At 71.2% G+C, this 113466-nt stretch carries 101 protein-coding genes, 1 rRNA gene and 1 riboswitch; of the genes, 51 read left to right on the top strand and 51 right to left on the bottom strand.

Features of this window, described 5'->3' with window-relative positions:
* Window positions 1–45: 45 nt before the first annotated feature.
* From dnaG to thiS, 5 genes are all read left to right on the top strand, one after another.
* Complete coding sequence (gene dnaG, locus ACS5PV_RS20530; RefSeq protein WP_455397196.1) at window positions 46–1956, top strand: DNA primase; 1911 nt, start codon at window positions 46–48, stop codon at window positions 1954–1956.
* A 245-nt stretch (window positions 1957–2201) separates the two neighbouring features.
* The gene (gene rpoD / locus ACS5PV_RS20525; RefSeq protein WP_455397195.1) at window positions 2202–4199 is read left to right on the top strand and encodes an RNA polymerase sigma factor RpoD; all 1998 of its coding nucleotides are present in this window, start codon (window positions 2202–2204) and stop codon (window positions 4197–4199) included.
* Between the two features lie 202 nt (window positions 4200–4401).
* Window positions 4402–5649 (top strand): adenylate/guanylate cyclase domain-containing protein, encoded by a 1248-nt coding sequence (locus tag ACS5PV_RS20520; protein ID WP_455397194.1) that lies wholly within the window; start codon window positions 4402–4404, stop codon window positions 5647–5649.
* Between the two features lie 49 nt (window positions 5650–5698).
* Window positions 5699–5828: riboswitch (TPP riboswitch) on the top strand.
* Between the two features lie 66 nt (window positions 5829–5894).
* A complete protein-coding gene (thiO, locus tag ACS5PV_RS20515; protein WP_455397193.1) occupies window positions 5895–7097 on the top strand; it encodes a glycine oxidase ThiO in 1203 nt (400 codons plus the stop codon).
* Window positions 7094–7306 (top strand): sulfur carrier protein ThiS, encoded by a 213-nt coding sequence (gene thiS / locus ACS5PV_RS20510; RefSeq protein WP_455397192.1) that lies wholly within the window; start codon window positions 7094–7096, stop codon window positions 7304–7306. The genes thiO and thiS overlap by 4 nt, the downstream gene beginning before the upstream one ends.
* Before the next feature lie 137 nt (window positions 7307–7443).
* On the opposite strand, the gene ACS5PV_RS20505 is transcribed toward thiS, so the two are convergent.
* From ACS5PV_RS20505 to ACS5PV_RS20490, 4 genes are all read right to left on the bottom strand, one after another.
* The gene (locus ACS5PV_RS20505) at window positions 7444–7656 is read right to left on the bottom strand and encodes a hypothetical protein (RefSeq protein ID WP_455397191.1); all 213 of its coding nucleotides are present in this window, start codon (window positions 7654–7656) and stop codon (window positions 7444–7446) included.
* Window positions 7657–7730: 74 nt separating this feature from the next.
* On the bottom strand, window positions 7731–7970 hold the full coding sequence (locus ACS5PV_RS20500) for a hypothetical protein (protein WP_455397190.1): 240 nt from the start codon (window positions 7968–7970) through the stop codon (window positions 7731–7733).
* Window positions 7971–8062: 92 nt separating this feature from the next.
* Complete coding sequence (gene ybaL / locus ACS5PV_RS20495; RefSeq protein WP_455397189.1) at window positions 8063–9886, bottom strand: YbaL family putative K(+) efflux transporter; 1824 nt, start codon at window positions 9884–9886, stop codon at window positions 8063–8065.
* A 164-nt stretch (window positions 9887–10050) separates the two neighbouring features.
* Complete coding sequence (locus ACS5PV_RS20490; RefSeq protein ID WP_162596083.1) at window positions 10051–10188, bottom strand: hypothetical protein; 138 nt, start codon at window positions 10186–10188, stop codon at window positions 10051–10053.
* A 271-nt stretch (window positions 10189–10459) separates the two neighbouring features.
* Between ACS5PV_RS20490 and ACS5PV_RS20485 the strand changes: the two genes are divergently transcribed.
* Both ACS5PV_RS20485 and ACS5PV_RS20480 read left to right on the top strand, forming a co-directional pair.
* A complete protein-coding gene (locus ACS5PV_RS20485) occupies window positions 10460–11002 on the top strand; it encodes a DUF2147 domain-containing protein (protein WP_455397188.1) in 543 nt (180 codons plus the stop codon).
* A 509-nt stretch (window positions 11003–11511) separates the two neighbouring features.
* The gene (locus ACS5PV_RS20480) at window positions 11512–12015 is read left to right on the top strand and encodes a MucR family transcriptional regulator (protein ID WP_455397187.1); all 504 of its coding nucleotides are present in this window, start codon (window positions 11512–11514) and stop codon (window positions 12013–12015) included.
* Window positions 12016–12214: 199 nt separating this feature from the next.
* Here the strand turns inward: ACS5PV_RS20480 and ACS5PV_RS20475 are convergent, their stop codons facing one another.
* Entirely contained in the window at window positions 12215–12562 is a 348-nt protein-coding gene (locus ACS5PV_RS20475; protein WP_455397186.1) for a DUF6481 family protein, read from the bottom strand.
* A 283-nt stretch (window positions 12563–12845) separates the two neighbouring features.
* Here ACS5PV_RS20475 and ACS5PV_RS20470 point away from each other — a divergent pair, with 283 nt between their 5' ends.
* The 4 genes from ACS5PV_RS20470 to ACS5PV_RS20455 all read left to right on the top strand — a co-directional run bounded on the left by ACS5PV_RS20470 (window position 12846) and on the right by ACS5PV_RS20455 (window position 18850).
* Window positions 12846–13892 carry an HD-GYP domain-containing protein gene (locus ACS5PV_RS20470; protein WP_455397185.1) on the top strand — a complete coding sequence of 349 codons (1047 nt, stop codon included), beginning with the start codon at window positions 12846–12848 and terminating at the stop codon, window positions 13890–13892.
* A gap of 56 nt (window positions 13893–13948) precedes the next feature.
* Window positions 13949–16942, top strand: coding sequence for an ATP-binding protein (locus ACS5PV_RS20465; protein WP_455397184.1), 2994 nt, complete (start codon window positions 13949–13951; stop codon window positions 16940–16942).
* 106 nt (window positions 16943–17048) lie between these two features.
* Window positions 17049–18017: a cation diffusion facilitator family transporter gene (locus tag ACS5PV_RS20460; protein WP_455397183.1), complete on the top strand. Its 969-nt coding sequence runs from the start codon at window positions 17049–17051 to the stop codon at window positions 18015–18017.
* Window positions 18018–18424: 407 nt separating this feature from the next.
* A complete protein-coding gene (locus tag ACS5PV_RS20455; RefSeq protein ID WP_455397182.1) occupies window positions 18425–18850 on the top strand; it encodes a MucR family transcriptional regulator in 426 nt (141 codons plus the stop codon).
* Between the two features lie 233 nt (window positions 18851–19083).
* Here the strand turns inward: ACS5PV_RS20455 and rimM are convergent, their stop codons facing one another.
* The 4 genes from rimM to ACS5PV_RS20435 all read right to left on the bottom strand — a co-directional run bounded on the left by rimM (window position 19084) and on the right by ACS5PV_RS20435 (window position 22099).
* Complete coding sequence (rimM, locus tag ACS5PV_RS20450) at window positions 19084–19779, bottom strand: ribosome maturation factor RimM (RefSeq protein ID WP_455397181.1); 696 nt, start codon at window positions 19777–19779, stop codon at window positions 19084–19086.
* An 8-nt stretch (window positions 19780–19787) separates the two neighbouring features.
* The gene (gene rpsP, locus ACS5PV_RS20445) at window positions 19788–20147 is read right to left on the bottom strand and encodes a 30S ribosomal protein S16 (RefSeq protein ID WP_139034811.1); all 360 of its coding nucleotides are present in this window, start codon (window positions 20145–20147) and stop codon (window positions 19788–19790) included.
* 76 nt (window positions 20148–20223) lie between these two features.
* Complete coding sequence (ffh, locus tag ACS5PV_RS20440) at window positions 20224–21858, bottom strand: signal recognition particle protein (RefSeq protein ID WP_455397180.1); 1635 nt, start codon at window positions 21856–21858, stop codon at window positions 20224–20226.
* 19 nt (window positions 21859–21877) lie between these two features.
* Window positions 21878–22099 (bottom strand): glutathione S-transferase, encoded by a 222-nt coding sequence (locus tag ACS5PV_RS20435; RefSeq protein WP_455397179.1) that lies wholly within the window; start codon window positions 22097–22099, stop codon window positions 21878–21880.
* A gap of 279 nt (window positions 22100–22378) precedes the next feature.
* Between ACS5PV_RS20435 and ACS5PV_RS20430 the strand changes: the two genes are divergently transcribed.
* The 3 genes from ACS5PV_RS20430 to ribB all read left to right on the top strand — a co-directional run bounded on the left by ACS5PV_RS20430 (window position 22379) and on the right by ribB (window position 25815).
* Window positions 22379–22825 carry a hypothetical protein gene (locus ACS5PV_RS20430; protein WP_455397178.1) on the top strand — a complete coding sequence of 149 codons (447 nt, stop codon included), beginning with the start codon at window positions 22379–22381 and terminating at the stop codon, window positions 22823–22825.
* 501 nt (window positions 22826–23326) lie between these two features.
* Window positions 23327–24460, top strand: coding sequence for a chorismate synthase (aroC, locus tag ACS5PV_RS20425; RefSeq protein WP_455397177.1), 1134 nt, complete (start codon window positions 23327–23329; stop codon window positions 24458–24460).
* A 53-nt stretch (window positions 24461–24513) separates the two neighbouring features.
* A complete protein-coding gene (gene ribB, locus ACS5PV_RS20420; RefSeq protein WP_455397176.1) occupies window positions 24514–25815 on the top strand; it encodes a 3,4-dihydroxy-2-butanone-4-phosphate synthase in 1302 nt (433 codons plus the stop codon).
* 111 nt (window positions 25816–25926) lie between these two features.
* Here ribB and ACS5PV_RS20415 read toward each other — a convergent pair whose 3' ends face one another.
* Entirely contained in the window at window positions 25927–26859 is a 933-nt protein-coding gene (locus ACS5PV_RS20415; protein WP_455397175.1) for a histone deacetylase family protein, read from the bottom strand.
* Window positions 26860–27063: 204 nt separating this feature from the next.
* Here ACS5PV_RS20415 and ACS5PV_RS20410 point away from each other — a divergent pair, with 204 nt between their 5' ends.
* Together ACS5PV_RS20410 and ACS5PV_RS20405 are read left to right on the top strand one after the other, a co-directional pair.
* Entirely contained in the window at window positions 27064–27663 is a 600-nt protein-coding gene (locus ACS5PV_RS20410; protein WP_455397174.1) for a L,D-transpeptidase, read from the top strand.
* 26 nt (window positions 27664–27689) lie between these two features.
* Window positions 27690–28250: a DUF1993 domain-containing protein gene (locus ACS5PV_RS20405; protein WP_455397173.1), complete on the top strand. Its 561-nt coding sequence runs from the start codon at window positions 27690–27692 to the stop codon at window positions 28248–28250.
* Here the strand turns inward: ACS5PV_RS20405 and ACS5PV_RS20400 are convergent.
* On the bottom strand, window positions 28217–28429 hold the full coding sequence (locus tag ACS5PV_RS20400) for a hypothetical protein (RefSeq protein ID WP_455397172.1): 213 nt from the start codon (window positions 28427–28429) through the stop codon (window positions 28217–28219). The two genes, ACS5PV_RS20405 and ACS5PV_RS20400, sit on opposite strands and share 34 nt — an antisense overlap.
* Window positions 28430–28630: 201 nt before the next feature.
* Between ACS5PV_RS20400 and ACS5PV_RS20395 the strand changes: the two genes are divergently transcribed.
* The 3 genes from ACS5PV_RS20395 to ACS5PV_RS20385 all read left to right on the top strand — a co-directional run bounded on the left by ACS5PV_RS20395 (window position 28631) and on the right by ACS5PV_RS20385 (window position 31705).
* On the top strand, window positions 28631–29080 hold the full coding sequence (locus ACS5PV_RS20395; RefSeq protein ID WP_455397171.1) for a hypothetical protein: 450 nt from the start codon (window positions 28631–28633) through the stop codon (window positions 29078–29080).
* A 188-nt stretch (window positions 29081–29268) separates the two neighbouring features.
* On the top strand, window positions 29269–31272 hold the full coding sequence (locus ACS5PV_RS20390) for an acetyl-CoA carboxylase biotin carboxylase subunit (protein WP_455397170.1): 2004 nt from the start codon (window positions 29269–29271) through the stop codon (window positions 31270–31272).
* A gap of 16 nt (window positions 31273–31288) precedes the next feature.
* Window positions 31289–31705, top strand: a complete 417-nt coding sequence (locus ACS5PV_RS20385) for a gamma-glutamylcyclotransferase family protein (RefSeq protein WP_455397169.1) — start codon at window positions 31289–31291, stop codon at window positions 31703–31705.
* A gap of 219 nt (window positions 31706–31924) precedes the next feature.
* Here the strand turns inward: ACS5PV_RS20385 and secA are convergent, their stop codons facing one another.
* The gene (gene secA / locus ACS5PV_RS20380; RefSeq protein WP_455397168.1) at window positions 31925–34795 is read right to left on the bottom strand and encodes a preprotein translocase subunit SecA; all 2871 of its coding nucleotides are present in this window, start codon (window positions 34793–34795) and stop codon (window positions 31925–31927) included.
* Between the two features lie 237 nt (window positions 34796–35032).
* On the opposite strand from secA, the gene ACS5PV_RS20375 reads away from it, so the two are divergent.
* On the top strand, window positions 35033–36268 hold the full coding sequence (locus tag ACS5PV_RS20375) for an ABC transporter substrate-binding protein (RefSeq protein ID WP_455397167.1): 1236 nt from the start codon (window positions 35033–35035) through the stop codon (window positions 36266–36268).
* Between the two features lie 59 nt (window positions 36269–36327).
* Here the strand turns inward: ACS5PV_RS20375 and ACS5PV_RS20370 are convergent, their stop codons facing one another.
* The 3 genes from ACS5PV_RS20370 to ACS5PV_RS20360 form a co-directional block, all read right to left on the bottom strand.
* Window positions 36328–38016, bottom strand: coding sequence for a methyl-accepting chemotaxis protein (locus ACS5PV_RS20370; RefSeq protein ID WP_455397166.1), 1689 nt, complete (start codon window positions 38014–38016; stop codon window positions 36328–36330).
* Between the two features lie 536 nt (window positions 38017–38552).
* The gene (phbB, locus tag ACS5PV_RS20365) at window positions 38553–39281 is read right to left on the bottom strand and encodes an acetoacetyl-CoA reductase (protein ID WP_455397165.1); all 729 of its coding nucleotides are present in this window, start codon (window positions 39279–39281) and stop codon (window positions 38553–38555) included.
* A 181-nt stretch (window positions 39282–39462) separates the two neighbouring features.
* Window positions 39463–40644 carry an acetyl-CoA C-acetyltransferase gene (locus ACS5PV_RS20360; RefSeq protein ID WP_109960903.1) on the bottom strand — a complete coding sequence of 394 codons (1182 nt, stop codon included), beginning with the start codon at window positions 40642–40644 and terminating at the stop codon, window positions 39463–39465.
* A 303-nt stretch (window positions 40645–40947) separates the two neighbouring features.
* On the opposite strand from ACS5PV_RS20360, the gene phaR reads away from it, so the two are divergent.
* Together phaR and ACS5PV_RS20350 are read left to right on the top strand one after the other, a co-directional pair.
* Window positions 40948–41550, top strand: a complete 603-nt coding sequence (phaR, locus tag ACS5PV_RS20355) for a polyhydroxyalkanoate synthesis repressor PhaR (RefSeq protein WP_455397164.1) — start codon at window positions 40948–40950, stop codon at window positions 41548–41550.
* Window positions 41551–41628: 78 nt separating this feature from the next.
* Window positions 41629–41844: a hypothetical protein gene (locus ACS5PV_RS20350; protein ID WP_455397163.1), complete on the top strand. Its 216-nt coding sequence runs from the start codon at window positions 41629–41631 to the stop codon at window positions 41842–41844.
* 245 nt (window positions 41845–42089) lie between these two features.
* Here ACS5PV_RS20350 and ACS5PV_RS20345 read toward each other — a convergent pair whose 3' ends face one another.
* Entirely contained in the window at window positions 42090–42953 is an 864-nt protein-coding gene (locus ACS5PV_RS20345) for a LysR substrate-binding domain-containing protein (protein WP_455397162.1), read from the bottom strand.
* Window positions 42954–43027: 74 nt separating this feature from the next.
* Here ACS5PV_RS20345 and ACS5PV_RS20340 point away from each other — a divergent pair, with 74 nt between their 5' ends.
* Entirely contained in the window at window positions 43028–44242 is a 1215-nt protein-coding gene (locus ACS5PV_RS20340) for a YbfB/YjiJ family MFS transporter (RefSeq protein ID WP_455397161.1), read from the top strand.
* 93 nt (window positions 44243–44335) lie between these two features.
* Here ACS5PV_RS20340 and rpmF read toward each other — a convergent pair whose 3' ends face one another.
* Window positions 44336–44521: a 50S ribosomal protein L32 gene (gene rpmF, locus ACS5PV_RS20335; protein WP_048425702.1), complete on the bottom strand. Its 186-nt coding sequence runs from the start codon at window positions 44519–44521 to the stop codon at window positions 44336–44338.
* Window positions 44522–44785: 264 nt separating this feature from the next.
* On the opposite strand from rpmF, the gene ACS5PV_RS20330 reads away from it, so the two are divergent.
* From ACS5PV_RS20330 to ACS5PV_RS20315, 4 genes are all read left to right on the top strand, one after another.
* Complete coding sequence (locus tag ACS5PV_RS20330; protein WP_455397160.1) at window positions 44786–45169, top strand: ComEA family DNA-binding protein; 384 nt, start codon at window positions 44786–44788, stop codon at window positions 45167–45169.
* An 80-nt stretch (window positions 45170–45249) separates the two neighbouring features.
* Window positions 45250–45864, top strand: coding sequence for a ribonuclease D (locus tag ACS5PV_RS20325; protein ID WP_455397159.1), 615 nt, complete (start codon window positions 45250–45252; stop codon window positions 45862–45864).
* Between the two features lie 130 nt (window positions 45865–45994).
* Complete coding sequence (gene lptC / locus ACS5PV_RS20320) at window positions 45995–46750, top strand: LPS export ABC transporter periplasmic protein LptC (protein ID WP_455397158.1); 756 nt, start codon at window positions 45995–45997, stop codon at window positions 46748–46750.
* Between the two features lie 4 nt (window positions 46751–46754).
* Window positions 46755–47552, top strand: a complete 798-nt coding sequence (locus tag ACS5PV_RS20315) for an LptA/OstA family protein (protein ID WP_455397157.1) — start codon at window positions 46755–46757, stop codon at window positions 47550–47552.
* 572 nt (window positions 47553–48124) lie between these two features.
* On the opposite strand, the gene ACS5PV_RS20310 is transcribed toward ACS5PV_RS20315, so the two are convergent.
* Both ACS5PV_RS20310 and ACS5PV_RS20305 read right to left on the bottom strand, forming a co-directional pair.
* Entirely contained in the window at window positions 48125–50587 is a 2463-nt protein-coding gene (locus ACS5PV_RS20310; protein WP_455397156.1) for a PAS domain-containing protein, read from the bottom strand.
* A 558-nt stretch (window positions 50588–51145) separates the two neighbouring features.
* Window positions 51146–53485, bottom strand: a complete 2340-nt coding sequence (locus tag ACS5PV_RS20305; protein ID WP_455397155.1) for an NADP-dependent malic enzyme — start codon at window positions 53483–53485, stop codon at window positions 51146–51148.
* A gap of 84 nt (window positions 53486–53569) precedes the next feature.
* On the opposite strand from ACS5PV_RS20305, the gene ACS5PV_RS20300 reads away from it, so the two are divergent.
* On the top strand, window positions 53570–54181 hold the full coding sequence (locus tag ACS5PV_RS20300; protein ID WP_455397278.1) for a CatB-related O-acetyltransferase: 612 nt from the start codon (window positions 53570–53572) through the stop codon (window positions 54179–54181).
* On the opposite strand, the gene ACS5PV_RS20295 is transcribed toward ACS5PV_RS20300, so the two are convergent.
* The gene (locus ACS5PV_RS20295; RefSeq protein ID WP_455397154.1) at window positions 54171–55508 is read right to left on the bottom strand and encodes an NRAMP family divalent metal transporter; all 1338 of its coding nucleotides are present in this window, start codon (window positions 55506–55508) and stop codon (window positions 54171–54173) included. The genes ACS5PV_RS20300 and ACS5PV_RS20295 overlap by 11 nt on opposite strands.
* A 229-nt stretch (window positions 55509–55737) precedes the next feature.
* On the opposite strand from ACS5PV_RS20295, the gene ACS5PV_RS20290 reads away from it, so the two are divergent.
* The 3 genes from ACS5PV_RS20290 (at window position 55738) to nhaA (ending at window position 59735) form a co-directional block, all read left to right on the top strand.
* Window positions 55738–56097 carry a DUF2293 domain-containing protein gene (locus ACS5PV_RS20290; protein WP_455397153.1) on the top strand — a complete coding sequence of 120 codons (360 nt, stop codon included), beginning with the start codon at window positions 55738–55740 and terminating at the stop codon, window positions 56095–56097.
* A gap of 44 nt (window positions 56098–56141) precedes the next feature.
* Window positions 56142–58328 carry a primosomal protein N' gene (locus ACS5PV_RS20285; protein WP_455397152.1) on the top strand — a complete coding sequence of 729 codons (2187 nt, stop codon included), beginning with the start codon at window positions 56142–56144 and terminating at the stop codon, window positions 58326–58328.
* A gap of 207 nt (window positions 58329–58535) precedes the next feature.
* On the top strand, window positions 58536–59735 hold the full coding sequence (gene nhaA / locus ACS5PV_RS20280) for a Na+/H+ antiporter NhaA (protein ID WP_455397151.1): 1200 nt from the start codon (window positions 58536–58538) through the stop codon (window positions 59733–59735).
* Between the two features lie 249 nt (window positions 59736–59984).
* Here nhaA and ACS5PV_RS20275 read toward each other — a convergent pair whose 3' ends face one another.
* Window positions 59985–61412, bottom strand: coding sequence for an amidase (locus ACS5PV_RS20275; RefSeq protein WP_455397150.1), 1428 nt, complete (start codon window positions 61410–61412; stop codon window positions 59985–59987).
* 108 nt (window positions 61413–61520) lie between these two features.
* On the opposite strand from ACS5PV_RS20275, the gene ACS5PV_RS20270 reads away from it, so the two are divergent.
* The 6 genes from ACS5PV_RS20270 (at window position 61521) to ACS5PV_RS20245 (ending at window position 67738) form a co-directional block, all read left to right on the top strand.
* Window positions 61521–62084: a TetR/AcrR family transcriptional regulator gene (locus ACS5PV_RS20270; protein ID WP_455397149.1), complete on the top strand. Its 564-nt coding sequence runs from the start codon at window positions 61521–61523 to the stop codon at window positions 62082–62084.
* 351 nt (window positions 62085–62435) lie between these two features.
* Window positions 62436–63938, top strand: coding sequence for an ABC transporter substrate-binding protein (locus ACS5PV_RS20265; RefSeq protein WP_455397148.1), 1503 nt, complete (start codon window positions 62436–62438; stop codon window positions 63936–63938).
* A complete protein-coding gene (locus ACS5PV_RS20260; RefSeq protein ID WP_455397147.1) occupies window positions 63938–64882 on the top strand; it encodes an ABC transporter permease in 945 nt (314 codons plus the stop codon). Before ACS5PV_RS20265 ends, ACS5PV_RS20260 begins: the two co-directional genes overlap by 1 nt.
* Window positions 64879–65784 carry an ABC transporter permease gene (locus tag ACS5PV_RS20255; protein ID WP_455397146.1) on the top strand — a complete coding sequence of 302 codons (906 nt, stop codon included), beginning with the start codon at window positions 64879–64881 and terminating at the stop codon, window positions 65782–65784. The genes ACS5PV_RS20260 and ACS5PV_RS20255 overlap by 4 nt, the downstream gene beginning before the upstream one ends.
* A complete protein-coding gene (locus tag ACS5PV_RS20250; protein ID WP_455397145.1) occupies window positions 65781–66818 on the top strand; it encodes an ABC transporter ATP-binding protein in 1038 nt (345 codons plus the stop codon). Before ACS5PV_RS20255 ends, ACS5PV_RS20250 begins: the two co-directional genes overlap by 4 nt.
* Window positions 66815–67738: an ABC transporter ATP-binding protein gene (locus tag ACS5PV_RS20245; protein WP_455397144.1), complete on the top strand. Its 924-nt coding sequence runs from the start codon at window positions 66815–66817 to the stop codon at window positions 67736–67738. The genes ACS5PV_RS20250 and ACS5PV_RS20245 overlap by 4 nt, the downstream gene beginning before the upstream one ends.
* Window positions 67739–67914: 176 nt before the next feature.
* Here ACS5PV_RS20245 and ACS5PV_RS20240 read toward each other — a convergent pair whose 3' ends face one another.
* Entirely contained in the window at window positions 67915–68769 is an 855-nt protein-coding gene (locus ACS5PV_RS20240; RefSeq protein ID WP_455397143.1) for a prephenate dehydratase, read from the bottom strand.
* 20 nt (window positions 68770–68789) lie between these two features.
* A complete protein-coding gene (locus ACS5PV_RS20235; protein ID WP_455397142.1) occupies window positions 68790–69533 on the bottom strand; it encodes a 3-deoxy-manno-octulosonate cytidylyltransferase in 744 nt (247 codons plus the stop codon).
* 277 nt (window positions 69534–69810) lie between these two features.
* On the opposite strand from ACS5PV_RS20235, the gene ACS5PV_RS20230 reads away from it, so the two are divergent.
* The 4 genes from ACS5PV_RS20230 (at window position 69811) to ACS5PV_RS20215 (ending at window position 75398) form a co-directional block, all read left to right on the top strand.
* Entirely contained in the window at window positions 69811–70350 is a 540-nt protein-coding gene (locus tag ACS5PV_RS20230) for a c-type cytochrome (RefSeq protein WP_455397141.1), read from the top strand.
* Window positions 70351–70538: 188 nt separating this feature from the next.
* Window positions 70539–72440 (top strand): extracellular solute-binding protein, encoded by a 1902-nt coding sequence (locus tag ACS5PV_RS20225; protein WP_455397140.1) that lies wholly within the window; start codon window positions 70539–70541, stop codon window positions 72438–72440.
* Complete coding sequence (locus ACS5PV_RS20220) at window positions 72440–74290, top strand: extracellular solute-binding protein (protein WP_455397139.1); 1851 nt, start codon at window positions 72440–72442, stop codon at window positions 74288–74290. Before ACS5PV_RS20225 ends, ACS5PV_RS20220 begins: the two co-directional genes overlap by 1 nt.
* A gap of 4 nt (window positions 74291–74294) precedes the next feature.
* On the top strand, window positions 74295–75398 hold the full coding sequence (locus tag ACS5PV_RS20215; RefSeq protein ID WP_455397138.1) for a microcin C ABC transporter permease YejB: 1104 nt from the start codon (window positions 74295–74297) through the stop codon (window positions 75396–75398).
* A 299-nt stretch (window positions 75399–75697) separates the two neighbouring features.
* On the opposite strand, the gene fliP is transcribed toward ACS5PV_RS20215, so the two are convergent.
* The 10 genes from fliP to ACS5PV_RS20165 form a co-directional block, all read right to left on the bottom strand.
* Entirely contained in the window at window positions 75698–76468 is a 771-nt protein-coding gene (fliP, locus tag ACS5PV_RS20210; RefSeq protein WP_455397137.1) for a flagellar type III secretion system pore protein FliP, read from the bottom strand.
* A complete protein-coding gene (locus ACS5PV_RS20205) occupies window positions 76465–76956 on the bottom strand; it encodes a flagellar basal body-associated FliL family protein (RefSeq protein WP_455397136.1) in 492 nt (163 codons plus the stop codon). Before ACS5PV_RS20205 ends, fliP begins: the two co-directional genes overlap by 4 nt.
* A 22-nt stretch (window positions 76957–76978) precedes the next feature.
* Window positions 76979–77701 carry a flagellar basal body L-ring protein FlgH gene (flgH, locus tag ACS5PV_RS20200; protein ID WP_455397135.1) on the bottom strand — a complete coding sequence of 241 codons (723 nt, stop codon included), beginning with the start codon at window positions 77699–77701 and terminating at the stop codon, window positions 76979–76981.
* Window positions 77701–78282: a MotE family protein gene (locus tag ACS5PV_RS20195; RefSeq protein ID WP_455397134.1), complete on the bottom strand. Its 582-nt coding sequence runs from the start codon at window positions 78280–78282 to the stop codon at window positions 77701–77703. Before ACS5PV_RS20195 ends, flgH begins: the two co-directional genes overlap by 1 nt.
* Window positions 78279–79415 (bottom strand): flagellar basal body P-ring protein FlgI, encoded by a 1137-nt coding sequence (flgI, locus tag ACS5PV_RS20190; protein WP_455397133.1) that lies wholly within the window; start codon window positions 79413–79415, stop codon window positions 78279–78281. The genes ACS5PV_RS20195 and flgI overlap by 4 nt, the downstream gene beginning before the upstream one ends.
* Window positions 79415–79933 (bottom strand): flagellar basal body P-ring formation chaperone FlgA, encoded by a 519-nt coding sequence (gene flgA, locus ACS5PV_RS20185; protein WP_455397132.1) that lies wholly within the window; start codon window positions 79931–79933, stop codon window positions 79415–79417. Before flgA ends, flgI begins: the two co-directional genes overlap by 1 nt.
* Before the next feature lie 98 nt (window positions 79934–80031).
* A complete protein-coding gene (gene flgG / locus ACS5PV_RS20180; protein WP_455397131.1) occupies window positions 80032–80820 on the bottom strand; it encodes a flagellar basal-body rod protein FlgG in 789 nt (262 codons plus the stop codon).
* Between the two features lie 13 nt (window positions 80821–80833).
* On the bottom strand, window positions 80834–81187 hold the full coding sequence (locus tag ACS5PV_RS20175) for a flagellar hook-basal body complex protein FliE (RefSeq protein ID WP_455397130.1): 354 nt from the start codon (window positions 81185–81187) through the stop codon (window positions 80834–80836).
* Window positions 81188–81194: 7 nt separating this feature from the next.
* On the bottom strand, window positions 81195–81611 hold the full coding sequence (gene flgC, locus ACS5PV_RS20170) for a flagellar basal body rod protein FlgC (RefSeq protein ID WP_455397129.1): 417 nt from the start codon (window positions 81609–81611) through the stop codon (window positions 81195–81197).
* Window positions 81608–81988 carry a flagellar basal body protein gene (locus ACS5PV_RS20165; protein ID WP_455397128.1) on the bottom strand — a complete coding sequence of 127 codons (381 nt, stop codon included), beginning with the start codon at window positions 81986–81988 and terminating at the stop codon, window positions 81608–81610. The genes flgC and ACS5PV_RS20165 overlap by 4 nt, the downstream gene beginning before the upstream one ends.
* A 247-nt stretch (window positions 81989–82235) precedes the next feature.
* Here ACS5PV_RS20165 and ACS5PV_RS20160 point away from each other — a divergent pair, with 247 nt between their 5' ends.
* The 3 genes from ACS5PV_RS20160 (at window position 82236) to ACS5PV_RS20150 (ending at window position 88257) form a co-directional block, all read left to right on the top strand.
* Entirely contained in the window at window positions 82236–84953 is a 2718-nt protein-coding gene (locus ACS5PV_RS20160) for a heparinase II/III domain-containing protein (RefSeq protein WP_455397127.1), read from the top strand.
* A gap of 315 nt (window positions 84954–85268) precedes the next feature.
* Window positions 85269–87116, top strand: a complete 1848-nt coding sequence (locus ACS5PV_RS20155; protein WP_455397126.1) for a glycoside hydrolase family 15 protein — start codon at window positions 85269–85271, stop codon at window positions 87114–87116.
* Between the two features lie 286 nt (window positions 87117–87402).
* Complete coding sequence (locus ACS5PV_RS20150) at window positions 87403–88257, top strand: hypothetical protein (protein WP_455397125.1); 855 nt, start codon at window positions 87403–87405, stop codon at window positions 88255–88257.
* Between the two features lie 7 nt (window positions 88258–88264).
* Here ACS5PV_RS20150 and ACS5PV_RS20145 read toward each other — a convergent pair whose 3' ends face one another.
* The gene (locus ACS5PV_RS20145; RefSeq protein WP_455397124.1) at window positions 88265–88516 is read right to left on the bottom strand and encodes a DUF6894 family protein; all 252 of its coding nucleotides are present in this window, start codon (window positions 88514–88516) and stop codon (window positions 88265–88267) included.
* A gap of 234 nt (window positions 88517–88750) precedes the next feature.
* Between ACS5PV_RS20145 and ACS5PV_RS20140 the strand changes: the two genes are divergently transcribed.
* A complete protein-coding gene (locus ACS5PV_RS20140; protein WP_455397123.1) occupies window positions 88751–89479 on the top strand; it encodes a hypothetical protein in 729 nt (242 codons plus the stop codon).
* 168 nt (window positions 89480–89647) lie between these two features.
* Here the strand turns inward: ACS5PV_RS20140 and ACS5PV_RS20135 are convergent, their stop codons facing one another.
* Window positions 89648–91015 (bottom strand): SGNH/GDSL hydrolase family protein, encoded by a 1368-nt coding sequence (locus ACS5PV_RS20135; RefSeq protein ID WP_455397122.1) that lies wholly within the window; start codon window positions 91013–91015, stop codon window positions 89648–89650.
* Window positions 91016–91286: 271 nt separating this feature from the next.
* Here ACS5PV_RS20135 and ACS5PV_RS20130 point away from each other — a divergent pair, with 271 nt between their 5' ends.
* A complete protein-coding gene (locus tag ACS5PV_RS20130; RefSeq protein ID WP_455397121.1) occupies window positions 91287–91568 on the top strand; it encodes a hypothetical protein in 282 nt (93 codons plus the stop codon).
* Here the strand turns inward: ACS5PV_RS20130 and ACS5PV_RS20125 are convergent.
* Together ACS5PV_RS20125 and ACS5PV_RS20120 are read right to left on the bottom strand one after the other, a co-directional pair.
* The gene (locus ACS5PV_RS20125; protein ID WP_455397120.1) at window positions 91552–92196 is read right to left on the bottom strand and encodes a transglutaminase-like cysteine peptidase; all 645 of its coding nucleotides are present in this window, start codon (window positions 92194–92196) and stop codon (window positions 91552–91554) included. The genes ACS5PV_RS20130 and ACS5PV_RS20125 overlap by 17 nt on opposite strands.
* A 117-nt stretch (window positions 92197–92313) precedes the next feature.
* Entirely contained in the window at window positions 92314–93540 is a 1227-nt protein-coding gene (locus ACS5PV_RS20120) for a multidrug effflux MFS transporter (RefSeq protein ID WP_455397119.1), read from the bottom strand.
* Window positions 93541–93807: 267 nt separating this feature from the next.
* Here ACS5PV_RS20120 and ACS5PV_RS20115 point away from each other — a divergent pair, with 267 nt between their 5' ends.
* The gene (locus tag ACS5PV_RS20115) at window positions 93808–94092 is read left to right on the top strand and encodes a hypothetical protein (protein WP_455397118.1); all 285 of its coding nucleotides are present in this window, start codon (window positions 93808–93810) and stop codon (window positions 94090–94092) included.
* 98 nt (window positions 94093–94190) lie between these two features.
* Here the strand turns inward: ACS5PV_RS20115 and ACS5PV_RS20110 are convergent, their stop codons facing one another.
* Both ACS5PV_RS20110 and ACS5PV_RS20105 read right to left on the bottom strand, forming a co-directional pair.
* On the bottom strand, window positions 94191–95213 hold the full coding sequence (locus ACS5PV_RS20110; protein WP_455397117.1) for a helix-turn-helix domain-containing protein: 1023 nt from the start codon (window positions 95211–95213) through the stop codon (window positions 94191–94193).
* 154 nt (window positions 95214–95367) lie between these two features.
* Window positions 95368–95790, bottom strand: coding sequence for a translation initiation factor 2 (locus ACS5PV_RS20105; protein ID WP_455397116.1), 423 nt, complete (start codon window positions 95788–95790; stop codon window positions 95368–95370).
* 495 nt (window positions 95791–96285) lie between these two features.
* On the opposite strand from ACS5PV_RS20105, the gene ACS5PV_RS20100 reads away from it, so the two are divergent.
* Window positions 96286–96429 (top strand): hypothetical protein, encoded by a 144-nt coding sequence (locus ACS5PV_RS20100; protein WP_455397115.1) that lies wholly within the window; start codon window positions 96286–96288, stop codon window positions 96427–96429.
* A 12-nt stretch (window positions 96430–96441) separates the two neighbouring features.
* Here the strand turns inward: ACS5PV_RS20100 and ACS5PV_RS20095 are convergent, their stop codons facing one another.
* From ACS5PV_RS20095 to ACS5PV_RS20070, 6 genes are all read right to left on the bottom strand, one after another.
* A complete protein-coding gene (locus ACS5PV_RS20095; protein WP_455397114.1) occupies window positions 96442–98781 on the bottom strand; it encodes a DUF3772 domain-containing protein in 2340 nt (779 codons plus the stop codon).
* A 123-nt stretch (window positions 98782–98904) separates the two neighbouring features.
* Window positions 98905–99588, bottom strand: coding sequence for a spermidine synthase (locus ACS5PV_RS20090; RefSeq protein ID WP_455397277.1), 684 nt, complete (start codon window positions 99586–99588; stop codon window positions 98905–98907).
* 244 nt (window positions 99589–99832) lie between these two features.
* Window positions 99833–101071, bottom strand: a complete 1239-nt coding sequence (locus ACS5PV_RS20085) for a DUF2252 family protein (protein ID WP_455397113.1) — start codon at window positions 101069–101071, stop codon at window positions 99833–99835.
* Window positions 101072–101327: 256 nt separating this feature from the next.
* Window positions 101328–101729 carry a type II toxin-antitoxin system VapC family toxin gene (locus ACS5PV_RS20080; RefSeq protein ID WP_455397112.1) on the bottom strand — a complete coding sequence of 134 codons (402 nt, stop codon included), beginning with the start codon at window positions 101727–101729 and terminating at the stop codon, window positions 101328–101330.
* Window positions 101729–101974 carry a type II toxin-antitoxin system VapB family antitoxin gene (locus tag ACS5PV_RS20075; protein ID WP_455397111.1) on the bottom strand — a complete coding sequence of 82 codons (246 nt, stop codon included), beginning with the start codon at window positions 101972–101974 and terminating at the stop codon, window positions 101729–101731. Before ACS5PV_RS20075 ends, ACS5PV_RS20080 begins: the two co-directional genes overlap by 1 nt.
* A 107-nt stretch (window positions 101975–102081) precedes the next feature.
* On the bottom strand, window positions 102082–103677 hold the full coding sequence (locus ACS5PV_RS20070; RefSeq protein ID WP_455397110.1) for an acyl-CoA synthetase: 1596 nt from the start codon (window positions 103675–103677) through the stop codon (window positions 102082–102084).
* 483 nt (window positions 103678–104160) lie between these two features.
* On the opposite strand from ACS5PV_RS20070, the gene ACS5PV_RS20065 reads away from it, so the two are divergent.
* Complete coding sequence (locus tag ACS5PV_RS20065; protein ID WP_455397109.1) at window positions 104161–106092, top strand: LodA/GoxA family CTQ-dependent oxidase; 1932 nt, start codon at window positions 104161–104163, stop codon at window positions 106090–106092.
* 16 nt (window positions 106093–106108) lie between these two features.
* Entirely contained in the window at window positions 106109–107209 is a 1101-nt protein-coding gene (locus ACS5PV_RS20060; RefSeq protein WP_455397108.1) for an NAD(P)/FAD-dependent oxidoreductase, read from the top strand.
* 15 nt (window positions 107210–107224) lie between these two features.
* On the opposite strand, the gene ACS5PV_RS20055 is transcribed toward ACS5PV_RS20060, so the two are convergent.
* The 5 genes from ACS5PV_RS20055 to ACS5PV_RS20035 all read right to left on the bottom strand — a co-directional run bounded on the left by ACS5PV_RS20055 (window position 107225) and on the right by ACS5PV_RS20035 (window position 112654).
* Window positions 107225–108250 carry a TRAP transporter substrate-binding protein gene (locus ACS5PV_RS20055; protein ID WP_455397107.1) on the bottom strand — a complete coding sequence of 342 codons (1026 nt, stop codon included), beginning with the start codon at window positions 108248–108250 and terminating at the stop codon, window positions 107225–107227.
* 187 nt (window positions 108251–108437) lie between these two features.
* Window positions 108438–109547, bottom strand: coding sequence for a zinc-binding dehydrogenase (locus ACS5PV_RS20050; protein WP_455397106.1), 1110 nt, complete (start codon window positions 109545–109547; stop codon window positions 108438–108440).
* Complete coding sequence (locus ACS5PV_RS20045) at window positions 109544–110416, bottom strand: HpcH/HpaI aldolase/citrate lyase family protein (RefSeq protein WP_455397105.1); 873 nt, start codon at window positions 110414–110416, stop codon at window positions 109544–109546. The genes ACS5PV_RS20050 and ACS5PV_RS20045 overlap by 4 nt, the downstream gene beginning before the upstream one ends.
* Entirely contained in the window at window positions 110413–111582 is a 1170-nt protein-coding gene (locus tag ACS5PV_RS20040; RefSeq protein WP_455397104.1) for a CaiB/BaiF CoA transferase family protein, read from the bottom strand. The genes ACS5PV_RS20045 and ACS5PV_RS20040 overlap by 4 nt, the downstream gene beginning before the upstream one ends.
* Window positions 111583–111721: 139 nt before the next feature.
* Window positions 111722–112654, bottom strand: coding sequence for a LysR substrate-binding domain-containing protein (locus ACS5PV_RS20035; RefSeq protein ID WP_455397103.1), 933 nt, complete (start codon window positions 112652–112654; stop codon window positions 111722–111724).
* A gap of 113 nt (window positions 112655–112767) precedes the next feature.
* Here ACS5PV_RS20035 and ACS5PV_RS20030 point away from each other — a divergent pair, with 113 nt between their 5' ends.
* Window positions 112768–113229: a RidA family protein gene (locus ACS5PV_RS20030; RefSeq protein ID WP_455397102.1), complete on the top strand. Its 462-nt coding sequence runs from the start codon at window positions 112768–112770 to the stop codon at window positions 113227–113229.
* A 140-nt stretch (window positions 113230–113369) separates the two neighbouring features.
* Here the strand turns inward: ACS5PV_RS20030 and rrf are convergent.
* Window positions 113370–113466 (bottom strand): 5S ribosomal RNA (rrf, locus tag ACS5PV_RS20025); the annotation flags it as partial.

Genomic DNA, 113466 nt, shown 5'->3' with positions numbered 1-113466 from the left:
TGACCAAGACGCGCTACAAGGCAGATCCCTCGAACGGACCCGACCGTGCGCTTTCCCCCCCACCTGCTCGAAGAGATCCGCTCCCGCCTGCCGGCCTCCGAGGTCGTCGGCCGGCGCGTGCGCCTCAAGAAGGCGGGGCGGGAATGGCGCGGCCTGTCGCCCTTCAACGCCGAGAAGTCGCCGTCGTTCTACGTCAACGACCAGAAGCAGTTCTATCACTGCTTCTCCTCGGGCAAGCACGGCGACATCTTCACCTTCGTGATGGAGACCGAAGGGGTCTCGTTCCCGGAAGCCGTGGAGCGGCTGGCCAACGAGGCCGGGGTGGCGCTGCCGGCGCCGAGCGAGGCCTCGCGCGAGAGCGAGACGCGCCGGCGCGGCGCGCTCGAGGTGATGGAACTGGCTTGCGTCTTCTTCGAGGAGCAGCTCGCCGGCCGCGCCGGGGCGCGCGCCCGCGACTACCTCGCCGGCCGCGGGCTCGACGGCGAGATCCGCCGCACCTTCCGCCTCGGCTACGCCCCGCCCGAGCGCTACGCATTGCGCGACCACCTCGCCGCCCGCGACGTGCCGGCCGAGCTAATGGTGGAGCTGAACCTTCTCACCACCGGCGACGACATCAAGGTGCCGTTCGACCGGTTTCGCGATCGGGTGATCTTCCCGATCCGCGACGTGCGCGGCCGGGTGGTCGCCTTCGGCGGCCGCGGCATGAGCCCGGACGCCAAGCCGAAGTACCTCAATTCCTCCGAGACGCCGCTCTTCCACAAGGGGCGGATGCTCTACAACCATCACGCCGCGCGAAAGAGCGCGCACGACACCGGCCGGGTGATCGCGGTCGAGGGCTACGTCGACGCCATCGCGATGACGCTCGCCGGGCACCCGGAGGTGGTGGCCTCGCTCGGCACGGCGCTGACGGAGGACCAGCTCGCCCTGCTCTGGCGCATGGCCGACGAGCCGATCCTGTGCTTCGACGGCGACGGCGCCGGCCGGCGCGCCGCCTACCGCGCCCTCGACGTGGCGCTGCCGGCGCTCCAGCCCGGGAAGTCGCTGCGCTTCGCCCTGATGCCGGAGGGCCAGGACCCGGACGACCTCTTGCGCACCGGCGGGGCCGGCGCCATCGACCGGGTGCTCGACGGCGCGAGGCCGCTGGTCGACGTGCTGTGGTCGCGCGAGACCGAGATGAGCCCGGTCGACACGCCGGAGCGCCGGGCCGGCCTCGCCCAGCGCCTGCGCGAGATCGTCAACGGCATCCGCGACGAGACCCTGAAGCGCTACTACCGCGACGAGATCGAGGCGCGGCTGCGGAGCTTGAGCCCGAGCGGCGGCGCCCGCCGGGAGGGCGGGGGCGACCGGACGTTCCGCGAGCGCGCGCCCTTCGTGCCGCGCGGGCGCGGGCTGCCGCCGGCCCCCGTCTCGCCGCGGCTCACCGCCCGGGCGAGCCCGCTGCTCGCCCGCTCGTCGCTGTTCTCCGGCGGCTCGTCCTCGCGCGAGGCCCTGATCGTCGCGGCGCTCCTCGTCCATCCCGAACTGCTCGCCCGCGAGGCCGAGGAACTGGCCGAGGTCGAGTTCGAGGGGGCGGATGCGCGCGCGTTGCGCGGCGCGCTCCTCGATCTCGCGGCGGAGGGCGGGGCGGGCGAGGCCGCGCTCCTCGACGCGCGGCTGGAGCGGGCCGGGCTCACGGCGGCGGCGGGCCGGATCGCCGGCCTGGTGCGGCCCGGAGACCGCTGGGTGCTCGATCCGCACGCCGATCCGATGCGGCTGGAGGACGCGCTCAGGCAGGCCGTGATCTTGCACCGCAAGGCTGGAACGCTACATAGCGAACTTCGGGCGGCCGAGCGCGCCCTGGCGGAAGAGGAAACGGAGGCCAACTTCGCCTGGCTGCGCGACGTGAAGACCCGCCTCTCCGTCGTGGCGGGCGCCGAGGCCGAGGCCGAGGCGACCGAAGAGACGGAGTCGCCCTGAACGCCGCGCGGAACTTGGGCGAAGCGCGCGAGAGGCGCGCGACTTGGGCGAAGTGCGCAACTCGGGGCGAAGCACGGCTTGCGGCTTTCGTCCGGACTAGTTAACGGCAAGTCGATCGATTGGCTTGCACATTTGCGTGAGATCCTGGGGCGGCTCGTGGGCCGTCCGACGAGACATCACGGTGCCGGCACGGCGGGAGCCTCCCCCGCCTGGGCACTGCCGACACCGGGAAGCATAGGCTGAGCATGGCGACGAAGGCAACGGAACGAGACGAGACCGAGGCGGCCCCCGAGCAGCAGACCGACGGCCCGCTCCTCGACCTGACGGATGCCTCCGTCAAGCGGATGATCAAGCTCGCCAAGAAGCGCGGCTACGTCACCTACGACGAGCTGAACGAGGTGCTGCCTCAGGAGGAGTTCACCTCCGAGCAGATCGAGGACGTGCTGGGCCAGCTCTCCGAGCTCGGCGTCAACGTCGTCGAGGCCGAGGAGGCCGACGAGCAGCAGGGCGAGGCCGCGCCGCAGGAGGCCGCCGAGGAGGAAGAGGCGAGCGAGGGCGGCGAGGTGGCCGAGGTCGCCGCCGCGCGCCCCGTCGCGCTCCGCGCCGAGACCGCCAAGGAGCCGACCGACCGGACCGACGACCCGGTCCGGATGTACCTGCGCGAGATGGGCTCGGTCGAGCTTCTCTCCCGCGAGGGCGAGATCGCGATCGCCAAGCGCATCGAGGCCGGGCGCGAGGCGATGATCGCCGGCCTGTGCGAGAGCCCGCTGACCTTCCAGGCGATCATCATCTGGCGCGACGAGCTCGTCGACGGCCGGGTGCTGCTCCGCGACATCATCGATCTCGAAGCCACCTATGCCGGCCCCGACGGCCGCGCCGGCCCCGCCGAGGGCGAGGTCGAGGGTGAGGGCGACGAGGAATCCGAGGGCGAGACCCCGCCGGAGGGCGAGGGCGACGAGGACGACCTCGAGAACAATGTGTCGCTCTCGGCGATGGAAGCCGAGCTGAAGCCGCGCGTGCTCGAGACCTTCGACGCGATCGCCGAGAACTACCGCAAGCTGCGCAAGGTCCAGGCCGAGCAGGCCGAGACCCGGCTGAAGGGCGCGGCGGCCTCCGAGTCGCAAGGGCAGCGCTACTCCGAGCTGAAGAACACCGTCGTCGCCGACGTGAAGTCGCTGTCGCTGAACTCGAACCGCATCGAGGCGCTGGTCGAGCAGCTCTACGACATCAACAAGCGGCTGATCTCGCACGAGGGCCGCCTGATGCGGCTCGCCGAGAACCACGGCGTCGCCCGCGACGAGTTCCTGCGCCACTACCAGGGCTACGAGCTCGATCCGCACTGGGTCGAGCGGGTGGCCAAGCTCGGCGGCAAGGGCTGGAAGAACTTCACCGAGCGCGGCGCCGTCAACATCCTGACGCTGCGCGAGCAGATCATCTCGCTCGCTTCCGAGACTGGCCTGGAGATCCAGGAGTACCGGAAGATCGTCCACATGGTCCAGAAGGGCGAGCGCGAAGCCCGCCAGGCCAAGAAGGAGATGATCGAGGCCAACCTGCGGCTGGTGATCTCGATCGCCAAGAAGTACACCAACCGTGGCCTGCAATTCCTGGACCTGATCCAGGAGGGCAACATCGGCCTGATGAAGGCGGTCGACAAGTTCGAGTACCGCCGCGGCTACAAGTTCTCGACCTACGCGACCTGGTGGATCCGGCAGGCGATCACCCGCTCGATCGCCGACCAGGCCCGCACGATCCGCATCCCGGTGCACATGATCGAGACGATCAACAAGATCGTCCGGACCTCGCGCCAGATGCTGCACGAGATCGGCCGCGAGCCGACCCCGGAGGAGCTGGCCGAGAAGCTGGCGATGCCGCTGGAGAAGGTGCGCAAGGTCCTCAAGATCGCCAAGGAGCCGATCTCGCTCGAAACCCCGATCGGCGACGAGGAGGATTCGCACCTCGGCGACTTCATCGAGGACAAGAACGTCGTCCTGCCGATCGACGCGGCGATCCAGTCGAACCTGCGCGAGACCACCACCCGGGTGCTGGCCTCGCTCACCCCCCGCGAGGAGCGCGTGCTGCGCATGCGCTTCGGCATCGGCATGAACACCGACCACACCCTCGAGGAGGTCGGCCAGCAATTCTCGGTGACCCGCGAGCGCATCCGCCAGATCGAGGCCAAGGCCCTGCGCAAGCTCAAGCATCCGAGCCGGTCGCGGAAGCTGCGCAGCTTCCTCGACAACTAGGACGTTCCCTCGCCGGAGTCAGGCTTCCGGCTTCGGCAGCCCTCCGCCTCGTCCCGGGTTCTCGACTTCGTCGAGCCCCGGGATGGGCGGGAGAATGGTGCAGCGTCAGGAAGAAGTCCCGCCTGACCGGAGCCCGACGACGTCGGGCCGCCCCTTCCTGCCAAGCCTTGCCGTTTCGTCCGGCAGCGCCCATGTCAGAGCCATGCACGACCAGCCTCGCCCCAACTCCGCTCCGACGCCCACGGCCGCGGCGGACGGGTCGGAGGCGAGCGACATCCCGATCGGCCTGTTCCGCGAATGCGTGGCGTTGCGCGACTGGCTGCTCAGCGAGGGCGCAAGGCTGCCTGAATCCGGCGACCTCCTCGCCGGCATGGCCGAGCGGCTGAATGACCTCGGCGTGCCGGTCGACCGCGCCACCACCGCCATCGACGCGCTGCACTCGGACTATTCCGGCGTCGGCCGGTTCTGGACCCGGGAGGACGGCGTCAGCTTCCGGCTGTTCCCGCACGGCGAGGCGACCGAGAAGGCGCTCGCCCGCAGCCCTTTCGCCTACGTCTACGCCACCGGCGAGTGGCTGATCCTCGACCTGCGTGAGACGCCGGACGACCGCTTCAGCATCGTCCCGGAGCTCAAGGCGGCGGGCTACACCCACTACATCACCGTGCCGCTGTTCTTCACCAACGGTACCAAGAACGGCGTCACCTTCGCGACCCGCGACCCGCGCGGATTCGGCGACGACGACCTAGCGATCCTGCGCTTCATCGTGCCGACCCTGTCGGCGGTGATGGAGATGCGCGGCCTCAACGCCCGGCTCGACCACGTGCTGCGGGTCTATGTCGGCGACGGACCGCACCAGGCGATCCTCGCCGGCTTCATCCGCCGGGGCCAGGTCGAGCGGATCCGCTCGGCGATCCTGTTCGCCGACATGCGCGGCTACACCCGCCTCACGGACGCGCTGCCGCCAGAGGCCTCGGTGGAACTGTTGAATTCCTACTTCGACTGCCTGGTGCCGCCGATCGAGAGCGAGGGCGGCGAGGTGCTGAAATACATGGGCGACGGCTTGCTCGCGATCTTCCGCGAGAGCGGCGACGATCTCGGCGGCGCGGCGCAAGGCGCGCTCTCGGCCGCGCAGGCGGCGTTGCGCCGCGTCGAGGACGCGAACCGTGCCGGGCGGTTTCCCACCCGTATCGAGGTCGGCATCGCGCTTCACCACGGCGAGGCGGCCTACGGCAATGTCGGCTCGGGCGCCCGGCTCGATTTCACGGTGATCGGTCGCGACGTGAACCTCGCCAGCCGGCTTGCCAAGCTCAACAAGGTGCTGTCCGAGCCGCTGCTGATGTCGAAGCCCTTCGTCGACTTCCTGTGGGGCGACCCCGAACTGCTCGGCACCCATCCCCTCGACGGCTTCGCCGAGGAGATGGCGATCTATCGTCCGGGCAAAGGCGGCTGAGGAGCGGCTGCAGGGTGGTTGACGGCGGGCCCGTCCCCCGCCAGATAGCGGATGTTCCAGGGAGATCCCCGACAAGGGGCTGAGACACCGCTGGACCGTCCCTCGGGCCCGGTCAGCGCGGAAATCCTTCGAACCTGATCCGGCTCATACCGGCGTAGGGATTGGACAGGGTCCTCTCGGCCCCCTCGCGCATCATCCGGCCACCGGGCGCAGTCCACTCTCTTCGGGCCACCGTGGAGACGAGGGTGCAGGCGCAGACGATCGGACGGCGGGGCGGGACCCCGGACCCGGAGAGCGACCGGCTGCTGGACCGCGTCGACGTGGCGGTGATCGGCGCCGGGCTGATCGGCCTGTCGGTCGCGTGGCGCCTGGCGCGCGCCGGTCTCGCGGTCGCGGCGATCGAGCGCGGCCGAGCCGGGGACGGCGCCAGCCTCGCGGCCACCGGCATGCTGGCGGCCGCCGCCGAGCACGAGCCCGGGGGCGAGGCCCTGTCGCCGCTCTGCCTCGAGAGCCAGCGCCTCTGGCACCCGTTCCGCGACGAGCTGGAGGCTAAATCGGGCCTGTCGATCGATTACCGCCGCGAGGGCACCCTCGTGATCGCGCTCGGCCGCGACGAGGTCGAGCGCCTGCGCTTCCGCTACGACTTGCAGCGTCGCGACGGGCTGTCCGTCGAGTGGCTGTCCGGCCCCGCCATCCGGGCTCGCGAGCCGGGCCTGCGCCCGACCGTCACGGCCGGCATCTTTTGCGCCGACGACCACCAGGTCGATCCCGCCCGCACGATGGCCGCCCTGCGCCGGGCGCTTCGCGCGGCCGGCGGGCGCCTCGTCGAGGCGACCACCGTCACTGCGCTCACCCGCGAGGGCGGCCGGGTCACCGGCGTCGAGACCTCCGCCGGCTCCGTGAAGGCCGGCACCGTCGTGCTCGCCTCCGGCGCCTGGGCCGGGGAGGGGAGCCTGGTGCCCGACCTCGCCTTGCCGGTCCGCCCGCTCAAGGGCCAGTCGATGGCGTTGCAGATGACCCCGCGCAGCGGGGTCCTCTCCCACGTGGTCTGGACCGAGCAGGTCCATATGGCACCGAAGGGCGACGGCACGCTCATCGTCGGCGCCACCGTGGAGGAGACCGGGTTCGACCCGCACCTCACCGGCGGCGGGCTCTTCGCCCTGCTGGAGGGCGCCCGCCGGGCGCTGCCCGGCGTGGAGGAGATGCGGGTGACGGGAATCTGGAGCGGCTTTCGCCCGACCTCCGACGACGACGCCCCGATCCTCGGCGAGGCCCGGCCCGGCCTGGTGCTCGCCACCGGCCACCACCGCAACGGCTACCTCCTGGCCCCCGTCACCGCCGAGGCCATCGCCGGCCTGATCCTGCGCGGTGAGACGCTGCCGGTGGCGGCACCCTTTGGCCTTGCCCGGTTCGCGCCGGGACATCCCATTCAAAGCGAGACGGCATGAAGCTCTTCGTCAACGGCGAATCCCGCGATAGCGAGGCCGCCACCCTCGACGCCTTGTGGCGCCAGGAGACCGCCGACCTGGATCTGCCCGGCCCCCAGGGCTTCGCCATCGCGCTCAACGGCGCGGTGGTGCGCCAACGCGACTGGGCGACGACGGCGCTCGCCGAGGGCGACCGCGTCGAGATCGTGCGGGCGATGCAGGGGGGGTAGGGGACACGTCCGGGCCGGTCTCACCCCGACCCTGTCCCGGATCTCCCCCCTCCGACGCTCCAGTCGTCCGGGGACAGGGCAGCGGCTCGCGACAGGCCCCACGATCGCCGCGGCGCTGCGCTCCCGATGCGTTGTCGTCAGAAACCCCAGGTCCGCCACACCGACACCGCCGCTGCGACCAGCACGGCGAGCCAGGCGCCGGCGACCAGCGTCAGGACGCGCCGGCGGCCGGAGCGGGGCCGGTTGTCGTTGGCCGCGCGGCGCAGCCGGACGGCCGCGGCGGCGTAGCCGTGGGTGGACGCCGCGATCGTGGCCGGGCGGGCAGGGGCGGTCTTGCGCAGGCTCGTCATGGCGATTCGTGCTCGTCGAGCGACGAATAGCACGCGCCCGCGCGGAGCGTGAGCCGGCCGAACGACGCAAGCCGTCAGGCCGAGAGCCTGACCGGGCGGGCGGCTCTCCGCGGAGCGTGGTCGTCGATCCAGTGCGGGCTGAGCACGGCACCGTCCTCGGTCACGATCCAGGGTAGGGCCTCGGGATCCTGGCCCTCGACGGCCGCCACGAGGGCGGCGCGCAGGGTGGGGTAGCGGCGCGATTCCCGCGGTCCCGGCGCGGCGCGCGTGCCGTGCCACACCATCAGCTCGGCCGGACGCTCCATCTGCGGCATCCTCGGACTCCTCTCGCCGGACCGGGAGAGAGTGGCGGATGCCGCGTGAGGCGGCGCTTACCGGCGGATTGCGATTCGGTCATGAAGCCGCGTCACGATTCCGCCGGCGCCTCGCGGTGCGGTCGCAGCTCCGGGGCGCCGAGCTCGGGCTCGGCCTCCGCCGCGGGCTCGGTCCGGCTCTCGGCCCGGCTGGTGTCGATGAACAGGCGCGCCTCGCCCTCGCTGAGACCGAGGCTGCGCAGGGAATAGAGCGCCATGCCGAAGCCGACCTCGCGCTCGGCCATCAGCACCAGCCCGACCCTCTCCTCCTCGAGGGCGCGCCGCTCGCTGTCGCTGTGGGTGCGCACCACGGTGTCAATCCCCGGATTGGCCTCGCGGGCGATCTCGATCAGGCGGCGGGCCTGGTGCGCGTCCGGGCTCGCCACCACGAGCAGGCGCGCCCGCGCGATATCCGCCGCATCGAGGATGCCCGGCGCGCCGGCATCGCCGAACACCGCCGCGATGCCGGCAGTTCGCAGCTCCTCGACCCGGCGCCGGTCGCGCTCCACCACCACGAAGGGCAGCTCCCAGGCCGCCAGCGCCTTGCCGATCGCGCCGCCGACCCGGCCGTAGCCGATCACCACCGCGTGGCCCTCGCGGCCCTTGGCGTGGGCCGACACCGCGATCTCTTCGGTCCCGCGCTCGAACCGGGCGGCGAGGCGCGGCCGCGCCTCGACGAAGCCGCTCAGGCGGCTCATGCCGGCGAAGATCAGCGGGTTGAGGGTGATCGAGAGGAGCGAGCCGGCCAGGATCAGGTCGCGCCCCTCCGGCGGCAGCAGCTTGAGGCCGATGCCGAGGCTCGCCAGGATGAACGAGAACTCGCCGATCTGCGCCAGGCTCGCCGCGATGGTGAGCGCCGTCGAGAGCGGGTGGCGGAAGGCCAGGACGATCGCCACCGCCGCGAGCGACTTGCCGACCAGGATCACCGCCAGGGTGGCGAGCACGGCGAGCGGCTCGCGCAGGAGGATCGTCGGGTCGAACAGCATGCCGACCGAGACGAAGAACAGGACCGCGAAGGCGTCCTGGAGCGGCAGCGAATCGGCGGCGGCCTGGTGGCTGAGATCGGACTCGGCCAGCACCATGCCGGCGAAGAACGCGCCGAGCGCGAAGGAGACGCCGAACAACTCGGCCGAGCCGTAGGCGATGCCGAGCGCGAGCGCGAGCACCGCCAGGGTGAACAGCTCGCGCGAGCCGGTGCGCGCGGCCTGGTCGAGGAGCCAGGGCACGGCGCGCCGCCCGCCGGCCAGCATCAGCCCGGCGAAGGCCGCCACCTTGGCGAGGGTGAGCCCGAGGGTGAGCCAGATGTTGCCGTCGCCGGCGATGCCGTGCGCCGCGCCCGCGCTCTCGCCGCCGAGCGGCCCGGCGAGCGCCGGCAGCAGGACGAGGGCCAGCACCATCGCCAGGTCCTCGACGATGAGCCAGCCGACGGCGATGCGGCCCTTGTCGGAATCGAGCAGGCCGCGCTCCTCCAGCGCCCGCAGCAGCACCACCGTCGAGGCGACCGAGAGGGCGAGGCCGAAGACGAGGCCCGCCCCGAGGCCCCAGCCCCAGGCGAGGCTCAAGGCGAGTCCCATCAGGGTCGCGACCGCGATCTGCACCACCGCGCCGGGCAGCGCGATGGCGCGCACCGACATCAGGTCGCCGATCGAGAAGTGCAGGCCGACCCCGAACATCAGCAGGATCACGCCGATCTCGGCGAGCTGCCCGGCCAGTTCCGCGTTGCCGACGAAGCCCGGCGTGTGCGGCCCGACCGCGACGCCCGCCAGGAGGTAGCCGACCAGCGGCGGGAGCTTCAGCCGCTGCGCGAGCATGCCGCCGACGAACGCGAAGACGAGCCCGAGGGCGATGATGGCGATCAGGTCCGAGGCGTGCGGCACGGGCGGGGCAGTTCCTTCGGGAGTCGGGCGCCGCAGGGGCAGCAACCTGAAGTCCGAAGTCTAGCAGCCTTTCCGGGTTCCCGCCGTGCCGCACCGCACCAAAACGCGCCCGCGCGCCTCAAAAAATCCGCGCCGCCGGCGGGCCCGCGACGCGAGGCGCTGCCTCAGCGCCCGAACGGCCGCCGGGCGGCGCCGGCGGCGCGCGGGAGCCGCGGCAGGCTGGCTCCCGGCCGGGCGGCGAGCACGATGACGATCGCCCCGAGGGTGGCGGAGGTCATCACGAGGAGCTCGGTCGTGAACATGCGGCAGCCCTGGCGGTGAGGGGACGCCGCTGTGCGGCAGTCGAAAATATCAATGGCCCATGCCGGATGGACGATTGCCGCCCGGCGCCGCTGCTCTAGCTCGCCGCGGGAGCGGACGGCCATGTGACATCCCGCCGTGAGGCAGCATGTCCGCATCGACCGCCCACGATTCTGACGCATTGGGCCGGCCACTGGCGTCCGGCCGCGCGATGCGGCATCAGCGACGGACGATCTTGTGCGCGCACCGCACCGCCAGACGAGGGTGTACAGTATGAAGAAGGTCTTGACCGGGGCGCTCGTGGCCCTCGGCCTGTCGTCGGGCGCAGCGCTCGCGGCACCGAAAGACCCGAGCGGGACTTGGTTGACCGAGGACGGAAGGGCCCGCATCCGGATCGAGAAGTGCCCGAGCCGCACCGACCGGGTCTGCGGCTACGCCGTCTGGCTCAAGACCCCCAACGACGACAAGGGCCAGCCGCGGGTCGACTTCAAGAACACCGACGCCAAGAAGCGCAGCCGCCCCTCGCTCGGCCACCAGCTCATCATGGGCCTGAAGCCGAACGCGGATAACCGTTACGAAGGGCAGATCTACAACGCCGACGACGGCAAGCTCTACGACGTCTCGATCTGGACCGAGGAGCCGGGCGAGCTCAACGTGCGCGGCTGCCTGATGGGCTTCCTGTGCGGCTCCCAGACCTGGACCCGGGTGAACGACGTTGCCCCCGGCCAGCTCACCGCCGCCACCGGCGCCCCGAACGGCCCGCGCCCGGACGCGGAGTGGGCCGCGGCGCCCAAGGCCGCCGCGCCGAAGCCGTGACGCGCAGCAGCCCGGGCGGCGCCCGGATCGCGACGCGGTCCGCGGGCTAGCCGGTCGTCGGGCGATGTTTCTCCAGGGCACCTGCCGGTCGCGGCAGGTGCCTTTTTTTATCTGAGTACCGGTCTCGCGAGCGCAATCGAGGATTGTGCTGCCCCGATGCCGTGCCGGCCTCCGGCCCGCCACCTTTTCCGCCGGTGACCGGCGAATTTCGCAACCTCAAGTAATGATTGCCTCAGATCGTGACGCGCCGCGTTGCCGAGGCGTTGCTGAAGGACGGCAAAGGCTCACGCCGCCCCCGCGGGCTAACCGTGAGATCAAGTTTTGAGCAAAAATTCCTTTTGCAACCGCCCATCTTGGAATCAGAACTTGCGTTTAAAGCAGCGGTTTTACCGCGAGCGGTTGTACGGCGCTGTCGCCGCCTTCGCTCTACTCGTGAATAGAAAATTTTCATTGACTGACGGGGGTTTTGGCGGCATGTCCAAAGAAGTAATCCAAAAAAGGGGGTGTCCATGGACGCGAACGAGCTGGAGCCGACCTCGCAACTGATCAATCTGTCGGCCGATATCGTGTCGGCCTACGTGTCGAAGAACTCGGTTCCGATGGGAGAGCTGGCGAGCCTGATCGCCGCCGTGCACGCCTCCCTCGAGCGCGTCGCCGCACCCCCGGCGCCCGAGCCCGAGAAGCCGACGCCCCCGGTGCCGATCCGCAAGACCGTGACGCCGGATCACATCATCAGTCTGGAGGACGGCAAGCCCTACAAGTCGCTCAAGCGCCACCTGACGACCCGCGGGCTTACCCCGGACCAGTACCGTCAGAAGTGGGGCCTGCCGCCGGACTACCCGATGGTCGCCGCGACCTACGCCGCCCAGCGCTCCGAGCTCGCCAAGAGCCTCGGCCTCGGGCAGATCCGGCGCGACCGTGCCGCCGCGGCCCGGCTCGCGGCCGGGCAGGATGCCGAGAGCGAGGGCGAGGCGGCGCCGGCCCGCCGGGGTCGCCCGCGCAAGGGCGAGTGAGGCCACCGGTCCGGCGCTCCTCGGGGAATGCCACGGCGCCGAGCAGCGGACGGGCGTGCAACCGCCGCGGCCCGCGTCGCGGGGCAACGCGCCGGACACAAGAAAAAACCCCCGCCGGACCCGGCGGGGGCTGATGATGGGTGAGGCGGGTCCCCGGACGGTGACCGACGCCCCGGTCCAGGCGAGTCTCGCCTCCGACCTACTTGCGGCGCGCCTTGCGGGCGGCGTAGCGGGCGTCGCGGGCGGCCTTGCGCTCGATCTCCTGGGCCGCCTCGCGCTCGGCCGCCTCGGCCGCCTCGCGCTCGGCGCGGGCCTTGGCCTCCGCCTCCTCGGCCGCCCGGCGCTCGGCCTCGGCCTGCTTGGCGGCTTCGCGCTCCGCGGTGCGGGCGGCGCGGGCCTCGGCGATCTTCTGGCGCTCCGCGAGGCGGGCCTGGACCTCCGGATCGTCGGCGGCGGGCTTGGCCCGGAACTTCTCCAGCAGGGCCTTCTTCGCGTCCGCGGACGTATTCCGCCGATCGTTGAAGTTCTGGTCCTTGAAGCCGGCCATCGTGTTCGTCTCGTCGTCCTGCGTGCGAAGGCGCGCCCGTCTGGGGGGAGTCGCGCCGGGATCCGTGGTGGTCTGGTCGGTTCCCGCTTCACGGGCGAGGAGCCGTCGCACGTGCTCTAGCGCCGACGGCGTCCGGTTTCAAAGCCAAAGACGCCGCGGGCACCGAAGTGAGCGGTGGAACCTCGTCCGATCGGGGTAAAACCGCGACCTCGGGTCAGGGGATTGTCAAGGTTTCCCCGGCAGGTTCGAGGAGCGGTGGCGATCTCGCGCCGGAGGAGACCTCATGCGTGCGATCGTCCTCGACGATGCCGAGCTCAACAACCTCTTGATGCTCGAGGCCCTGCGGCCGATCGCCGATTGCCGTCCGCAGAGCTTCACCCGGCCGGCGGACGCGCTCGCCTTCGCGGCGGCCCACGCCGACGAGATCGGCATCGTCCTGACCGATTACGAGATGCCCGGGATGGACGGCCTCGCGGTCATCCGGGCCCTGCGGGCGATGCCGGGCTTCGCGCACGTTCCGCTCGTGATGGTGACGAGCTTCGACCAGCGCGCCCTGCGCCGCACCGCCCTGGAGGCCGGCGCGACCGACTTCGTCAACAAGCCCTGCGATCCGGTCGAGATCCGGGCCCGCGTCACCAACCTGCTCGCCCTGCGCCGGGCGCACCTCGCCGAGCAGGCCCAGGCCGCCCGCCTCGCCCAGGAGGTCGCCGCCGCGGTGGCCCTGGTCGAGGCGCGCGAGCGCGAGATCGTCACCGTGCTGATGCGCGCGGCCGAGCACCGCGACAGCGATACCGGCGACCACGTCGCCCGGGTGGCGACCTACGTCACGCTGATCGCCGAGGCGCTCGGCCTGCCGCCCGAACGCTGCCGGCTGATCAGCCTCGCCTCGACGATGCACGACGTCGGCAAGATCGCGATCCCCGACGCGATCCTGCTCAAGCCCGGCCCCCTGACCCCCGAGGAGCGCCGGGAGATGGAGCGCCACGCCGAGCGCGGCGCCCGCATCCTGGCCAACAGCTCCTCCGACGTGGTGCGCCTCGCCGCCGAGATCGCCGTGAGCCACCACGAGCGCTGGGACGGCAAGGGCTATCCCAACGGGCTTTCCGGCACGGCGATCCCGCTCCCGGGCCGCATCGTCGCGGTGGCCGACGTGTTCGACGCCCTGACCAGTGACCGGCCCTACAAGCGCGCCTGGACCCTGGAGGCCACCCACGCCTTCCTGCGGCGGGAGGCCGGCGTGCATTTCGACCCGGCGGTGGTCGAGGCCTTCCTGTCCCGCTGGGACGCCGTCGCGGACCTGGTCGGCCAGGCCGCGAGCCGCGCCGCCTGAAGGAATCGCGGGCCGTGACGATCGGGATGGCGGACGCGCCGGGGGAGCCGAGTCCGATGAGCGAGCCGGGACAGAACCGGAGCCTGCGCGCCCGGGTGATCCGGGTCCAGGCGGATCCGCCCGGCCCGCCGCAGGGCACCGCCGCGGATCCCGACCCGCGGCCGGACGGATCCGCGCAGCCCCCGCCCGGCCGCAAGGCCCTGCCCTGGTCGCGTGCGGCACGCCGGACACCGCGCCCCGACATGCCCGGCGCCGCAACCGAGTCCGTGCCCGAGGCCGCCGGGGCTCCCGCACCGGCTTCCTCCCTCGCCCCGTCCCCTGCGCCGTCGCGCCCGGCGCGCAGCCTCGCGGCCCGCCTCGGCCGGGCGGTGCTCGGCGCGGTGGTCGTCGCGCTGGCCGCCGGCACGGCGCTCGGCGCCTGGTCGGAGGTCAACCGCTACGCCGCCGACACCCGCCGGGCGCTCACCGGCCTCGCCTCGGTCTTCGCCGCCGCGGCCGCGTCCGCCGCCGCCGCGAACGATGCCGCCGGCGCCCACGCGGCGCTCCGGGCGATCGGCCGCCAGGACGGCATCGTCTATGCCGGGCTGACCCGCCCGGACGGCACGGCGCTCGCCGAGCAGGGCACGGGCCTGCGGCTCGCCGACGACCTCGACCTCGACGAGGCCGGCCTGACGCCGCTCGCCCTCGTGTTCGCCCACACCGTCAAGGTCAGCGTGCCGGTGGTGGAGAACGCCCGGGTCGTCGGGCGGGTGACCCTGATCGCCGACACCGCCGACCTCGTCGGACGCCTGTTCGACGTGGTGCGCAACGCCCTGATGGGCACCGCCCTCGCCATGGCGGTCGGCTTCGCGGTGGCCTGGCGCCTCGGCCACGCCCTGACCCGGCCGCTCACCGCGCTCGCCCGCACCATGGACGCGGTGCGCGAGAACCACGACTACGCCCGCCACGCCGTGCTGCCGTCCGCCGCCGAATCCGGCGATGAGGTCGGGCGGCTGGCGACGAGCTTCAACGGCCTCATCGACGCGGTGCGCGAGCGCGACCACCGTCTGGTCGAGCATCAGGGCCGGCTGGAGCAGGAGGTGAGCGACCGCACCCACGACCTCAGCGAGGCCAAGGAGGCGGCGGAGGCCGCCAACAGCGCCAAGTCGTCGTTCCTGGCCACCATGAGCCACGAGATCCGCACGCCGATGAACGGCATGCTGGTGATGGCCGAACTCCTCGCCGCCGCCGAGCTGCCGACGCGCCAGCGCCGCTACGCCGAGGTGATCGCGCGCTCGGGCCAGAGCCTGCTCGCGATCATCAACGACATCCTGGACTTCGCCAAGGTCGAGGCCGGCAAGCTCACCCTGGAGCGCATCGCCCTCGACCCGTCGGAGGTCGCCGACACCGTCGCGACCCTGTTCGGCGAGCGGGCGCGGGCCAAGGGGCTCGACCTCGCGGCGCTCGTCGCGCCGGACGTGCCGAGGACGATCCAGGGCGATCCGGTCCGCCTCGGCCAGGTGCTCGGCAACTTCGTCAACAACGCCCTCAAGTTCACCGAGGCCGGCCACGTCCTGGTGCGCCTCGAGACCCGGGAACGCGGCGCCACCTTGCGCCTGAGCGTCACCGACACCGGCATCGGCATCCCGGCCGAGACCCTGCCGACGATCTTCTCCGCCTTCTCGCAGGCCGACGGCTCGACGACCCGGCGCTTCGGCGGCACCGGGCTCGGCCTGTCGATCGCCGAGCGCCTCGTCCATGCCATGGGCGGGCGGATCGGCGTCGAGAGCACGGTCGGCCGCGGCTCGACCTTCTGGGCCGAGATCCCCCTCGACGGCGCCGCCCCGGCCGAGCCGGTGCTGCGGGCCGGCGGGATCGTCCCGGCGGTCGTCGTCGCGGTGGCGGGACCCGCGACCCGCCTCGTCCTGACGGAGGGCCTGACGGATGCCGGCTTCGCGCCGGGCGAGGGGGGCGCGGGCGCCCACCACCTCGTCGAGGCCGGCGACCTCGCCCGGGCCGGGCGCCGCCCGGCGGGGGCCGAGCGCGTCATCGCCATCGCGCCGATGGGCGAGCCGAGCGGGGCCGCGGTGCTGTCCTCGGGGCTCGCCGACGCCCTGCTGCGCTGGCCGCTGGCGCAGGCCGAATGGCGCCCGGCGCTGGCGGCGCTGGCGACGGGGGGCGCCTTCGCGGGCATCGGCGCCGAGGCCGGCCCGGTCGCGACCCTGCCGCGCTTCCCCGTCGCGCGGGTGCTGGTGGCCGACGACAACCCGGTCAACCGCGAGGTCGCGGTCGAGGCGCTGGGCCGCCTCGGCGTCACCCGGGTGGTCACCGTGGAGGACGGGTTCGGGGCGCTCGAGGCGGCGCGCGAGGGCGGGTTCGACCTGATCCTGATGGACGGCTCGATGCCGGGCCTCGACGGTTTCGACGCCGCCCGGGCAATCCGGCAATGGGAGGCCGCGACGGGTGCGGACCGCCTCCACATCGTGGCGGCGACCGCCCACGTCGTCGGCACCGCCGCCGAGGCCTGGCGCCAGGCCGGGATGGACGGCGTGCTGGCCAAACCCTTCACGCTCACCGACCTCGCCCGCACGCTCTCTGCGGCGCTCGGCACGAGCGGGGAGACCGGCGCGCCGGATCCGGGCGAGGCCCAGGAGGCCGGGGCTCATGGGACGGACGCCCGGGAGACGCAAGCCTCAGCGGCGCTCCTCGATCCCGACACCCTGGCGGGGCTCTGCGAGATGGCGGAGGGCTCCGGCTCGGCCTTCGTCGAGCGGGTGCTCGGGCTGTTCTCCGCCCACGGGCCCGACGGGCTCGCGGCCCTGCATGCGGCGGACGACGCGGAGGCCGCGGGCCGGGCGGCGCACGGGCTCAAGTCGATGAGCCTCAATGTCGGGGCTGCCGCCCTCGCCGCGCATCTGCGCGAGATCGAGCACGCGGCCCGGGTCGAGGGGCGGGTGCCGGACGAGGCGACGCTGGCACCGCTCGAGTCCCTCCTCACCGACAGCATCGCGGCGCTCTACGGGCATTTCGGCCTCGACCGCCCCGCGCCCGCCCTCCAAGACGCCGCGTAACGCCTGAGAAACATCGTCGCGGGCGACCGGACCCATCCGGCGCGCCGCGGCGTTACTCTCCTCAGCCACGGCCACGCTCGCCGGGCGAGGGGAGCGCGGAACCACCATGGCCCACGAGAGCAGCGGCGCGATCTACACCGCCGCCGGCGCCAACCTGGCGATCGCCGCGGCGAAGTTCGTCGGCGCCTTCTTCACCGGCTCGAGCGCGATGCTGGCCGAGGGCGTCCACTCGGTGGTCGACACCGCCAACCAGATCCTCCTGCTCGTCGGGCTGAAGCGGGCGCAGCGGCCGGCGGATGCCCGCTTCCCGTTCGGCTACGGCCGCGAGGTCTACTTCTACGCCTTCCTGGTGGCATTACTGATCTTCCTCGGCGGCGGCGCCTTCGCGGTCTACGAGGGCGTCCACAAGCTCCAGCACCCCGAGCCCGCCGCCGACGCGGTGATCTTCGGGCGGAGCATCCCGGGCTTCACCGTGAACCTGGCGATCCTCGGCTTCGCGGTGGCGGCGGAGGGTTATTCCTGCGTCGTCGCCCTCAAGGCGTTCTGGGGCGAGAAGGGCGAGCGCCCGCCGATCACCGCGATCCGCCGCAGCAAGGACCCGGCTCTGTTCACCGTGCTGGTCGAGGACGTGGCGGCGCTGACCGGCCTCGTCGTGGCGCTCACCGGCGTGATCCTGGCCGAGACCCTGCGGCAACCCGCCTTCGACGGCATCGCCTCGATCGTCATCGGGTTGATCCTGATCGGCATGGCGATCTTCCTGATGATCGAGACCCACGGCCTGCTCGTCGGCGAGGCGGCGGAGCCCGAGCTCGTCGCCGGCCTGCACGAGATCGTCCGCTCCGAGCCGGGGGTGCAGCACGTCAACGAGGTGCTGACGCAGCATCTCGGCCCGGCCGACATCCTGGTCAATGTCAGCCTCGACATGGACGACCACCTGGCGGCCGGCGAGATCGAGCGGCTGGTCGGGCAGTTGGAGACGCGGATGAAGGCCTTGAGCCCCAAGGTGCGGCGCGTCTTCATCGAGATCCAGGCCCGGCACGACGCCGCCGCCCGGCAGCCCGACAAGGTGGCCTGAATTCGCCCGGTTCCCTCGCGCCGGATCGCCTGCCCCGCGCGAGACGGCTGCCGGGGACGGCCGCATCCGCGCCAGAGCTTGCATCGCGGCCCCTCGCTCAAATGCCGAGTCTCGATAGGTTTTTATGCAATTATCGGCAACGTGAGTTCAAAAATTACAACCTTGAGTATATTAAACTTGGTTGTATCGCGTCGAAATCCACAGGAACTACCTGATTTGACCCCCGCGTTGCTGCTACCAGCTTGCGAACGAGAGTGAGACTTGCCACCAAGTCTGAGGGACCGGGTGATCGCGCCTGCGGACTTGGGTAGCGGACGGCCCTCAAGAAGACCGAGTGGCGGCACGGCGCCGAACCGGCCCCGCTGCAACGCCTCCGTCCACCACACTCTCGAAGCGGAACCCCCAGAATGTCAGACGTGGATACTCAGGATCAGGAGCCGGGCGAACTCGTCATGCTCACGGCCGACATCGTGTCGGCCTACGTGTCGAAGAACTCGGTCCCGGTCGGGGATCTCGGCAGCCTGATCGCCGCCGTGCACGCCTCCCTCGAGCGTGTCGCCGCGCCCCCGGCGCCCGAGCCCGAGAAGCCCACGCCGCCGGTGCCGATCCGCAAGACCGTGACGCCGGACTACATCATCAGCCTGGAGGACGGTAAGCCCTACAAGTCGCTGAAGCGCCATCTCACCACCCGCGGCCTCTCGCCCGAGCAGTACCGCCAGAAGTGGGGCTTGCCGCCGGACTACCCGATGGTCGCCGCGACCTACGCCGCCCAGCGCTCCGAGCTCGCCAAGAGCTCCGGCCTCGGCCAGCAGCGCAAGAACCGCGGGCGGTAAGGGGCATTCCGGGCGCGGGTCCCCGTCGATCCGGGTCCGGGACACCCACCTTGTCCTTTCGTGGCTCGCTGCAAGCGAGAACCCGGAATCCATGACCGCTGAGGTAGGGGAGGGAAGCGGATCGCGGTCCGCTTCGTTCCGAACCGTGGGCGGTCATAGATCCCGGGTTCTGCCGTTGCGGCCCCGGGATGACGCGGAGGCTGGCAGTCCGATCCGTCAGCCCGAGCGGGCGCTCAGGCCGCGTCTGGATCCCGCGGGGCGGCCGGCGCGAACAGGTCCTCGGGCGGATCGACGACGACCCGGCGGGCCGCGACGTCGATCTCGGGCACGAAGGCCTTGGTGAAGGGCAGGAGGGCCGGGCTGCCGCCCGTGGCCGGCGCGATCTCCAGGAGATCGCCGCCGCCGTAATTCGGCACGGCCCGCACCGTCCCGACGGGCTTGCCGTCGCGGTCGACCACCGCCAGCCCGACGAGGTCGGCGGCGAAGAACTCGTCGTCGTCCTCCGGTGCGCCGAGGCGGTCGCGGGCGACGTAGAGGGCGAGCCGGTTCAGGCTCTCGGCCCCGGTGCGGCCGGAGACGCCCGCGACGCGGGCGATCAGCATGTCGGGCGCGCCCGGGGCGGGGCGCAGGGACGCGATCTCGACCGCGCGGCCGTCGGCCCCGGTGAGCGGGCCGTAGGACCCGATCGCCGTCGGGTCGGCGGTGTAGGATTTCAGCCGCACCTCGCCGTTGAGGCCATGGGCGCGACCGAACTCGCCGAGCAGCACGAATCCGGGATCGCTCGCGATCCCGGATTCGTGGCGCATGGGCGCGGCGCTGGCGTGCTGCGGCGCCGGTGCGCTCCCGCCCCGGCGCGGATCGGATCCCCCCGGACCGGGGCCCTTGGGGGCCTGGCCGCGCGGGGGACGGGCGTCGGGGCGGCGCGCCACAGTCGGTCTTACTCGGCCGAGTCGGCGGCGGCGCCGGCCTTCTCGGCGCGGGCGGCGGCGCGCTCCTTGGACTTGGTGCCGGGCTCGGCCTTCTGCGGGTTGTTGCGGGTCGGACGCTTGGCGAGGCCGGCGGCGTCGAGGAAGCGCAGGACGCGGTCGGTCGGCTGGGCGCCCTTGGCGAGCCAGGCCTGGACCTTCTCGGTCTCGAGGATCACGCGGGCCGGATCGTCCTTCGGCTTCATCGGGTCGTAGGCGCCGACCTTCTCGATGAAGCGGCCGTCGCGGGGAGCGCGGGCGTCGGCGACGACGATGCGGTAGTACGGGCGCTTCTTGGCGCCGCCGCGGGTGAGGCGAATCTTGAGGGACATGGGTCTCTTCCTGTCTTGAGGTTCGAGGATCGTTCGACGATGTGGGCGGCGGGACCCTGGAGGGTTCCGGTGCCGCCTACTTCTTCTTGCCGAAGGGGAGGCCGCCGAGGCCGGGCAGGCCCGGGAGCTTGGCTCCGAGGCCCGGCAGGGCGGGGGCGGCGGGCGGCTTGCCGGCGGCGCCTGCCGGCGCTTTCGCGGCGGGCTTGCCGGCAGGACCGCCGAGGCCAGGCGGCATCGGCGGAAGGGTGGCGCCGGGGGGCAGGGACTTCTGCAGCTCGGCGAGCATCTCGGGGGTGGGCTGGGGCATGCCGCCCATCATCTTTCCGAGGCCGCCCATTCCGCCGCCCATGCCGCCCATCCCGCCGCCGCCAAGGCCGAACATGCTGCCGAGCGCCTGGCCGATGCCGCGCTTGCCCGAGCCCATGGCCTTCATCATGTCGGCCATGGTGCGGTGCATCTTGAGGAGCTTGTTGATCTCCGAGACGTCGACGCCGGCGCCCTTCGCCACGCGCTTCTTGCGCGAGGCCTTGAGCACGTCGGGGTTGCGGCGCTCCTCGGGGGTCATCGACGAGATGATGGCGCGCTGGCGCTTGAACATCTTCTCGTCGAGGTTGGCGCCCTCGACCTGCTTCTTGATCTGGCCCATGCCGGGCAGCATGCCCATCAGGCCGCCGATGCCGCCCATCTTCTCCATCTGGGCGAGCTGCATCGACAGGTCGTCGAGGTCGAACTTGCCCTTGCGCATCTTCTCGGCGACGCGAAGGGCCTGTTCCTGATCGATGGTCTCGGCCGCCTTCTCGACGAGCGAGACGATGTCGCCCATGCCGAGGATGCGGTTGGCGACGCGGGCCGGATGGAATTCCTCGAGGGCATCCACCTTCTCGCCGGTGCCGACGAGCTTGATCGGCTTGCCGGTGACCGCCCGCATCGAGAGCGCCGCGCCGCCTCGGGAATCGCCGTCCATGCGGGTCAGGACGATGCCGGTGACGCCGAGCCGGCCGTCGAAGGCGCGCGCCGTGTTGACCGCGTCCTGGCCGGTGAGCGCGTCGGCGACGAGCAGCACCTCGTGCGGGCTGGTGGCCGCCTTGACGTCGGCGGCCTCCTGCATCAGCGCCTCGTCGAGGGTGACGCGGCCGGCAGTGTCGAGCATCACCACGTCGAAGCCGCCGAGGCGAGCCGCCTCCATGGCGCGCTTGGCGATCTGCACCGCCGACTGGCCGGCGACGATCGGCAGCGACTCGACGCCGACCTGACGCGCCAACACCGCCAGCTGCTCCATCGCCGCCGGGCGGCGGGTGTCGAGGGAGGCGAGCAGCACCCGGCGCTTGTCGCGCTGGGTCAGGCGCCGGGCGATCTTCGCCGTGGTGGTGGTCTTGCCCGAGCCCTGGAGGCCGACCATCAGGATGCCGACGGGGGCGGGCGCGTTGAGGTCGATGACCCCGGCCTCGCCGCCCAGCATCGCCACGAGCTGGTCGTTGACGATCTTCACGACCATCTGGCCGGGCGTCACCGACTTCAGCACGACGGCGCCGACGGCCTGCTCGCGCACCTTCTCGGTGAAGGAGCGCACGACCTCGAGGGCGACGTCCGCCTCCAGGAGGGCGCGGCGCACCTCGCGCAGGGCGGCGGTGACGTCGGCCTCGGTCAGGGCGCCGCGGCGGGTCAGCCCGGACAGGATGCCGGAGAGGCGGTCGGAGAGGCCTTCGAACATGCGCGTCAGTCTCCGACGGTTACTCGTTCACGCCCGCGAAGGCGGCGCGCCGGGCCTGGAGGGCGCCCTCGAAGTGGTGGAGCGCCCGCTCGAACTTGTCGCGGCGATCGGGATTGCAGAAGCCCACGACCGCGCCGTTGTAGAGCGTCAGCGAGTCGGCCGCGATCGGCTTGCCCGACCACGGACAGAGCTCGTTCACCGCGTCCTCGATCCGCAACTGCGCGTGGTCGGTCCTGGTCATCCGGTCTCCTGCAAGGCCGCCCGTCGGGGCAGCCGGTGGGGAGGATCGGCCCAACGCAAGTCGCGCCCGAGGGCGCATCGCGCTGTCGGGCGTTGACCTCCGGCCTCACGGGGCCGGTCGGCGTCGAGACGAGTCCTCGTCCTGAGAGGCCGGGGCCTAGCCGCCCGCGCCTGCGATGTCAACGTCCGCGAGCCGAACAACCGGCGTCGGTGCCGCATTTACCGCTTCTTAACCATGCCGACGGTTAACTGCCGGTCAAGATTCGCGAGGAGATGCGGCGTGTCCGAACCGGCCCTGAAGACGCACACCACCGCCGCCGCGCGGCAGCCCTCGGGCCCGCTCCAGGACTGGCTCGCGACCTTGTCGCGCATCGACGCCGCCGACCAGGCGCGCGCCGCGCCGCGCCGGCCGGTCGAGCCCCAGCCGGCCTGGGAGCCCCGCATCGTCGAGCCGGCCCCGGTCCCGGAGCCCGAAGCCCCGGCGGCGAGCGCCGAGCAGGACGACCTCGCCGCGCTGATGGCCGAGAACATGATGCTCAAGGCCCGCCTGCGGCAGGAGCACGGGCGCTACGACGAGCTGCAGTCGCTGCTGGCCGACGAGCTGCGCTCGCTTCGCGCCCACGTCCAGCACGAGGTCGACAAGGCTGAGGAGCTGCGCGTCGAGCGCGACCTGTGGATGGCCCGGGCCGAGGCCCTGGCCCAGCCGCTGTTCCAGCCGCGGCGCTGAACGAAGCGCGCCGTCCGCCCATCCGACACTCCCGCGTCACGTCCCGCGTCCCGGCATCGCTGCCGGGGCGCGTTCGTCGTCGGGTCGTCTCGTTGCGGGGTTTCGCTCTCCGGCCGGACCGACGGGGCCGGCAGCACGTCGGTCTGGGCGTCGAGGCCGCCGACCCTCGACTGCGAGAACGGGCCTCTGATCTCGACCGGCACGCTGCCCTACCGCTCCTCCGCTCGCCCGGATGCATGGCGTGGTCGTTCGGCACCAGGATGAGATTCCCGAAGCGCTCCACGAGAAGGAAGGCTCGTCTCCGAGCGCGACCATCCCGCAGGGCGCGATAGTCTTCCCCGAATTGCAGAAGCGAGCGGATGTACGAGCCGCGCCGCTGCGGTGTCACGCGGCCACCGGGGCCGCCAGGACGGCCGGGGCTGGGGCTAGGCCGGCGCGCGAGACCATTTCCCGTCCGGCTCAAAATGCTCTAGAGCGACGCCGCCACCTCACGTAGTCCCCATGTCGCATAACAGCTTCGGCCACCTCTTCCGCGTCACCACCTTCGGCGAGAGCCACGGCCCGGCCCTCGGCTGCGTCGTCGACGGCTGCCCGCCGCTGATCCCGCTCGAGGCGGCGGAGATCCAGGCCGAGCTCGACCGGCGCCGGCCGGGCCAGTCGCGCTTCACCACCCAGCGCCAGGAGCCGGACCAGGTCCGCATCCTCTCGGGGGTCTTCTCCGACGACCGCACGAACGGGCGCCAGCTCACCACCGGCACGCCGGTCGCGCTGATGATCGAGAACGTCGACCAGCGCTCGAAGGATTATTCGGAGATCCGCGACAGCTACCGGCCGGGCCACGCCGACTACGCCTACGACGCCAAGTACGGCATCCGCGACTATCGCGGCGGCGGCCGCTCCTCGGCGCGCGAGACCGCCGCCCGGGTGGCGGCGGGCGCCATCGCCCGCAAGGTGCTGACCGGCGTCACGATCCGCGGCGCCCTGGTGCAGATCGGCCCGCACGCGATCGACCGCGCCCGCTTCGACTGGAACGAGGTCGACAACAACCCGTTCTTCTGCCCCGACGCGACCGCCGCCGTGCAATGGGCGGAGTACCTCGACGGCATCCGCAAGGCGGGCTCGTCGGTCGGCGCGGTGATCGAGGTGGTGGCCGAGGGCGTGCCGGTCGGGCTCGGTGCCCCGGTCTACGGCAAGCTCGACGCGGATCTCGCGGCGGCCATGATGTCGATCAACGCCGTCAAGGGCGTCGAGATCGGCGACGGCTTTGCGGCCGCCGCCTTGCGCGGCGAAGAGAATGCCGACGAGATGCGGCCGGGCAACGACGGGCGCCCGATCTTCCTCGCCAACCATGCCGGCGGCGTCCTCGGCGGCATCTCGACCGGCCAGCCGCTGGTCTGCCGCTTCGCCGTCAAGCCGACCTCCTCGATCCTGACCCAGAGGGCCTCCGTCACCCGCGACAATCGTCCGGTCGACGTCATGACCAAGGGCCGCCACGACCCCTGCGTCGGCATCCGGGCGGTGCCGGTGGGGGAGGCGATGATGGCCTGCGTGCTCGCCGACCACTGGCTGCGCCACCGAGGTCAAGTCGGAGGCAATCCCGGGGGCAATGTCGGGGGCGGGTTTCAGCCCGGGTGAATCCTCCTGCCGTTTCAGTTTGACTGAAACGGCGGTCAGGCTATGACGGGCGCGTGAAACTCGGCGACTGGCTCCGACAGCAGGGCGTGACCCGCCTCGACTTCGCGCGGCGCTGCGGGCTCTCGCCGGCGGCGGTGACGGGGTTGTGCAACAACCCCGAGCCCTGGCTCTCGCGGGAGACGGCCGCGGCCGTGGCGCGCGAGACCGCCGGCGCCGTCACCCCCAACGATTTCCTGGGACTGAGCCTCCTGGGACAGGAGATGCCCGTGACCCACGCATCCATCATCGAGGCCCTCGACGCCTTCGCCCGCGGCGAGATCGTGGTCGTGACCGACGACGACGATCGCGAGAACGAGGGCGACCTCGTCGTCGCCGCCTCGCTCTGCACGCCGGAGAAGATGGCGTTCATCGTCCGCAACACCTGCGGCATCGTCTGCGCGCCGATCACCGCCGCGGAGGCCAAGCGCCTGCGCCTCGAGCCGATGGTCGCCTCGAACGACGCGCCGCTCGGCACCGCCTTCACGGTCACGGTCGACGTCAAGCACGGGCTCACCACCGGCATCTCGGCCGAGCAGCGCTGCAACACCGTGCGGGCGCTCGCCAACGGCAACATGGGTGCTGCCGACTTCGTGCGCCCCGGCCACGTCTTCCCGCTGATCGCCCGGGACGGCGGCGTGCTGATGCGCTCCGGCCATACCGAGGCGGCGGTCGACCTGTGCCGGCTGACCAAGCTCCCGCCCGTCGGGGTGATTTGCGAGCTCGCCAACGACGACGGCACCGTGATGAAGGGGCCGCAGATCACGGCCTTCGCCGAGAAGCACAATCTCAAGCAGATCTCGGTCGCCGAGCTGATCTCCTACCGCCAGGCGCGCGAGAAGCTGGTCGAGCGGGTCGGCACCTTCCCGGTCAAGACCGAGTGGGGCGAGATGACCGGCTACGCCTACACCACGCCGTTCGAGCCGATGCAGCAATTCGCCTTCGTGCACGGCCGCATCGGCGAGGGCCGCGACGTGCTGGTGCGGCTGCACCGCTCGAACGTGGTGGCGGACGTGATCGAGGGCGGCCGCACGATCGAGGCGGTGATGCGCCGCTTCGCCCAGGAAGGCCGCGGCGTGCTCGTCTACCTGCGCGACGGCACCGCGGGCGTGCCGCTGTCGCAACTCCCCGACGGCGCCGGCGAGGACGGGGCGGAAGCCGCCCGCGTGCGCCAGTGGCGCGAGGTGGGTCTCGGCGCCCAGATCCTGCGCGACCTCGGCGTGGTCTCGATCCGCAACATCTCGAGCGCGGCGCGCTCCTATGTCGGCCTGTCGGGCTTCGGCATCGAGATCGTCGCCGACGAGCCGCCGGAGGGGTAGGGGCCTTCGCGCCCGCTCGGGGGCATCCCTGCCGACACGAAAGGCCGGGATGACGCGGAGAGGTGTCGACGGGTGGGCTCGTCCGGCCGGCCAACCCTTTGGGGCGGGCCGTCAGTGCCTGCCCATCAGCGTCTCGACATGGGCGGCGACCGACTTCGACAGCCCGATCAGGTCGTAGCCGCCCTCCAAAAGCGACACCACCCGGCCGCCGCAGCGGCGGTCGGCGATCCGCATCACCTCCCGGGTCGCCCAGACGAAATCGGCCTCGGTGAGCTTCAGGTTGGCGAGCGGATCGCGCCAATGGGCGTCGAAGCCTGCCGAGATCACGATCAGGTCGGGCCGGAACGCGTCGAGGCGCGGCAGCACGGCGTGACTGAAGGCCTCGCGGAAGGTGTCGCCGTCGTCGCCGGCATGCAGCGGCACGTTGACGATCGTGTCGTGCTCGCCGCGCTCGGACGCCGCCCCGGTACCGGGAAACAGCGGCATCTGGTGGGTCGAGGCGTACATCACGCTGGCATCGTCCCAGAAGATGTCCTGCGAGCCGTTGCCGTGGTGGACGTCCCAGTCGACCAGCGCCACCCGGGCGGCGCCGTGAGCTTTGCGCGCGTGGCGCGCCGCCACCGCGGCGGTGTTGAACAGGCAGAAGCCCATGGCGCGCTCGCGCTCGGCGTGGTGCCCGGGCGGGCGCATCGCTGCGAACGCGTTGGCGACGTGGCCGCCCATCACCTCGTCGACGGCCCGGACCGCCGCGCCGAGCGCTCTGAGCGCGGCCTCGAGCGAGCCCGGCGACATCACCGTGTCGGAATCGATCCCGACCAGCCCCTCGTCCGGTGCGGCGGCGGCGATCGCCGCGACGTAGTTCTCCGGATGCGCCAGGCCCGCCACCGCGAGGTCGGCGAGCGGCGCCTGCTCGCGCACTAGGGCGGCGAAGCGCTCGTCCTCCAGCACCCGCTCGATCACCCGGATGCGGTCGGCCCGCTCGGGATGGCCCGGCGGCGTGTCGTGGTCGAGGGAGGCCGGATGGCAGAGGTACAGCGTCGTCATCGTGCCCGCTTCAAGCGTTCCCGTCGGGCCCGTCGGGCCCGTCCCCGATCCGCACCGTGGCAGGGCCATGGCCCGGACGCAACACAGGCGCGGCAACTCGCGCGGGAGCGCCATCCCCCGCTTCGCGCGCTAACAGCCACGCTTTACGCTCGAAGGACGACTGATTCGCGGGCTCGTCCCGCCGCCTTGCAAGGTCCCGTCCCGATGCGCCGCCCCCGCTCCGCCCTCGCCCTCGTCCTGACGGGGGCCGTCCTGGCGCTGCCGGGCTGCATGTACAAGGCCACGCCCGATCCCGAATTGTCGGCCAAGGACAAGGAGTGGATGGCGATGGTGCCGGAGCCCGAGGTCGACCGGCGCTTCGCCCGCTACATGATCGAGGACCCGACCGGCGAGGCCCCTGGCACGATCGTGGTCGAGACGAAGGAGCGCCAGCTCTACTACGTCCTGCCCGACCGCAAGGCGATCCGCTACGGCGTGACCGTCGGCGACGAGGCCTATGGCTGGACCGGCGCTGCGCGGATCTTCCGCAAGGCCGCCTGGCCGGACTGGCACCCGCCGGCCGAGATGATCAAGCGCTGGCCCCATGTCCACGCCATGCAGGGCGGCCCCGCAAACCCCCTCGGCGCCCGCGCCCTCTACCTGGCGGACGGCACCGGCAAGGACACGCTCTACCGCATCCACGGCACCAACGAGCCGGAGCGGATCGGCCAGGCGGCGTCGTCGGGCTGCATCCGCATGCGCAACATCGACGTGGTCGACCTCTACAACCGGGTCGGGGCGGACGCGAAGGTGATCGTGCGGTAGGCCGCCTCACTGTCGAGGAGCCCTCCATGTCCCTGACGCAGCGTCTCGTGCCCGCCTACGCGCAGATGCTGCGCGCCCTCTCGGGCTGGCTCGACAAGGCGCGCGCGCAGGACGGCGCGGAGGGGCTGATGTCCCGGCGGCTCGCCCCGGACATGTACCCGCTGGCATCGCAGGTCCGCTTCGCCTGCCTTCAGGCGCAGGAGGCCACCTACCGGCTGCGCGGCGAGCCCGTGCCGCAGGCGCTCGACGACCTCGCCCGCGAGGGGCGGGAGGCCGGCGAGCGGCCGGGCACGCTCGCGGATGCGCAAGACCGCATCGCCGAGGCGCTCGCCCGGCTCGACGCCGTCGCGCCGGACGCGCTCGATGCCGGCGCGTCCGTACCGGTCACTCTCGAGCCCGGTGCCGGCCTGATCTTCGACATGCCGACGGGAGACGGCTACGCGCGGGACTGGGCGCTGCCGCAATTCTACTTCCACCTCGTGACGGCCTACGCGATCCTGCGCCATCACGGCGTGCCGCTCGGCAAGGCCGACTACGTCCCGCACATGTTCGGCTACCTGCGGCCGGGGCCGCCGCCGCAATCCTGATCGTCCGGTAAATCGACGTCGCGCAGCGGCTCCTGACCCGCGTCGACATCGGGAAAGTCTTCGTCGATCGGCTCCAGCGTCGCCAGCAACGCCAGGAGATCCTTCCCGCCCGTGGCAGCGCCTTCGTCCCGCGGGGCGGGCGGCAAGGGCTGTGGAACGTCAGGGTCGGGATCATCCATCGCGGGCCTCCTGATCGGACCTGCTTTACGATTCCGACACCGACTCTCGCAAGCCTTTAGCAACGCCGTCCCGTTGCCAGGCTTTAACCTGAACAGGGATTCAGATCCCGCCGTTAACCTGTCGAAGGCCTCCCGTCCCGCATAGTCCTCCTCACACAGGGACAAGCACCGGCACAACAAAGGCCGGGGAGGCACAGACAGATGATCACCGCTTCGCTGCAACACTTCTGCAACCGTATCATTGCCGCCGGCGCCATCAGCCTGGAGGACGTGCGCGAGCTGAACCGGACGGTGCTGCCCGACGGGCTCACCCACCGCGAGGAGGCCGACATGCTGTTCGGCCTCGACCGGGCGATCCCGCAGGCCGACGCGGCCTTCGGCGAGTGGCTGGTGGCGGCGGTCGTCGATTTCGCCGTGTGGGGCGAGCGCCCGACCGGCCACATCGACGCCGACACCGCGCACTGGCTCGCCGCCTCGCTAGCCTGCGGCCGCGGCCCGACCGCGACGGGTGCCCGCATCGCCGTCGAGGTGGTGCGCGAGGCCGAGACCAACGACCCGGCGCTGATCCGCTTCGCGCTCCAGGCGAACCGGACCCGGGCGGGTGCCGAGGACGCGGTCGAGGAGATCCTGTCCTACGCTGTGGCCGCGTGAGGACGGGCTTCGCCCTTTTGCGCCGCCTGGTGACGGGCTTCGCCCTTCTGTGCCGCGTGAGCGCCGGCCTCGCCCATTCGGCGGAGAACACCCGGCTTTGCGGCGCGCGCGCCATGCTTTAACGGGGGTGAGCTTGGGTGTGACCCACCCCGGCCCGGCTTCCCCTGAAAGGTCGAGTGCGCGCTCCGATGTTCGACAAGATCCTGATCGCCAACCGCGGCGAGATCGCCTGCCGCATCATCAAGACGGCGCGCCGCATGGGGATCAAGACGGTGGCGGTCTATTCCGACGCCGACCGCGACGCGCTCCACGTCGCCATGGCCGACGAGGCGGTGCATATCGGGCCGGCCGCCGCGGCGCAGTCCTATCTCGTCATCGACAAGATCGTGGAGGCCTGCCGGCAGACCGGCGCGCAGGCCGTCCATCCCGGCTACGGCTTCCTGTCCGAGCGCGAGGCCTTTCCCAAGGCGCTTGCAGCCGCCGGCATCGTGTTCATCGGCCCCAATCCGGGTGCCATCGCCGCGATGGGCGACAAGATCGAGTCGAAGAAGGCGGCCTCCGCGGCCCAGGTCTCGACCGTGCCGGGCTTCCTCGGGGTGATCGAGTCTCCCGAGCACGCCGTCACCATCGCCGACGAGATCGGCTACCCCGTGATGATCAAGGCCTCGGCCGGCGGCGGCGGCAAGGGCATGCGCATCGCCCATTCCGCCGACGAGGTGGCGGAAGGGTTCGCCCGCGCCCGCTCGGAGGCCGCCTCGTCCTTCGGCGACGACCGGGTCTTCGTGGAAAAGTTCATCACCGACCCGCGCCACATCGAGATCCAGGTCATCGGCGACAAGCACGGCAACGTCGTCTATCTCGGCGAGCGTGAATGCTCGATCCAGCGCCGGAACCAGAAGGTCATCGAGGAGGCGCCCTCACCGCTCCTCGATGAGGCGACCCGGCGCAAGATGGGCGAGCAGGCGGTCGCTCTGGCGAAAGCCGTGAACTACGATTCCGCCGGCACGGTCGAGTTCGTCGCCGGCCAGGACAAGTCGTTCTACTTCCTCGAGATGAACACCCGGCTCCAGGTCGAGCACCCGGTGACCGAGATGATCACCGGCCTCGACCTCGTCGAGCTGATGATCCGGGTCGCCGCCGGTGAGACGCTGCCGATCACGCAAGGTGACGTCAAGCTCAACGGCTGGGCGGTCGAGAGCCGCGTCTACGCCGAGGACCCGACCCGCAACTTCCTGCCCTCGATCGGCCGGCTCACCACCTACCGGCCGCCGGAGGAGGGGCCGCTCGGGGAAGCGATCGTGCGCAACGACACCGGCGTCGAGGAGGGCAGCGAGATCGCGATCCACTACGACCCGATGATCGCCAAGCTCGTCACCTGGGCGCCGACCCGCGCCGAGGCGATCACCTCCCAGGCCCAGGCCCTCGACGCCTTCGCGATCGACGGCATCCGCCACAACATCCCGTTCCTCGCAGCCTTGATGCACCATCCGCGCTGGCAGGAGGGCCGGCTCTCGACCGGATTCATCGCGGAAGAGTTCCCGAACGGGTTCGAGGCGCCCAAGCCCGCGGGCGAGGCGGCGCGCCGGATGGCGGCGGCGGCGGCCGCGATCGACCACATGCTCAACGATCGCAAGCGCGGCATCTCGGGCCAGATGCGCGAGCCCTACCTGCTGCGCTTCGAGCACGAGCGGGTGGTGATGCTCGGCGACGAGCGGTTCGACGCGATCGTCGAATCGACCAATGACGGGGTCGCGGTCGCCTTCGCCGACGGGATCGAGTGGATGGTCGAGAGCGACTGGCTCCCGGGCGAGCCGGTCTGGACCGGCATGATCGACCGCGAGCCGGCGGCGATCCAGGTCCGCCCCCTCCTCAACGGCGTGTTTCTCCAGCACGCGGGCGCCGCCGCCGAGGCGCGGGTCTACACCAAGCGCGAGGCCGAGCTCGCCGCCCTGATGCCGGTCAAGGAGGTCGGCGGCTCGGGCAAGCAGCTGCTCTGCCCGATGCCGGGCCTCGTGAAGAGCATCATGGTGACGCCGGGCCAGGAGGTGAAGGCGGGCGAGCCGCTGGCGATCGTCGAGGCGATGAAGATGGAGAACGTGCTGCGCGCCGAGCGCGACGGCACCGTCCAGACCATCCAGGCCAAGGAGGGCGACAGCCTGGCGGTCGACGCGGTGATCCTCGAATTCGCCTGAGCCGAGCGGTTCCTTCGTGCCGCTGTACTTCGCCTACGGCTCCAACATGGACCGGGCCGCCATGGCCCGGCGCTGTCCCGCCTCGCGGGTTGTCGGCCTCGCCCGGCTCAACCGCCACCGGCTGGTGATCATGCGGGAGGGCTACGCCTCGGTGGAGCGCAGCCCCTCCGGCACGGTCTGGGGTGTCCTGTGGGATCTCAGCCTCGCCGACGTGCCGGCCCTCGACCGCTACGAGAGTGTGGCGAGCGGGCTCTACGTCAAGGCGCAGCAGCCGGTCTCGACCGAGGGCGGGGTGCGGCGGGCGCTGATCTATCTCGGCCGCGGCAGCGGCGGGGTGCCGCGACCGGGCTACCTGGAAGGCGTGATCGCGGCAGGCCGGGAGAACGGGCTACCGGAGATGTACCTGCGGGGGTTGGCGGCTCTGAAGCGGTGAGGACCCGCGCCGCCTGAACCCTCCCCCCTCTGCGGGGGAGGGTGCCCCACGGAGTGGGGCGGGAGAGGGGACGCCGTTTCCGGAAGTACCTGAACCGTCCTGAAGGGCGCTCTCTAGACCGGCGCCGCAGTCCCCTCTCCCGGCCCCTTGCTGACGCAGGGGCCACCCTCCCCCGCGGAGGGGGGAGGGTTCAGAAGGGCGTCGCCGTTTTCGAAAAGATCACTCCTCCGCGGCGTACCGCCCGTGGCAGTGCTTGTACTTCTTGCCGGAGTTGCAGGGGCACGGCTCGTTGCGGCCGACGCGGCCCCAGGTCGTCGAATCGTCCGGGTTGCGCTCCAGCACCGGCGCATCGGGGCTGAGCGCCTGGCCGGCGAACTCGTAGGCGCCCCCACCCCCGCCGGCCGCGCCCTCGGCGTAGGCGAACTCGTTCTCGCCGGTCACCGGGTCGAGGTGCTGGGCGAACATCGGCGGCAGCCCCTGCGGCTCCGGCTCCTGGTACATGATCTCGACCCGCATCAGCTGGCCGGTGACCTGCTCGCGCAGCGACCCGACGAGGCTGTTGAACAGGTCGAACGCCTCGGACTTGTACTCGTTGAGGGGATCGCGCTGGGCGATGCCGCGCCAGCCGATCACCTGGCGCAGGTGGTCGAGGGTGACGAGGTGCTCGCGCCAGAGGTGGTCGAGGCTCTGGAGCAGGACCTGCTTCTCGACGTAGGCCATAACCTCGGGGGTGTTGCGGGCGGTGCGCTCGGCGTAGGCCTCGTCGGCGGCCTTGCGCAGGCGCTCGCGGATCTCCTCGTCGGCGATGCCCTCTTCCTTGGCCCAATCCTCGACCGGCACGTCGAGGTTGAGGTCGCGGGTGACGCTCTCGCGAAGCCCGGCGATGTCCCACTGCTCCGGATAGGCGTCCTCCGGCACGTGGCGCGCCACCACGTCCTCGATCACGCCCTGGCGCATCTCGTCGACGGTCTCGCGCACGCTCTCCTGCGCCATGAACTCGCGGCGCTGCTCGAACACGACCTTGCGCTGGTCGTTCATGACGTTGTCGTACTTGAGCACGTTCTTGCGCATGTCGAAGTTGCGCGCTTCGACCTTCTGCTGCGCCTTGGCGATCGCCTTGTTGATCCACGGATGGATGATCGCCTCGCCCTCCTCGAGCCCGAGGCGCTGGAGCATGCCGTCCATGCGGTCGGAGCCGAAGATCCGCATCAGGTCGTCCTGAAGCGAGAGGTAGAACTTCGAGCGGCCGGGATCGCCCTGGCGGCCGGAGCGGCCGCGCAGCTGGTTGTCGATGCGCCGGCTCTCGTTGCGCTCGGTGCCGACGATGTAGAGGCCGCCGGGCAGGGCGGTCTTCCGGCCGGCCGCCGGGTCGGCGGGCTCGCCCGAGGCGAGCACGCGGGCGCGGTTCTGCTCGATCTCGGCCTTCAGGGTCGCGATGCGGGCGTCGCGCTCCGGCCCCTCGGGGACGTTGGCGAGCTCCTGTTCGATGCGCATGTCGAGGTTGCCGCCGAGCTTGATGTCGGTGCCGCGGCCGGCCATGTTGGTGGCGATGGTGATCGCGCCCGGCACGCCGGCCTCGGCGACGATGTAGGCCTCCTGCTCGTGGAAGCGGGCGTTCAGCACCGCGAAGCGCTTGGTCACCCGGCCCTCGCGGGCCGCCGCGTAGACGTCCTCCAGCGCCGACGGATCGCTGTAATCGAGCGGCTTGTAGCCGTGCTTGACGAGCAGGCTCGCCAGGTGCTCCGAGCGCTCGATCGAGCCGGTGCCGACCAGCACCGGCTGGAGGCGGGAATGCGCCTTGTCGATCTCCTTGATGATCGCGGCGTATTTCTCGTCGACGGTGCGGTAGACCTCGTCGTCCTCGTCGACGCGCTCGACCTCCTTGTTGGTCGGGATCTCGACCACTTCGAGGTTGTAGATCTCTTGGAACTCGTCGGCCTCGGTCGAGGCCGTACCGGTCATGCCGGCGAGATGCTTGTAGAGCCGGAAGTAGTTCTGGAACGTGATCGAGGCCAGCGTCTGGTTCTCGGGCTGGATCTCGACCCGCTCCTTGGCCTCGAGCGCCTGGTGCAGCCCTTCCGAGTAGCGCCGGCCGGGCATCATGCGGCCGGTGAACTCGTCGATGATCACCACCTCGTCGTTGCGGACGATGTAGTCCTTGTCGCGGGTGAACAGGGTGTGGGCGCGCAAAGCCTGGTTGACGTGGTGGACCAGCGTGACGTTGTGGGCGTCGTAGAGGTCGCCCTCCTTGAGGATGCCGGCCTCGCGCAGCAGCTCCTCGATGTGCTCGTTGCCGGCCTCGGTCAGGGAGACGGTGCGCTGCTTCTCGTCGAGGTCGTAATCCTCGCGCACCAGCCGCGGCATGATCGCGTCGATCGCGGTGTAGAGGTCGGAGCGGTCGTCGATCGGCCCCGAGATGATCAGCGGCGTGCGCGCCTCGTCGATCAGGATCGAGTCGACCTCGTCGACGATCGCGAAGTTGTGGCCGCGCTGGACCATCTGGCCCAGCTCGTACTTCATGTTGTCGCGAAGGTAGTCGAACCCGTACTCGTTGTTGGTGCCGTAGGTGATGTCGCAGGCATAGGCCGCCTTGCGCTCGACGTCGTCGAGGCCGTGGACGATGATGCCGGTGGTCAGCCCCAGGAAGCGGTAGACCCGGCCCATCCACTCGGCGTCGCGGCGGGCAAGGTAGTCGTTGACCGTGACGACGTGGACGCCCTTGCCCGACAGCGCGTTGAGGTAGGTGGCGAGCGTCGCCACCAGGGTCTTGCCCTCGCCGGTCTTCATTTCGGCGATGCCGCTCTCGTGCAGCACCATGCCGCCGATCAACTGCACGTCGAAGTGGCGCTGGCCGAGCACGCGCTTGGCCGCCTCGCGCACGGTGGCGAAGGCCGGGACCAGGATGTCGTCGAGGGTCTTGCCGGCGGCAAGCTCCGCCTTCAGAGCGTCGGTGCGGGCGCGCAGGGCCTCGTCGGACAGGGCCGCCAGCTCGGGCTCGAGGGCGTTGATGGCCTGGACGCGGGGTCGGTATCCCTTCACCCGGCGGTCGTTGGACGACCCGAAGATCTTCTTGGCAAGGGAACCCAGCATCGTGAACCTGCGATCGATCGTAGCGGTAGTGGCGCGCGCCGCGGGCGCCTTATAGGCCCATATAGGGAGCCGTGCACCCAAAAGGCAGCGGGTGCGCCGGCCAACTTGGCCGTGCTGCGAAAGACGGGGGGCGCGGGGCGCCTTCGCCGCTTGATTCCCGCCCCGGCACCGCCCTAGCTGCGGTGCCGACGATACCATAACGGCCGCACGGGCAACGAGGCGGCCGGGGAGGACGACATGACACGTTTGAGCCGGGCCCTCGCCCGCACCACCGCGCTCGCCGCAGGCCTCGCTTTCGCGCTCGCCGCGCAGGCCCAGACGACGGCGCAGAAAGGCGCCTCGGACGGGGTGGTGAAGATCGGCATCCTCAACGACCAGTCCGGCGTCTACGCCGATTTCGGCGGCCGCGGTTCGGTCGAGGCGGCCAAGATGGCGGTCGAGGATTTCGGGGGCAAGGTCCTCGACGTGCCGGTGCAGATCGTCGACGCCGACCACCAGAACAAGCCGGACGTCGCCTCGAACATCGCCCGCCAGTGGTACGACACCGACAAGGTGGACGCGATCATGGAGCTGACCACCTCCTCGGTGGCTCTCGCGGTGCAGGGCCTGTCGAAGGAGAAGCGCAAGATCACCATCGTCGATGGGGCCGCGACCTCCGACCTCACCGGCAAGCAGTGCACGCCGTACGGCTTCCACTGGGCCTACGATACCCACGCCCTGGCAGTGGGTACCGGCGGCTCGCTGGTCGAGACCGGCGGCGACACCTGGTTCTTCCTCACCGCCGACTACGCCTTCGGCACGGCGCTCCAGGCCGACGTCACGCAATACGTCACCCAGAAGGGCGGCAAGGTGGTGGGCGCGGTGCGCCACCCGTTGAGCGCGCAGGACTTCTCGTCGTTCCTGCTCCAGGCGCAAGGGTCGGGCGCCAAGATCATCGGGCTCGCCAATGCCGGGCTCGACACCGCGAACGCGATCAAGCAGGCATCCGAGTTCGGCATCGTCCAGGGCGGCCAGCGCCTCGCCGCGCTGCTGTTCACGCTCGCCGAGGTGCACGGCCTCGGCCTCAAGGCGGCGCAGGGCATCGTGCTGACCGAGGGCTATTACTGGGACCTCGACGACCAGGCGAGGGGCTTTGCCAGGCGCTACATGGCCCGCACCGGCAAGATGCCGAACATGATCCAGGCCGGCACCTATTCCTCGGTCAGCCACTACCTCAAGGCGGTGAAGGCCGCCGGCACCGACGACACCGACGCGGTGGCGGCCAAGATGCGCGAACTGAAGGTCGACGACTTCTTCGGCCGCGGCGGCACGGTGCAGGCCAACGGCCGCATGGTCCACGACATGTACCTGTTCCAGGTCAAGTCGCCGGCCGAGTCGAAGGCGCCTTGGGACTATTACAAGCTGCTGGCGACGATTCCGGGCGACAAGGCGTTCCTGTCGGCCAAGGCGAGCGGGTGCCCGCTGACGCAGTGAGACGAGGCGGCTGCCGGGGCTTCTCGCGATGACGCGGCCCCGGCGGATGCCGGCGGGACCTACGCCGCCCGCACCGTGGCGAGGAAGTGCTTCATCTCCGCCGAGAGCTGCTCGGATTGCCGCGACAGCTCGGAGGCCGCCGTGAGAACCTGGCCGGCGGCCGCGCCGGTCTCCTCCGAGGCCTGCGCGACGCCCGAGATGTTGTCGGTCACCTCGGCCGTCCCCAAAGCCGCCTGGCCGACATTCCGCACGATCTCCTGCGTGGCGATCCCCTGCTGCGCCACCGCCGCCGCGATCGATGTCGCCATCCCGTCGATCTCGCGGATCCGGCCCGTGATCCCGCCGATCGCCGACACCGCCTGATCGGTCGCGCTCTGCGCCTCGCCGATCTGTCGGGTGATGTCCTCGGTCACCTTCGCGGTCTGCTCGGCCAGCGCCTTGACCTCGGCGGCCACCACCGCAAAGCCCCGGCCTGCCGCGCCCGCCCGCGCCGCCTCGATCGTGGCGTTGAGCGCCAGGAGGTTGGTCTGGCTGGCGATCGAGGAGATCAGGCCCACCATGTCGCCGATCTTGCCCGAACTGGACTTCAGGGTCTGCACGAGCACCGTCGTCTGATCCGCATCGGTCACCGCAGACCGGGCGAGTTCGGCCGAGCCGCTCACCTGCCGGCCGATCTCCTGGACCGACGCCCCGAACTCCTCCGCGGCAGCCGCGACCGTGTTGACGTTGGAGCCGGCCTCCTCGGCGGCAGCCGCGACGGTGGCGGACTGGCTGGCGGTCTGGGTCGCGGTTGCGGTCATCGCCTGTGCGGTGGCCTGCAGCGCGGCGGCGGAAGACGACACCCGAGCGACGATGCCGCCGACCGCCTGCTCGAAGCTTTGCGCGATCTGGTCCATCGCCTGCCGGCGGTGATGCTCGCTCTCCTGGCGGGCGGCGTCGTCGCGGGCGAGGTCCTCGAGAGCACGCGAGCGCAACCCGTCGCGAAGGGCGACGACGGCGGAGGCGATCTGCCCGACCTCGTCCCGGCGCCTGGCCCCGGCGATCTCGGCATCGAGCTCGCCGTGGGCGAGACGCTGCATGGACATGGTGAGGCCGCCGAGCGGCCTGGAAACGCTGCGGCCGATCACCACGGCGAGCAGGATGAACAGGAGCGCCGCGGGCGTGAGCTCCAGAGCGAGCTTCGCGACCTTGGCCCAGAGCAGGGCGTCGATGTCATGCAGATGCAGGCCGGCGCTGACGAAGGCGCGCCATTCCGGGATCGCGATCACGTACGACGCCTTTAGCGTCTCGGTCTCCTCTCCGGGCTTCTTCCAATAATATTCGGTGAACCCGGTGCCGGTCGTCGTCGCGATATGGATCATGTTGCGGATGATCGTCGTTCCGAAATGGTCTCTGAGATTGATGTTGTTTTTGCCTTCGAGCTCAGGACGCACGGGATGAACTAAGGTATTTCCATCGAAATCATATAGAAGAAAGTAATTCCCGCCATCAAAGCGTGCGGACTTGAGCACATGAGACAGTCGCGCCCGGGCATCCGCCTCACTGATCTCGCCGGACTTGATGCGACCGACGTAACCATTCACGATCGCGGCTGCGGCCTCGACGCTGTGGCGGATCTCGGCACGCTTCATTTCCAGCATGCTGGTTCGGACCTGCCAGAGGGTGACACCAACCGAACCAATCGCGAAAATCAATCCTAAACCCGCCAGCATGGCAAAGCGATGAGTGATGCGAATATTTCGGAACACGTCAGCCCCCGCCCAATTCTCCATCATTGTTAACGCAGAAATGTTAACGATTGCCTTACGAAAGATCGCAAGCGACGCAACGACAGATGAATAACTGCAACTTTCGATATATGCCGTACAGCTAAATATATAAAATCGAAGATCGAAATTTTTTCGATGCATTGCCGCCTCTGGTGCGGGCTTAGTTTCACAACGCCTGCCATGCTTCCGAATACATCACGGAGCAATGCGGCCCTTGATGGTCGAGCGCTGTCGGACGATGCACGACGCTGCGAGCCAGGGGAGCCCTCTCGTCGAAGGACGGACTCCTTGTCGGAGCGGATACGCGTCGTCCGAGAAAGCTCCTGGCGCAAGGCCGGCCGCCATGGCGTCGGAAGGCTGGCGGCGACCGATACCGCCCATCGAGCGGCGAGAAGGCCCAATCGCAAAGAAGCCTCGCACTGTGCGGGCGAGGCTTCAAAGGTGGTGCAGGCCCGCCTTCCGGAACGATCCGGTGGCCGGGCGACGGGGCCGTCCCGTCGTCCCGGACGGTCGGATCAGACGAAGTGCTGACCGCCGTTGATGGTCAGCGTCGAGCCGGTGATGAAGCCCGCCTGCTCGCCGGCCAGGAACTCGACCGCGCGGGCGATCTCCTCGGCCTCGCCGAGGCGGCCGACCGGGATGTGCGGCAGGATCTTGGCCTTCAGGACCTCGGGGGCGATCGCCTTGACCATCTCGGTGGCGATGTAGCCCGGCGCGATCACGTTGACGGTGACGCCCTTGTTGGCGTTCTCCTGCGCCAGCGCCTTGGCGAAACCGATCACGCCGGCCTTGGCGGCGGAGTAGTTGGTCTGGCCCATCTGGCCCTTCTGGCCGTTGATGGACGAGATCAGGATGATGCGGCCGAAGCCGCGCGAGCGCATGCCGTCGATCAGCGGACGGGTGCAGGTGAACATCGAGTCGAGGTTTGTGCGGATCACCGCCTGCCACTGCTCGAAGGTCATCTTGTGGAACATGCCGTCGCGGGTGATGCCGGCATTGTTGACCAGGATGTCGATCGGGCCGAGCTCGGCCTCCGCCGCGCGGATGCCGGCCTCGCAGGCCGCCGCGTCGCCGACGTCGAACTTGAAGACCGGGATGCCGGTCTCGTCCTTGAACGCCTGCGCGGCCTCGTCGTTGCCGCCGTAATTCGCCGCGACCTTGTAGCCGGCCTCCTTCAGCCCCTTCGAGATCGCAGCGCCGATGCCTCGGGTGCCACCGGTGACCAGTGCGACGCGTTCTGCCATGTGCCGTCTCCTCCTTGAGCGTTCGAGCGATCCGTCCCTCGGCGCGCTTCCCTGGTACTTTACGGAAGGCCGCCGTTCCACAACGAAGGCGGGTGCTGTCCCGCTTCTTCAAGTACTAACTTGCTTGGGGCGGCCGGGAACCCGGCCGCCCCTGATCTATGCGTAATATATCAGAGCGCTCTTACCGCTCGAGGCACATGGCGACGCCCATGCCGCCGCCGATGCACAGGGTGGCGAGGCCCTTTTTGGCGTCGCGGCGCTGCATCTCGTGCAGCAGGGTGACGAGGACGCGGGCGCCCGACGCGCCGATCGGGTGGCCGATGGCGATGGCGCCGCCGTTCACGTTGACCTTCGAATCATCGAAGCCCAGGTCCTTGTTGACCGCGAGGGCCTGGGCCGCGAAGGCCTCGTTGGCCTCGATCAGGTCGAGGTCGGAGGCCTTCCAGCCGGCCTTCTCGAGGGCCTTGCGCGAAGCCGGGATCGGGCCGGTGCCCATGATCTTCGGGTCGACGCCGGCGGTGGCCCAGGAGGCGATGCGGGCGAGCGGCTTCAGGCCGCGCTTCTCGGCCTCGGCCGCCGACATCAGCACCAGGGCGGCGGCGCCGTCGTTGATGCCCGACGCGTTGCCGGCGGTCACCGTGCCGTCCTTCGAGAAGGCGGGCTTCAGCTTGGCCATGCCCTCGGGGGTCGCGCCCTCGCGGATGTACTCGTCGGCGTCCACCACCACGTCGCCCTTGCGGCCGGGCACGGTGACGGGGGCGATCTCGTCCTTGAACCGGCCTTCCTTCTTGGCCGCCTCGGCCTTGTTCTGCGAGCGGGCCGCGAAGCTGTCCTGCTCCTCGCGGGTCAGCTGCCACTGCTGGGCGATGTTCTCGGCGGTGTTGCCCATGTGGTAGCCGTTGAAGGCGTCCATCAGGCCGTCCTTCAGCATCGTGTCGACGAGCTTCAGGTCGCCCATCTTCTGGCCGCCGCGCAGGTACTGGGCGTGCGGGGCCATCGACATCGATTCCTGGCCGCCGGCCACGATGATGTCGGCGTCGCCGTTGGCGATCTGCTGCATGCCGACCGCGACCGTGCGAAGGCCCGAGCCGCAGAGCTGGTTGAGGCCCCAGGCGGTCTTCTCCTGCGGGATGCCGGCGGCCATGGCGGCCTGGCGGGCCGGGTTCTGGCCCTCGCCGGCGGCGAGCACCTGGCCGAAGATCACCTCGTCGACCTCCTCGGGGGAGACCTTGGCCCGCTCCAGCGCCGCCTTGATGGCGACCGCGCCGAGCTTGTGGGCCGGCACGGTGGCGAAGGCCCCGTTGAACGACCCGACCGGGGTGCGGGCGGCACCCACGATGACGATATCTGCCTTCTCAGCCATGCGCCTCTCCTTGACCCTCTCCCAGCGTCACGGGATGCCGGCGGCCCGCGTCCGGCGGCTCTCATCCCGCGTGCTTTGGGGTGGATGAAAGCGTTGCCCTGCGCGAAGTCAAGGCGTGCACCGCGGGTTCCGGCGCTGGCAGCGCGGCCAGTTTGCGTGGACGGCGCGCAGATTGCTATTTTCGCCAGCACACGAAGGCCTTAAGGTCCGATCATGAGAACCGGTGAAAATTCGGCTCGTCCGGCGCCGTCCAGTTCCGGTCGGATTCGTCAGCAGGCTCGGCAAGAGGGAGGCCATGCACCGATGGCGGAGAGCGGCAAGTCGACACCCACCGTCATCAAGAAGTACGCCAACCGGCGTCTCTACCATACGGGCACCTCGACCTACGTCACGCTGGAGGACCTCGCCGCGATGGTGCAGGCCGGCGAGGACTTCGTGGTCTACGACGCCAAGTCGGGCGAGGACATCACCCGCTCGGTGCTGACCCAGATCATCTTCGAGCAGGAGAACAAGGCCGGGGCCGAGAACCTGCTGCCGGTGGCCTTCCTGCGCCAGCTGATCCGCTTCTACGGCGACAGCATGCGGGCGATGGTGCCGAGCTTCCTCGAATACTCGATGGACCATCTCACCCGCGAGCAGGACGGCCTGCGCGAGAAGATGTCCCAGACCTTCGGCCCCACCGCCTTCCAGCACGCCATGGAGGAGCAGGTGCGCGCCAACATGAGCTTCTTCAGCGAGGCGATGCGGATGTTCACGCCGTTCGGCGCCGGCGGGCAGCCCGGTGCCGGCGACAAGCCGGCCGAGACGCCGCCGCCCGCCCCCGCCGCCCCCAAGGGCGAGCTCGACGACATCAAGCGCCAGATGGCCGAGATGCAGAGCCGGCTCGAGGCCCTGGCGAAGAAGTAGCGGGCAAGGAAGCAGCGGAAGGGAACACGGCAGGCGCCTTGCGGCATTGGTCCGTCGCAACCTCGCAGGGCCGCCGCCATGTCCCAGCCCGATACGCCCGTCCCGGACCCGGACGTCCCCGGCCGGGCCCTCGTCCCGATCGGGGCCCCGGAGCCCGCCCGGGCGGTGCCGGCCCGGCCGCTGGCGACCTTCCTGGTCCATCTGATCGACGGGCCGAGCGGAACCCTGCGGCCGTCGCGGAGCGACCGCTCGCGGGTGGCCTCGGCGCGGTACGCGGCGGGCGGCAGTCTGTGATGGCCTGTTTTAATGAGCTGACCGAACGAGGACCCTCCTCGTCATCCCGGGGCTCGACGAAGTCGAGAACCCGGGATCCATGACCGCTGACGGTGCAGTACCCGGCTCGTCGCGTTCCGCTTCATCCCGGATCGTCAGCGGTTATGGATCCCGGGTTCCGCTTTCGCGGCCCCGGGATGACTCGGGGGGTGTGAATTCTGCGGAGCAACTCTGGCAGGTTCTCGCCTGGACCTACCGGATGTCCGTTAAGCCACCACCACTTCCCGCTCCCCCACCGGCGGCACCAGCGCCATCAGCGAGCGCAGGGCCGGGCTCGCCTCGCCCGACCAGACGAGGTGCGTGCGGTTGAACCGCAGGGGGGCCGGCAGCGGGTGGCGCGTCACCGCATGGCTCAGCACCGCGTGGTCCAAAACCTCCGCCGGCACGATCGCCATCCCGGTTCCGGCGGCCACGCAGGCGACGATGGCGTGGTAGGAGCTCATCTCCAGGATCCGCTCCGGCGCGCGGCCCTCCGCGGCGAGCCACTCGAACAGGCGCTGGCGGTAGGAGCAGCCGTGCGGGAAGGCCACCACGGTCCGGGCCATCGCACCCTCGCCCGCGGTGTTGGCGCTGATCAGCACCAGCTCCTCGTCGAAGGCCGGCATCGCGGACAGGGTGCCGTGCTCGAACGGCTCGGAGACGAAGGCCGCCTCGATCTCGTGGCGCTCCAGCTGGCGCAGCATCGCCCGGGTCGTGCCGGTCTGAAGCTCGATCGTCACGTCGGGGTGGCGGGCGTGGAACGCCGACAGGATCGGCGGCAGCCGGGCGCCGGCGGCGCTCTCCAGCGAGCCGAGCCGCAGCGCCCCGCGCACCCCGCCGCCGCGCAATTCCCGCTCGGCGAGGTCGGCCAGCTGCAACAGCTTCTCGGCGTGGCCGAGCAGCGTGCGGCCGGCCTCGGTGAGGGCGAGCGTGCGGCCCTCGCGGCGAAACAGGGCGACGCCGAGCCGTTCTTCGAACTGCTTGATCCGGGTGGTGACGTTCGACGGCACCCGATTCAGCAGGCTCGCCGCCCGCGTCACCCCGCCCTCGCGCACCACGGCACGGAAGATGTCCAGGTCGTCGAGATCCATCGTTCTCATGAAAAGAACGATGGATCAGAAAAATTCATTTTTCAAGACAAGGCCGCGGGTGTCTGATCGCCCGCATGAGCACCACGGACCTTCCTCTCGCCTGCCGCCCGGCAACCCGTGAACGGCCGCACCCGGCCAACGGCCCGGTCGTCGCCGGCGGCATCCTCGCCCTCGCGGTCGCCATGGGCATCGGCCGCTTCGCCTTCACGCCGCTCCTGCCCCTGATGCTGCGCGACGGCGCTCTGACCGGCACCGCCGGCGCCGAATGGGCTGCGGCGAACTACGCCGGATACCTCGTCGGGGCGCTGACGGCGGCGTGGTTCTCCGGCGATCCCGGCCGGGGCCTGCGCCTGAGCCTCGCCGGCGTGGCGCTGACGACGCTCGCGATGGCGTGGTCCGGCAGCCCGGCGCCGATCCTTTTTGGCGCGTCGTTGCGGGCGGCCGCCGGGGTGTTCAGCGCCTGGGCGCTCGTCTGCGCCAGCGGCTGGTGCCTCGCCGAACTCGCCCGGCGGCGGGCGCCGGGGCTCGGAGCCTGGATCTATACCGGCGTCGGCCTCGGCATCGCGCTCGCCGGCCTCCTCGCCTGGCTCGGCGGGCGCCAGCCGGCGGCCCGGCTGTGGCTCGAACTCGGGGCCGTGGCGGCCTTCGGCGCGCTCGCGGTCGGCTTCCTGTCGCGCGGGCGGGGCGCAGAGCCGCCCGGCCCGACGGAGCGCGAGGCTGCGGCGACCGCCCGGGGAGGCGGGCAGGGGGCGCTCGTCCTGTGCTACGGCGCCTTCGGCTTCGGCTACATCGTGCCGGCGACGTTCCTGCCGGCGATGGCGCGGGAGCTGGCGCCCGACCCGCTGGACTTCGGCCTCGCCTGGCCGCTCTTCGGCCTCGCCGCCGTGGTCTCGGTCGCGGTCGCGGCCCGCGCGCTGGCGGGGGTGCCGCGCCGGCGGCTCTGGGCGGCGGCGCAGGGGATCATGGCGCTCGGCACCGCGCTGCCGCTCGTCGTCCACGCCCTCTGGGCGGTGGCGGCCTCGGCGCTTCTGGTCGGCGGCACCTTCATGATCGCCACCATGGCGGGGCTGCAACTCGCCCGCGAGGCGCGGCCCGACGCGCCGACGCCGCTGCTCGCCCGGATGACCGCCGCCTTCGCGGCCGGGCAGATCCTCGGCCCGCTCCTGGTCCGCGCTCTCGGGCCCGGCCGCTGGGGGCTCGACGCCCTCGACCTCACCGGCGCGCTCGCGACGCTGCTGCTGGTGCTCACCGCCCTGTGGCTGTGGCGGTCCGGCCGCGCCCCGTCCTGAGCAGGCTGGCCTGAAAACGAGAACGGCGCCCGCGAGGGGCGCCGTCATCCCGTGCCGGGTCATCGGCGGCGCTTCACGCGCCGCCACGCCGGATCACGCGTCGGACTTGACCTTCAGCACCTGGCGACCGCGGTACATGCCGGTCTTCAGGTCGATGTGGTGCGGGCGGCGCAGCTCGCCGGAATCCTTGTCCTCGACGTAGGTCGGGGCCTTGAGGGCGTCGGCGGAACGGCGCATGCCGCGCCGCGACGGAGAGGTCTTTCGCTTCGGAACGGCCATTGAAACTACTTCCCGTGCAACAAAACAGGCGCGAGGCCGCCCCGGGCGGAGCCGCCGCGCGCGTCGCGAACCTGTTCGGAGCGGGGTCTATAGAGGAGACGCGCCGCCCTGGCTAGGGGACTCGCTCCAGAAAAACCGGCGCTTGCGGCAGGTATCCCGGCAGATATCCATTAAGCCGCCGTTCAACCGGGAAGGCCGCATGATGGCCCTGCGGCTCGGGAAGCCGAAGCCCGACCCCGAGCGCGGCACGATCGGAGCGTCCCGATGACCCGTCTCCCCCGCCTGACCCGTGTGCTGGCCGTCGCCGCCCTGCTCGGCGCCGGCCCCGCCCTCGCCCAGACCCCTGCGCCCTCGACCACCCCCACGACCCGGCCGGCCCCGACCGTCCCTTCGCCCACGGTGCCGGCGGCCCCGAAGGCCCCCGAGGCCCCGAAGGCCGCGCCCGCCGGCAAGCCCGCCCTCATCGACCTCAACAGCGCCTCGAAGGAGGAGCTGGAGACCCTGTCGGGCATCGGCGCCGCGCGCTCCGAGGCGATCATCAAGGGGCGGCCGTATCGCGGCAAGGACGAGCTCCTGTCGAAGAAGATCGTCCCGTCGAACGTCTACGACGGCATCAAGGACAAGGTCATCGCCCGCCAGAAGTCCTGACGCCGGCATCCTTGCCGGCTCAGGGGAGGGGTGGTAGGCGCCGGGGAGCCTTCTTCAAGTCTCCCCGGAACACGCCTCCCATGCCCCACCGCCTGCACCGCGGCGACCTGCCCGACGACTACGTGCCGGGCCCGGCCATCGCGGTCGACACCGAGACCCTCGGCCTCCAGCCGCACCGCGACCGGCTCTGCGTGGTGCAGATCTCCCGCGGCGACGGCGAGGCCGACCTGGTGCAGATCCCGCGGACCGGCCCCGAGCCGGTGGTGCTCAAGCGGGTGCTCGCCGATCCGGCGGTGACCAAGATCTTTCATTACGCCCGCTTCGACCTCGCGGTGCTCTACCATCGGCTGGGCGTGATGCCGGGCCCGGTCTACTGCACCAAGATCGCCTCGCGGCTCGCCCGCACCTACACCGACCGGCACGGCCTAAAGGACCTGGTGCGCGAGCTGATCGGCCTCGATCTGTCGAAGCAGCAGCAATCCTCGGATTGGGGCGCCGACACCCTGACCCAGGCGCAGATCGACTACGCGGCCTCCGACGTGCTCCACCTCCACGCCCTGCGCGCGCGGCTCGACGCGATGCTGGCGCGCGAGGAGCGCGGCGCACTCGCCCAGGCCTGCTTCGACTTCCTGCCGACCCGAGCCCGCCTCGACCTGCTCGAATGGGACGAGGCGGACATCTTCGCCCATAGCTGAGGCGTCACGCCCGGGCGACGATCGCGAGACGAAGCGTCGCCGTTCTGTTAACCTGCCGGCCATAACTTCGACACCGGGCCGGAGCATGGGGGTACCAGAGTCCCGTGCATTCCGCGCCGGACCTCGGCAGATGCGGGTGGCCACGACCTTGCTGCAAGCTTCCTCGCTCGACGCGGTTCCTGCCGCAGCCGGTCCGGGCCTCGACCCCCGGCGCCTGCATGCCCATGCGCGGGCGCGCCGCCACAGCGCCCAGGTGCGCTGGCTGCGGCGTGCGATCCCCCTCGGAGCGGGGGCGGCGGGGCTGGCCATCGTGGTCGGCACCTGGCTCAACCCCTTCGCCGATCTCGGCGTCTCGGTCAGCCTCGGCTCGATCGGCGTCTCGGGCTCGAAGGTGACGATGGAGAGCCCGCGCCTCTCGGGGTATCGCTCGAAGGACAACCGTCCCTACGTGGTCACCGCCAAGGCGGCGCTCCAGGACGTGCGCAAGCCCTTCGTGATCGAGTTGCAGAACATGCTCGGCCGCCTCACCACCGACGAATCGGGGGGGCTCGCCCATATCGAGGCGACGGCCGGGATCTTCGACACCCAGAAGGAGGCGCTGGAGCTGAGCCAGCACATCCGCCTGTGGACCGACAAGGGCCAGGAGGCGCGGCTGACCTCGGCCCATGTCGACTTCAAGGCCGGCGCGATGTCCTCGCGCGAGCCCGTCACCGTCACGATGCCGACCGGCTCGATCAAGGCCGACGGGCTGGAGGTGACCGAGAGCGGCAAGACCATCTCGTTCGTCGGCAACGTCAAGGCGGTCTTCACCAGCCACGCCCCACAAGATTCCTCGGACGAGGCGCCGCCGCTGCGGACCACCGAGGCCCAGATCAAGGACGATTGAGCCCGTGCGTCCCCGTCTCCCGGCCCTCGCGGCGCTCGCCTGCCTCACCCTCGCCCTGCCCTCCGTCCCGCGGGCCGAGACCCCCGCCGCGCCGGCGGCCAAGAAGAAGGAGGCCGGCTCCGGCTTCGGCGCCTTCGGCAGCGGCGGCGGCAAGGAGCCGATCAAGATCGACGCCGACCGTCTCGACGTGTTCGACCGCGAGAACAAGGCGATCTTCGCCGGCAACGTCGTGGCGGTGCAGGGCGAGAGCACGATCCGCTGCTCCAGCATGACCGTGCACTACCAGCGCAAGGAGAAGGACCCGAAGAGCAAGGGGGCCGACGGCAAGGCGGCCGAGGCGAAGCCCGACGCCAAGGCCTCCATCGCCCAGCCGGCTGACGCGAGACCCGTCGAGAAGGCCGTGAAGGTCGAGGCGAAGCCCGAGCCCAAGGTGGAGAAAGCCGAGAAATCGTCCGATCCCACCGACGGCAGCGCGATCCGCCAGGTGGTCTGCGCCGGCCCGGTCACGGTGGTGTCGAAGGACCAGGTGGCGAGCGGCGACAACGCGGTGTTCGACCGGGTGGCGAACCGGGTCGTGCTCACCGGCAACGTGGTCCTGAGCCAGTGCCAGAACGTCACCCGCGGCTCGCGCCTCGTCTACGACATGAATACCGGCCGGGCGAACATGGACCCGGTCGCGGGCGGGCGCGTGTCGGCGATGTTCGTGCCGGGCGGCAAGGACGACAATGCCAAGGGCAAGCAGGCGGGCTGCGCGCAGCCGGCCGGGCAGGCGGGCAAGGCGGCGCCGAAGCCGAGGGGATAGGCGGGAGAGTTGAGGGCGATCGGTCTGCGGCGGGCCCGGAGGCTCTGAAGCCGATCTGCTCGACAGCGCGAATGACGGCTGAAGGTGCAGGCTGTGTGAAAACTCAGGTTCGCTCCGAATTTGTAGAAAAATCTTCTAAGCTTCCGCCATTTGAGCATCCTGGTAGGCAGCCTGAACGGCGGCAGGATGCCCGAAGCGGTGCGGCCGAGGATGCGTGTGGGGGGATCCTTCTACGAACTCGGGCTTTTTCACACAGCCTCGGTTGGAACCGGCCGCATGATACGATTTCCGGAAGATTCCTTCCGGAAATCGTATCACCAGCCCGCGCGGCGCCTGAGCGAAGCCGATTTCCGCATTGCGAAGCAATCAATCGGAAATCGTATGAGGCACCCGTCAGGGTCGAACAGGCATGCCCAGCCGACCATCTTGGCCGTACGGAAAACACTTGGTTTCCGTACGGCTAAGCCTGACATGCCGAATACCCGCATGGAGGGGAGAGGGGAGGTTCCGCACGCGGATGCCGAGCCGCTGGATCGCCTTTGTTGCGGAAGCCGTGCCCGGTCAGCCGCCGCTCAATCCAGCGCACGAAGTCTCCCAGCTGAGGCGATCCGAAGAGCACCGGCGACCTGAGCAGCCGAGTAGGGCTTACGCACAACCTCGAACCCGTGCGCGTCGTCCTGTGCCAGCACGTCGCTGTAGCCGGTGGTCAGGATAACGGGCAGTCCGGCGTGGCTCTGCCGCAACCGCCGGGCCAACTCGACGCCTCCCATGCCCGGCATCACGACGTCCGAGAAGACGGCATCGAAGCGGGAGGGTGCCCGCTCGATCTCGGCGAGCGCCGTCTCGGCGTCGTGCGCCCAGACGGTGGCGTGGCCGAGGTCCTCCAGGATCTGCGTGCAGAAGCGCCCGACGTCGAGATTATCCTCGACGACGAGAACGCGGAGACTGCGTGTCGCCTCTGTCAGCGACGAGGCGGATGGATGGGGCTCGTCCGAAGGTACGGCCGGCGGATCGGCGTAGGGCAGGTAGAGGACGAAGGTCGATCCGCGCCCGACCTCGCTGACGACGTCCACATCGCCGCCCGACTGCTTGGCGAAGCCGATGACCTGGCTGAGACCGAGGCCCGTGCCCTTTCCAGCCGACTTCGTCGTGAAGAAGGGCTCGAAGATCCGTGGCAGCAAGTCCGGTGCGATGCCGGTGCCACCGTCGGTGACCGACAGGGCGACGAAGGGACCGGGCGCGCCTGCGTGCGAGCGGATGCGGGGCTTCGGCCGATGGCCGTCGAGCTGCAGGGTCAGCGTGCCCTCGCCGTCCATGGCGTCCCGGGCATTGACGGCGAGGTTGACGAGGGCGGTCTCGAACTGGCTCGCGTCGGCCCGCACGTGGCAGGGCGTTTCGGGCACCTCCGTGACTATGCGGATACGCGCGCCCGTGACGGCGCCCAGCATATCCGCCACGTCGTGCAGACGGGCAGCAACATCGAACACCTCGGGCGTGAGGGGTTGGCGACGGGCGAAGGCGAGGAGCTGACTCGTCAGCTTGGCGGCGCGGTCGACCGTGTCCGAGACCGCCTCCAGGTAGCGGGCGCGCCGCTCCTCCGCGAGGTTCGGCCGGCGCAGGAACTCCACGGACGAGCGGATAATGGTCAGCATGTTGTTGAAGTCATGCGCAACGCCGCCGGTCAGCTGCCCGACGGCCTCCAGCTTCTGGGCGTGCCGGAGAGTTTCCTCGGCGCGGGCGAGCCGCTCCTGCTCGCGCAGACGCTCGGTCACGTCTTGGACGTACTGGAAGGCTCCGATCCGCTCGCCCTTCGCGTCACGCAGCGCCGTGAATTTGATCTCGTAGTGCCGGCGCCGCCGCCGCTCGTCGCCGAACGCCTCGACGAAGCTGTACTCCTCGCCTGCAAGAGCCCTGGACCACGCCGACCGTACTTGGGCGAGCGCCTCGGGCATCGGAGACAGGAGGTCGAGGAGGCTGTCGCCGATCCGCAGCCGGACGCCGTAGACGGCCTCGACCTCCGCGATCCAGGCCCGGTTGGCGGCCAGGACACGGAACTCAGTGTCGAGGGCACAGACGAGCGCGTCAGTCGTCTCGAACACGTCGGCCCACAGCTTGCGCTGGGCCAGAGCTTCCTCGACCCGCCGCTCCAGAGTCGCGTTGTTCTCCTGCAGTTGCGCCTCGGCCACCTTGCGGTCGTGCACGTCCTCCACGACCCCGTACCACCGCACGATGGCGCCGGCGGCGTCCCGTCTCGGGTAGGCACGGGCGCGCATCCAGCGGAATTCGCCCGTCGCCACCGTTCGGACGCGGTAGTCCACGTCGACCGGCTCGCCCGAGGCGAGGGAGGCGGCGAACGCCGTCATGGCCGGGTTCACGTCCTCGGGGTGGAGGGCCTCGACCCAGCCGGAGCCCAGTGGCTCGCCCGGTCGCTGGCCCGTGATCTCCAGCCAGCGGTTCGAGTAGGAGATGATGTTGCCGTCCGGGTCGCACGTCCACGGCACCTGCGGGTTCAACTCGACCGTGTGCCGGAAATGGTCCTCGCTCTCTCGCAGAGCGGCCTCGCCGAGGACGCGATCGGTGGTCTCGGCTGTGACGCAGAACAGGCCATTGACCGCACCCGCGTCGTCGAGGGCGGGCGAGTAGGTGAAGGACCACCAGCTCTGCTCCGGCTTCCCCTCGCGCGAGAGGTCGAGCATGACGTCGGTGAGGGTCTGGCTCCGTCCCTCCAGGGTCGCCTGGACCAGCGGCTCGATCTCCTCCCAGATGCTCGCCCAGACCTCCCGAAAGGGGCGGCCGAGTGCGTTAGCCTGGCGGTAGCCGAGGAGCGGCTGGTAGGCATCGTTGTAGAAGCAGAGCAGGTCGGGGCCCCAAGCGAGGAACATCGCCGTCGGGCAGACGAGCATCTGGGCGAGCCGGACGCGCAACGACGGCGGCCAGCGGTCGGGCGGCCCGAGAGAGGTGGCCGACCAGTCATGGACCCGGAGCTCGGCGCCCACCCGGCCGCCGGACGGCAGGAACTGGAAAGCGTCAGCCAAGGCGCGACCCACTCGCTGATGCGTTCGTCGGTAGAACTGACTTGCCGGGCATGATCTCGACGCAGCTGCGACGCAGGAAGCGGAGGTGCCCCTGATCGAAATCTACCAGTATCATACCGCACAGCTAGCGCACTGAGGCAGCTTGACGTGTCCTCGCCGTGAAGCGGTTCGAGGACCCCGGTCGGATCGGACGCGCGCTTTGGATGCGCTTCGTCCCAATCGACGGAGGTCGATATCCCTGGACCTGGCTAAATGTCCGAGCGGGGTCGCCAGCAGACCCATGAAGCACTCGTCAACGTCAAGTGTCAGCCAGCATGCCCGGCCGGCCATCTCGGATGACGGAAAACACCTGTTTTCCGTACAAACGAGCCTGATGTCCGGAATGGCCGCAACAGGCCCGATCGGCTTCCCCCATACTCAACCTGAAGAGGTTCAGCCCTGAGTTCGAAGCCGGGGCCTCCCTCGCTCGCGCGGGAGCAAGGCATCTCGCCCGCTTCCGAAACGTCCCTGTAGACTGAGGCGGCCCGACGAGACGATCGCCGGGCCGCCCCGTCCCGCTTACGCCGACACCAACGGCGTCCCCGCCTCCGCCGTGCTATCCGCTTCGACCGTCAGCACCTCCTGCCCCTGCGCCTCGACCACCGCCGCCGCCGTGATGTTGACGATGCCGCGGGCCGTCACCGACGGGGTGAGGATGTGGGCGGGCTTCGCCGGGCCCAGCAGCAGCGGGCCGACCGGCAGCGCGTCGGCGAGCATCTTCGAGAACTGGAAGGCGATGTTGGCCGCATCCAGGTTCGGCATGATCAGCACGTTGGCCTCGCCCTTGAGGCGCGAGCCCGGCAGCACCTTGTCGCGGATCGCCTGCGACAGGGCGGTGTCGGCCGCCATCTCGCCGTCGACCTCGAGGTCGGAGGCGCGCTCGCGCAGCAGGTTCAGCGCCTGGCGCATCTTGCGCGAGGACGTGGTGTCGAACGAGCCGAAATCGGCGTGGCTGACGAGCGCGATCTTCGGCGACAGGCCGAAGCGGCGGGCGGTGTCGCCGCAGGCGATGGCGACGTCGGCGATCTCCTCGGCACTGGGATCGGGCCGCACGTGGGTGTCGGCGATGAAGTAGGCGCCCTTCGAGGTGACGATCAGGCTGAGCGCCGCGAAGTCGCGGGCACCGGGAGCCAGCCCGATGATGTCGCGGATCACCCGGAGCTTGCTCTCGAACCGGCCTTCCAGGCCGCAGATCAGCGCGTCGGCCTCGCCGCGGCGCACCGCCAGCGCGCCGATCACCGCGTTGTTGGTGCGCACCAGCGTGCGGGCGCCGTCCGGCGTGATGCCGCGCCGTCCGGCGAGATCGATGTAGGTCTGGACGTAGGTGCGGTAGCGCGGATCGTCGTCCGGGTTGATCAGCTCGAAGTCCTGGCCGGCGCGGATGGCGAGGCCGAAGCGCTTCAGGCGGGTCTCGATCACGTTCGGGCGGCCGATCAGGATGGGCTTGGCCAGCCCCTCCTCGACGATCGCCTGGACGGCGCGCAGCACCCGCTCGTCCTCGCCCTCGGCGTAGACGACCCGGCGGGGATCCTGCTTGGCCGCGGTGAAGACCGGCTTCATGATGAAGCCGGAGCGGTGCACGAACCGGTCGAGGGACTCGGTGTAGGCCTGGACGTCCGGCAGCGGCCGCTTGGCGACGCCGGATTCCATCGCGGCGAGCGCGACCGCCGGGGCGATGCGCAGGATGAGGCGCGGGTCGAACGGGCTCGGGATCAGGGAATGGGGCCCGAAGGGCCGCGCCTCGCCGCCATAGGCGCGGGCGACGACGTCGGACGGGGTCTCGCGGGCAAGCCCCGCGATCGCCTTGACGGCCGCCGCCTTCATCTCCTCGTTGATCGTGGTCGCGCCGACATCGAGCGCGCCCCGGAAGATGTAGGGGAAGCACAGGACGTTGTTGACCTGGTTCGGGAAGTCGGAGCGCCCGGTGCAGATCATCGCGTCCGGCCGCTTCTCCTCGGCGAGGTTCGGCATGATCTCCGGATAGGGATTGGCGAGCGCCATGATCAGCGGCTTCTCGGCCATCCGCTCCAGCATCTCGGGCTTCAGCACGCCGCCGGCCGAGAGGCCGAGGAACACGTCCGCTCCCGGGATCACCTCGGCGAGGGTGCGGGCCTGGGTCTCCTGGGCGTAGACCGATTTCCACCGGTCCATCAGCTTCTCGCGGCCCTGGTAGACCACGCCCTCGATGTCGGTGACGAAGATGTTTTCGCGACGAGCGCCGAGGGAAACGAGCTGGTTGAGGCAGGCGAGTGCGGCGGCACCCGCGCCCGAGGTCACGATCTTGACGTCGGCGATCCGCTTGCCGGCGAATTCGAGGCCGTTGAGGACGGCGGCCGCCACGATGATCGCGGTGCCGTGCTGGTCGTCGTGGAAGACCGGGATGTTCATCCGGGCCCGGCAGCGCTCCTCGACCTCGAAGCACTCGGGCGCCTTGATGTCCTCCAGGTTGATGCCGCCGAAGGTCGGCTCCAAAGCCGCCACCACGTCGACGAGCTTGTCGACGTTCTTCTCGTTCAACTCAATGTCGAAGACGTCGATGCCGGCGAACTTCTTGAACAGGACCGCCTTGCCCTCCATCACGGGCTTGGAGGCGAGCGGGCCGATATCGCCGAGCCCGAGCACCGCGGTGCCGTTCGACACCACCGCGACGAGGTTCTGGCGCGCCGTCAGGGTCGCGGCCTCGTCGGGATCGGCGGCGATCGCCTCGCAGGCGGCGGCGACGCCCGGCGAGTAGGCGAGCGCGAGGTCGCGCTGGTTGCCGAGCGGCTTGGTCGGCTGGATCTCCAGCTTCCCGGGTCTCGGATGACGGTGATAGAACAGCGCGCCGCTCTTCAGATCGTCCGAAATGTTGCTGCTCACCGCGTTCTCTCCCCGGATCGCCCGAACGCTCGGGCCCGCCGCCCCGCCCGCGCCTCACCGAGGAGCCCGCGGGTGAAGGGTTTCCTGCACCGCCTGCGGCAGGGGCGCAACCCTCACAACGAGACCCGCCTGCATCTCGCCAAGCTCGCCGCCCGCCACGGCTTCCGCATCGGCCCGTACTCCTACGGCAGGCCGAAGATCCGCTTCCCGGAATCGGGCGCGCGATTGTCGATCGGCCCCTATTGCTCGATCGCCGACAAGGTCGAGATCCTGCTCGGGGGCAACCACCGCACCGACTGGGTCTCGACCTACCCGTTCGCGGCGATGCAGGGCCTGTGGCCGGATCTCGACGCGCCGGAAGGCTACCACGCCTCCCGCGGCGACGTGGCGATCGGCGCCGACGTCTGGCTCGGGTCGGGCTGCCTGATCCTGTCGGGCGTCACGATCAGCCCCGGCGCCGTGGTGGCGGCGCACGCGGTCGTGACCCGCGACGTGCCGGCCTACGCCGTCGTCGCCGGCAACCCCGCCCGGGTGATCCGCCACCGCTTCCCGGAGGAGATCGTGGCGGCGCTCGTCGAGACCGCCTGGTGGGACCTGTCGCCGGAGCGGGTGCGGGCGCTGGTGCCGCTTCTCCAGAGCGGTGAGGCCGAGGCCCTGGTACGGGCCCTGCGGGGAGGGGACCCGGTCAGCCGATGATCCAACTCGCGACGAGGCAGGCGGTCGCCGCGAAGGTCACCGCCACCGTCGCCCAGCCGAGGACGGTGACGAGCCGGCCGTTGACCCGCTCGCCCATCATCCTCGGATCGCTCGTCATCAGCATCATCAGGCAGAGGAGTGGGGGCACCGAGAAGCCCTGCACCACGCCCGACCAGACCAGCGCCCGCATCGGGTTGAAGCCGAGGAAGTTGAGGCCGACCGCCACCGCCGTCACCGCCGCGATGGTGCCGTAGAACAGCTTCGCCTCGGAGGGCTTCGCGTGCAGGCTGCCCTCGCGGCCGAGGCCCTGGACGAGGTCGTAGGCCGCCCCCGTCGTCATCACCGGCACCGCCAGGAAGCCGACGCCGACGACGCCGAGCGCGAACAGGATCTTGGCGCCCGAGCCAGCCAGGGGTTCGAGGGCCGAGGCGGCCTGGGCGGCGCTGTCGATCGCGGTCTGCCCGGCCGGGTGCAGGGTCGCGCCGGTCGACAGGATGATGAAGTAGAGGATCAGGTTCGAGAACAGCATGCCGGTGATCACCTCGCGCCGGGTGCGCCGCAGCTCGGCGTCGGTGGCGCCCTTTCGCTGGCGCAAGCTGTGGCGGCCCTGGCCGATCTCCTCTTCCACCTCCTGGTTCGACTGCCAGGTGTAGATGTAGGCCGAGAGCGAGGTGCCGATGCAGGCGACGATCATCGCCAGCGCGTCGCTGTCGAGGGTGAGGTGCGGCACGAAGGTGCGGTACAGGACCTCGCCGAAATCGGGCCGGGCCATGAGGGCGGCGGCGACGTAGGCGAACAGGGCCAGCGCCAGCCAGCGGAACAGGCGGCGCAGCAGCGCGTAGGAGCCGAGGATCTGGAAGGCCAGGATGATGGCGGCCGCGATCACGACGATCAGCGGCACCGGCAGCGGCACCAGCAGGTTGAGAGCCGCCCCGATGCCGCCGAGATTGGCTGCCGCCTCGATCACGTTGCCGGTGAAGGCGCCGAGCACCGCCGGATACAGGACCCAGCGCGGGTAGCGGTCGCGCACGGCGGCGAACAGGCCCTTGCCGTAGACCTGGCCGAGCTTGGCCGAGACGTAGACCACCACCACCATCATCGGCAGCAGGAGCGGGGCGATCCACAGGAAGCCGAGACCGAACTTCGCCCCGGCGCTGGCATAGGTGCCGATCGCCGAGGGGTCGTCGTCCGCCGCGCCGGTGATGACGCCGCCGCCGACGAGGCGCAGGAGGCCGGATTTCTCATGCCGCTCGGGGGGGGACGAGTCTGCCGTGGGTGGCGTCGCGGCGGCAGTCGGCGCGCGGGAGGAGGGTTTCGGTGCTGACATGCTCCCTCGGAGTATACGGGGTCCGAGGGCTCAACTGTCCGGAGTTGCCAAGGTTCGGCGCTCCGGCTGCATCCGCGATCCCTGTTCCGCTCCATTGCCGGATGTGGCGCGGGCGATTCATCTCCCCGCCCGCGGGGAGAGGCGATGCGCACTTCGCGAGCCCGCCGCCGGGGGTGACACGACCGCCCCGCTCCGGCAGGGTCGCCCTTGCCGCCCGCGAAGGATGCCGATGAGCCGCCGCCCCGATCCCGCGCCCCGCCGCGCGCTGCCCACCCGCCGCGAGGCGGTGGCGGCGGCGCTCTCCCGCCTCGCGCCCCGGGTGCCGGACTTCGAGGCGGAAGCGATCGTCGACCGGGCGCTCGCGAGCTCAGGGTTGCGCGGCGCCGCACCCGAGACCGCCGCCTGGCTCGGCCTGGTGTCTTACGCCCGCCACGTCTTCACCGAGTACGATTCCCTCCTGGAGGAGGGCTACGACCAGGACAGCGCCCGCCACTTCATCCTCGACGACCTCAACGGCGTGCTCGCCGAGTGGGGCGTGCGGCGGCGCATCGGCGAGGACGAGGAGGCCACCGGGGGCGAGCCGGCGTGACCGTTCCTATATGAACGCTCGATGCCGCCCGCGCAGAAGTTCCGATGACCGCCCCGATCGCCGACGTCCTGATCCCGCTCGCCCTCGACCAGGCCTACAGCTACGCCGTGCCGCCCGAGCTGACGCTGGCGGAGGGCGACGTGGTGCAGGTGCCGCTCGGGCCGCGGGAGACCGTCGGGGTGGTGTGGTCCCTGCGCGACGGCGCCGGCTCGAACCTGCGGCGCGTCACCGGGCGGATCGGCGTCGAGCGTCTGAGCCCGGCGCTGCGCCGCCTCGTCGAGTGGATCGCCCGCTACACCCTGGCGCCAAAGGGCTCGGCGCTCGCCATGGCGTTGCGCCTGCCGGAGGAGAGCCGCACCGAGACCGCGAAGGTCGGCGTGCGGGCGACCGGGATGCCGCCGAGCCGGATGACGCCGGCGCGGGCCAAGGTGGTGGCGGTGGCCGCCGACGGCGTGGTGCGGGGCAAGCGGGCCTTGAGCCTCGAGGCCGGGGTCAGCGCCGGCGTGGTCGACGGCCTCATCGACGACGGCGTGCTCGAGACCGTGGCGCTGGCGCCCGAGCGGGTCGCCGAGCCGCCCGATCCCGACCACCCGCACGATGCTCTCTCCGAGCCCCAGGCCGAGGCGGCGCGCGCGCTCATCGCCACCCTGACCGCGCCGCCCGCGGATGGCGGCGCTACGGGAGAGGGCGGGGTGACGCTCCTCGAAGGCGTGACGGGCTCCGGCAAGACGGAGGTTTATTTCGAGGTCGTGGCCGAGGCTCTGCGCCGGGGCGTGCAATCCCTGGTGCTGATGCCGGAGATCGCCCTGACGGCGCAGTTCCTCGACCGCTTCGCCAAGCGCTTCGGGGTACGGCCCGCCGCCTGGCATTCCGGGGTCGGCGGGCGTCGTCGCGAAAAGATCCGGGCCGGGGTGGCGTCGGGCGAGGTGCAGGTGGTGGTCGGCGCCCGCTCGGCCCTGTTCCTGCCGTTCGCCAAGCTCGGCCTGATCGTCGTCGACGAGGAGCACGAGGGCGCCTACAAGCAGGATGACGGCGTCTGCTACCACGCCCGCGACATGGCGGTGGTGCGCGGCAAGCTGGAGAACGCCGCCGTGGTGCTGGCCTCGGCCACCCCCGCGATCGAGACACGGGTCAACGCCGAGCGCGGCCGCTACCGCCGCGTGGTGATGCCCGAGCGCTTCGGCGGCCGGCGCCTGCCGGAGATCCGCGCCATCGACATGCGGGCTGAGAAGGTGCCGCGCGGGCGCTACCTGTCGCCGAGCCTTGTCTCGGCGATCGCCGAGACCAATGCCCGCGACGAGCAGGCCCTCCTGTTCCTCAACCGCCGCGGCTACGCGCCGCTCACCCTCTGCCGCGCCTGCGGCCACCGCTACCAATGCCCGAACTGCTCGACCTGGCTCGTCGAGCACCGCTTCCGCCGGGCGCTGGTCTGCCACCATTGCGGCCATGCCGAGCGCCGGCCCGAGGCCTGCACCGAGTGCGGCACCTTCGACAACCTGACCGCCTGCGGGCCGGGCGTCGAGCGCATCGCCGAGGAGGTCTCCGCCACCTTCCCCGACAAGCGGGTGATCGTCCTGTCGAGCGACTTTCCCGGCGGGGCCGAACGCCTGCGGGCCGAGCTCCAGACCGTGGCCGAGGGCGGCTGCGACATCGTGGTGGGCACCCAGCTCGTCGCCAAGGGCCACAACTTCCCGCACCTGACCCTCGTCGGCGTGCTCGACGCCGATATCGGGCTGACCTCCGGCGACCCCCGCGCCGCCGAGCGCACCTTCCAGCTCCTGCAGCAGGTGACGGGCCGCGCCGGCCGCGGCGAGAAGCCGGGCCGGGCGCTGGTCCAGACCTACCAGCCCGAGCACCCGGTGATCTCGGCCCTCATCTCGGGCGACGCCGAGCGCTTCTACGCGGAGGAGACGGCGGCGCGCGAGGTCGCGGGGCTGCCGCCCTTCGGGCGCCTCGCGGCGCTCGTCATCTCCTGCACCGACCGGGAGGCGGCGGAGGCCCACGGCCGGGCGCTCGCCCGCGTCGCCGAGCCGCCGCCCGGCGTCATGGTGCTCGGCCCCGCCGAGGCGCCGCTGGCGCTGGTGCGCGGCCGCTACCGCTTCCGCCTCCTGGTCAAGACCGAGCGCGAGATCGATCTCCAGGGCTACCTGCGCGACTGGCTCGCCCGGGGCCCGAAGGTGCGGGGCAATCTCAGGGTCGGGATCGATGTCGATCCGCAGAGCTTCCTCTAGAGGGTTTCACGATCGCGCTGCAATCGCGAAGCCCCCGGCCTCGATTGCCGCATTTCCTGCAGCGAACCGCTATCCGCTCCGTCGGAAAATGCTCCGGGGTTGTGCCCGCCGGTCTTCGATGCGATAGCCCGCTCAGGGTGCGCGGTCCGTGGGTCGGACCGGCAGGACGCGCGCTGGTCGGGCCGCCAGCGCCGGAGACCCGCGCCCGTGTCGTTGTTCGCCCGCGCAGCCTCGCTGCCCGCACGCCCCGTATCCGCCCTGCGGAACGTCCTCACCAGCGAAGCCGGCGGCGGCCTCGTCCTGATGGCGAGCGCGGCGCTCGCGCTCGCGGTGGCGAACTCGGCCCTGGCCGACACCTACTTCGCCGCGCTCAAGGCCTATCTCGGGCCCCTGTCGGTCCTGCACTGGATCAACGACGCCCTGATGGCGGTGTTCTTCCTGCTCGTCGGGCTGGAGATCAAGCGCGAGGTCCTGGACGGGCGCCTGCGCACCTGGCCCGACCGCATCCTCCCTGGTCTCGCGGCACTCGGCGGCATGGCGGCGCCGGCCCTGGTCTACGCCGCCGTGAACTGGAACTCGCCCGAGACGCTGCGGGGCTGGGCCATCCCGGCCGCCACCGACATCGCGTTCGCCCTCGGGGTGCTGGCGCTGCTGGGTCCCCGGGTGCCGGTCTCGCTCAAGGTCTTCCTGACCGCGCTCGCGATCATCGACGACCTCGGCGCCGTGGTCATCATCGCGGCGTTCTACACCGCCGACCTGTCGCTGCCGATGCTCGGCGGTGCGGGCCTGACGCTCGCGGTGCTCTACGGGATGAACAAGGCCGGGGTGGCCCGCCTGTGGCCCTACCTGCTGCTCGGCGTGGTGCTGTGGGTGTTCGTGCTCAAGTCGGGCGTCCACGCGACCATCGCCGGCGTGCTGCTGGCGCTGACGGTCCCGCTGCGCCTCAGCGTCGGCAAGCCGGACGACCCGACCTCGCCGCTGCACATCCTGGAGCACGCGGTCCATCCCTGGTCGGCCTACCTCATCCTGCCGGTCTTCGGCTTCGCCAATGCGGGCGTGTCGCTGGCGGGGATCACCCCGCGCATGCTGCTCGACCCGGTCACGCTCGGGGTGGCGCTCGGCCTGTTCGTCGGCAAGCAGGTCGGCGTGTTCGGTCTCGTCCTCGCCGCGGTCAGGCTGGGGCTCGCACAGCGCCCGGCCCACGCGACCTGGGCGCAGGTCTACGGCGTCTCGCTCCTCTGCGGCGTCGGCTTCACCATGAGCCTGTTCATCGGCCTGCTCGCCTTCGCGAACGCGCCGGAGCTTGAAGCGGAGACCAAGGTCGGCGTGCTGATCGGCTCGCTCGCCTGCATGGCCGCCGGGGCGCTGGTGCTGCGGTTCGCGCCGGCCCGTGCTCCCCGGCGCTGATCCCCGGTCGCCGACCCGGGATGCCGGAGTTTCCCTTGCATCTCTACCCCGGCACGGCTCCGCGACGCGGTTGGGGCAGAGCGCGGTGTCGGATCACGGCGGCCTCGCGGTTCGGCGATGCCGGAGCCGACCCTGCCGGTCCGGCACCTCCCCTTCGTGGCTCCTCCGCCACCGTCGCAGGGCGTCGAGCGTCCTGCCGACGGGACGGGGACCATCGTCTGCGAACCTGACGTCGGCTCGCGTGCCTCCTCAGCGCGAGCCGGACACGCTGCGGGGGGACAAGCTCGGGTGCAGGTCGCGAACCGGGCTCACGCGCTCCAGTACCGAGGCGGCATGCAGGATCGTGGTCTCCGCCTGCCAGCTCCCCACCAGCTGCACGTTGATCGGCAGCCCCTCCCGGCTGGTCCCGAACCGCATCGACAATCCGGGCAGGCCGGTCACGTTGAGCGGCACCGTCGCGCCCTGGAGGTAGGTCAGGTCGACGGTCTCGCCGTTGACGGCGAGTTCCTTGATGCCGTGCTTGTGCGCCGGGACCGGCAGCACGGGGGTCAGCAGGACGTCGTAGTTCCGGAAGTAGGCCGCGTAGCCGTCCCGCAGCCGCTCCGCCGCCTGCTCGGCCGCGACGTAGTCCTCGATGGACGTATCCGGCAGCGACAGCATCGTCCGGGCCATCTTGTACATCTGGCCCTCGTGCCCGGCGGTCGCCTCGCGGAAGGCCGGCTTCATCTCCATGACGTGGAGCTTGTTGAACACGTCGAGGGCGAAGTCGCGCTCCAGCGCCGGGATGCGCACCTCCTCCACGTGATGACCCTCGCCCTTGAGGGCCGCGGCCGCTTCCCGCACGGTCGCCGCGACTTGCGCGTCGATCGGTCCGAAGCCCGGGCCGACCATCCAGCCGACGCGCAGCGTGCGGTCCGTCGTGACGCCGGCGTCGAACGGGACGGTGCTGGTCGAGAAGGCGTCCTCGCCGTCCGGGCCGGCGAGTTGCGAGAAGGCCAGCGCGAGGTCGCGGATCGAGCGCGCCATCGGGCCGACGTGCCAGAAGCGGCGCGGCGCCCGCGGCCAGATGCCGGTCATCGGCACGCGCCCATGCGTCGCCTTCAGCGAGACGATGCCGGTCTGCGCGGCAGGCCCGCGCACCGAGATGGCGAGGTCGGTGCCGAGGCCCAGCGGCGACATGCCGGCCGCGATGGCTGCCGACTCGCCGCCGCTCGACCCACCGGGCGTGCGCTCGAGGTCCCACGGGTTGTTCGAGCGCCCGGAGAGCAGGTTGTCGCTCTCGATCCAGTAGGAGAATTCGGGAAGGTTGGTCTTGGCCAGCAGGATGCCGCCGGCCTTCTTCATCCGGGCGACGCTGGTCGCGTCGGCATCCGGCACCCGGCCCTTGAAGATGGGGGAGCCGCGCTGGGTCATGACCCCCGCGGTGTCGATCGAGTCCTTCACGGTGAAGGGCACGCCGTGCAGCGGCCCGAGTTCGTCGCCCGCCAACATGGCCGCCTCGGCTCGCTTCGCGTCCGCCAGCGCGCCGTCCGCGACGGTAACGATGGCGTTGACGTCCCCGTCGACGGCCTCGATGCGGTCGAGGTGGGCCCGCACGATCTCGACGGGAGAGAGCTGCTTGGTGCGGACCAGCGCGGCGAGGGCGGTGGCGTCCGAGAAGATGATGTCCTGGGTCATGGCTGCGTACCTACCTGTCGTTAGGTAGGCATGACCTAGGCCTGGATTTTCGCCTCGTCAACCCCTAACTAACAGTTGTTAGGTTTTTGCATCGACCGGGAGGCAGGGGTGAGTTCGAACGCGAGGGAGACGATCCTGGCCGCCGCCAGGAAGACCGCGCAGGCGCACGGCTACGGGGGCTTGAGCTACCGCGACCTCGCCGCCGAGGTCGGCATCAAGGCGGCGAGCATCTACCACCACTTCGCCAGCAAGGCGGATCTCGGTGCGGCCGTCGCGCGCCGGTACTGGGAGGACATCGCGGCCGAGCTCGACGCGATGCTGGCCGAGACCGCGGACCCGCGCGAATGCCTGCGCCTCTACCCGGGCACCTTCCGCCGGTCGCTAGAGGACGGCAACAGGCTCTGCCTGTGCAGCTTCATGTCGGCGGAGTACGCCAACCTGCCCGAGGCGGTGCAGCGCGAGGCCCGGAGCTTCGCCGACGTCAACGTCGCCTGGCTCGCCAAGGTGCTGGTCATTGCAGGCACGGTGAAGCCCGAGGACGGCGAGGCGCGGGCCCGCGCCATCTTCGCCGCGGTGTCCGGCGCCCAGCTCTACGCGAGGAGCCGCGCGGACATCGCGCAATTCGACGACCTGATCGAGAGCTACCGCGCCGCGGGTCTCCTGCCGGCCTGAGCCGTTTTCGCCGCGATGGCTGCCGGTTCGGCGCTAAAGATCCGTTCTGCTCAAGGGCCCGAGGCGACGGGCGACCGGGCGGGAGGCCGCAACCCTCGACCCGGGCTCCCGACGGCGCGGCGCGCGACCGCTCCCTGCGCGACCAGAAGGCACCCAGGACGGCATTGCGCCAAGGCCAGGCACGGGCGCACAGTAGCGTCCACGATCATGGCTGGGACCCCGGGGAAAATCGCTGGCACGGATACTGCCTGGCCCTAGCGTCCCGGTCGGGGGAACGAGCCTCCGGTCTGGGCCGTCCGCCCGGGATTCTCGCCCAGGGGCCTCTCCGGGATCCCCGCAGAAGGAAGCGCGATGCCGCGTCTCTTCACCGCCTGCCTGCTCGCAGCCCTCGCCGTTTCCGCCCCGCTGGCGACGGGCGCTCAAGGACAGACCCTGCGCTTCGGCCTGATGGAGGATCCGGACGCCCTCGATCCCACGCTCGCCCGCACCTTCGCCGGCCGCATGGTGTTCGCCGCGCTCTGCGACAAGCTCGTCGATATCGGGCCCGACCTGAAGCCGGTGCCGCAGCTCGCGACCGAATGGGCGTGGTCGGACGACCGCAAGGCCCTTACGCTCCGCCTGCGCCCCGGCGTGCGCTTCCACGACGGCGAGCCGATGAACGCCGCGGCGGTGAAGTACTCGCTCGAGCGCCATCTCAAGATGCCGGGCTCCCAGCGCCGCGGCGAGATCGCGCCGATCGATACGGTCGAGGCGGTCGACGACCTCACCGTCAAGATCACCCTGAAGACCCCGTTCGCGCCGCTCCTGGCGCAGTTCACCGACCGGGCCGGCATGATCGTCTCGCCCAAGGCCGCCGACCGGCTCGGCGACAAGTTCGCCACCGCGCCGGTCTGCGCCGGGCCCTACAAGTTCGTCGAGCGGGTGCCGCAGGACCGCATCGTGGTCGAGCGCTTCGACGATTACTGGAACAAGGACGCGATCCAGATCCGGCGGATCGAGTTCCGGGCGATCCCCGACACCACGGTGCGGCTCACGAACCTGCGGGCCGGCCAACTCGACCTGATCGAGCGCCTGGCCCCGACCGACCTGGCGCAGGTCAAGCGCGACCCGAAGCTGAAGGTGGGCCAGGCCTACGAGCTCGGCTTCTCCGGCGTGGTGTTCAACACCGCCCGGGAGGGATCGCCGGTGGCCGATCCCCGGGTGCGCGCCGCCTTCGAGGCGGCGATCGACCGCAACGCGATCACGCAGGTGGTCTATAACGGCGAGTACCTGGCCGGGAACCAGTGGGTCTCGCCCAAGAACCCGAACTACGTGACGGAATACCCGGTGCCGAAGCGCGACGTCGCCAAGGCCAAGGCGCTCCTCAAGGAGGCCGGGATCGAGAAGCCGTCGATCACCATGATGGTCTACGCCAACAACGACGCGCCGCAGGTCGGCCAGGTGATCCAGGCGATGACCCGCGAGGCCGGCTTTGACGTGAAGCTCCAGGCCACCGACTTCACCACCTCACTCGATCAGGCCGACAAGGGCAACTTCGAGGCCTACCTCTACAACTGGAGCGGCCGGCCCGACCCGGACGGCAACACCTACAGCTTCCTCGCCTGCAAGACGCCGCTGAACTACTCGCGCTACTGCAACCAGGAGGCGGATTCGGCGATGAACGCCGAGCGGCTGACCACCGAACCGGCCGAGCGCAAGGCGGCGTGGAAGCGCCTCGCCGACCGGGTGCTCACCGACAAGCCGCTGGTCTACCTCTTCCATCGCCGGCTGCTCTGGGCCTACTCGCAGAAGCTCACCGGCTTCGGCGAGTACCCGGACGGGCTCGTGCGCTTCACCGGCCTGAAGCTCGACTGATGCTGAGGTTCCTGGCGCGACGCCTGGCGCTGGCGGTCCCGACCCTGGTGCTCGCCTCGATGATCATCTTCGCCCTGCAGCAATTGCTGCCGGGCGACACCGCCACCGCGCTCTCGGGCGAGGAGCGCGACCCGGAGGTGATCGCCTTCATCCGTGCCAAGTACCACCTCGATCAGCCGCTGCCGGTCCGCTACGCCTACTGGGCGACCGGGGTGCTCCAGGGCGACCTCGGCGAGTCGATCCGGTTGCAGAAGCCGGTGATCGAGCTGATCCGCGAGAAGCTTCCGGTGACGCTCGAGCTCGCCTGCCTGGCGATGCTGGTGGCCCTCGTCATCGGCGTGCCGATGGGGATCCTGTCCGCGGTGCGGCCCGGGACCTGGATCGACGGGCTCGCCAACGCGGTCGCGCTCTGGGGCCTGTCGGTGCCGAATTTCTGGCTCGGAATCCTGATGATCCTGCTGTTCTCGGTGCAGCTCGGCTGGCTCCCGGCCTCGGGCTACGTGCCGCCGGGCGAGAGCCTCCTCGAGAACCTGCGCTCGATGGCGATGCCGGCCTTCGTTCTGGGCAACGCCATCGCGGCGGTGATGATGCGCCACACCCGCGCGGCGATGATGGGCGTGCTGCAATCGGACTACGTCCGCACCGCGCGGGCCAAGGGCGTTCCGACCGCCCGGGTGGTCCTCCGCCACGCGCTGCCGAACGCCGCGATCCCGATCATCACGCTCGGCGCGCTCGAATTCGGCCAGCTCCTCTCCGGCGCGGTGCTGACCGAGCAGGTGTTTTCCGTGCCAGGCTTCGGCAAGCTGATGGTGGATGCCGTGTTCAACCGCGACTTCGCCACCGTGCAGGGCGTCGTGATCTGTACCGCCACGACCTACATCCTGCTCAACCTCGCGGCCGATCTCGCCTCGGCGCTGGTCAACCCGAAGCTCCGGCGCGCATGAGCGAGGCCGGTCTCTCCACCCCGGCCGAACTGGCCACGCCCGTCGCCGCCCTGCCGCCGGAGCCGGGAGCGGTCCGCGCCTTCTGGCGCCGGTTCAGCCGCCGCCGCGGAGCGCTCGCCGGCCTCGTCGTCGTGGTGCTCCTTAGCCTGCTGGCGCTCGGCGCCGAGTGGATCGCGCCCTACGACCCCACGGCCACCGACTGGGGCGCGGTGCGCGCCGCGCCCGACCTCGCCCACCTCTTCGGCACCGACGAGGTCGGGCGCGACGTGCTCGCGCGCATCGTCTACGGCACCCGGGCCTCGCTCGGGGCGGGGCTGACCTCGGTGGCGCTCGCCGTCGCCCTCGGCCTGCCGCTCGGGATGCTGGCGGGCTATGCCGGCGGCGTGATCGACGGGGCGATCATGCGCCTGACCGACGCGCTGCTGGCGATCCCCTTCCTGATCCTCGCCATCGCGCTCGCGGCCTTCCTCGGCCCGAGCCTGACCAACGCCATGGTGGCGATCGGGCTCTCGGCAACCTCGATCTTCGTGCGCCTCACCCGCGCCCAGGTGCAGGCCGTGGCGGCGGAGGAATTCGTCGAGGCGGCGCGCGCCGTCGGCAACCCGCCCTGGCGCATCGCGCTCCACCACATCCTGCCCAACATCGTCCCGGCGATCCTGGTCCAGGCCACCCTCACCATCGCGGCGGCGATCATCGCCGAGGCGAGCCTGTCGTTCTTGGGGCTAGGCCAGCAGCCGCCCGAACCCTCCTGGGGCTCGATGCTCAACACCGCCAAGAACTTCCTCGACCAGGCGCCCTGGATGGCGATCTGGCCCGGGGTGTCGATCTTCCTCGCGGTGCTCGCCTTCAACCTCGTCGGCGACGGGTTGCGCGACGCCCTCGACCCGCGCGAGCGCCGATGAGCACCGCCTCTCCCCTGCTCGACGTCCGCGACCTCGCGGTCGCCTTCGACACCGAGGGCGGCACCGTCCACGCGGTCAACGGCGTCTCCTACGCCCTGCACGAAGGCGAGACCCTCGGGATCGTCGGCGAGTCGGGCTCGGGCAAGAGCGTCCACGTGCTCGCCATGCTCGGGCTGGTCCCGCGCCCGCCGGGCCGGATCACGGCGGGGCAGGTGCTCTTCCGCGGCGGCGACCGGGAGGCGCGCGACCTGCTGGCGATGCCGGAGCGGCAGTTGCGGCGGGTGCGGGGCGCCGAGATCGGCATGGTGTTCCAGGACCCGATGAGCTCGCTCAACCCGGCGATGACGGTGGGCGCGCAGATCGCCGAGCCCCTGGTCCTGCATCGGGGCCTCTCCGCGCGCGAGGCGCGGGCGCGGGCGCGCGACCTCCTCGACCTCGTGCGCGTCCCCGATGCAGGCCGCCGCCTCGACCACTACCCGCACGAATTCTCCGGGGGCCAGCGCCAGCGGGTGATGATCGCGATCGGGCTTGCCTGCCGCCCGAAGCTCCTGATCGCCGACGAGGCGACCACCGCCCTCGACGTCACCGTGCAGGCCGAGATCGTCGCCCTGGTGCAGGACCTGAAGCGCGAGATCGGGATGGCGATCGTCTGGATCACCCACGATCTCGGCGTGGTCGCGGGCATCGCCGACACCGTGCAGGTGATGTATGCCGGCCGGATCGTCGAGCGCGGGCCGGTCGACGCGGTGTTCTCCGATCCGCGCAGCGCCTACACACTGGGGCTCCTGCGCTCCCTGCCGGACCTGAGCCGCGGCCGGGCCGGGCGCCAGCGCCTGCGCCAGATCGAGGGCAGCCCGCCCGACATGCGACACCCGCCGCCGGGCGATCCGTTCGCGGCCCGCAACCCCTACGCCACGCCGCGCTGCCGGACCGAGGCGCCGCCGCTGGCGCAGGTGGCCGGGAGCGTGCCGGGCCATCTCGCGGCGGCCTGGTACGACCTGCCGGCGCTCCTGGCGCAGGGAGCCGGGCGATGAAGCCGGTGAAGCCCGAGCCGCTGCTCTCGGTGAAGAACCTCAGCAAGCACTACCCGCTGCGGCACTGGTGGGGCGGCAAAGCCTCGGTGTTTCGCGCGGTCGAGGGGGTGAGCTTCGACATCGCGCCCGGCGAGACCCTCGGCCTCGTCGGCGAATCGGGCTCCGGCAAGTCGACGATCGGCCGGGCGGTGACGATGCTCAACCCGCCGACCTCCGGCACCGTCGCGTTCGAGGGCACCGACTTAGGTGCCCTGCCGGCCCGAGAGATGCGGCGGATGCGAAAGCGCATCCAGGTGATCTTCCAGGACCCCTACGCCGCGCTCAACCCGCGGATGAGCGCCGGCGCCTACGTCGCCGAGCCGTTCCGGCTGCACCGGCCGGAGATGGGAACGGCTGAGCGCCGCGACGCGGTGACCGGCCTGTTCCAGCGGGTCGGGCTCGATCCGCGCTTCTCCGGGCGCTACCCGCACCAGTTCTCCGGCGGCCAGCGCCAGCGGCTCTGCATCGCCCGGGCGATCGCGCTGAAGCCCAGCTTCATCGTCGCCGACGAGCCGATCGCCGCCCTCGACGTCTCGATCCAGGCCCAGGTGGTCAACCTGCTCCAGGACCTGCAGGCGGAGCTGGGCCTGTCCTACCTCTTCATCTCCCACGATCTCAGGATGGTGCGCTACCTCTGCCACCGGGTCGCGGTGCTGCGGCGCGGGCGGCTCGTCGAACTCGCCGACAGCGACACCCTGTACGAGGATCCGCGCCACCCCTACACGCGGGCGCTGCTCGGCGCGGTGCCGGTGCCCGACCCGGCGGCTGAGCGGGCCCGCCTGCGGGCGGTGCGCGAGGCGCCGGCAGCCACCATCCCGGAGGCAGGGCCGTTGGAGGAGCTTGCCCCCGGGCACTGGGTGGCGCGGGCGGCCAACGTCTAGGCAATCGTCCGAGTAACCGGCATCCGCTTCATCGCAAGACGCTCCCAAGGGGGCGCCCGTTCTTGTGGTTTCCGCTCGCTGCACGTGGACGGCGGCGGGTGGCCGCATTCCGGTGACGGCGGGACCGTCGCCGGTGAACAGGACGGGGCCGGGGAGCGACGCGACGATGCGCCTCGTCACTCCGCCGGCGGGCGCGCGCTCTCCCGGAAGGGATGCGCCGGGTAGGTCCCGATGATCCGGAACGCGTTCGAGAAATACGCCAGCTCGTCGAGCGCCCGGCGTAAGGACGGCTCCTCCGGGTGCCCGTCGACCTCGGCGTAGAACTGGGTCGCGGTGAACTGGCCCTCGACCATGTAGCTCTCGAGCTTGGTCATGTTGACGCCGTTGGTGGCAAAGCCCCCGAGCCCCTTGTAGAGCGCGGCCGGGATGTTGCGCACGCGGAAGATGAAGCTCGTCACCGTCGGGCCGGCGCCCACCGGCGGCAGCACCGGCTCGCGGGAGAGCACGACGAAGCGGGTGGTGTTGTGGGCCTCGTCCTCGACGTCCTCCTCCAGGATCGAGAGGCCGTAGATCTCGCCGGCGAGCCGCGGCGAGAGCGAGGCGCGGGTGCGGTCGCCGGATTCGGCGACCTGGCGGGCAGCGCCGGCGGTGTCGGGGGCGACCACCGCCTTGAGGCCGAGGCGCCGGATGATCTTGCGGCACTGGCCCAGCGCGTGGACGTGGCTGTGCACGGTGCGGATCTCGTCGAGCCGGACGCCCGGCAGGGCCATCAGCTGGAAGTGGATCGGCAGGAACTGCTCGCCGACGATGTGCAACCCCGAGGCCGGCAGCATGTGGTGGATGTCGGCGACGCGGCCCGCGATCGAGTTCTCGATCGGGATCATGCCCAAAGCCGCCGAGCCGTCCTGCACCGCCGTCAGCGCATCCTCGAAGGTGGCGCAGGGCAGCGGCGTCCAGTCCGGATAGGCCTCCTGGATGATGATGTGCGAGTTGGCGCCGGGCTCGCCCTGGTAGGAGATCTTTCGGTTCATCACGGGTGCTTTCGAAGAAGTCAGTTCAGGCGCCGGGCAGCCAGGATGGCGCGGGCGCGCTCGAGGTCGTGCGGGGTGTCGACGCCGAGCGGCACGTCGTCGACCACCACCGCGTCGATCCGCATTCCGGCCTCGAGCGCGCGCAACTGCTCCAGCTTCTCGCGCTGCTCCAGCGGGCTCGGCGGCAGGGCGACGAAGCGTTCGAGCGCGCGGCGGCGGTAGGCGTAGAGGCCGATATGGTGGAACAGGGGTCCGTCGCCGTACGGCGCGGTGGCGCGGGTGAAGTAGAGCGCCCGCAGGCGCCGCGGGCCGATCTCGGAGCCGACCAGCTTGACGACGCTCGGCTCCGTCCGCTCCTCCGGCCGGGTGATGACGGCGCACAGCGTCGCGATGTCGACCGCCCGGTCGGCGAGCGGCGCGACCGAGGCGGCGATGGCCAGGGGGTCGATGGTCGGCAGGTCGCCCTGCACGTTTACCACCACGTCGTGGCGCCCGTCCGGGTCGATCACCTCCAGGGCCTCGGCCAGGCGGTCGGAGCCGGAGGGGTGGTCGGGCCGGGTCATCACCGCGACGCCGCCGGCCGCCTCGACCGCCCGCACGATCGCGTCGGTGTCGGTGCAGACCACCACCGGGCCGATGCCGGCCTCCACGGCGCGACGCCAGACATGCACGATCATCGGCGCGCCGGCGATGTCGGCGAGCGGCTTCTCGGGCAGGCGGGTGGCGGCGAGGCGGGCGGGGATCAGGACGAGGGGATCGGACATGCGGCGGATTTCGGGTGTGGACAAGGACGGGGCGCCCGGCAAGCCGCGGCTCTTAGCAGCGCCGGCCGGGCTTGTCATGGCGGGGAGGCCGCCAGGAGGCCCGGTCGGACCGTGGCGCCGTCCACACGCCCGCGCTATGCGACGAACCGACGATGTTTAGAGCCATTGTCAACCGCGCCGGAGAACGGCTAAGCACCGGCGGACCCTCACTGCGGCGTGGCGCCGGGCCGCGCTTCGCATCGCCCCTGCTCACCGGAGCATCGGAGCTGCCGAGATCATGGATTCCTTCGAGCTTAACAAGATCGCCGGCGCAGTGCTCGGCGCCCTGCTCCTCGCGATGGGGTCGGGGTTCCTGGCCGAGCTGATCTACAAGCCGAAGCCGGCGGGTGATCGCGGCTACGCGCTGCCGGCGGCCGAGGAGAACGCCGCCGCGGCGGCGCCCGCCGCCGCCAAGGAGGAGCCGCTGCCCGTGCGCCTCGCCAGCGCCGACGCGACCAAGGGCCAGGCGGCCGCCAAGAAGTGCATGGCCTGCCACAGCTTCGAGAAGGGCGGTCCGAACAAGGTCGGTCCCGACCTCTATGGCGTCGTCGAGCGGCCGAAGGGCAGCCACGAGGGCTTCAACTACTCGGCCGCGATGAAGGCCAAGGGCGGCAACTGGACCTACGAGGACCTCGACCACTTCCTCCACGGCCCCAAGCAGTACGTCCAAGGCACCATCATGGCCTTCGCCGGCGTGCCCTCGGGCACCGAGCGGGCCGACATCCTGGCCTATCTCCGGACCCTGTCGGAGAAGCCGGTCGACTTCCCCAAGCCCTGAACGGGCCTCGCGCGAACCGCGTGACGATCAGGCCGGGCGAGAGCCCGGCCTTTTTGCGTCCATCAGGCCGGGCGAGAGCACGGCCTTTTCGCGTCTATGAGCCCTGCGCCGACGCGCCCGGGTTGGCGGATCCGCCCCCCGCGACCTAGAACGGGGGGAGACCTGTCCCAGCCGGAGGATCGCCCCGCGTGATCGCACGCCCCCTCACTCGCCGCGCCGCCCTCGCCCTGTTGAGCCTCGCCGCCGTCCCGGCAGGAGCCCGTGCGCAGGGCGCATCCCCGGCCGCCGGCGCTGCCGCCCCCGACGGGGGCTGGCGCCACGGCCTGTCGCTCCTCGGCGAGCCGAAATACCCGGCGGACTTCACGCATTTCGACTACGCCGACCCCAACGCCCCGAAGGGCGGCTTGGTGCGGTTCGGCTCCCAGGGCTCGTTCGACAACTTCAACATGATCGTCGCCGGGGTGAAGGGCGACCTCGAGAGCCAGATCCCGCTGATCTACGACACCCTGCTGGCCCAGGCCCAAGACGAGGCCTCGACCTATTACGGCCTGCTCGCCGACGGGGTTCGGCCGGCCGACGACCTCGGCAGCGTCGTCTACCGCCTGCGGCCGGAGGCGCGCTGGCACGACGGCAAGCCGGTGACGCCGGACGACGTGATGTTCTCCTTCCAGGTGCTGAAGGAGAACAGCCCGCAATACGCCGCCTACTACCACAACGTGACGAAGGCCGAGGTGACGGGCGCGCGCGAGGTGCGCTTCACCTTCTCGGAGACCGGCAACCGCGAATTGCCCCAGATCGTCGGCCAGCTGCCGGTGCTGCCCAAGCACTGGTGGGAGGGCAAGGACGCGACGGGCAAGACCCGCAACCCGACCGAGACGACGCTGGAGATCCCGCTCGGCTCCGGGCCCTATCGGCTGGCCCGCTTCGATGCCGGCCGCACCGCCACCTACGAGCGGGTGCCGGATTACTGGGGCCGCGACCTGCCCGTGAACCGCGGCGCCAACAACTTCGACACCCAGCGCGCCGAGTACTTTCGCGATGCCACGGTGATGATCGAGGCGTTCAAGGCCGACCAGTTCGACTGGCGCACCGAGAACATCGCCCGCAACTGGGCCACCGCCTATGACGGCTTCCCGGCCGTGCGCGAGGGCCGGATCGTCAAGGAGGAATTCCCGCAGGCCGGCCTCGGCATCATGCAGGCCTTCACCCTCAACCTGCGGCGGAAAAAATTCGCCGACGCGCGGGTGCGCCGGGCCTTCAACCTCGCCTTCGACTTCGAGGAGATGAACCGCACCCTGTTCTACGGGCTCTACAGGCGGGTCGATTCGTACTTCTTCGGCACCGAGCTCGCCTCGTCCGGCCTGCCGGAAGGGCGCGAGCGCGCGATGCTGGAGAGCGTCAAGGACAAGGTGCCTCCATCCGTCTTCACCACGCCCTACAAGAACCCGGTCAACGGCTCGCCGGAGGCGGTGCGCGCCAACCTCCGGGAGGCGGTGCGGCTGTTCCAGGAGGCGGGCTACGAGATCCGCGGCAACCAGATGGTCGAGAAGGCGTCCGGCCAGCCCTTCACCGTCGAGTTCCTCGGTTACGACAACTCGGCCGAGCGGGTCGTGCTGCCCTACCGCGCGGCTCTGGAGCGCATCGGCCTCAAGGTGTCGTTGCGGGTGGTCGATCCGGCCCAGTACCAGAACCTCGCCCGCAGCTTCGACTTCGACGCGCTCGCGCTCAGCAACTGGGCCCAATCGCTGTCGCCGGGAAACGAGCAGCGCGATTGCTGGGGCTCGGCCGCCGCCGACCGGCCGGGCTCGCGCAACCTCGCGGGCATCAAGGATGCCGGGGTCGACGCGCTCATCGACAAGGTGATCTTTGCGACCGACCGTGAGGAGCTGGTGGCGGCGACCCGCGCCCTCGACCGGGTGCTGCTCGCCCACGACTACGTCGTGCCGCAATGGTCCTCGAACGTGTCGCGGACCCTGCGCTGGAACCGCTTCGGCCATCCGGCGACCCTGCCGAAATACGGCGCCTCGGGCTTCCCGACGACGTGGTGGTACGACCAGGCGCTTGCCGCCAAGACCGGGGCGGCGCGGTGATGCGCCGGCGCAGCTTCCTGGCGGGGAGCGGGGCGGCGCTCGTCGCCGCCCGCGTCCCGGCCCTCGCGCAGCAGCAGCAAGGGCCCGAGCGCCACGGCCTGTCGAGCTTCGGCGACCTGAAATACCCGGCGGGCTTCCCGCGCTTCGACTACGTCGAGCCCCTGGCGCCGAAGGGCGGCACCTTCTCGGCGCAGCTCTCGACCACCAGCGGCAACCAGGCCTTCGAGACCTTCAACACCCTCAACATCTACGTGCTGAAGGGCGACGGCGCCGCCGGCATGGACCTGACCTTCGACAGCCTGATGGTCCGCGCCCTCGACGAGCCCGACGCCGCCTACGGCCTCGTCGCCCGCAGCGTGACGGTGAGCGACGACGGGCTGACCTACCGCTTCGCGCTTCGGCCCCAGGCCCGCTTCCACGACGGCTCGCGGCTCACCGCCCGCGACGTCGCCTTCTCGATCACCACGCTGAAGGAGAAGGGCCATCCGCGCATCGCTGCAGTGCTGCGCGACGTCGCCGGGGCGAGCGCGGACGGGGACGACGCGGTGGTGGTGCGCTTCGCCCCCGGGCGCAGCCGCGACCTGCCGCTGATCGTCGCCGACCTGCCGATCTTCTCGGAAGCGTATTACCGCGGCCGCGACTTCGAGGCCTCGACCCTGGAGCCGCCGCTCGGCTCCGGCCCCTACCGGCTGTCGCGGTTCGAGGTCGGCCGCTTCATCGCCTTCGAGCGGGTCGCCGATTACTGGGGCGCCGACCTGCCGGTCACGATCGGCCAGAACAACTTCGGCGAGATCCGCTACGAGTATTTCCGCGATCGCGACGTCGCGTTCGAGGCGTTCAAGGCCGCCACCTTCACCTGGCGAGAGGAGTTCACCTCCCGGGTCTGGGCCACCGGCTACGACTTCCCGGCCGCGCAAGAGGGCCGGGTCAAGCGCGAGACGGTGCCCGATGCCACGCCTTCGGGCACGCAAGGGTGGTTCCTCAACACCCGCCGGGCGGTCTTCCGCGATCCCCGCATCCGCGAGGCGATCGGGCTCGCCTTCGACTTCGAGTGGTCGAACCAGAACCTGATGTACGGCGCCTACAAGCGCACCGCCTCGTTCTTCGAGAATTCCGACCTCATGGCGGAGGGGATGCCCTCGCCCGACGAGCTGGCGCTCCTCGAGCCGTTCCGGGGGCAGGTGCCCGACGAGGTGTTTGGCGAGCCGTGGTCGCCGCCGCGCTCGGACGGGTCGGGCCAGGACCGGGCCTTGCTGCGCCGGGCCGACACGCTCCTGCGCCAGGCCGGCTGCACCCGCGACGGCGGGGTGATGAAGCTGCCCGACGGCCAGCCGCTCGCCTTTGAGTTCCTGGATTCCTCGCCGGTGTTCCAGCCGCTGCTGCAATCCTACATCAAGAACCTGAGCCTGCTCGGCATCCGCGCGAGCTCGCGCCTCGTCGATGCGGCGCAGTACCAGGCGCGGCTGAAGGATTTCGACTTCGACGTGGTCTCGGCCCGGTTCGGCGGCTCGGTCACCCCGGGGGCGGCTTTACGCGAGGTCTATGGCAGCCGCGCCGCCAGGACGCCGGGCTCGCAGAACCTCGCCGGCATCGAGAACCCGGCCGCCGACGCGATGCTCGACCGCATCGCCGACGCCGCCTCGCGCCCCGCGCTCACAACCGCCTGCCGGGCGCTCGACCGGGTGCTGCGCGCCGGGCGCTACTGGGTGCCGATGTGGTACGGCGCCACCCACCGCCTCGCGCTCTGGGACCTCTACGGCCGGCCGCGCGAGCTGCCGAAATACGGCCTCGGCGTGCCTGCCCTGTGGTGGCACGACGCCGACAAGGCCCGCAAGATCGGACGGACCTGACACGATGGCAGCCTACATCCTGCGCCGCCTGCTCCTGATGATCCCGACGATCCTCGGGATCATGCTGATCTCCTTCGTGATCGTGCAGTTCGCCCCCGGCGGGCCGGTGGAGCGGGTTCTGGCCCAGCTCCAGGGCCAGAACACCATGTCCCGGATCACCGGCGGCGGCGGCGACCTCGCCGGGCGCGGGACGTCCACGCAGGGCGGGGGAGGCGAATCGAATTCCCGCTACCGCGGCGCGCAAGGCCTCGACCCGGCCTTCATCAAGCGCTTGGAGCAGCAATTCGGCTTCGACAAGCCGGCGCCCGAGCGCTTCCTGAAGATGCTGTGGGACTATGCCCGCTTCGACTTCGGCAAGAGCTACTTCCGCGATGTCTCGGTGCTCCAGCTGATCCGCGAGAAGTTGCCGGTCTCGATCAGCCTAGGGCTGTGGATGACGCTGATCTCCTACGCGATCTCGATTCCGCTCGGCATCCGCAAGGCGGTGCGCGACGGCTCGCCCTTCGACGTCTGGACCTCCGGCGTCGTCATCGTCGGCTACGCGATCCCCGGCTTCCTGTTCGCGATCCTCTTGATCGTGCTGTTTGCCGGAGGCTCGTTCCTCCAGGTCTTCCCCTTGCGGGGCCTGACGAGCGAGGGCTGGTCGACCTTCCCGCTGTGGCAGAAGGTGACCGACTACCTCTGGCACATCACGCTGCCGATCATCGCGATGGCGATCGGGGCGTTCGCCACCTCGACGCTGCTGACCAAGAACTCGTTCCTCGACGAGATCCGCAAGCAGTACGTTCTGACCGCGCGGATGAAGGGCCTGTCCGAGCGCCAGGTGCTCTACGGCCACGTCTTTCGCAATGCGATGCTGATCGTGGTGGCGGGTTTCCCGGGCGCGTTCATCTCGGCGTTCTTTGCCGGTTCGCTCCTGATCGAGACCATCTTCAGCCTCGACGGACTCGGCCTGCTCTCGTTCGAATCGATCGTGAACCGCGACTACCCGGTGGTGTTCGCCAACCTCTACATCTTCTCGCTGCTCGGCCTGGTGGTGAACCTGATCTCCGACCTGACCTATAGCTGGATCGATCCAAGGATCGACTTCGAGGCGCGGGCGGCGTGAGGCGGGATGCCTGTCGTGGAGATCCCGGGCTGACGCCAATTCATGACCCGCCGGCCCCTTTCCCGGACGACTGGAACGAAGTGGAAGGAGATCCGGGATCCAGGGGAGAAGTGCCGCGAAGCGGCTCTGAATGTTGCACCGTTGCAGATATAAAGACGCTTCGCGACTTTCTGTGCTGGATCCCGGATCTCCTTCCGCTGTCGCTTCAGTCGTCCGGGAAAGGGATTGGCCAAATTGCAAAAGCCTCGGCGCTTGCTCAACACGAGCCGCCGGCTCCTATCGCCAGTGAGCGATTATCTCTAAAAGAACGACCGCACCAACCCGCTCACCAGCAAGTTCCATCCATCGATCAGGATGAAGAACAGCACCTTGAACGGCAGCGAGATCACCGTCGGCGGCAGCATCATCATGCCCATCGACATCACGATCGTCGAGACGATCATGTCGATGACGAGGAAGGGCAGGGCGATGAGGAAGCCGATCTCGAAGCCGCGGCGCAGTTCCGAGATCATGAAGGCCGGGATCAGGATGCGCAGGTCGATCTTCTCGCCCTCCTGGGGCTTCGGGAACGTGCGGCTGGCGAGATCCTGGAAGGTCTGGAGATCCTTCGGCCGCACCTGGGCCGACATGAACTCGCGGAACGGATCGGTGATGCGGGTGAAGGCCTCCTCCTCGGAGATCCGGTTCTCCTGGAGCGGGCGCACGCCTTCGCTCCAGGCCCGGTCGAAAGTCGGCGCCATGACGTAGAAGGTCATGAACAGCGACAGGCTGACGAGGAAGAGGTTGGCCGGCGTGCTCTGGAGGCCGAGGCCCGAGCGCAGGAACGAGAACGCCACGGCAAAGCGCGTGAAGCTCGTCACCATCACGAGGAGGCCCGGCGCCAGCGACAGCACCGTGAGGAGCGCGACGAGCTGGAGGATGCGCCCGCTCGCCGCGCCGTTGCCGGGCGGCAGCAGCGCGTCGAGGCCCGGGATGCCGGTGACGCTGCCCGCCGCCCCCTGCGCCAGGGCGGCGCCGGCGGGCAGGATCAGGAAGGCGAGCGTCGCGAGGACGAGGGTGCGCCGGCTCACTGGACCACCAGCGCTTCGACGATCAATTCGCGGATCGCCCCCTTGGTGCGCAACGACACGCGCTCGTTCAGGTCCTCGCGCAGGTGCTGGAGCCCGCTCGCGCCCTCGATCTGCGCCGTCGAGAGCGTGCGCAGATAGGCGATGATGTCGGCCTTGATCTCCGCCACCGTAATGTCCGGGGTCGGCAGGCTGCCGGTCTTGAACACCACCGAGGATTCGAGCCGGATCCAGGCGTCGGCCGGCTCGGCGAGGTTCGTCACCACCGATCCGACGCTGCGCAGGGAGAGTTCCCCGCTGTAGTTCAGCACCTTGGCGGCCTTCTCGTGCTCCTGCGCCTCGCGGGTCTTCTGGTCGACCGCTTTCTCGACGCTCGTCATCAGGTACATGCCGAGGCCCGCGCCGGTGCCGACCGCCACGAGCGTGCACAGGGCGAGCGCGCCGATCCAGGCCTTGCCCCCGCCCTTTGTCTCGTTCTTCTTGTCCGCCATCGCGCGCTCCTGGATCGGGCCGTCAGAACGGCGCGACGGTCTCGAAGATCTGCTGGCCGAGGGTCGGGCCCTGCACGTCGGTCAGCCGGCCGCGGCCGCCGTAGGAGACCCGCGCCTCTGCGATCTTGTCGTAGTCGATGGTGTTCTTGCGCGAGATGTCGCGCGGCCGGACGATACCGGCGACGTTGAGCACCCGGACCTCGTTGTTGACCCGGATCTCCTGCGAGCCGGAGATCAGCAGGTTGCCGTTCGGCAGAACCTCGGTGATCACCGCGGCGAGCGACAGGCTCAAGCTCTCCTTGCGGTCGATGCTGCCCTGGCCTTTGGTCTCGGTACCCGAGCGGATGCCGGTATCGGCGGTGGCCGAATCCTTCAGCCCCGAGACGCCGTAGCCGAAATCGAAGCCGAGGCTCGACTTCTGGCTGCGCGAGCGGTCGCTGGCGTTGTCGAACTGCGCCTTGTCGTTGATGACGATGCTGACGGTCAGCACGTCGCCGATGTTGCGGGCGCGGGGATCCTGGAACAGGTCGGCGCTCGCCGGCGACCAGGTCGAGTGGTAGCCGTGCCGGCTCTGGAGCGAGCCGAAGGTCGAGGGCAGGGCCTCGCGCGGGGCGGCGAGCCCGGTGCCGATCGGCGTCAGGGTCGGTGGGCGGCCGAACTCGTCGAGCTTGCTCTGGCAGCCGGCGAGCGCGAGGCCGGCGGCAGCGAGGGTCAGGAGGCGGGCGGCCGGGGCTCTGCGGGTCATCACGATCTCTCGTTGTCCTTGCGCCGGCCGGCCTCGGCCATGCGGCGGGCCAGCGCGGCGGCGCGGGAGGCCTCCATCTCGGCGAGCACCGCGCTCGCCGCGCGGGCGTTGAGCTTCACCAGGATCGCCGCGGCGTTGTCCTCGGGCATGTTGGAGAGCTGGAGCGCGGCGGCGTCGGCCTTCATCTTGGCGTAGACCGCGACCACGCTCTCGTCGGCCTTGGCCAAGAACTCCTTGCGGCGCTGGACCACCGCCTCGTACTCGGCGCGCTTCTCCTCGAGGCGGCGGATGCGCTCCTCGACCTGCTTCTCCAGCGCGGCGAGCTGCTCCTTCTGCCAGGCGAAGCGGGCATCCGACGCGGCGTCCGCGATGGTGGCGCAGTAGCCGGACTTGCCCGGCTCCTTGCCCGGCTCCCTGCCCGCCTCGCGAAAATCCTGCGCGGTCGGCTCCTTGGGGGCGTCCCGGGCGGCGATGGCGCGCATCGCCGCGTCCTTGGCCGGGTCGGGCGCCGGACCGCCGCCGCCGGCGAGCGCCGGACCGGCGAGCAGCACGAGGAGGCCCGCGAGAAGGGTCCGGGTCATTGGACGACGAGCTCCGCCTGGAGGGCACCGGCGGTCTTCACCGCCTGGAGGATCGCGATGATGTCGGTGGGCTTCAGCCCCACCTGGTTGAGACCGCGCACCAGGGTCTGGAGGTCGGAGCCGCCGATCACCGCGAGCTTGCCCTGCTCCTCGCGGGCCGCCACCTCCGTGCGCGGCACCACCGTGGTCTGGCCGTTGGAGAAGGGAGCGGGCTGCGACACTTCCGGCGTCTCGGTGACCCGCACCGTCAGGTTGCCGTGGGTGACCGCCACCGTGGAGATCTGCACGTTGCGGCCGATCACCACCGTGCCGGTGCGCTGGTCGACCACGACCCGGGCTGGCACGTCGGGCTGGATCGTCAGGTCGCCGATCTCGGCGACGAGGCGCGGCAGGATCATGTCGCGCGGGCGCTGGAGCACCACCGAGCGCTGGTCGCGCGGGCTCGCGATGCGGTGGCGGAAGCGGCCGATCGCGTAGGCGTTGATCGCATCGGCCACCAGCGTCGCGGTCTTGAAGTCGGGGTTCTTCAGCTCGAAGATCAGCTCGGGCAGGTCGCGGAACGCGCCCGGCACCTCGCGCTCGATCAGCGCGCCGTTGGGGATACGGCCGGCGGTGGGCACCCCTTGCGTCAGCTGCTCGGCCTGGCCCTGCGCCGAGAAGCCCGAGACCGCGAGCGGGCCTTGCGCCGCCGCGTAGACGTTGCCGTCGCCGCCCGACAGGGGCGTCATCAGCAGCGTGCCCCCGCGCAAGGAGGTCGCGTCGCCGAGTGAGGTCACCGTCACGTCGATGCGCGAGCCGGAGCCGACATAGGGCGGCAGGTCGGCAGTCACCATCACGGCGGCGACGTTGCGGGTGCGCAGGCGCGCGTCGCGCACGTTGATGCCCATCCGGTCGAGCATCGATTGCAGCGACTGCTCGGTGAACTGGGCGTTGCGCAGGGTGTCGCCGGTACCTTGCAGGCCGGTGACGAGGCCGTAGCCGACGATCTGGTTGTCGCGCACGCCCTTGAGGCTGGCGACGTCCTTGATCCGGGTGTAGCCGCCGGTGGCGATCACCGGGGCGGCGGCGCGCACGGGCAGGAGGGGCGCCAGGGCCAGCAGCAGGGCGAGCGCGGCGCGCAAGGGAGCCCGCATCAGAACCCGCCGATCTTGATGCGGCCGTCGGCCGTCACGGTGCCGAGAACGATGCGGTTGGTGTCGGTGTTGCGCACCCGGATCGTCTCGCCGAGCCCGCCGTTCTGCAACGGCGAGCCGACCGCCGTGATGACGAGGCCGTTCTCCTCGAAGATCATCTGGGTCGGCGCGCCGCGGCTGACGAGGCGCGGATCGTCGACGGCGTTGACCGGCACCGGCTCGCCAGGCAGCAGCATCCGGCGGGCGCTGCGCCCGACGATGGCGAGCGGCGCGTCGATCACAGCCGCCCGCGCCCGGTAGGTCGTCGGGTAGGCCTGGAGCCGCAGCATCGACTCCTTGATCGTGTCGCCCGGATAGATCGTCACGGTCGGCACCGGCAGCATCATCTCGCCCACCGCGAGGGCGGCGGGCGAGTCGGGGGGCGACGACGGGGCCGGAGCGGCCAGGCCGAGGGCGGCCGGCAGGCAGAGGCCGACGAGCGCCAGAAGGAGGCGGGAGGACCGGAGGAGGGAACGCATGGGGGTGTCGCGCCGGGAGGAGGGGCGCCGCCGGGTCCGGCGGCGAGGCAGTCTCACCGAGGTCGGGGGCCGGTGCTCCGGCCCGCCGAAGGTGCGGATCAGCGAATTCCCTTGGAGACCGTGCTCGCCATCTCGTCGACGGCCTGGATCACCTTGGAGTTCATCTCGAACGAGCGCTGGGCGGTGATCAGGCTGGTGATCTCCTTGACCGGATCGACGTTCGACCCTTCGAGGTAGCCCTGCTGGAGCTTGCCGTAGCTCGCGTCGCCCGGGTTGCCGATCACCGCCGCGCCCGAGGCCGGGGTCTCGCGGTAGAGGCCGTTGCCGAGGGGCTCCAGCCCCGATTCGTTGGCGAAGTTCGCGATGGTGATCGTGCCGAGGTTCTGCTGCGCCACCTGGCCGTCGATCTTGGCGAAGACCTGGCCCGACTGGTTGATGGTGATCTCGGTGGCGTTGTTCGGGATCAGGATCGCCGGGTCGACCGTGTAGCCCTCCAGCGTGACGAGCTGGCCGGTGGCGTTCTTGTTGAAGGCGCCGGCGCGGGTGTAGTTGATCTCGCCGCTCGGGCTCGTGATCTGGAAGTAGCCGCGGCCGTTGATGGCGAGATCGAGCTGGTTGGCGGTATTCGTGAGTTGGCCCTGGCGGTGCAGGTTGCGGATCGCCGCGGCGCGCACGCCGAGGCCGAGCATCGCGCCCTCGGGGATCGCCTCCTGGCCGGACTGGTTCGGCACGCCCTGCTGCCGCTCGGCCTGGTAGAGCAGGTCGGTGAACTCGGCCCGCGCGCCCTTGAACCCGGTGGTGTTCAGGTTGGCGATGTTGTTGGCGATGACCTCGAGGTTGAGCTGCTGGGCGGACATGCCCGTGGCGGCGACGGCGAGCGCTCTCATCTGCGTAAAGTCCTCAGATCGCCATGCGGCTCAGTTCGAGATAGGCGGACACGACCTTGTCGCGGATGGCGACCGCGGTCTGCAGGCTCTGCTCGGCGGACATCACCGCCTCGACCACCTGCTGCGTCGAGGCCTTGCCCTGGATGCCGGCGATCGAGGCGGCCTCGCCGGCGCGCAGGTCGTTGCGCACTCCGCTGGCGAAGCTCGCCATGATCTGCCCGAAATCGGAGGGGGCGGCGGCCTCGATCCCGGGCATGCCGGCGCCGGTCACCGGCGGCAGCACCGCCCGCTGGACGGACGACGTGGCCTCCGGGCGGGCGGAAGCGGCGGCCCGGTCGAAGGCCGAGAGGGTGAGGGCCTCGATCATCGGATGCTCATGTCCTCAGGAGGTCGATCACGCTGGCCACCATCGCGCGGGCCTGCTTGATCACCTGCAGATTGGCTTCGTAGGAGCGGTTGGCCTCGCGCATGTCGGCCATCTCGATCAGGGCGTTCACGTTCGGCAGCTTGACGTTGCCCTTCTGGTCCGCCGCCGGGTTGCTCGGGTCGTACTCGACCCGGAACGGCGCCTTGTCGGTGTCGATCTCGCGCACCCGCACCGAAGCGGCGCCGACCGCCCGGTCGAGCTCGGCCTTGAAGGTCACGGTCTTGCGCGAGTACGGGTCGGAGCCCGGCTCGGTCCCGGTCGACTGGGCGTTGGCCAGGTTCTCAGACACCACCCGCATGCGCAGGGACTGGGCCTCGAGGCCCGCGCTGGCCAGCCGCGAGGCGGCGAGCAGGGGGTCGATCACGATCCGCTCCTCACGGCGAGCTTCAGCATCCGGTCGAAGCTGCGCACCACCCCGACATCGAGGTTGTGCTGGCGCGAGACCTCGCTCGCCTTCAGCATCTCCTGCTCCAGGCTGACGCCGCTCGAGGTCTCGAGCACGTCCCAGCCGGCCTTGTCGGTCCGCACCGGGACGCCGAGGCCGGGAGCCTGGAGATGGGTCTGCGACGTCTGCGCCATGTCGGTGCCGGCGCGGGCCAGCACCTGGGCGAAGGGCACCACGTCCCGGGCCTGGTAGCCCTGGGTGTTGGCGTTGGCGACGTTGCCGGCGATCGCCGACTGGCGCACCGACAGGTAGCTGGCGTGCAGCGAGGCGAGATCGAACAGGTAGAGTCCCGTCACGCGATTCCCTCCATGTCCGTCACTCCTCTGCCCGCGACCGCGGCCTGTGCCGAAACGACCCGACGCCCGGGCCCTGCCGTGTAACCGAGGGTTTAGAAGCGCTACCTTGCCCGAGGCTGGCGAAGCTTGCCGGGCCGGAGCCGTGGAGCGCGGACGGCGCGGGCATCCTGGCGCCTTGACAGGGATGCCCACTCCCCGGCACTGGCGCGGGGTATCCCACGCCCGCCCACCTCCCGCTCTCCGCACCATGCTCCCGGCCCTGCTGCCCTCCGCGCCGGTCTTCCTCCCGGTCCAGGCCCGCTACGCGGGCGGGGCGGGCCCGGGCGCGCGCGACGGCGAGCACGCGATCACCGCCAACAACCGCTGGTCCCGGGTGCAGCTGACCTTCCGCCACCTGCCGGCGGGGGCATGGTGCTGCCTGGAGGCCCGCCTCGCCTGGGCGGCCGAGGAGGAGGGCGGCCAGGCCCTCGACTTCGCGCTCGCCGGCTTCGACTTCCTGGCCGCCGACGGGTCGAGCCTCGACTTCGAGGCCGTACCGGGCCTCGCGCGCACCCTGCTCGATCCGCACAGCGCCTGGATCGCCGGGCCTGCCTGCCAGCCCGCCGGGACCGAGTTCCTGCGGATGGCCCCGGTGCGGCTGGCCTTCGGGGTGCCGCCGCAGGCCCGCGGCCTCGCGCTCACGGTGCGCTCCTGGCGCAACACCGAGGGGTTCACCATCGCCGAGCCGCGCCTGCGCCCCGGTGCGCCCCTGAGCGAGGGCGCCTTCCGCCGCCGCCGCCTCGGGCCGCAGGCCACGCCCCAGCGCCACGGCCTCGTGCCGGGCTTGCGTTTCGTGGTACGCGGGCAGATCCACGCCGCGCGGCCCGACGAGCACGCGGCGCGGGTGAGCCTCGTCTACCGCGACCGCGACGGGGCGGAGATCCCGCCGCCCTATCCGGGCACCGTCGCGGTACCGGGTCTCGGCGGGCGGCCGGGTGCGGACGAACCGGTTCTCGGCGCGGCGATCAACCTCCCGGCCCAGCCGCAGGCGCGCCGCTTCACCCTCGACCTGGAGCCGCCGCCGGGCGCGGTCTCCCTCGATCTCGGCTTCTGCACCTGGGAGGAGGAGGGCGAGCGACTGCCCGCCGTGGAGCTCACCGGCCCGCCTGAGGTGGCGCTGGAGGACCGCTTCCGGCTCGAGAGCCTGTGCGGCGACGATCTCCTCGACGCGCCGGGTTTCCTCGCCCGCCTCTCGGCCCGGCTCGGGCGCGACCCCGGCGCCGAGGCCGCCTGGATCCCCGGCCCCGGGGAGGCCGGCAGCGCCGCGCTGCCGCTCGCCCGCGCCCGCGTCCTGCGGAGCGAGGCCGAGCGCCCGGTCGGCGTGAGGCCCGACGGCGTCCCCGTCCTGCGCCTCGCCGGCTGCCCGGACTGGCCGCTGCCGGAGATCCCCGCCTTCGACGAGGATCCGTTCCGCGGCGCACCTGCCCGCGCCATCCCGTGGCGCCTCGCTTACCAGTCGCTCGCCTGGCTCTCGGCGCTCTCCGAGACGGCGCCGGCCCGGGCGCTCGCCCTGGCGCAGGCCTGGTCGCGGGCCAATCCCTGGGGCCAGCCGTCTGACCCCCTGAGCCTGCACCCGGCGGCGCTGCCGGCCCGGGCCGAGGTCTGGATCGGGCTCCTCGCCCTGCCGGGGGCCGGGGCCGCGGCGCCGGTCCTGACCGGGGAGGCGGTGCGGCACGGCTTCGCCCTGGCGGAGATCGTCGGCCAGAACACCTTTGGAGGAAGCCTGCACCAGCTCCAGGCCGCCGCCGCGCTCCTGGCGCTCGCCCGCGCCCTGCCGCGCCTGCCGTTCTCCGGCCACTGGGAAGGCCTTGCCCGCGAGAGCCTCCGCGAGGGCGTGCCGGCGCTCCTGCCCGAGGACCGGCGCTTCCCGGATTCCTCGCTCCACCGCCGCCTCGACCTCGTGACCCTCGGGCGGGCGCTGCGCGACAGCCTCGGCGAGGCCGCGCCCGGCCCCCTCGTCGCCGCCCGCACCGAGGCGGTGCTCGCGGACCTCGCCGGCCTCCTCGATCCGGGCGGGCGGCTGCCGCCCTTCGGCGAGGTGTTTTCCGGCACCGACGAGGCCGGCTGGATCGCACGGCTGCGCGGCGGCGGGCTGGTGGCGCAGCGCCCCGTCGCCCAGCCCGGCGCTTCGGCCGTCACGGCGTCCTCGACCCTGAGCCCCGACGGCCTGTCGGCTCGCCACGAGGCCGGGCGCGGCTGGGCCCATTTCGCCTGTACCTTCGCCGAGACCTCGCCTCAGGGCCACGCCGACTGCACCTCCTACGTCTACGCCGCGGGGGCGACGCGCTGGATCGTCGAGGCCGGCGGCTCGGAGCAGGTCGAGACGGGCGCCGCGCGCCACTACCTGCTCTCGGCCCGCGGCCACAACGTCGCGGTGATCGAGGGGCGCGATCCGGTGGCCGGGACCGGGATCCACCGCGGCAGCCTGGCTTTGCCCGGCGCCACCGCCCACGCAATCGAGACCACCGTTCACGGGCCGGGCTGCCGCCACCTGCGGGTCTTCGTGCTGCCGCACGACCTGTCGGGCCTCGCGGTGATCGACCGCTTCACCCAGGAGGAGGGCGGTCCCCTGACCTTCCGCGGCCTCGCCCACCTCGCGCCCGAAACCCTGGTCGCCGTCGAGGGGCCGCGCCGGGTGCAGGCCCGCCAGGGCGGCCGGCGCCTCGGCTTGGTGCCGTTCGCGATCGCCGGCCGGGTGGCGGGTCTCGAGGCGGTGATCGGCCACGGCGACCGGCCCGGCACGCTCCAGGGCTTCGTCGCCGGCCGCCCCGGCAGCCTGGAGCCCGCCTGCACCCTGCGCTACGCGGTGTCGGGCCGCGGCACGGTCTGCGGCGGCCTCCTGATGGCGGTCGACGGCCCGGCCGAGGATTCTCTGGCGCGGGCGCTGGCGCGGGAGGAGCTGGGACGGTTCGTGATGGGGGGTTGAGGATCGCGCGACGCGATCGACTCGGTCGATCGAGCGGATCGTCGTCACCCCCACCGCGCCGGTCCGGGCTCCGCTGCGCGGCCCCACCATGACGCAAAGGCTGTCGGGTTCCTCCGAGAATCGGCCGAAGCGCCGGGGCATCCACGGTCTTCCAAGGCATTTCATCCGCAGGAATATTTCCGCATTCCCGCCGGAACATGGGCGAGGCCCGGCCATTCGCCCCGATGCCTCTGGGTCACGCCGGCACGAGGGGGAGGGCTCCCGCCATCTCTCCCGGCCATCGGGCCCGCCCCTCTCGCCCGAGCCTTCTCCCCGATGCACGATCCGGACGCGCGGCCCTACCAGCCCATCGAGGCGTACGGCCTCATCAGCAACTGCCACGGCTGCGCGCTGATCGCCCGCGACGGCTCGATCGACTGGGCCTGTCTCGACCGGTTCGATGCGCCCCCGGTCTTCTCCCGCCTGCTCGACCGCCGGCGCGGCGGCTTCTTCGCGCTCGCGCCCGAGGGGCCCTTCGAGAGCGCCCGGCTCTACCTGCCGGGCACCAACATCCTGGAGACCACCTTCACCTGCGCCACCGGGGCGGCGACGGTGCACGACTTCATGCTCGCCCCCGAACCGGGCCGGGTGCTGCCCTACCTGGTGCGCCTGGTCTCGGGCGTGTCGGGCGAGGTCGCGATGCGGGCGGTCTACCGGCCGCTGGCGGGCTTCTCGGAAACCTTTCCGGTGCTCGGCGCGGTCCCGGGCGGCGCCGGCGCCGAGGGGCTGCCGGACCTGATCTCCGATCTGCCGCTCGCGATCGAGGGAGCCGAGGCGGTGGCGCGGTTCACCGTCGCGCATGGGGGTGAGCAGGCCTTCGCGCTCTATCCCGGCGGCGCCGGCGACCGCGGGTCCTTGCGCCCGCGCGAATTGATGGAGACGGCGCGCCGGGCCTGGGCCGGCTGGTCGGCGGGGGCGGCCTATGACGGGCCGCTGAGCCACCAGCTCCTGCGCAGCGCGCTCACCCTCAAGGCGCTGACCTACGCGCCTTCAGGCGCCATCGTGGCGGCGGCCACGACCTCGCTGCCGGAGGAGATCGGCGGCATCCGCAACTGGGATTACCGGTTCTGCTGGATCCGCGACGCCTGCCTGTCATTCTACGTGCTGAAGAAGTTCGGCATGGTGGCGGAGGCGGAAGCGTTTTTCCGCTTCGTCGGCACCCTCGCCGAGCGCGAGGAGGGCGGCCTGCGCCCCCTCTACGCCATCGCGGGCGAGACCGACCTGACCGAGCACGAGGCCGCCCATTTCGAGGGCTGGCGCGGCAGCGCCCCGGTCCGCTACGGCAACGAGGCGGCCGAGCAGCACCAGAGCGACGCCTACGGACAGGTGCTCGACCTGCTGCACCTGTACGAAAGCCTCGGCGGCACGATCCCCGAGGTGATGGCGCGCCAGGCGATCCGGCTCGCCGACTTCGCCGCCGCCCATTGGCACGAGAAGGATGCCGGCCTGTGGGAGCCGAGGAAGCCGCAGGAGCACTACCTGCATGCCGCGATCATGAACTGGGTCGCGGTCGACCGCGCGATCCGGCTGTTCGGCGAGCGGCCGCACTGGCGCGAGGCGCGCGACGCCATCGTCGCCCGGGTCAACGGCGAGGGGATTCACCCGCGGGACGGGTACTACCCGCAATATCTCGGCGGCGACGATCCCGACGCCGCCCTGCTCATCGCCCCGATGGTCGGCTTCCCCGTTGACGAGGCGGCCTTCGCCCGCACGGTGGAGGTGGTGATCGCGCGCCTCGGACACGGCCCGCTGGTCTACCGCTACCGCAACGACGACGGGCTGCCGGGCCACGAGGGCACCTTCCTGATCTGCGCCTTCTGGCTCGTCGACGCGCTCGCCTGGCTCGGCCGGACCGAGGAGGCGCAGACCCGGTTCGACGCCCTGCGGGCGCTCCAGAACGACCTCGGCCTCTACGCCGAGGAGGTGGCGGAGGATCGCACCTTCCTGGGCAACTTCCCGCAGGCGTTCAGCCACCTCGCCTTCATCCACAGCGCCCTCGTCCTCGACCTCGCGGCTCAAGGCGGCCGGGCGGCGGTGGCCGGGACCTACGCCGATCGCACCTTGCGCGAGACCCGCTGGCGCCGGGTGCCGTGGATCGTGCCGCCGGCGGGGACGCCCGCCTGAGAAGATTTCGCCGAAGTGGTGGCCGGTTCGGCGCCAAAAATCTGCGGCAAAACAAAAACCTAAGCGGACGAAGCGTTGGCCTGCCAACGCAAGTCTGCTTAGGCGGACCCGGATGGCGTTGGGTCGCAAAGTCCACGACCTGGTACGACGACCCTCCCGAGAGTTGTCGTGGTCGACGGCCTGTCTGGCGATTAACCCGATCTTGAACGAGCGTCCGTCATCTCGGGCAGGCCCGTCGAAGGATGCCGTGGACAAGGTCATGGTCAGGAGGATCCACCGGTCAGGCTTGCAAGCCGGTCTCGCCGTCGCGCTCGCCCTCGGATCCCCGGGCCCGGCGCGGGCCGAGGACGCGCAGGCCGCCCGCCCGACCGCCCCGCCGATCATCTGGTCGGTCTACGACGCGGCGCCCTTCATGATGACCGATGGGCCGGATCGCGACGCCGGCATCTTCGACCGGATCCGCGGCCTGCTGAGCGCCCGGCTGACCGGCTACACGCACACGACGCTGACGGTCCCTTTCCCGCGCATCGTCACCTCGCTCAAGACCGGAGCTGATTGGTGCTTCGTCGGCGGCGTGAAGACGCCCGAGCGCGAGGCCTTCGCGGCGTTCTCGCGGCCGGTGGCGATGTTCTATCCGCTGCGCGTCGTGATCCACGCGACCGAGCGCGCCCGCTTCGCGGCGATCGAACCCCTGTCCCTGGAGAGCCTGCTGCGCGAGCACCGCGACCTGCGCACCAGCATGCTGCGCAACCGTGCCACGGCGCCCGCCGTCGACGCGCTGCTGCGGCAATACCCGCCCGGGCAGACCCATTCCGAGTTCGGCGAGGCCTTCCGGATGCTGCTGAACGACCGGCTCGACTACCTCGTCGAGTTCTCCAGCATCGCGGCCTACAACGCCCGCCAGCTCGGCCAGCCGGACGCCTTCCTGGGTCTGCCCTTCGCCGAGGGGCCGGAGCCGGTCTTCGCCCGGGTGATGTGCGCCGGCACGCCGTGGGGGCGCGAGGTGGTGGCGCGCATCGACGCGGTCCTGGCCGAGGAGCGGTCAAGCCCGGCCTATCGCGGCATCGTCGAGGCCTGGGCGGCGCCGGAAGACCTGCCGCGCATCCGCGCCGTCTACGACAGCTTCCTGGCGAGCGACTGAGCGCGCCTCACGCCGCCAGCGCCGTCTCGTCCGTCGAGCGATGCTGGCTCACGAACGGTTCGACCCAGACCCGCCGTCCGGTGAGGTCGTGCACGCTCACCCGCCACTCGGCCCAGTCGCCGGCTCCCAGGCTCCGCATCGCCGCCTCGGCGACCGCGCGGGCGCGGCGGGCGAGGGCGGCCGGGCCGCGGACCAGGGCCCCCTCGGCGTCGAGGATGCACTCGGATCCGTTGGTGCAGTGGAAGCGGTAGCGCGTCATGCCGATCCTCTCTCCCTGGTGCCGCCGGAGCGGCGGCGACGCCTGAAGGGTTAGTGTTCACTATATGTTCTCGACGGGCAATCCGACCAGGGCAGGGGCGCGATGCCGCAGCCCGTGGGCCCGCTCTCGGAGCCCCGTCCGGCATCGGGGCTGGACCGACGAAGGGTCTCGCCGCCGGCGCGAAACCCTGCCAGTTTCGGCGGCGACGCGCGCGAAACCCCGGCGGGAGACTCCATGTCCGGCCTCTTCGACCCCATCCTGAACTGGCGGCTGCTGCCGGGCTCGCACGCCTTCCCGGGCCCGGACGGCGGCACCTGCATCAACGAGGCGGCGGTCGTGGCGGCGGGCCTGCCCTACCGGGCGATCCGCTCCTCGGCCGATTGCCCACCCTGCTTCTCGGTCCCCCTCGCGACTTACGCGCTCGGCCTCAACGACGCGATGCCGGATGCCGAGCGCCCGCGGCTGATGGCCTTCGTGCTGCGCCTCGCCGGCTCCGCCGACTCGGATGCCGTGGAGGCGGCGCGCACCGCCCACCTCGTGCACGAGGGCGTGCGCCGCCTGCTGCCGCCGGTGCTGGAGCGGGCCGGGCTCGCGCAGCACGCCGCCGCCTGCCGGGCCGCGCCGGACTTGCGCGCGGCCGTGACGGTCGCCCGCCACGCCGCCTGGTCGGCCGGTTCGCTCGCCGAGGCGGCCGGGCGCCAAGGCACCTGGGTGCGCGGAGCTCGCGCCGCGGCGGCGTCCCGCGCCGCGCTTTTTGCCGCCGAGATCGACCCCCGCACCGCCGCCGACGCGGTCGAGGCCGCCGCGCTGTTCTGGCCCGGCGCCTGGGCCGAGGCCGTGGCGATCCTCGACGAGGCCGCAGGGCTCGGCCGGCAGGCGCCGGCGCTCGGGATCGCGGAAGCCGGGATGCGCCTCGAGGCCGCGAAGGCGGCCCGGCGCGAGCGGGTGCATGCCGCCGGCTAGCGCGGTTTTTGACGAAGTGGACACAGGTTGGTCGATGGTATGCGGCTCAACCAGAGAGCTGGAGCACTGCCCGGTTGCGATGCCGCGGTACACGACACTGGCAGATGCGGTACTGACGGCCCACGCTTCGTCGTAAGCCACCCCCTTCCCGACCCGCCCTGCGCGGCCTCATCCCCGCGGCCAGCGGAAATCGTCCGCCCGGCCGGGCTGGGGCGGGGGGGCGGCGCCGCGGGTCAGGCTGCGCTCCAGGGTGTAGCCGGTGTCGCGGTCGATTCGCGGCCGGCCGGTGACGAGCTGGCCGCCCGGGGCGACGTCGTTGCGGGTGAGCGGCAGGACCGGGCCGGCGGCGGGCTTGACCGGCAGGGCCGGGATGCCCGGTGGCTCGGGCAGGCTCGGCAGCATCGCGGTGATGAGCCGGTCGATCGCCGCGTCGTCGTCGAGCTTGGCCTCGCCGGCCGCGGCCGGTGCCGGCGCTTCCGGGGCGAGCGGCGCGACGGCGTCGGGGAGGGCGGGCGTGCCAGTGGTCGCCTCGAGGAGCCGCTTGATCTCGACATCGGCGAAGTGCGCCGCCTTGCGGGCACCGGCCTGGGTGAAGTGCACCCCGTCCGAGGTGCGCAGCCGCGCCTGCTGGCCCTCGAGGTCCGGACCGGTCGCGGCGTAGCGGTTGTTCTCGTCGACGAAGGCCGGCCAGATGTCGACGTAGACGCCGCCCGCCCGCTGCACCCGATCGCGAAAGATCTCGTTGAGCGAGGTGATGTCGGCCGACAGCGTCTCGCTCTTCATCGGCGGCTCGCCGACCCAGACCACCGGCACCTTGCGGTCGGTGAAGACCTTCAGCAGCGCGTCGACCCGGTCGCGGTAGAGCGCGCGCCAGCGCTCGCTCAGAGGCTCGACCGTCTGGTCGCCGTCGCGCAGGGGCTGGCGGTCGTTGGCGCCGACCATCACCACCGCGTAGGATACCTTCGGGTTGGCCTTGAGGGTGTCCTCCGCCGCTTTCGGCCAGTCGACCACGTCCTTGCGCACCAGCCCGCTGTCGCCCTTGGCGCGGCGGATCACCACCACGTCCGGGTTCGACTCGTAGACCGTGTCGAGGCCCTGGCCCAGAAGCTCGGCGAGGGAGTCGCCGAACACCGCGATCTGGGTGCGCGGATCGGTCTTCGGCTTCGGGGCGGCGGGCCTCGCCACGACCGGGGCGGGGCGGGGCTTGGGCCGCTGCACCGAGCGCCCCTCGCGGCTGTGCATCACCTCACGCTCGCGTTCGCGTTCGCGCCGCGGGCGCGGGGTGCGGTAGGCGCCGCGATAGGCCGGCCGGCCGGCATCCGGCTGCGCCTGGGGCGCTGCCGCGGGGCGGTCCTCCCACGGCCAGTAGAATTGCCGCTGCGGCTCCGGCGCGGGCCGGTAGGCGGGGGCGCGTCGGTAGCCGTAGCTCTCGTCGTAATACTGCGCGTGGGCCGCCTCCGGCAGCATCACGCCCGCGAGCAGGCTCCAGAGAACGAGGCGCGATACTCCCCGTCCCGTCGGCCACCCGATCCGCATTGTTCTGGCTCCGCCCGCATCGTCACGGCGAGGAGTATAGCGCGGCGACCGGCTCCGGCCCAGCCACGCCGTCTGCGGGCCTTCGCGTTCGGGCCCCGTCAAGGTTAGGGGATGATGAAGGGCAGTGTAAAACCTCCGTTCATCATCCCAGAAGCCGGAAGAGCGGACCGTATGCGATGAAGACCGGTCGTTAAGCGGCGCCGGCCGAGAGTGTGTCCCAGGCGAGCGACGGGCAACAACACGTCGCCGCACGACAGGCGAGTGCTCTCAGATGTTTCGGACCGTACGGCGGCTGGGTGTCCAGGCCGCGCTCATCCTGGCGATCGGGTCTGGTGTGCTGCTGAGCCGGGGCGGCCGCGAGGCGGTGGCCCTGACCTTGCGCCCTGCGCTCGACCCGGCGCCGATCACCGCGCCGATGGCGCGGCCGGCCGCCCCGGTGCCGGCCCCCGGCGTGCGGGTGGTGCTGGCGCTGCCGTGGACCAACGGCAGCGCGGAGCTCGCCAGCGACGTCCTGGCCGCCCGGTACGGGACCGGCCTCAGCGATTCGCGGTGACGACCGGCGACACCGCCCGGCCGAGGGAGACCCAGCGGGCGCCCTCGTCGCCCTCGCGCTTGATGAAGGTGTAGCCGGTCTTGTGCCAGGGCAGCACGGCGCTGGTCTTGTTGTCGAGGACGAGGTCGCCGCGGTCGGTGCGCAGCATCAGCACGGCGTGGCCCTCGCCCTTCTCGTCGATCACTACCGTCATCCGCATCGCGCGCCGCGGCAGCCCGGCCTGGGCGAGCAGCTTGCGCTTGAGGAGCTGGAAATCCTCGCAATCGCCCGAGCCGTCCTCGGCGAGGTCCCAGCGGTCGGGGGTGCCCCAGTGCTCCATGTCGGTCACGGCGCGCAGCGAGGTGTTGACCTGACGGTTGATGCCGGTGACCGTCTGCCACAGCCGCGGGGTCAGGGTGACCTGGGCCGGCTCGCTCACGTCCACCGCGCATTCCGAGGCGTAGCGGGCGCAGAACTCGGTCCAGGCCGGGACCGGCCGGGCCTCGCCGACCGTCGCGGCCGGGATGGTGACCGAGGGAAGCGCCGCCAGGGTCTGGCTGCCCGCCCCGTTCGCCGAGGCCAGGAGCCCGGCGGCCACGGCCAGGACCTGCGCGATTCCGATTCCGACCGTGCGACCCGCGATACGCATCTGGTACTCGCAACCGTTAAGCTCTCGTTAACGAGTTGGTCGCACGCCGGGTCCGCGAGGGCAACGGCCGAGTTAAGAAAAGGTTAACGCGTGTTCACAGGCGCGCGCGGGCCCGCCTCACACCCGCCGCAGCGAGAGCGCGGCGATCACCGAGGCGCCGAGCAGGGTCGCCGCCACCGGGGTCGCCGAGCCGTCGTGCCAGGTGGCGACCACCAGGGTGAACAGGGCGCCGAGCGCCATCTGCATGAAGCCGTAGAGGCTCGAGGCCGAGCCGGCGGCGTGGGGATCGACGTTCATCAGCCCCGCCACCGCATTCGGCCCGAGGAGCCCGATGCCGACCGCGTAGAGCACCAGGGGGCCAAGCAGCGTCACCACCGTGAGCTGCCCGCCGCGGTCGACCGCCAGCAGCGCCAGGGCGGCGAGAAGGCAGATGCCGTTGCCGATCCGGGCCGCGCGCTGGATCGGCATCCGGCCGGCCAGCCGCCCGGCGACTGCCGAGCCCACCACCATCCCGGCCACCACGATCAGGCAATCGAGCCCGACCTCCTGCGACGAGCGGCCGAGCCGGTCGACGAGGAGGAACGGCGCCACCGCCAGGAAGGCGTACAGGCTGGTACCGGCGCAGGCCCCGGCGAGCAGGTAGGCCCGGTAGGCGGGGTTGCGCAAAAGGCGCAGGTAGGCGCCCGCGACGGCGCCGATTCCCGGCAGCGCCACCGGCCGCCGGTTGGTCTCCGGCAGGGTCAGCACCACGAGCGCGCCGAGGAGCGCCACCACGCCGGCCAGCACCACGAACACCGCCCGCCAGCCGAAGGCGCCGGCGACGAGGCCGCCGATCGCCGGAGCGAGCGCCGGCGTCAGCGTCATCGCCATGGTGAGGATCGCGATCTTGCGGGCGGCGTCCGCGGCGGTCGAGACGTCGCGCACCATCGCCCGGCCGAGCACCAGCGAGCCGCAGGCCCCGAGCGATTGCAGCACCCGGGCGACGATCAGGACCTCGATCGAGGGGGCGGGAATCGCCATGAGCAGCCCGGCGAGGTAGAGCGACAGGCCCGCGATCAGCACCGGGCGCCGCCCGAACCGGTCGGAGAGCGGCCCGTAGACCAGTTGCCCGCAGGCGAGGCCGACGAGGTAGAGGGTGATCGTCAGCTGCGCGGCGACCGGCGTCGTGCCGAGGTCGGCCGCCGCCGCCGCGAGCGCCGGCACGAAGATGTGCAGCGCCACCGTCCCGGTCATCGTCACGGCGACGAGGAGCGCCAGCGACGCCTGCGCGTGGGGCGAGGCGGCTCCGTCGGGCGGCGAGGTCCGGTCCGGGGTTCCGTCGGCACGCCTCGGTGACATCTTCATCGCTCGCTCGGCTCAACGATCCTTGGTGGGCTCGATCCTCTGTAAGGCGAGGCCGGCTGGGCGAGGCATGCCGTTCGGGCATGGCTGAACCCAGCCGGCGCCCCGGGTGCCGAGGCGGACGCCCGCCCCGGTCGGGTGGCTCATCACATCTGAGTGAAGCGCTCCATCTTGTTTGTCTGCGAACGATCGGGACAATAATCAGACTTTCACGGCGCGGCGACGCGGTCCCGGGCGCTGGCGCGGAAGGGGCAGGAGATGGGGCGGAGGATGCCGATGTCCGATGGCGTGTTCGAATCCGGCCGCCGGCCGAACCTTTCCCGCGACGACGACGAGGTCTACGGCGGCGGTGTATCGATCCGGCGCCTGCGCGAGATCGAGGCCCTGCTCGGTGTCTCGATCGAGCCGGCCGCCGGGACGGCGCGCGACGACATGGCCTTCGAGCGGCAGGCGATCGACCTCCTGCGCGCCTTCGACCGGATCACCGACCCCGAGACCCGCCGCGAGGTACTCCGGCTCGTCGTCGCCATGGCACCGCGCGAGGGCCGGAACTGAGGTTGCGCGGGCCTGCGACCGCGACGCGAGGGCCTGCAACGACGCCATGACCTGCGCCGAGGGGCCGATCGGGGCGCTGCCGTGACTCTCCCTGGCCTTCAGATGGTCTCGCGCAGGCGCCGCATCGCCTGCACCCAGTCGCGTGGGCCGAGGCCGGGCGCCGCGGCGGCCGGGTGCAGACCCTCGCGGGCGCGGCGGCGGGCGTCCCGCGGGCTCATCGCGAACCGGCTCCGGAACGAGCGGCTGAAATGCGTCTCGCTGGCAAAGCCGCTGCGGAAGGCCACCTGGGCGATGCTGCGCCCGTCGCCGGGCCGGTTCAGGGCCATGAACGCTCGGTCGAGCCGGCGCCCGGCGATGTAGGCCATGATCCCGCCCTCGAAGCCGAACAGCCGGTACAGGCTCGCCCGGGATACGCCGCAGGCGGCGGCGACGCCGGCGGGGCTCAGGCCCGGGTCGTCGAGGTGGCGCTCGACATAGGCGCAGATCCGGTTGTGGACGCTGGCGCCGGCCGCCGCGCGCACCAGGGGCTCCGCCTCGCGCAGGTCGCTGCCCGACATGAGCAGGCAGAGCGCGTCGAGGGCGGCGCCCGCTTCCCGGGGGCTGAGGGACGCGGCATGCTGGGCCAGGCTGCGCAGGTGGCTCTCGATCACCGCCGCAAGCGCGCTGCCGCGGCCGATCGACCGCCCGTGCAGGTCGTTCGTGCCGGCGAGTGGTAGCCGGTCCCGCGGCAGGATCAGCGTGAGGTTGGAGAAGTCCGACGCCCGGGTATGCAGGGTGCGGTTGAGGTCGAGGACGGTGATGTCCCCCGCCGCGACCGAGACGGCCCGGTCGCCGCACAGCCCCTCGAAGCCGCCGGCGACGTAGAGCTGGATCACGACGTGGTCCCAGCCGGAGCCGCGGACGTCGCCCCAGTCGCGCTCGAAGCTCTGCGCCCGCGCGGTGCAGGCCGTCAAAAGCGCGTCGGCGACCGGCATCGCCTGCATCTCGGCCCGGAACGCGCTCCTGTCCTCGTCCGCGATCGCGACCCGGAACAGGGGTTGCACCAGGTCGTGCCAGAGGGAGAATTGCTGCTCGGCGGCGAGCCGGTCCAGCTGGAAGTCGATCGTCGTCGAGTCGGCCATCGCGTGGCGTTCGCCTGCCTCCCGCCCGAAGGCTTCTCCGGATGCGGGAACCGGATCGTTGCGTCAATCCGCCGGCGGCGGGTACGTCTACCCGAAGTCGATCGCCCCCGGCCGCGGGCCGGGCCCGCGGCCGGGGGCGTCGCTCGGCGTTCGTTCAGCTCTGCGGCGCGGCGCGGCGGCGGCGGGCGGGGAGCGGCGAGGAGAACGGGACCATCCGGCCGATGACGGGGTTCGGCGTGTGATCCAGGGCGGTGCCGTTATACGCGTCGACGCCCGCCCCGATGACGCCGCCGAGGAGGACGTTGCCCGCCATGCTGGCGCCGCCCGTCCCGCTCAGCTTGGTGGTGACCGGCACCTCCACGTCGGCGTGGCCCGGCAGCGAGAAGGTCGAGACGAATTCCTGCTTGCGCGGCACCTCGAGGGTGCAGGGCGTGACCGGGCAGCCCGGCCCGAACGAGGTGCGCATCGCGGCGCCCGGCGGTTCCGACAGGAAGGTGACGGGCTCCGTCGTGCCGCGGGTCACGGTCCCGCAGGCGGTCAGGGCGAGGAGGCTCAGGCTGGCGGCGATGATGCGCATCACGTCGGGCTCGCGCGGACGGCCGACGGGCGGCCGCGTCCACAATCAGGAGGGCGGTTGATGAAGAGGACCCCCCCGGCCGGTCGGCTGAAGCTTGGCCTTGAGGATCGGTCCGGTTGTTGCTCAGCCGTATCCCCGAGTCCAGCACGGATTTTTATATCCGGACGCAGGGACACCAAAATCCACGGTGAACCATCCGACGAGACACATGCGATCGGCTGACTTGTTTCTCTACGTCAGAGAGCGAACATTCACGGCGGACCCGGCCTCGTGGCCCGTGAAGTTCCGGCATGCCGTACGGTCGAGCCCCGGTGCGACGGCGATCGTCGCTCACGTCTGCGCCCGACCGGAGTCGTTTCGAGACGCACGCACATGCTTTTGGGACGCTGGCCCCAGGTCGCTGCATCCCGCGTCTTGCCCGATCTGCTAGGAAGATGCGGGTTGGGCGGGCGTCGGACCGCGTTCGTGCCCGGGTGCTGGTCGAGTTGTTCTCCCATGATCGAGTCGGATGTCGGACGGCCGCCGTGGGCGCCGCGGGAGCGCCCGTCGAGCGGGCGCGCGATCTCGCTGATGCTCGCGGTCGCGCTCGTCCTCGCCATCGCCGTGGCGGCGGCCGCGCCTTTCGCCGGAGCGCCCTGAGTCGCCTGCCGGTCAGGCCGGCGGCCCGCCGAGCCTGATGCCGGCGCGGCGAAACAGCGTCAGCCAGATCGTGTTGAGCTCGCTGCGGGTCGCGTCGCTGGCCGCGAGATCGACGAGGAAGCAGCGCACCTCGTATTCGAGCCCGTGCTCGCCGATGCGCATCAGGAGGACGCTCGGGGCCGGATGGACCGCGACGTTGGGATGACGCTCCGCGACCTTCAGCAGGATCTCGTGCAGCACCTCGACGTCGGTCTCCTTGTCGAGGATCAGCGGCACGCGCAGGCGCTGGGTGTCGTCCGTGAGGGTCTTGTTGCGGACGATCGACGTGATGAGGTCGGTGTTCGGCACCACGAGGTCGGTGCGGTCGCCGGTGGCGATCAGGGTGGAACGCACGCTGATCTTCTTCACCCGGCCTTCCTCGCCCTTCACGGTGACGAGATCGCCGACCCGGATCGGCCGCTCGGCGAGCACGATCAGCCCGGACACGAAGTTCGACACGATGCTCTGGAGGCCGAAGCCGATGCCGACCGAGAGGGCGCCGGCGATCACCGTGAGGCTCTGCGGGTTCACCCCGAGCTGGCCGAGCGCCGCCGCCAGGGTCAGGGCGAGGCCGCCATAGCCGACCACCGTGATGACCGAGTAGCGCGCCCCGGCATCGAGCCTGGTGTGGGGCAGGAAGCGCCGGTCGAGCCAGCCGGTGGCGAGCCGGGTCGCCAGGAGGCCGGCGCTCAAGGCGAGGAGCGCGAGGCCGGCGGCCCCGAGCCAGCCGCGCAGGTCCGCGGCCGTGGTGCCGAGGAACGCGTCCTGGAACGGGTTCAGCTCACCATGGGCGAGGCTCCAGGGACCGACGACCACGAACGCCATCGCGCCGACGACGAGGGCGTGGAGCAGGCCCGAGAGCGCGATCGAGGCCAGCGCCAGGGTCCCGGGCCGGAGCGAGAGAGTGCGGCACAGCCGCGACAGCCTGGCCGAGCGGGCGATGTCCTCCGCGCCGACCGAGAGCGCATCGACGCAGATCAGCACGATCCAGCCCAGCGCCACCAGAACCCCGGCAACGAGGAGGCGCCCGATCAGGAAGTCGCCGAGCGCCGTGAGGCCGAGGAGCACGCAGACGAGGGCGGCCGCGGTCACCGCCCAGGCGAGCGGTCCGAGGGCGCCGAGGAGGCCGACGGGGGCGGCGGCCGGCATCGCCGCCAGCGCGGCCTCGTCCGGAGGCTCGGCATGGGCGAGCCGCACCAGTGCCCCGGCGAGGAGCGCGCAGCAGGCAAGCACCGCGAGGATCGTCGCGGATTCGCCGAGCGCCGGTCGGAACTGCGCCATGACGAAGAACTCGGCGAGGACGAGGTAGGCGGCGTAAATCAGCAGCATCGCCGTGCCGGTGCGGTGGATGGCCCGGGCCGCCGGATCGCCGACCGCCAGGAGCCGCAGGGCGGGGTCGCGCGGCGCCGCCAGGGCTCGCAGGATGCCGGTACCGAGGATTACCCCGGCGATGGCCGCGAGCAGCCGCACCGCGAGGGAATCGACGCTGCCGGGCGAGAGGTCCATGTCCTCGTTGAGGAGGATCAGGAGGGCAAAGGCGACCGGCACCGGGGCCACCGCGATGCCGAGGTCGATGACGGCGTGGACCGCCGCCGCCCGGCGCGGGCCGATGCCCGCCCGCTCGCAGAACCGGCGCCAGCGCCGACCCAGGCGCCGGCCCGACGAGCGGGCGATCCCGTAGAGCATCAGCCCCAGGACCAGCACCACGGCGGCGCCGAGCATCTCCTCGTCGTCGAGACCGGTCTCCGCCGCCCGCGCCCGCAGATCCGCCAGCCGCTCGCCGACCTGCGGCAACGCCCGGTCGAGAAGCTCGCCCCAGAAGGGCGGGGTGAGCGGGCTCGGGCTCGGCGCGAGCAGACGCCGGGCAAACAGCGCGCGGCGCGCCTCGGTCACCCGGGTCAGCAGGTCCTCGGCGGTCCGCAGGCTCTGTCCGTCCTGCCGCAGTCGCGCCTCGACCTGCGCCAGCTCGGCCTCGGCCTGCCGCTTCTCCGCGGCGGCGGCCTCCGGCACGGTGGCGTGGCCGATCTCGGCGAGCCGCGCCTGCGCCTGCGCGCGGGCGGCCTCCGACTCCCGCCGCAGGGCTCTGGCCTCGGCGATCAGGGCCTCGGTCCGGTCGCGCAGGCCGAGCAGGCCCTTGAAGTCGCCCTGCAGCCGCTCGGCGTCCGCCCGTGCCGCCGCGATGCCGGCGGTGAGGCCGGCGCGGCGGGTGTCGTCGGGCCCGGCCGAGGCTGGACGGGCCGCCGCGAGCAGGAGCGCCAGCGCGACCAGAAGCCCGCGGAGGAAACCGCAAGGAGACGTGCTGTGACGAGACATGGGAGACAGCCCGCGAGGCCGCGCCGTGCGAAGCTTGGCCGCTGGCTGCCTAGCATGGCGGTGACGATCGGCAAGGGGCGATGGAACGCGCCATGCCGGTGGCGGGCCGCCCTCCCGCCGTCCTTACCCGCCTTCGGACGGGCGCCTCGCGAGCCAGACCACGTGCGGGGTCCGCCCGGGGCGCTCGGAGCGCAGGCGATGCTCGGTAACCGTGAAGCCGGTGCGCTGGAGGCGGGCCTTGAACTTGCGGTCCGGGCAGCCGGACCAGATCCCGAGCAGGCCGCCCGGGCGCAGGGCCCAGCGCGCCCGCTTCAATCCCCAGGAATCGTAGAGCCGGTCGTTCCCCCGGCTGACCAGGCCGCGCGGGCCGTTGTCGACGTCGAGCAGGATCGCGTCCCAGGCCCCCGGACCGGACTGGATCACCCGGTTGACGTCGCCCTCGCGGATCTCGACCCGCGGATCGTCGAGGCAGCCGTCGAACACGTGGGCGAGGGGCCCGCGGGCCCAGGCGAGGACCGACGGCACCAGCTCGGCGACGACGACCCGGGCATCGGGCCCGAGCTCGGCCAAGGCCGCCCGCAGGGTGAAGCCCATGCCGAGCCCGCCGATCAGCACCCGCGGCGCCGGCCGATCGCGCAGATGCGCGCAGGCGAGGGCGGCGAGGTCGCGCTCCGAGCCGCTGCGGTGGCTGCCCATCAGCTCCATGCCCTCGACGACGATCAGGTACTCGTCGTCGCGCCGCACCAGCCGCAGGGATCCGCCGCCGCTGGGGATCGGGCCGGTGTCGAGTTCGGTCCAGGCCGCCAAGGCCGCGCCGGGCACGGGGGAACGCCGCATCGGTCCTCTCTCCGGCGCCCCGGGGAGGGACGGGCGCCTCGTCGCTGGGAAACCGCCCCACTCGGGGACGGGCCGCCGATCCGCCGTCCGGCAGCCGGGAAGGGCTGGCGGATCGGGCCGGCGGCCGGCGATACCCGGCGGCGCGCGGCTCGTACAGCGCTCCGACGGCATGGCGTTGCCTGCCCGCCCGACCGTGTACGGCGGCGAGGGTGCGTCAGGCGGCGCGATCTCCGGCGTAGAGGCGGCAATGCTGGAGGTAGCCGACCTCGTGCCGGCCGGCGAGCTCGACCACGCTCGACCACAGCCAGGACGGCGCCTCGCCGTCGCAGCCGCGCGTGACCTCGCCCCGCCACGCGGCGCGGATGCCCGCGTCCATCTGCCGGCCGTGGGCCCGGCCGACCACGTAGGCGAGGTAGTGCGCGGCCCGCACCGCCTCCTCGCGGCTGAACTGGTCGACGTCGAGCTTCAGGTCCTGAGGGGCGAGCTCGCGCATCACCACCGGCTTGCCCAGAAGGTGCACCGGCAGCATCCGCTCGCCGAGATTCGGGGCGAGCGCCCGCGCCCCGGCGACGACACGTTCGGCGGGGTCCTCGGGCATCCGGGCGCCGGGGGCGGGGGGTGCTGCGGGCGCGACCGCCTCCTTCAGGTCGACCAGGGCCAGCCTGTCCTTGCCGTGTCCCTCGCCCTTGCCGTGCCCGTTCGGATCCTCGATCCGCACCAGGGCGGCGTAGCGCAGGAAGCCGAGCGAGCTGCACCCCTTCATCCAGTAGGCGGCGTCGACGAGGCGCAGGCCCGCCGCGGCGTCGCGCCCGTTGAGGGCGAGCACGAGGCGGCGCACCGCCCCCTCGTCGAACAGGTCGCGCAGGGCGTCGCGCTCGCCCGCGTCGAGCGCCCAGAACTTGCGGCCGAGGGGGATGCGCGGCTCGACGTCCTTCAGTCGCTCGCGGGCGAGCTGCTTCCAGTGCCGGCCGAGAGCCCGGCGCCGCACCGTGCGCACCACCTCCGGCTCGGGCGGGGCCTCGCCGGCGCCGGGTTCGCCGTCGCCCGCTCCGTCGAGACCCTGCGCGTAGCCGCGGACCATCTCCTCCAGCATCCGGGCGGTGACCACGCCCGGCAGGTCCGAGCCGCGCGCCGCGCTCGCCAGCGACAGGCCGAGGCGCACGAGGTCGTGGGTCGGGTTGCCGATCACCGTCTGGTCGAGGTCGCGGATCTGGATCTCGACCTGCCCCTCGGCGTCGGCGAGCGGCCCGAGATTGCCGAGGTGGCAATCGCCGCAGATCCAGACCGCCGGGCCTTCCGGCAGGGTGCCGCGGGGCAGGCCGTCGAGCCACTCGTAGAACTTGAGGGTGTTGCCGCGCACGTAGGCGTGCGCCGAGCGCGCCATCTTCAGGGTGCGCTGGCGTTCCAGCACCGCCGCGCGGTCCTCGCGGCCGAAGCTCGGGATCTCGGACATTCCATCACCTGCGTGAGCACGGCCGGCACGCTACCTTGGCCGCATCCCTCAACGCACGGAGAACAGGTTGGCAACGCGCGTCGTTTCGTCTCTGCTGTGGATGAAGGGTGCCGTTGGAACGTACCCGAAGGTCTGCTGCGAGCGCGTCGGCCCGTCCGCTCCGCCAAGCGGGCGCCGCTGGTTGGCAGCCAGGATCGGCTGCACCGTTAGCGACAAATTCCGTCTCGACACGATGAGAGATCTCAAAACGTCCTTGTCAGAGTGCCGATTGAAGGTCCGTATGGCCGAAGTCCCGTCCCTTGAAGAGAATGGGATCGAGGCTTGCGTGCGCGCACGCATAGGACAAGCAGTCCGCGAGGTTGAGCTGTGCCGGATGGCCTCGGCCCTTCCCGTAGCGTTGGAATGCCTCCACGGCAATGCGACCGACATTGTCACTGATCGCGATGACGACGATGCCGGCTTCAGTGAGGAACTCGTCAAAATCGGCTTGAACATCGACAAGATCGCGGTCCAGGCGGCTCGCCAAGACCATGCAGGTTTCCAGGCGAACCATCGGCGATGTACAACGGCGCGATGCGCGCTCGATGCATCTCGCGAAGATCCCGGCTTCAGGTTCCTTGCAGAAGATCGCGACGAAAGCGGACGTGTCGATGAACATCACCGTGTCCACATCTCGTCACGATCCGACTCGGTGACCGGCCGTGCATTGGGCCCGGCTTTCGCCAAGGCCCGGTCGGCGAGAGCGGCGAGGCGCTGGGCGAGGGGTATCGAGGCTCGTTCGCGTTCCAGCTCGTGCTCCAGGGCCTGGATCACAACCTCCGTGATCCCGGTCTTGCGACGCTGCGCAAGTTCGCTGGCGAGGGCGTGGGCGCGAGGGTTCCGCACGTTCAGCGTGGTCACCATGGCAGACTTCTTTACAAGACCGTAATGATGTAATGCGTGAGCCGTGAGTCGGCGAGCTGTTCCAGTATCAGCCTGACATCACGAGGGCGCTATCGGGCAGGGCGCGCTCACGCGCCCCGCGCTTCCTCCCCCGGCCAGTCCAATGCCGCGTACTGCGTCCGCAGCTCGCGCTTGAGCAGCTTGCCGGCGGTGTTGCGGGGGAGATCGTCCTGGAACAGGATGCGCTTGGGCACCTTGTACGGCGCGAGCCCGGTGCGGCAATGGGCGATCAGCTCCTCGGCCCCGGCCTCGGCGCCCGGGCGCAGCACCACGACCGCCGTCACGGCCTCGATCCATTTCGGGTGCGGCAGGGCGATCACCGCCACTTCCGAGACGCTCGCGTGGGTGAACAGCACCTCCTCGACCTCGCGGCTCGCCACGATGGTGCCGCCGGTCTTGATCACGTCCTTCACCCGGTCGACCACCGTGATGTAGCCCGCCTCGTCCATGATCCCGACGTCGCCCGAGTGGAACCAGCCGCCGCGGAAGGCCTCGCGGGTCTCCTCCGGCTTGTCCCAGTAGCCGGCCATCAGCTGGGGCGAGCGGTGGACGATCTCGCCGCGCTCGCCAGGCGCCACGTCGCGCAGCGCATCGTCGACGATCCGGGTCTCGACGTTGAAGACCGGGCGGCCGCAGGAGGCCGGGCGCTCGTCGTGCTCCTCGGGGCGCAGCACGGTCGCGAGCGGCGCGATCTCGCTCTGGCCGTAGCAATTGTAGGGTTTCGCGCCGGGCAGGCGGGTGCGCAGTTCCTCGAGCACCGGCACCGGCATGATCGAGGCGCCGTAATAGACGTGGCGCAAGGAGGTCAGGTCCCGCCGTGCGAAGTCCGGCGAGCGCAGGAGGCTGATCCAGACGGTCGGGGGTGCGAAGAACGAGGTGAGGCGGTGCTCCTCGATCAGGCGCAGGCAGGTCTCGGGCGCCGGCGCCTCGATCAGCACCGTCTCGGCCCCGGCGAGCAGCTGGGGCATGGTGAAGGCGTGCATCTGCGCCGTGTGGTAGAGCGGCAGGGCGGCGAGCGCCCGGTCGCCGGGGCCGAAATCGAGGGCGATCACGCAGCTCAGGTACTCGGCGAGGAGGCCGCGGCTCGTCATCATCGCACCCTTCGGCGCCGCGGTGGTGCCGGAGGTGTAGAGGAGCTGCACCACGTCCTCCTCGGCGACCGGCACGTCGACGGGATCCGCCTCGCCCTCGGCCGCGGCGAGGCTGAGCACGTCGAGGCCGGTGCCGCCGAACAGGGTGGCGAACCACGGACCCGTCCGGTCCTCCAGCGCCTCCCGTGCGTTGCCCGCGAGCGCCGGGTCGACGATCAACGCGCGGGCGCCCGACTGCTCGACGATGTAGCGCAGCTCGCGCCCGGTGAGCGCGTAGTTGACCGGGACGTGGATCAGGCCGGCCCGCGCGCAGGCGAGCCACAGGATCAGGTAGGCGTCCGAGTTGCGCCCGAGCGCGCCGACCCGGTCGCCGCGGGCGAGGCCCGCGTCGCATAGCCCGCGGGCGACCCGGTCGACGGCGCGGTCGAGGGCCGAAAAGCTCCAGCGCCGCTCGCCGAAGGTCAGGGCGTTGCGGTCGCGGTAGCGCCGGGCGGTGCGGCGGAGCGCGTCGGAGATCGTGTCGCGCCGGGCGCGCGCGGCCTCGGGTCCGGCGAAGGAATCGTCGCGGTCCATGGTCGTTTCTCCCTCGTGTCTTCGTTGTTGTCCTCCCTTGTCTCAGGGCGGCACGGACAAGTCACGGGGGATCGCGCCGCCCGTCACCGCGCCAAGGCGCGCGACTTCACCGGCATGACGCCGACCATGGACGGAGCGAGGGCCGCGATCGTCGTATGATCGCCTCGCTGCCCCGCACCGCAGCGCGGGGCAGGAGATGCAGGGCATCGTCAGATCAAAGGTATATCCCTACAGGAATTCGATCCGCATCGTGACGGCGAGCATCGTCATCTCGCACCTGCGGTAGGGAACGGCGTCCCATCCGAATCGGATAGACGCAAATAATGATTGCATCCGCAAGACGAAATCGTCTCGTAAAGAAAAATTCCTGAAATCTGAATTCCAGAATCGGCGCATGCCAAGTCGGAGCGCGCCGGCTATGACTGGGGCGGCGCCGATTCGGACCGGATTGGCGCAGGGTTTACGCCAGCAGGATCGACCAGCATGACAGCGGTTCCCGGTTCCTCCGCTCCCGCCGACGATGTCGTCGTCAAGGCGGCGATCTATCCATCGATCGGGATCGCCCGGGTCGGCAACAGCGAGACCGAATGGTATCTCGGGCCGGAGGTGCCCGATCCGCTGCCGCTGCCGCCCGGCTCCTACCGCGACAAGACCGGCGCCCTGAAGCGCGAGGCGGCGCGGTTCCGGGTCTACGGCCTCAACCGGGCCGGCACGATCGTGCGCGAGCTGACCGGCTCCGACGCCGAGATCGCCTGGACCGTGCAGCTCGCCAATACCAAGGCGGCCTGGTACGGCTTCCAGCTGGCGCTCGACATCCCCGAATCCTGGGAGCCGACCGCCATCCCCACCACCCTGCGCAACCCGATGCATGCGGACCGGGCCGCCCTGGCGATCACCCCGCGGGCGCGCACCATCGCGGGCCGGGCGCAGCCGGAGCAGGTCTTCGATGACGGCACCTTCATGGGGACCCCAGTCACGCTCGGGTCGATCCGCACCGACGAGGCCGGCCGGCTCATCGTCCTCGGCGGCCACGGCGAGTCCACGTCCTATACCGGCGAGCTGGCGGTGACCTTCGCCAACAACGACACCTGGCACGACGACGTCGCTGACGGCCCGGTCACCGCCACCGTGCGGCTCGGCGGCCGGTCCCTGCCGGTGGAGCCGGCCTGGATCGTCGTCGCCCCGCCGAATTACGGCCCGTGCCGCAAGTCGGTGCGCACGCTGTGGGACCTGATGCGCGACATCGCGGTGGCGAACCGCTGGCTGCCCAAGCCCAAGCGCCCGTCCTTCACGCACGACATCCTGCCGATCTTCGAGCGGATGGCCGGCCTGCAATGGGTCAACCAGGGCTTTGCCGCCGGCTTCGGCTGGAAGGGCGTGTTCGACCTCACGCCCGAGACGATCGCGCGGCTCGCCTCGCCCGACTCGTCCGACCAGGAATGGCGCCGGGTGATCGCCAACCAGTTCCGCACCGTCGCCCCGACCGGCTCGAACGGCAAGAAGGCCGACGCGACCACCCGCGACAGCTGGTCGCCGGTGCCCTGGCCCTGGCTCTACGGCGACGCGATGAACGTCCCGCCGGCGCTCTCGCCGCGCCAGAACAGCAGCCTGAGCGCCTTGCAGCTCGAGAATCTCGGAAAATGGGTGAAGGGCGAGTTCGAGGCCGATCACGATCCGAACCGGCGGGTGCCCCGCACCATCGACGAGGTTCCGCTCGCCCGGCAGGGGGACACCCTGACCAAGGCCGCCCTCGATTTCTGCCTCGCCGACGCCTTCCATCCGGGCTGCGAGATGACCTGGCCGGTGCGCTGGATCGGCCTCTACCGTGCGCCGTTCCGGTTCGCGCACGCGCCGGCGGGCTGGGTCGAGCCGGATTACGGCATGACGCTGACATACACGCGGGCGCTCGCCCCCGATGGCTGCCTCGGCCCCCAGATCGCCGGCGGCCTGACCCGCTGGATGGCCGTGCCCTGGCAATGCGACACCGCGAGCTGCCGCTCGGGCTACGACAAGGCCTACGACCCCTACGTGCCGACCTTCTGGCCGGCGCGGGTGCCGAACCAAGTCCTCACGCGCGACGACTACGCCATCGTCAAGGACGAGCGCCGGCCGCTGGCGGAGCGCAAGGCAGCCTTCGCCCGCCGCGCTGACTGGGACGCGCCCCTCGACCTCGCGGCGACCTACGTCTCGCAGATCAACACGATGATCGCGCATTTTGACAAGATGGGCGTGGTCGAGAGCCTGCCGGGACCCGCCGACGGCGAGTTCCCGGCGGTGATGGAGGTGCAGGACCTCACCGTCCCGGCGCAGCCCGGAATCCGGCTCCTGAAGCGGAACGCCAGCCCCGACCCGGAGGTGACCGACCTCTCCGACATCGACAAGGTGCGCCGCCTGCCGCCGCACCTGCACCGCTGAGCGGGCGGGGGCGCCGGTGACGACGGAGCTCGCCGCGGACGTCGTGGTGATCGGGGCCGGTCCCGCCGGCGCCGCCGCGGCGTCGCTGCTGGCGCCCTCCTGCCGCACGCTGGTGCTCGACCGGGCGGAGGCGGGCGCGCCGCGGTCCGCCCGCATCGGCGAGGCGCTTCCGGCGGCGGCGCGCCGGCTCCTGCGCGACATGGGCCTGTGGGAGTCGTTCCTGGCAGAGGGCCACGCCCCCTGCCAGGGGGCCGACAGCCTGTGGGGCGGCCCGGACCCGGTCTCGGTCGACGCGGTGCGCGACCTCGACGGCCCGGGGTGGCACCTCGACCGGGCACGCTTCGAGGACTGGCTGCGCGGTTGCGCCGCCCGGCGCGGCACGGCCCTGGTGGCGCCGGCCCGACTCGCCGGGCTCGCGCGCGCCGAGGACGGCTGGCGGCTCACCGTGACCCGGCACGGGCGCCCGCTCATGGTCGCGGCCCGCATCGTGATCGACGCCGGCGGCCGGGCCTCGCCGGTGGCCCGGGCGCTCGGGCAGCGCCGGGCCCGGGGCGACCGGCTGATCTGCCGCTGGCTCCACGGCCACGGTGCGGAGGGCCCTCGCCGCACGATGGTGGCGGCCGAGGCCGAGGGCTGGTGGTACACCGCGCCCCTGCCGGCCGGGCGCCGGGTCCTCGCCTTCCACACGGACGCGGACCTGCCGGCGGCCGTCGCGACAGCGGCCGCCCCGGATCTCCTGGCCCGCGCCCGGCGACAGCCGGGCCTTCGCGACGTCCTCGACGCGGCGGGCTTCGTGCCCGACGGCCCGGCGGGCTCCGGCGCCGCGCACAGCGCGCGGATTGCGCGAGCCGCGGGCGAGGGCTGGCTTGCCATCGGCGACGCCGCCCTGTCCTGCGATCCCCTGTCGTCGCAGGGGCTGCTCAACGCACTCTACACCGCCCTGACCGGTGCGGAGGCGGTGCTTCGGACGCTTGCCGGCGAGCCCGGGGCGCTGAGCGACTACCGGCGCGGCCTCGACGCCGTGGCGGAGGCCTACGGCACCCATCTGCGCGCCTGGTACGGCCTCGAGACCCGCTGGGCCGACCGGCCGTTCTGGAGCCGTCGGCAGGGAGGGTGAGGGCCAGCGCCCCCGTCAGCCGAGCTTGCCGGCTGCCGCCTCGAGCAGCCCCATCGCCTCGTCGCCGAACTTCTTGCGCCATTCGGCGTAGAAGCCGCTCCGGCGCAGTTCATCCTTGAACGGCGCGGTGTCGACGTCGTTGAAGGCGAGGCCCTTTCCGACCAGCTCCTCGCGCAGCGAGGCGTTGAGCCGGGCCACGTCCTTGCGCTCGTCAAGGCAGGCCGCGTTCACGTTGCGGGCGAACACCTCCTTGAGGTCGTCCGGCAGCTGGTTCCAGGCGCGGCGGTTGATCAGGAACCACCAGCCGTCCCACATGTGGTTCGTCACCGAGCAGTATTTCTGCACCTCATAGATCTTGGCGGTGTTGATGATGACCGGCGGGTTCTCCTGCCCGTCGACCACCCTGGTCTGGAGCGACGAATAGACTTCCGCGAAGTTGAGGCTGGTCGGCGCGGCCCCGAGCGAGCGGAACAGCGAGGTCCAGAGCGCGCTCACCGGCACCCGGATCTTGAGGCCCTGAAGGTCCTTCGGGTCCCGAATCGGCCGCACGCTGTTGGTGATCTGCCGGAACCCGTTGTCCCAGATCCGCTCCATGACGACGAAGCCGGCCTTCTCGATCTGGCCGCGCAGGTGCTGGCCGAGCGGCCCGTCCATGCCGCGCCACACCGCGTCGTAATCCGGGAACGCGAAGCCGAGGCCGTAGATCGACGAGGTCGGGATGATCGTCGAGAGCACGTTGACGCCCGACAGCGCGAAGCATTCGAGCGCGCCGGAGCGCAGCTGCGAGAGCATGTCGCTCTGGCCGCCGAGCTGGTTGTTGGAAAAAATCTGGAGATCAACCCGCCCGTCGGTCTGCGCCCGGATGGCGTCGGCGGCCCGGCGGGCGTGGATGTTGATCGGGTGGGTCTCGGGTACGTCGGTGCCGAGCTTGAACACGAATTCGGCGGCGCGGGCGCCGCGCAACGGCACGAGCGAGCCGACCAGGCCGGCGCCGAGCGTGCCGGCGACCAGGGCGCGGCGCGAGAGAGGGGGGCGCGACATCGTTCCTCCTGAAATTTTTGGTTGGCGGCGAGGGCCGCACGACATGTATTTTCTTGTCTTTGACAGTGATCGAAAACGGGTTTCGTCCAACTCCACCGTCATCCCGGGTTCCGCTGCGCGACCCCGGGATGACGTCGACAGGTGTCGATGTGGATGGGCATGCCTTCCACCGCCGGCCTGGCCGCCCTCACAACGCGATGATCGGCTTGATCTCCTCGAAGTTCTTCATCCGGTTCAGCGCCGTATCGACCTCGTCGAGGCCGTAGCGCCCGGTCACCATCTTGTGGAACGGCACCTCGTGCTGGTGGCTCGCCACGAATTGCAGCGCCTTCCAGTACGCCTTGGCCTGGCCGGAGAACGACCCGAGCACCCGCAGGTTCTTCGCCACGATGGTCGAGGGTGCGATCGTCGTCGTGCCTTGCCCGAGCTGGCCGACCACCACGTAGGCCGCACCGCGGCGGGCGAGGTCGAGGCCCTCGCCGAAGGCGGCCGGGTGCCCGGTGAACTCCATCACCACGTCGGCGCCGCGCCCGTCGGTGAGCGCCCGAACCCGGTCGAGGCGCTCGGGATGGCTCGTCTCCTCGATCGAGATCGCCTCGTCGGCGCCGAATTCGCGGGCGAGTGCGAGCCGCGCCGCGGGCGCCCCGAGGGTGACGACCCGGCGCGCACCCGAGACCTTGGCGACCGCGGTGGCGAGCAGCCCGAGGGGTCCTGCGCCCTGCACCACCACCGTGTCGGTCGGGTCGATCCGCCCGAGGACGTCGAAGGCGTTCATCACCGAGCGGAAGGCGCAGCTCGCCATGCTGGCAAGCTCGTTCGGCACCGAATCCGGCACCTTGACCCGGCCGGAATCCGGCAGCACGTAGCCGTACTCCGAGAAGCCGCCGAGCAGGTAGGGCGCCACGTCCATCCGCTCGTACATGTACTTGCGGCTGTACTGGCACAGAGTCGGCTCGCGGGCGACGGTGCAGAAGTAGCACCGTCCGCAGGCGGTGTGGGTCCAGGTGATGCGGTCGCCGACCCGGAGCGACTGGCCGACCGAGTCGCGCTCGGTGCCCGCCCCCATGGCGACGATGCGCCCGACCATCTCGTGGCCGAGGATCACCGGCAGGTCGACCTTGAGGGCGAGCGAGCCCTGCCAGAGATGGACGTCGGTGCCGCAGATCGAGCAGGTCTCGATCTTCGTCAGGATCGCGCCGGGTTCCAGTTCCTGCGGGACCGGCACCTCCTCGATGCAGACCGGGGTCTTGAACGCCCGCACGACCGCAGCGCGGCTGGTCTTCGGAAAGCGCATCATGACCTGTCCTCCGGCAGCCCCTCGGGCGCCATCGCGAGCACGCGGCGCGCGAGCTTCAGGTGGGCGATGTCGATCATCCGCCCGTCGAGGACGGCCACACCCGCGCCGCTGCCGTCGAGCAGACGCACCACCTCCCGCGCCCAGGCGACGCGCTCGGGCGGCGGCGTGAAGGCGGCCATCACCGCCTCGAGCTGGCCCGGATGGATGCAGAGCTTGCCCGAGAATCCATCCGCCGCGGCGGCCCCGGTCTCGGCGCGAAGGCCGGCGGGATCCCGCGGATCCGGGAACGGCGTATCGATCGCCGCGACCCCGGCGGCGGCGGCCGCGATCAGCAGACGGTCGCGGGCGGCGGCCACCGGCGCCGCGAGGCGGCCGTCTGGCCGGCGCGGGCTGATGCCGAGATCGGCCGACAGATCCTCGGCCCCGAAGCAGAGGGCGCGCAGGCGCGGCGACACCCCGGCATAGTTCATGTCCCGGAGCGAATCCGCCGTCTCGGTGGCGAGCAGCAGCACCTCCACGGAACCCGCCGGCATCTGACCTGCCGCCTCCAGCACGTCGATCTGGCCGGAGAGCATCAGGAGATCGACCGGCGACGTGCATTTCGGCAGCAGGATCGCGGCGGGCCGCGCCGGGACGAGGGCGGCGAGGTCCTCGAGGTACCAGGCGGTGCCGCGCGGGTTGATCCGCACGATCAACTCGCCCGGCCGGGCGCGGAGCATCGCGGCGGCCTCGGCCCGCGCCGCTTCCTTGGCGGCGGGCGCGACGCTGTCCTCCAGGTCGAGGATGACGCCGTCGGCGCCCGATCCGACCGCCTTCTCGACCTTGCGCGTCGAATCGGCCGGGGCGAAGAGCAGGGAGCGCAGCCTCATCGCGTGGTCTCCGTCCGGTCGAGTTCGGCGGCGATCTCGGCCTCGTCCTGGCCGAGGGAGGGGGCGAGGCGCCGGATCCGCCCGGGCGTGCGCGACAGGCGGGGGAAGGGCGCGTGCATCGGTACGCGCCCGTGCTCGGGATCCTCGACCTCGACGAGGACGCCGCGGCCTTTCACGTGCGGATCCTCGGCGAAGCCCGCCGGGTCGTAGACCGGGCCGACCGTGACCTCCGCCGCCTCGAAGTAGGCAAGGTTGTCGGCGAGATCCCGCCCGGCGATGAAGCCGCCGACGATGGCGTCGACCTCGTCGACGTTGTCGAGCCGGGCGGAGTTGGTGGCAAAGCGCGGGTCGTCGATCATCTCGGGCCGACCGATGGCTGAAAACAGCCGGGCGGCCATTCCCTGCGTCGAGGCCGAGAGCGCCAGCCACTCGCCGTCCCGGGTGCGGTAGACGTTACGCGGCGCGGTGATGCTGACCCGGTTGCCGATGCGCGACGGCACCCGGCCGGTGAGGCGGTGGATCGCCGCGTCGGGCCCGAGGGTGGCGTGCAAGGGCTCCAGCAGCGACAGGTCGACGACCTGCCCGGCACCACCCGGGCCTTCCGCCACCCGCAGGGCCGCCAGGGTGGCGAAGGCGCCTGACAGGCCCGCCACCATGTCGGCGAGCGCCAGGTTCGGCAGGGCCGGCGGCTTGTCGGAAAAGCCGTTCTTGGCGGCAAACCCGCTCATCGCCTCGATCAGCGAACCGAAGCCGGGGCGTTGCGCGTAGGGGCCCGTCTGCCCGAACCCGCTGATGCGCACGATCACCAGCCTCGGGTTGAGCCCGAGCAGGATTTCGGGCGAGAAGCCCGCCGCCTCCATCACGCCGGGCCGGAAGCCCTCGATCAGGACCTGAGCCATCGGCACCAGCCGGCGCAACGCGGCCTTGCCGTCGGCCTCGCGCAGGTCGAGGCGGATCGAGCGCTTGTTGCGGCCGTAGACCTTCCACCAGGCCGGGATGCCGTCCTCCTGCCAGTGCCGCAGCGGATCGCCCCGATCGGGCTCGAGCTTGATCACGTCGGCGCCGAAATCGGCCAGTTGCAGGCTCAGCATGTTGCCGGCGACGAGGCGCGAGAGGTCGAGCACCCGGATCCCGGCGAGCGGGCCGTCTGAGAGGCCGGCGCTCACCGGCGGCCCCGATCACGAACGGCGTCTCGCCCCTTGCGCACCATTGCGTACCTCCCCGGGCCGTCTTGCTTGGGGAGTATCCTGTCCGAGGGAGCGGCTACGATCGAGACGGATTTTCCGGGGTGGCCATCGGGAAACCTTATGGCTCGGCCAGCACCGCGTTGCCCCAGGCGCCGCTCTCGACGAGGCGGCCCACCTCCGCCACCATCAGGTCGGCCACCAGGGCGGCGGGGCCGGCGAGTGGCTGGTCGGCGGCGTAGCACAGGCCGAGCGGCCGGGTGATCGTCGGCTCGACGATGCGGATCATCGCCGGGCGCGTCGCCTCGTCGAGCCCCGAGAGCCCGGAGATCGGCAGGATAGCGGCGGCGGCGCCCGAGGCCGCGATCCGGCGCATGGTCGGCAGGCTGTCGACGTCGGCGACCACCGTCAGCGACAGGCCCTCGCGGGCGAAGGCCGCCTCGACCATCGTGCGCAGGGTGTGGGTCGGGCTCGGCATCACCAGCGGCAGGCGCGCCACCTCCCGCATGGTGATGCTGGCCGGGATATCCGCCCCCGCCTTGGTCACGAGAAAAAGTTCTTCTCGCAGGATCGGCTGCACGTGAAGCCCGGGACCGGAGCGGTCGCGGTAGAGGATCGCGAGTTCGAGCCGCCCTTGCGCGATCAGCTCGTGCAGGTAGCCGGACAGGCTCTCGAACAATTCCGGCCGGATGCCCGGATAGTCGCGCAGGATCGTGCTCAGCAGCGGATAGGCCAGGATGGTGGACACGCTCGTCGGCAGGCCGATCGCCACTCGCCCGATCAACGGTCCCGGCCCGGTGAGATCGGCCACCGCGCCGTCGACCTGCCGCAGGATGGTGCGGGCGTGGCGGTAGAAGCGCTGGCCGGCCTCGGTCGGCCGCACGCCCCGGGCGGTGCGGACGAGGAGCTCGTTGCGCAAGGTGGCTTCGAGCTGGGCGATCTGCTGGCTCAGGGCCGGCTGCGCCACGTTGAGGTGGGCCGCCGCCCGCGACAGGCTGCCCCAATCCACCGCGGCGACGAAGAAGCGGATCTGCTTCAGGGTAGGGGTGGACATGGCGGCGTCCCGCTCGTCTTGTTGGCCGGTGCCGGCAGGCCGAGTGTGCGGCGAGGACGAGCGGGAAATCAACGGGTTTTCCGGCGACGGCACCCATCGACGAGGAGTGAGACGTGACCCCCGAACAGAAGATCGCCGAGCTCGGCCTGACCCTGCCCGAGGTACCGGTGCCGGTGGCCAATTACGTGCCGTTCCGCATCGTCGGCGACCTGCTCTACCTCTCCGGCCAGGGCCCGAAGCGGCCGGACGGCACCTACCGCCCCGGCCGGCTCGGCCGCGACGCCACGATCGAGGAAGGCTATGCCGACGCGCAGCTCGCCGGGCTCCAGCTCCTCGCCGTCGCCAAGGCGGCGCTCGGCGACCTGTCGCGGATCAAGGCGGTGGTGAAGCTCCTCGGGATGGTCAATGCCGAGCCCGATTTCGCCGACCACCCGAAGGTCATCAACGGCTGCTCGGACTTGCTGGTGAACGTGCTGGGCGATGCCGGCCGCCACGCCCGCTCGGCGGTCGGGATGGGCTCATTGCCCAACCGCATGACGGTCGAGGTCGAGGCGATCCTGCAGATCGCGCCGTGAGCGGAGCGGCTCGCGATAGGAGTCTGACGATGGCCCTGAGCCGTGAGGCAAGAGCCTGAACGCAACGAAGCCCGCCAGGATGTCCTGGCGGGCTTCGTTCGTGAGGGTCGTGTCGAGGGAACGTGTGACGTGCTTGGCAGGTCTGGCGGTGACCGACTCTCCCGTGTCTTGAGACACAGTACCATAGGCGCTGGGGCGGTTAACGGCCGAGTTCGAGATGGGATCGGGTTTGAGACA

It is taken from the genome of Methylobacterium sp. Gmos1 (assembly GCF_053764715.1).
Note: the sequence above shows the minus strand (reverse complement) of the source record. Positions and strands in the feature narration are given on the sequence as shown.

Coding starts and splice junctions, on each gene's coding strand:
- ACS5PV_RS20140 (WP_455397123.1), top strand. CDS start 88,751: ATGTCCGGCCTCTTCGACCCCATCCTGAACTGGCGGCTGCTGCCGGGC.
- ACS5PV_RS20160 (WP_455397127.1), top strand. CDS start 82,236: ATGCTCCCGGCCCTGCTGCCCTCCGCGCCGGTCTTCCTCCCGGTCCAG.
- ACS5PV_RS20095 (WP_455397114.1), bottom strand. CDS start 98,781: ATGTCTCGTCACAGCACGTCTCCTTGCGGTTTCCTCCGCGGGCTTCTG.
- ACS5PV_RS20065 (WP_455397109.1), top strand. CDS start 104,161: ATGACAGCGGTTCCCGGTTCCTCCGCTCCCGCCGACGATGTCGTCGTC.
- flgH (WP_455397135.1), bottom strand. CDS start 77,701: ATGACCCGCAGAGCCCCGGCCGCCCGCCTCCTGACCCTCGCTGCCGCC.
- ACS5PV_RS20230 (WP_455397141.1), top strand. CDS start 69,811: ATGGATTCCTTCGAGCTTAACAAGATCGCCGGCGCAGTGCTCGGCGCC.
- ACS5PV_RS20145 (WP_455397124.1), bottom strand. CDS start 88,516: ATGACGCGCTACCGCTTCCACTGCACCAACGGATCCGAGTGCATCCTC.
- flgG (WP_455397131.1), bottom strand. CDS start 80,820: ATGAGAGCGCTCGCCGTCGCCGCCACGGGCATGTCCGCCCAGCAGCTC.
- ACS5PV_RS20325 (WP_455397159.1), top strand. CDS start 45,250: ATGCCCCACCGCCTGCACCGCGGCGACCTGCCCGACGACTACGTGCCG.
- ACS5PV_RS20260 (WP_455397147.1), top strand. CDS start 63,938: ATGCTGAGGTTCCTGGCGCGACGCCTGGCGCTGGCGGTCCCGACCCTG.
- ACS5PV_RS20155 (WP_455397126.1), top strand. CDS start 85,269: ATGCACGATCCGGACGCGCGGCCCTACCAGCCCATCGAGGCGTACGGC.
- thiS (WP_455397192.1), top strand. CDS start 7,094: ATGAAGCTCTTCGTCAACGGCGAATCCCGCGATAGCGAGGCCGCCACC.
- ACS5PV_RS20135 (WP_455397122.1), bottom strand. CDS start 91,015: ATGCGGATCGGGTGGCCGACGGGACGGGGAGTATCGCGCCTCGTTCTC.
- ACS5PV_RS20215 (WP_455397138.1), top strand. CDS start 74,295: ATGGCAGCCTACATCCTGCGCCGCCTGCTCCTGATGATCCCGACGATC.
- phaR (WP_455397164.1), top strand. CDS start 40,948: ATGGCGGAGAGCGGCAAGTCGACACCCACCGTCATCAAGAAGTACGCC.
- ACS5PV_RS20390 (WP_455397170.1), top strand. CDS start 29,269: ATGTTCGACAAGATCCTGATCGCCAACCGCGGCGAGATCGCCTGCCGC.
- ACS5PV_RS20505 (WP_455397191.1), bottom strand. CDS start 7,656: ATGACGAGCCTGCGCAAGACCGCCCCTGCCCGCCCGGCCACGATCGCG.
- ACS5PV_RS20375 (WP_455397167.1), top strand. CDS start 35,033: ATGACACGTTTGAGCCGGGCCCTCGCCCGCACCACCGCGCTCGCCGCA.
- ACS5PV_RS20470 (WP_455397185.1), top strand. CDS start 12,846: ATGCGTGCGATCGTCCTCGACGATGCCGAGCTCAACAACCTCTTGATG.
- flgA (WP_455397132.1), bottom strand. CDS start 79,933: ATGCGTTCCCTCCTCCGGTCCTCCCGCCTCCTTCTGGCGCTCGTCGGC.
- ACS5PV_RS20435 (WP_455397179.1), bottom strand. CDS start 22,099: ATGACCAGGACCGACCACGCGCAGTTGCGGATCGAGGACGCGGTGAAC.
- ACS5PV_RS20085 (WP_455397113.1), bottom strand. CDS start 101,071: ATGTCCGAGATCCCGAGCTTCGGCCGCGAGGACCGCGCGGCGGTGCTG.
- ACS5PV_RS20035 (WP_455397103.1), bottom strand. CDS start 112,654: ATGTCCACCCCTACCCTGAAGCAGATCCGCTTCTTCGTCGCCGCGGTG.
- ffh (WP_455397180.1), bottom strand. CDS start 21,858: ATGTTCGAAGGCCTCTCCGACCGCCTCTCCGGCATCCTGTCCGGGCTG.
- ACS5PV_RS20125 (WP_455397120.1), bottom strand. CDS start 92,196: ATGCGTATCGCGGGTCGCACGGTCGGAATCGGAATCGCGCAGGTCCTG.
- ACS5PV_RS20480 (WP_455397187.1), top strand. CDS start 11,512: ATGGACGCGAACGAGCTGGAGCCGACCTCGCAACTGATCAATCTGTCG.
- ACS5PV_RS20490 (WP_162596083.1), bottom strand. CDS start 10,188: ATGTTCACGACCGAGCTCCTCGTGATGACCTCCGCCACCCTCGGGGCG.
- ACS5PV_RS20070 (WP_455397110.1), bottom strand. CDS start 103,677: ATGGACCGCGACGATTCCTTCGCCGGACCCGAGGCCGCGCGCGCCCGG.
- ACS5PV_RS20330 (WP_455397160.1), top strand. CDS start 44,786: ATGACCCGTCTCCCCCGCCTGACCCGTGTGCTGGCCGTCGCCGCCCTG.
- phbB (WP_455397165.1), bottom strand. CDS start 39,281: ATGGCAGAACGCGTCGCACTGGTCACCGGTGGCACCCGAGGCATCGGC.
- ACS5PV_RS20220 (WP_455397139.1), top strand. CDS start 72,440: ATGCGCCGGCGCAGCTTCCTGGCGGGGAGCGGGGCGGCGCTCGTCGCC.
- ACS5PV_RS20050 (WP_455397106.1), bottom strand. CDS start 109,547: ATGATGCGCTTTCCGAAGACCAGCCGCGCTGCGGTCGTGCGGGCGTTC.
- ACS5PV_RS20245 (WP_455397144.1), top strand. CDS start 66,815: ATGAAGCCGGTGAAGCCCGAGCCGCTGCTCTCGGTGAAGAACCTCAGC.
- ACS5PV_RS20415 (WP_455397175.1), bottom strand. CDS start 26,859: ATGACGACGCTGTACCTCTGCCATCCGGCCTCCCTCGACCACGACACG.
- ACS5PV_RS20295 (WP_455397154.1), bottom strand. CDS start 55,508: ATGTCAGCACCGAAACCCTCCTCCCGCGCGCCGACTGCCGCCGCGACG.
- ACS5PV_RS20400 (WP_455397172.1), bottom strand. CDS start 28,429: ATGGATGATCCCGACCCTGACGTTCCACAGCCCTTGCCGCCCGCCCCG.
- ACS5PV_RS20350 (WP_455397163.1), top strand. CDS start 41,629: ATGTCCCAGCCCGATACGCCCGTCCCGGACCCGGACGTCCCCGGCCGG.
- ACS5PV_RS20395 (WP_455397171.1), top strand. CDS start 28,631: ATGATCACCGCTTCGCTGCAACACTTCTGCAACCGTATCATTGCCGCC.
- rpoD (WP_455397195.1), top strand. CDS start 2,202: ATGGCGACGAAGGCAACGGAACGAGACGAGACCGAGGCGGCCCCCGAG.
- ACS5PV_RS20055 (WP_455397107.1), bottom strand. CDS start 108,250: ATGTCGCGCCCCCCTCTCTCGCGCCGCGCCCTGGTCGCCGGCACGCTC.
- ACS5PV_RS20410 (WP_455397174.1), top strand. CDS start 27,064: ATGCGCCGCCCCCGCTCCGCCCTCGCCCTCGTCCTGACGGGGGCCGTC.
- ACS5PV_RS20285 (WP_455397152.1), top strand. CDS start 56,142: ATGACCGCCCCGATCGCCGACGTCCTGATCCCGCTCGCCCTCGACCAG.
- ACS5PV_RS20195 (WP_455397134.1), bottom strand. CDS start 78,282: ATGACCCGGACCCTTCTCGCGGGCCTCCTCGTGCTGCTCGCCGGTCCG.
- ACS5PV_RS20100 (WP_455397115.1), top strand. CDS start 96,286: ATGATCGAGTCGGATGTCGGACGGCCGCCGTGGGCGCCGCGGGAGCGC.
- ACS5PV_RS20405 (WP_455397173.1), top strand. CDS start 27,690: ATGTCCCTGACGCAGCGTCTCGTGCCCGCCTACGCGCAGATGCTGCGC.
- ACS5PV_RS20045 (WP_455397105.1), bottom strand. CDS start 110,416: ATGAGGCTGCGCTCCCTGCTCTTCGCCCCGGCCGATTCGACGCGCAAG.
- ACS5PV_RS20520 (WP_455397194.1), top strand. CDS start 4,402: ATGCACGACCAGCCTCGCCCCAACTCCGCTCCGACGCCCACGGCCGCG.
- ACS5PV_RS20075 (WP_455397111.1), bottom strand. CDS start 101,974: ATGGTGACCACGCTGAACGTGCGGAACCCTCGCGCCCACGCCCTCGCC.
- secA (WP_455397168.1), bottom strand. CDS start 34,795: ATGCTGGGTTCCCTTGCCAAGAAGATCTTCGGGTCGTCCAACGACCGC.
- aroC (WP_455397177.1), top strand. CDS start 23,327: ATGTCGCATAACAGCTTCGGCCACCTCTTCCGCGTCACCACCTTCGGC.
- ACS5PV_RS20500 (WP_455397190.1), bottom strand. CDS start 7,970: ATGCCGCAGATGGAGCGTCCGGCCGAGCTGATGGTGTGGCACGGCACG.
- ACS5PV_RS20205 (WP_455397136.1), bottom strand. CDS start 76,956: ATGGCGGACAAGAAGAACGAGACAAAGGGCGGGGGCAAGGCCTGGATC.
- rpsP (WP_139034811.1), bottom strand. CDS start 20,147: ATGTCCCTCAAGATTCGCCTCACCCGCGGCGGCGCCAAGAAGCGCCCG.
- ACS5PV_RS20105 (WP_455397116.1), bottom strand. CDS start 95,790: ATGCGCATCATCGCCGCCAGCCTGAGCCTCCTCGCCCTGACCGCCTGC.
- ACS5PV_RS20235 (WP_455397142.1), bottom strand. CDS start 69,533: ATGTCCGATCCCCTCGTCCTGATCCCCGCCCGCCTCGCCGCCACCCGC.
- ACS5PV_RS20485 (WP_455397188.1), top strand. CDS start 10,460: ATGAAGAAGGTCTTGACCGGGGCGCTCGTGGCCCTCGGCCTGTCGTCG.
- ACS5PV_RS20360 (WP_109960903.1), bottom strand. CDS start 40,644: ATGGCTGAGAAGGCAGATATCGTCATCGTGGGTGCCGCCCGCACCCCG.
- ACS5PV_RS20465 (WP_455397184.1), top strand. CDS start 13,949: ATGAGCGAGCCGGGACAGAACCGGAGCCTGCGCGCCCGGGTGATCCGG.
- rpmF (WP_048425702.1), bottom strand. CDS start 44,521: ATGGCCGTTCCGAAGCGAAAGACCTCTCCGTCGCGGCGCGGCATGCGC.
- ACS5PV_RS20130 (WP_455397121.1), top strand. CDS start 91,287: ATGTTTCGGACCGTACGGCGGCTGGGTGTCCAGGCCGCGCTCATCCTG.
- ACS5PV_RS20080 (WP_455397112.1), bottom strand. CDS start 101,729: ATGTTCATCGACACGTCCGCTTTCGTCGCGATCTTCTGCAAGGAACCT.
- ACS5PV_RS20240 (WP_455397143.1), bottom strand. CDS start 68,769: ATGAACCGAAAGATCTCCTACCAGGGCGAGCCCGGCGCCAACTCGCAC.
- ACS5PV_RS20265 (WP_455397148.1), top strand. CDS start 62,436: ATGCCGCGTCTCTTCACCGCCTGCCTGCTCGCAGCCCTCGCCGTTTCC.
- ACS5PV_RS20455 (WP_455397182.1), top strand. CDS start 18,425: ATGTCAGACGTGGATACTCAGGATCAGGAGCCGGGCGAACTCGTCATG.
- ACS5PV_RS20340 (WP_455397161.1), top strand. CDS start 43,028: ATGAGCACCACGGACCTTCCTCTCGCCTGCCGCCCGGCAACCCGTGAA.
- ACS5PV_RS20110 (WP_455397117.1), bottom strand. CDS start 95,213: ATGGCCGACTCGACGACGATCGACTTCCAGCTGGACCGGCTCGCCGCC.
- ACS5PV_RS20275 (WP_455397150.1), bottom strand. CDS start 61,412: ATGACCCAGGACATCATCTTCTCGGACGCCACCGCCCTCGCCGCGCTG.
- flgI (WP_455397133.1), bottom strand. CDS start 79,415: ATGCGGGCTCCCTTGCGCGCCGCGCTCGCCCTGCTGCTGGCCCTGGCG.
- ACS5PV_RS20460 (WP_455397183.1), top strand. CDS start 17,049: ATGGCCCACGAGAGCAGCGGCGCGATCTACACCGCCGCCGGCGCCAAC.
- ACS5PV_RS20345 (WP_455397162.1), bottom strand. CDS start 42,953: ATGGATCTCGACGACCTGGACATCTTCCGTGCCGTGGTGCGCGAGGGC.
- ACS5PV_RS20120 (WP_455397119.1), bottom strand. CDS start 93,540: ATGAAGATGTCACCGAGGCGTGCCGACGGAACCCCGGACCGGACCTCG.
- ACS5PV_RS20115 (WP_455397118.1), top strand. CDS start 93,808: ATGCCGATGTCCGATGGCGTGTTCGAATCCGGCCGCCGGCCGAACCTT.
- ACS5PV_RS20290 (WP_455397153.1), top strand. CDS start 55,738: ATGAGCCGCCGCCCCGATCCCGCGCCCCGCCGCGCGCTGCCCACCCGC.
- lptC (WP_455397158.1), top strand. CDS start 45,995: ATGCGGGTGGCCACGACCTTGCTGCAAGCTTCCTCGCTCGACGCGGTT.
- ACS5PV_RS20255 (WP_455397146.1), top strand. CDS start 64,879: ATGAGCGAGGCCGGTCTCTCCACCCCGGCCGAACTGGCCACGCCCGTC.
- ACS5PV_RS20175 (WP_455397130.1), bottom strand. CDS start 81,187: ATGATCGAGGCCCTCACCCTCTCGGCCTTCGACCGGGCCGCCGCTTCC.
- ACS5PV_RS20250 (WP_455397145.1), top strand. CDS start 65,781: ATGAGCACCGCCTCTCCCCTGCTCGACGTCCGCGACCTCGCGGTCGCC.
- ACS5PV_RS20475 (WP_455397186.1), bottom strand. CDS start 12,562: ATGGCCGGCTTCAAGGACCAGAACTTCAACGATCGGCGGAATACGTCC.